The sequence below is a fragment of the Sphingomonas sp. PP-CC-3A-396 genome, assembly GCF_004343105.1.
Lineage (GTDB): Bacteria > Pseudomonadota > Alphaproteobacteria > Sphingomonadales > Sphingomonadaceae > Sphingomonas.
This window is the reverse complement of the sequence record NZ_SLYF01000001.1, coordinates 225147-340489: the sequence shown is the minus strand read 5'-3', so window position 1 is coordinate 340489 and position 115343 is coordinate 225147. Positions and strand designations below refer to the sequence as shown.

105 protein-coding genes (2 of these 105 cut by a window edge) are annotated in these 115343 nt (G+C 66.0%); 69 read left to right on the top strand and 36 right to left on the bottom strand.

What is annotated here, in order from left to right; genetic code table 11:
* On the bottom strand, window positions 1-203 hold the start of the coding sequence (gene clpA / locus C8J40_RS01580; RefSeq protein WP_132895499.1) for an ATP-dependent Clp protease ATP-binding subunit ClpA. It extends 2116 nt beyond the left edge of the window; the window shows 203 of its 2319 coding nt (coding positions 1-203); the start codon lies at window positions 201-203; its stop codon lies beyond the left edge, outside the window.
* A gap of 143 nt (window positions 204-346) precedes the next feature.
* Window positions 347-541 (bottom strand): DUF1192 domain-containing protein, encoded by a 195-nt coding sequence (locus C8J40_RS01575; RefSeq protein WP_132736170.1) that lies wholly within the window; start codon window positions 539-541, stop codon window positions 347-349.
* A gap of 124 nt (window positions 542-665) precedes the next feature.
* Here C8J40_RS01575 and C8J40_RS01570 point away from each other — a divergent pair, with 124 nt between their 5' ends.
* Window positions 666-1646, top strand: coding sequence for an NAD(P)H-quinone oxidoreductase (locus C8J40_RS01570; RefSeq protein WP_132895498.1), 981 nt, complete (start codon window positions 666-668; stop codon window positions 1644-1646).
* A gap of 94 nt (window positions 1647-1740) precedes the next feature.
* Window positions 1741-2004, top strand: coding sequence for a hypothetical protein (locus C8J40_RS01565; protein ID WP_132895497.1), 264 nt, complete (start codon window positions 1741-1743; stop codon window positions 2002-2004).
* A 428-nt stretch (window positions 2005-2432) separates the two neighbouring features.
* On the opposite strand, the gene C8J40_RS01560 is transcribed toward C8J40_RS01565, so the two are convergent.
* On the bottom strand, window positions 2433-2684 hold the full coding sequence (locus C8J40_RS01560) for a hypothetical protein (protein ID WP_132736168.1): 252 nt from the start codon (window positions 2682-2684) through the stop codon (window positions 2433-2435).
* Between the two features lie 179 nt (window positions 2685-2863).
* On the opposite strand from C8J40_RS01560, the gene C8J40_RS01555 reads away from it, so the two are divergent.
* The 6 genes from C8J40_RS01555 (at window position 2864) to C8J40_RS01530 (ending at window position 8707) form a co-directional block, all read left to right on the top strand.
* The gene (locus C8J40_RS01555) at window positions 2864-3748 is read left to right on the top strand and encodes a UDP-2,3-diacylglucosamine diphosphatase (RefSeq protein ID WP_132895496.1); all 885 of its coding nucleotides are present in this window, start codon (window positions 2864-2866) and stop codon (window positions 3746-3748) included.
* Between the two features lie 161 nt (window positions 3749-3909).
* Window positions 3910-4932: a glycosyltransferase family 1 protein gene (locus C8J40_RS01550; protein WP_132895495.1), complete on the top strand. Its 1023-nt coding sequence runs from the start codon at window positions 3910-3912 to the stop codon at window positions 4930-4932.
* A 110-nt stretch (window positions 4933-5042) separates the two neighbouring features.
* Window positions 5043-5720 (top strand): DUF1013 domain-containing protein, encoded by a 678-nt coding sequence (locus C8J40_RS01545; protein WP_056484483.1) that lies wholly within the window; start codon window positions 5043-5045, stop codon window positions 5718-5720.
* A gap of 204 nt (window positions 5721-5924) precedes the next feature.
* A complete protein-coding gene (locus C8J40_RS01540; RefSeq protein ID WP_132895494.1) occupies window positions 5925-6989 on the top strand; it encodes an MBL fold metallo-hydrolase in 1065 nt (354 codons plus the stop codon).
* A 34-nt stretch (window positions 6990-7023) separates the two neighbouring features.
* On the top strand, window positions 7024-7893 hold the full coding sequence (locus C8J40_RS01535; RefSeq protein ID WP_132895493.1) for a dienelactone hydrolase family protein: 870 nt from the start codon (window positions 7024-7026) through the stop codon (window positions 7891-7893).
* 199 nt (window positions 7894-8092) lie between these two features.
* A complete protein-coding gene (locus C8J40_RS01530) occupies window positions 8093-8707 on the top strand; it encodes a glutathione S-transferase family protein (RefSeq protein ID WP_132895492.1) in 615 nt (204 codons plus the stop codon).
* 823 nt (window positions 8708-9530) lie between these two features.
* Here C8J40_RS01530 and C8J40_RS01525 read toward each other — a convergent pair.
* The 3 genes from C8J40_RS01525 to C8J40_RS01515 form a co-directional block, all read right to left on the bottom strand.
* Window positions 9531-10049 carry a thioredoxin family protein gene (locus C8J40_RS01525; RefSeq protein ID WP_132895824.1) on the bottom strand — a complete coding sequence of 173 codons (519 nt, stop codon included), beginning with the start codon at window positions 10047-10049 and terminating at the stop codon, window positions 9531-9533.
* Between the two features lie 5 nt (window positions 10050-10054).
* Entirely contained in the window at window positions 10055-11779 is a 1725-nt protein-coding gene (locus C8J40_RS01520) for a DEAD/DEAH box helicase (protein ID WP_132895491.1), read from the bottom strand.
* A gap of 372 nt (window positions 11780-12151) precedes the next feature.
* Window positions 12152-12634 (bottom strand): hypothetical protein, encoded by a 483-nt coding sequence (locus C8J40_RS01515; RefSeq protein ID WP_132895490.1) that lies wholly within the window; start codon window positions 12632-12634, stop codon window positions 12152-12154.
* Between the two features lie 121 nt (window positions 12635-12755).
* On the opposite strand from C8J40_RS01515, the gene C8J40_RS01510 reads away from it, so the two are divergent.
* The 3 genes from C8J40_RS01510 (at window position 12756) to C8J40_RS01500 (ending at window position 15675) form a co-directional block, all read left to right on the top strand.
* Window positions 12756-14156: an FAD-binding oxidoreductase gene (locus C8J40_RS01510; RefSeq protein WP_132895489.1), complete on the top strand. Its 1401-nt coding sequence runs from the start codon at window positions 12756-12758 to the stop codon at window positions 14154-14156.
* Between the two features lie 131 nt (window positions 14157-14287).
* Window positions 14288-15070, top strand: coding sequence for a SapC family protein (locus tag C8J40_RS01505; protein WP_132895488.1), 783 nt, complete (start codon window positions 14288-14290; stop codon window positions 15068-15070).
* Between the two features lie 11 nt (window positions 15071-15081).
* Entirely contained in the window at window positions 15082-15675 is a 594-nt protein-coding gene (locus C8J40_RS01500) for a cytochrome b (protein ID WP_132895487.1), read from the top strand.
* Window positions 15676-16101: 426 nt separating this feature from the next.
* Here the strand turns inward: C8J40_RS01500 and C8J40_RS01495 are convergent, their stop codons facing one another.
* The 4 genes from C8J40_RS01495 to C8J40_RS01480 form a co-directional block, all read right to left on the bottom strand.
* Window positions 16102-17172 carry an AI-2E family transporter gene (locus tag C8J40_RS01495; RefSeq protein WP_132736140.1) on the bottom strand — a complete coding sequence of 357 codons (1071 nt, stop codon included), beginning with the start codon at window positions 17170-17172 and terminating at the stop codon, window positions 16102-16104.
* Between the two features lie 99 nt (window positions 17173-17271).
* Window positions 17272-17556 carry a hypothetical protein gene (locus tag C8J40_RS01490; RefSeq protein ID WP_132736137.1) on the bottom strand — a complete coding sequence of 95 codons (285 nt, stop codon included), beginning with the start codon at window positions 17554-17556 and terminating at the stop codon, window positions 17272-17274.
* 106 nt (window positions 17557-17662) lie between these two features.
* A complete protein-coding gene (locus C8J40_RS01485; RefSeq protein ID WP_132895486.1) occupies window positions 17663-18889 on the bottom strand; it encodes a multidrug effflux MFS transporter in 1227 nt (408 codons plus the stop codon).
* 213 nt (window positions 18890-19102) lie between these two features.
* Window positions 19103-19375: a hypothetical protein gene (locus C8J40_RS01480; RefSeq protein WP_132736131.1), complete on the bottom strand. Its 273-nt coding sequence runs from the start codon at window positions 19373-19375 to the stop codon at window positions 19103-19105.
* A 311-nt stretch (window positions 19376-19686) separates the two neighbouring features.
* Here C8J40_RS01480 and C8J40_RS01475 point away from each other — a divergent pair, with 311 nt between their 5' ends.
* Window positions 19687-20943 carry a glycoside hydrolase family 130 protein gene (locus C8J40_RS01475; RefSeq protein ID WP_243693185.1) on the top strand — a complete coding sequence of 419 codons (1257 nt, stop codon included), beginning with the start codon at window positions 19687-19689 and terminating at the stop codon, window positions 20941-20943.
* Between the two features lie 15 nt (window positions 20944-20958).
* Here the strand turns inward: C8J40_RS01475 and C8J40_RS01470 are convergent, their stop codons facing one another.
* The 4 genes from C8J40_RS01470 to C8J40_RS01455 form a co-directional block, all read right to left on the bottom strand.
* Complete coding sequence (locus C8J40_RS01470; protein ID WP_132895484.1) at window positions 20959-22077, bottom strand: glycosyltransferase 61 family protein; 1119 nt, start codon at window positions 22075-22077, stop codon at window positions 20959-20961.
* Between the two features lie 108 nt (window positions 22078-22185).
* A complete protein-coding gene (locus C8J40_RS01465; protein WP_132895483.1) occupies window positions 22186-25218 on the bottom strand; it encodes a glycosyltransferase in 3033 nt (1010 codons plus the stop codon).
* Between the two features lie 104 nt (window positions 25219-25322).
* Entirely contained in the window at window positions 25323-26408 is a 1086-nt protein-coding gene (locus tag C8J40_RS01460) for a polysaccharide biosynthesis/export family protein (RefSeq protein WP_243693158.1), read from the bottom strand.
* A gap of 168 nt (window positions 26409-26576) precedes the next feature.
* Window positions 26577-27248 carry an ABC transporter ATP-binding protein gene (locus C8J40_RS01455; protein ID WP_132895481.1) on the bottom strand — a complete coding sequence of 224 codons (672 nt, stop codon included), beginning with the start codon at window positions 27246-27248 and terminating at the stop codon, window positions 26577-26579.
* An 8-nt stretch (window positions 27249-27256) separates the two neighbouring features.
* Between C8J40_RS01455 and C8J40_RS01450 the strand changes: the two genes are divergently transcribed.
* Genes C8J40_RS01450 through C8J40_RS01420 form a run of 7 tightly spaced genes read left to right on the top strand, consistent with a single transcriptional unit; the run spans window position 27257 to window position 36082 of the window.
* On the top strand, window positions 27257-28612 hold the full coding sequence (locus C8J40_RS01450; protein ID WP_132895480.1) for a glycosyltransferase family 1 protein: 1356 nt from the start codon (window positions 27257-27259) through the stop codon (window positions 28610-28612).
* Window positions 28602-29948 carry a glycosyltransferase family 1 protein gene (locus tag C8J40_RS01445; RefSeq protein ID WP_243693157.1) on the top strand — a complete coding sequence of 449 codons (1347 nt, stop codon included), beginning with the start codon at window positions 28602-28604 and terminating at the stop codon, window positions 29946-29948. The genes C8J40_RS01450 and C8J40_RS01445 overlap by 11 nt, the downstream gene beginning before the upstream one ends.
* Entirely contained in the window at window positions 29949-30752 is an 804-nt protein-coding gene (locus tag C8J40_RS01440; RefSeq protein WP_207901118.1) for an ABC transporter permease, read from the top strand. It abuts the gene before it with no gap.
* 57 nt (window positions 30753-30809) lie between these two features.
* The gene (locus tag C8J40_RS01435) at window positions 30810-31982 is read left to right on the top strand and encodes a lipopolysaccharide biosynthesis protein (protein WP_207901117.1); all 1173 of its coding nucleotides are present in this window, start codon (window positions 30810-30812) and stop codon (window positions 31980-31982) included.
* Window positions 31983-31992: 10 nt separating this feature from the next.
* Complete coding sequence (locus tag C8J40_RS01430) at window positions 31993-33504, top strand: beta-3-deoxy-D-manno-oct-2-ulosonic acid transferase (RefSeq protein WP_165911337.1); 1512 nt, start codon at window positions 31993-31995, stop codon at window positions 33502-33504.
* A complete protein-coding gene (locus tag C8J40_RS01425; RefSeq protein WP_132895478.1) occupies window positions 33501-34787 on the top strand; it encodes a capsular biosynthesis protein in 1287 nt (428 codons plus the stop codon). Before C8J40_RS01430 ends, C8J40_RS01425 begins: the two co-directional genes overlap by 4 nt.
* Before the next feature lie 23 nt (window positions 34788-34810).
* Window positions 34811-36082, top strand: a complete 1272-nt coding sequence (locus C8J40_RS01420; protein WP_132895820.1) for a glycosyltransferase family 1 protein — start codon at window positions 34811-34813, stop codon at window positions 36080-36082.
* A gap of 34 nt (window positions 36083-36116) precedes the next feature.
* Here the strand turns inward: C8J40_RS01420 and C8J40_RS01415 are convergent, their stop codons facing one another.
* Complete coding sequence (locus C8J40_RS01415) at window positions 36117-37304, bottom strand: class I SAM-dependent methyltransferase (RefSeq protein ID WP_165911336.1); 1188 nt, start codon at window positions 37302-37304, stop codon at window positions 36117-36119.
* A gap of 301 nt (window positions 37305-37605) precedes the next feature.
* Between C8J40_RS01415 and C8J40_RS01410 the strand changes: the two genes are divergently transcribed.
* The 4 genes from C8J40_RS01410 to C8J40_RS01395 are packed head-to-tail and all read left to right on the top strand — an operon-like array spanning window position 37606 to window position 45491.
* Window positions 37606-41865, top strand: coding sequence for a glycosyltransferase (locus C8J40_RS01410; RefSeq protein WP_132895476.1), 4260 nt, complete (start codon window positions 37606-37608; stop codon window positions 41863-41865).
* Window positions 41862-44003, top strand: coding sequence for a glycosyltransferase (locus tag C8J40_RS01405; protein ID WP_132895475.1), 2142 nt, complete (start codon window positions 41862-41864; stop codon window positions 44001-44003). The genes C8J40_RS01410 and C8J40_RS01405 overlap by 4 nt, the downstream gene beginning before the upstream one ends.
* A gap of 52 nt (window positions 44004-44055) precedes the next feature.
* On the top strand, window positions 44056-44880 hold the full coding sequence (locus C8J40_RS01400; protein WP_132895474.1) for a formate/nitrite transporter family protein: 825 nt from the start codon (window positions 44056-44058) through the stop codon (window positions 44878-44880).
* Window positions 44880-45491 carry a phosphatase PAP2 family protein gene (locus C8J40_RS01395; protein ID WP_132895473.1) on the top strand — a complete coding sequence of 204 codons (612 nt, stop codon included), beginning with the start codon at window positions 44880-44882 and terminating at the stop codon, window positions 45489-45491. The genes C8J40_RS01400 and C8J40_RS01395 overlap by 1 nt, the downstream gene beginning before the upstream one ends.
* A gap of 5 nt (window positions 45492-45496) precedes the next feature.
* On the opposite strand, the gene C8J40_RS20885 is transcribed toward C8J40_RS01395, so the two are convergent.
* From C8J40_RS20885 to lnt, 3 genes are all read right to left on the bottom strand, one after another.
* Window positions 45497-46540 (bottom strand): methyl-accepting chemotaxis protein, encoded by a 1044-nt coding sequence (locus tag C8J40_RS20885; RefSeq protein WP_132895472.1) that lies wholly within the window; start codon window positions 46538-46540, stop codon window positions 45497-45499.
* 246 nt (window positions 46541-46786) lie between these two features.
* Window positions 46787-48004, bottom strand: a complete 1218-nt coding sequence (metK, locus tag C8J40_RS01385; protein WP_132895471.1) for a methionine adenosyltransferase — start codon at window positions 48002-48004, stop codon at window positions 46787-46789.
* A 58-nt stretch (window positions 48005-48062) separates the two neighbouring features.
* Complete coding sequence (gene lnt / locus C8J40_RS01380; RefSeq protein WP_207901116.1) at window positions 48063-49595, bottom strand: apolipoprotein N-acyltransferase; 1533 nt, start codon at window positions 49593-49595, stop codon at window positions 48063-48065.
* A 363-nt stretch (window positions 49596-49958) separates the two neighbouring features.
* Here lnt and C8J40_RS01375 point away from each other — a divergent pair, with 363 nt between their 5' ends.
* Together C8J40_RS01375 and C8J40_RS01370 are read left to right on the top strand one after the other, a co-directional pair.
* Window positions 49959-50378: a VOC family protein gene (locus C8J40_RS01375; protein WP_132736092.1), complete on the top strand. Its 420-nt coding sequence runs from the start codon at window positions 49959-49961 to the stop codon at window positions 50376-50378.
* Between the two features lie 28 nt (window positions 50379-50406).
* Window positions 50407-50709 carry a polyhydroxyalkanoic acid system family protein gene (locus tag C8J40_RS01370; RefSeq protein ID WP_132895469.1) on the top strand — a complete coding sequence of 101 codons (303 nt, stop codon included), beginning with the start codon at window positions 50407-50409 and terminating at the stop codon, window positions 50707-50709.
* Between the two features lie 28 nt (window positions 50710-50737).
* On the opposite strand, the gene C8J40_RS01365 is transcribed toward C8J40_RS01370, so the two are convergent.
* The 4 genes from C8J40_RS01365 to pyk form a co-directional block, all read right to left on the bottom strand.
* On the bottom strand, window positions 50738-51256 hold the full coding sequence (locus C8J40_RS01365; RefSeq protein ID WP_132895468.1) for a biliverdin-producing heme oxygenase: 519 nt from the start codon (window positions 51254-51256) through the stop codon (window positions 50738-50740).
* Entirely contained in the window at window positions 51253-51441 is a 189-nt protein-coding gene (locus tag C8J40_RS01360; protein ID WP_056061299.1) for a CstA-like transporter-associated (seleno)protein, read from the bottom strand. The genes C8J40_RS01365 and C8J40_RS01360 overlap by 4 nt, the downstream gene beginning before the upstream one ends.
* Window positions 51438-53492 carry a carbon starvation CstA family protein gene (locus C8J40_RS01355; RefSeq protein WP_132895467.1) on the bottom strand — a complete coding sequence of 685 codons (2055 nt, stop codon included), beginning with the start codon at window positions 53490-53492 and terminating at the stop codon, window positions 51438-51440. Before C8J40_RS01355 ends, C8J40_RS01360 begins: the two co-directional genes overlap by 4 nt.
* A 399-nt stretch (window positions 53493-53891) precedes the next feature.
* On the bottom strand, window positions 53892-55355 hold the full coding sequence (gene pyk, locus C8J40_RS01350) for a pyruvate kinase (RefSeq protein WP_132895466.1): 1464 nt from the start codon (window positions 55353-55355) through the stop codon (window positions 53892-53894).
* A gap of 92 nt (window positions 55356-55447) precedes the next feature.
* On the opposite strand from pyk, the gene C8J40_RS01345 reads away from it, so the two are divergent.
* Both C8J40_RS01345 and C8J40_RS01340 read left to right on the top strand, forming a co-directional pair.
* Window positions 55448-55762 (top strand): DUF1244 domain-containing protein, encoded by a 315-nt coding sequence (locus tag C8J40_RS01345; protein WP_132895465.1) that lies wholly within the window; start codon window positions 55448-55450, stop codon window positions 55760-55762.
* A 167-nt stretch (window positions 55763-55929) separates the two neighbouring features.
* The gene (locus C8J40_RS01340; RefSeq protein ID WP_197942503.1) at window positions 55930-56172 is read left to right on the top strand and encodes a DUF2312 domain-containing protein; all 243 of its coding nucleotides are present in this window, start codon (window positions 55930-55932) and stop codon (window positions 56170-56172) included.
* Between the two features lie 163 nt (window positions 56173-56335).
* On the opposite strand, the gene C8J40_RS01335 is transcribed toward C8J40_RS01340, so the two are convergent.
* A complete protein-coding gene (locus C8J40_RS01335) occupies window positions 56336-56626 on the bottom strand; it encodes a GIY-YIG nuclease family protein (RefSeq protein ID WP_132895464.1) in 291 nt (96 codons plus the stop codon).
* A gap of 150 nt (window positions 56627-56776) precedes the next feature.
* On the bottom strand, window positions 56777-58240 hold the full coding sequence (locus C8J40_RS01330) for an ATP-binding protein (protein WP_056051716.1): 1464 nt from the start codon (window positions 58238-58240) through the stop codon (window positions 56777-56779).
* 112 nt (window positions 58241-58352) lie between these two features.
* Between C8J40_RS01330 and C8J40_RS01325 the strand changes: the two genes are divergently transcribed.
* The 14 genes from C8J40_RS01325 (at window position 58353) to ruvA (ending at window position 73390) form a co-directional block, all read left to right on the top strand.
* Complete coding sequence (locus C8J40_RS01325; protein WP_132895463.1) at window positions 58353-58895, top strand: DUF1003 domain-containing protein; 543 nt, start codon at window positions 58353-58355, stop codon at window positions 58893-58895.
* Window positions 58896-58924: 29 nt separating this feature from the next.
* Complete coding sequence (locus C8J40_RS01320; protein WP_056477859.1) at window positions 58925-59668, top strand: YebC/PmpR family DNA-binding transcriptional regulator; 744 nt, start codon at window positions 58925-58927, stop codon at window positions 59666-59668.
* Window positions 59669-59848: 180 nt separating this feature from the next.
* Window positions 59849-60355: a crossover junction endodeoxyribonuclease RuvC gene (gene ruvC / locus C8J40_RS01315; RefSeq protein WP_132736071.1), complete on the top strand. Its 507-nt coding sequence runs from the start codon at window positions 59849-59851 to the stop codon at window positions 60353-60355.
* A 48-nt stretch (window positions 60356-60403) separates the two neighbouring features.
* Window positions 60404-60583 carry a hypothetical protein gene (locus tag C8J40_RS01310; protein WP_132895462.1) on the top strand — a complete coding sequence of 60 codons (180 nt, stop codon included), beginning with the start codon at window positions 60404-60406 and terminating at the stop codon, window positions 60581-60583.
* A gap of 271 nt (window positions 60584-60854) precedes the next feature.
* A complete protein-coding gene (locus tag C8J40_RS01305; protein ID WP_165911335.1) occupies window positions 60855-64454 on the top strand; it encodes a glycosyltransferase in 3600 nt (1199 codons plus the stop codon).
* A gap of 13 nt (window positions 64455-64467) precedes the next feature.
* Entirely contained in the window at window positions 64468-65118 is a 651-nt protein-coding gene (locus tag C8J40_RS01300) for a hypothetical protein (protein WP_132895460.1), read from the top strand.
* Window positions 65119-65156: 38 nt separating this feature from the next.
* Window positions 65157-66143 carry a hypothetical protein gene (locus C8J40_RS01295; RefSeq protein ID WP_132895459.1) on the top strand — a complete coding sequence of 329 codons (987 nt, stop codon included), beginning with the start codon at window positions 65157-65159 and terminating at the stop codon, window positions 66141-66143.
* Window positions 66144-66257: 114 nt separating this feature from the next.
* On the top strand, window positions 66258-67070 hold the full coding sequence (locus tag C8J40_RS01290) for a polysaccharide pyruvyl transferase family protein (protein ID WP_132895458.1): 813 nt from the start codon (window positions 66258-66260) through the stop codon (window positions 67068-67070).
* Window positions 67071-67107: 37 nt separating this feature from the next.
* Window positions 67108-68598: a BNR repeat-containing protein gene (locus C8J40_RS01285; protein ID WP_132895457.1), complete on the top strand. Its 1491-nt coding sequence runs from the start codon at window positions 67108-67110 to the stop codon at window positions 68596-68598.
* A 102-nt stretch (window positions 68599-68700) separates the two neighbouring features.
* Window positions 68701-69864 carry a polysaccharide pyruvyl transferase family protein gene (locus C8J40_RS01280; protein ID WP_132895456.1) on the top strand — a complete coding sequence of 388 codons (1164 nt, stop codon included), beginning with the start codon at window positions 68701-68703 and terminating at the stop codon, window positions 69862-69864.
* A complete protein-coding gene (locus tag C8J40_RS01275; RefSeq protein WP_132895455.1) occupies window positions 69861-71513 on the top strand; it encodes an AMP-binding protein in 1653 nt (550 codons plus the stop codon). Before C8J40_RS01280 ends, C8J40_RS01275 begins: the two co-directional genes overlap by 4 nt.
* Entirely contained in the window at window positions 71510-71779 is a 270-nt protein-coding gene (locus tag C8J40_RS01270) for an acyl carrier protein (RefSeq protein ID WP_132895454.1), read from the top strand. The genes C8J40_RS01275 and C8J40_RS01270 overlap by 4 nt, the downstream gene beginning before the upstream one ends.
* Window positions 71776-72732 carry a hypothetical protein gene (locus C8J40_RS01265; protein ID WP_132895453.1) on the top strand — a complete coding sequence of 319 codons (957 nt, stop codon included), beginning with the start codon at window positions 71776-71778 and terminating at the stop codon, window positions 72730-72732. The genes C8J40_RS01270 and C8J40_RS01265 overlap by 4 nt, the downstream gene beginning before the upstream one ends.
* A gap of 58 nt (window positions 72733-72790) precedes the next feature.
* Complete coding sequence (gene ruvA / locus C8J40_RS01260) at window positions 72791-73390, top strand: Holliday junction branch migration protein RuvA (RefSeq protein ID WP_107963179.1); 600 nt, start codon at window positions 72791-72793, stop codon at window positions 73388-73390.
* A 150-nt stretch (window positions 73391-73540) separates the two neighbouring features.
* Here ruvA and C8J40_RS01255 read toward each other — a convergent pair whose 3' ends face one another.
* On the bottom strand, window positions 73541-74449 hold the full coding sequence (locus C8J40_RS01255; protein ID WP_132895452.1) for a 2-hydroxyacid dehydrogenase: 909 nt from the start codon (window positions 74447-74449) through the stop codon (window positions 73541-73543).
* 54 nt (window positions 74450-74503) lie between these two features.
* Between C8J40_RS01255 and ruvB the strand changes: the two genes are divergently transcribed.
* From ruvB to C8J40_RS01220, 7 genes are all read left to right on the top strand, one after another.
* Window positions 74504-75529 carry a Holliday junction branch migration DNA helicase RuvB gene (ruvB, locus tag C8J40_RS01250; RefSeq protein ID WP_056061260.1) on the top strand — a complete coding sequence of 342 codons (1026 nt, stop codon included), beginning with the start codon at window positions 74504-74506 and terminating at the stop codon, window positions 75527-75529.
* Between the two features lie 271 nt (window positions 75530-75800).
* A complete protein-coding gene (gene ptsP / locus C8J40_RS01245; RefSeq protein WP_132895451.1) occupies window positions 75801-78074 on the top strand; it encodes a phosphoenolpyruvate--protein phosphotransferase in 2274 nt (757 codons plus the stop codon).
* Window positions 78075-78182: 108 nt separating this feature from the next.
* Window positions 78183-79145, top strand: a complete 963-nt coding sequence (locus C8J40_RS01240) for a helix-turn-helix domain-containing protein (protein ID WP_132895450.1) — start codon at window positions 78183-78185, stop codon at window positions 79143-79145.
* A gap of 96 nt (window positions 79146-79241) precedes the next feature.
* A complete protein-coding gene (locus tag C8J40_RS01235; protein WP_132895449.1) occupies window positions 79242-80162 on the top strand; it encodes a tetratricopeptide repeat protein in 921 nt (306 codons plus the stop codon).
* A 179-nt stretch (window positions 80163-80341) separates the two neighbouring features.
* Complete coding sequence (gene tilS / locus C8J40_RS01230; protein ID WP_132895448.1) at window positions 80342-81307, top strand: tRNA lysidine(34) synthetase TilS; 966 nt, start codon at window positions 80342-80344, stop codon at window positions 81305-81307.
* Between the two features lie 100 nt (window positions 81308-81407).
* On the top strand, window positions 81408-83396 hold the full coding sequence (ftsH, locus tag C8J40_RS01225) for an ATP-dependent zinc metalloprotease FtsH (protein ID WP_132895447.1): 1989 nt from the start codon (window positions 81408-81410) through the stop codon (window positions 83394-83396).
* A 63-nt stretch (window positions 83397-83459) separates the two neighbouring features.
* The gene (locus C8J40_RS01220) at window positions 83460-83837 is read left to right on the top strand and encodes a hypothetical protein (RefSeq protein ID WP_243693156.1); all 378 of its coding nucleotides are present in this window, start codon (window positions 83460-83462) and stop codon (window positions 83835-83837) included.
* 157 nt (window positions 83838-83994) lie between these two features.
* Here C8J40_RS01220 and C8J40_RS01215 read toward each other — a convergent pair whose 3' ends face one another.
* Complete coding sequence (locus tag C8J40_RS01215) at window positions 83995-85104, bottom strand: DUF3667 domain-containing protein (RefSeq protein WP_132895446.1); 1110 nt, start codon at window positions 85102-85104, stop codon at window positions 83995-83997.
* Window positions 85105-85181: 77 nt separating this feature from the next.
* Between C8J40_RS01215 and C8J40_RS01210 the strand changes: the two genes are divergently transcribed.
* The 12 genes from C8J40_RS01210 to C8J40_RS01160 all read left to right on the top strand — a co-directional run bounded on the left by C8J40_RS01210 (window position 85182) and on the right by C8J40_RS01160 (window position 94330).
* Window positions 85182-86444 (top strand): glutamate-5-semialdehyde dehydrogenase, encoded by a 1263-nt coding sequence (locus C8J40_RS01210; protein ID WP_132895445.1) that lies wholly within the window; start codon window positions 85182-85184, stop codon window positions 86442-86444.
* 31 nt (window positions 86445-86475) lie between these two features.
* The gene (locus C8J40_RS20130) at window positions 86476-86730 is read left to right on the top strand and encodes a hypothetical protein (protein ID WP_165886464.1); all 255 of its coding nucleotides are present in this window, start codon (window positions 86476-86478) and stop codon (window positions 86728-86730) included.
* Window positions 86727-87011 carry a type II toxin-antitoxin system RelE/ParE family toxin gene (locus C8J40_RS20125; RefSeq protein ID WP_165911334.1) on the top strand — a complete coding sequence of 95 codons (285 nt, stop codon included), beginning with the start codon at window positions 86727-86729 and terminating at the stop codon, window positions 87009-87011. The genes C8J40_RS20130 and C8J40_RS20125 overlap by 4 nt, the downstream gene beginning before the upstream one ends.
* Window positions 87008-87622, top strand: a complete 615-nt coding sequence (locus tag C8J40_RS01200; RefSeq protein ID WP_132895443.1) for a nicotinate-nucleotide adenylyltransferase — start codon at window positions 87008-87010, stop codon at window positions 87620-87622. The genes C8J40_RS20125 and C8J40_RS01200 overlap by 4 nt, the downstream gene beginning before the upstream one ends.
* A 1-nt stretch (window position 87623) precedes the next feature.
* A complete protein-coding gene (gene rsfS / locus C8J40_RS01195) occupies window positions 87624-88031 on the top strand; it encodes a ribosome silencing factor (protein WP_131583613.1) in 408 nt (135 codons plus the stop codon).
* A 29-nt stretch (window positions 88032-88060) separates the two neighbouring features.
* On the top strand, window positions 88061-88483 hold the full coding sequence (locus tag C8J40_RS01190) for a 23S rRNA (pseudouridine(1915)-N(3))-methyltransferase RlmH (RefSeq protein ID WP_132895442.1): 423 nt from the start codon (window positions 88061-88063) through the stop codon (window positions 88481-88483).
* Window positions 88484-88486: 3 nt separating this feature from the next.
* The gene (locus tag C8J40_RS01185) at window positions 88487-89659 is read left to right on the top strand and encodes a peptidoglycan DD-metalloendopeptidase family protein (RefSeq protein WP_132895441.1); all 1173 of its coding nucleotides are present in this window, start codon (window positions 88487-88489) and stop codon (window positions 89657-89659) included.
* 309 nt (window positions 89660-89968) lie between these two features.
* The gene (locus C8J40_RS01180) at window positions 89969-91357 is read left to right on the top strand and encodes a S41 family peptidase (protein WP_132895440.1); all 1389 of its coding nucleotides are present in this window, start codon (window positions 89969-89971) and stop codon (window positions 91355-91357) included.
* Between the two features lie 20 nt (window positions 91358-91377).
* Window positions 91378-91860 carry a disulfide bond formation protein B gene (locus C8J40_RS01175; protein WP_132735995.1) on the top strand — a complete coding sequence of 161 codons (483 nt, stop codon included), beginning with the start codon at window positions 91378-91380 and terminating at the stop codon, window positions 91858-91860.
* Window positions 91857-92390 carry a demethoxyubiquinone hydroxylase family protein gene (locus tag C8J40_RS01170; RefSeq protein ID WP_132895439.1) on the top strand — a complete coding sequence of 178 codons (534 nt, stop codon included), beginning with the start codon at window positions 91857-91859 and terminating at the stop codon, window positions 92388-92390. Before C8J40_RS01175 ends, C8J40_RS01170 begins: the two co-directional genes overlap by 4 nt.
* 72 nt (window positions 92391-92462) lie before the next feature.
* The gene (locus C8J40_RS01165) at window positions 92463-92987 is read left to right on the top strand and encodes a hypothetical protein (protein ID WP_132895438.1); all 525 of its coding nucleotides are present in this window, start codon (window positions 92463-92465) and stop codon (window positions 92985-92987) included.
* Window positions 92988-93628: 641 nt separating this feature from the next.
* Window positions 93629-94330, top strand: a complete 702-nt coding sequence (locus C8J40_RS01160; protein ID WP_132895437.1) for a DJ-1/PfpI family protein — start codon at window positions 93629-93631, stop codon at window positions 94328-94330.
* On the opposite strand, the gene C8J40_RS01155 is transcribed toward C8J40_RS01160, so the two are convergent.
* Window positions 94327-94959: a DedA family protein gene (locus tag C8J40_RS01155; RefSeq protein WP_132895436.1), complete on the bottom strand. Its 633-nt coding sequence runs from the start codon at window positions 94957-94959 to the stop codon at window positions 94327-94329. The genes C8J40_RS01160 and C8J40_RS01155 overlap by 4 nt on opposite strands.
* Window positions 94960-95039: 80 nt before the next feature.
* Between C8J40_RS01155 and C8J40_RS01150 the strand changes: the two genes are divergently transcribed.
* Window positions 95040-95837: an aldo/keto reductase gene (locus C8J40_RS01150; RefSeq protein ID WP_132895435.1), complete on the top strand. Its 798-nt coding sequence runs from the start codon at window positions 95040-95042 to the stop codon at window positions 95835-95837.
* 129 nt (window positions 95838-95966) lie between these two features.
* On the opposite strand, the gene C8J40_RS01145 is transcribed toward C8J40_RS01150, so the two are convergent.
* The 7 genes from C8J40_RS01145 to C8J40_RS01120 form a co-directional block, all read right to left on the bottom strand.
* A complete protein-coding gene (locus C8J40_RS01145; protein ID WP_132895434.1) occupies window positions 95967-97352 on the bottom strand; it encodes a UdgX family uracil-DNA binding protein in 1386 nt (461 codons plus the stop codon).
* A gap of 142 nt (window positions 97353-97494) precedes the next feature.
* Entirely contained in the window at window positions 97495-98739 is a 1245-nt protein-coding gene (locus C8J40_RS01140) for a putative DNA modification/repair radical SAM protein (protein ID WP_132895433.1), read from the bottom strand.
* A 67-nt stretch (window positions 98740-98806) separates the two neighbouring features.
* Window positions 98807-98983, bottom strand: a complete 177-nt coding sequence (locus C8J40_RS20120; protein WP_165886462.1) for a hypothetical protein — start codon at window positions 98981-98983, stop codon at window positions 98807-98809.
* Window positions 98984-99047: 64 nt separating this feature from the next.
* Window positions 99048-102434 (bottom strand): chromosome segregation protein SMC, encoded by a 3387-nt coding sequence (gene smc / locus C8J40_RS01135; RefSeq protein ID WP_132895432.1) that lies wholly within the window; start codon window positions 102432-102434, stop codon window positions 99048-99050.
* Window positions 102435-102704: 270 nt separating this feature from the next.
* A complete protein-coding gene (locus tag C8J40_RS01130) occupies window positions 102705-103445 on the bottom strand; it encodes a thioredoxin domain-containing protein (RefSeq protein ID WP_132895431.1) in 741 nt (246 codons plus the stop codon).
* Window positions 103446-103471: 26 nt separating this feature from the next.
* The gene (locus tag C8J40_RS01125) at window positions 103472-104137 is read right to left on the bottom strand and encodes a thioredoxin domain-containing protein (protein WP_132895430.1); all 666 of its coding nucleotides are present in this window, start codon (window positions 104135-104137) and stop codon (window positions 103472-103474) included.
* A complete protein-coding gene (locus C8J40_RS01120; protein WP_132895429.1) occupies window positions 104137-104700 on the bottom strand; it encodes a DciA family protein in 564 nt (187 codons plus the stop codon). The genes C8J40_RS01125 and C8J40_RS01120 overlap by 1 nt, the downstream gene beginning before the upstream one ends.
* 59 nt (window positions 104701-104759) lie before the next feature.
* Here C8J40_RS01120 and C8J40_RS01115 point away from each other — a divergent pair, with 59 nt between their 5' ends.
* The 3 genes from C8J40_RS01115 to nudC are packed head-to-tail and all read left to right on the top strand — an operon-like array spanning window position 104760 to window position 108024.
* Entirely contained in the window at window positions 104760-105770 is a 1011-nt protein-coding gene (locus C8J40_RS01115) for an A/G-specific adenine glycosylase (protein WP_132895819.1), read from the top strand.
* 17 nt (window positions 105771-105787) lie between these two features.
* Window positions 105788-107140, top strand: a complete 1353-nt coding sequence (locus C8J40_RS01110; protein WP_132895428.1) for a serine hydrolase domain-containing protein — start codon at window positions 105788-105790, stop codon at window positions 107138-107140.
* Between the two features lie 5 nt (window positions 107141-107145).
* Window positions 107146-108024 carry an NAD(+) diphosphatase gene (nudC, locus tag C8J40_RS01105; protein WP_132895818.1) on the top strand — a complete coding sequence of 293 codons (879 nt, stop codon included), beginning with the start codon at window positions 107146-107148 and terminating at the stop codon, window positions 108022-108024.
* Window positions 108025-108178: 154 nt separating this feature from the next.
* Here the strand turns inward: nudC and C8J40_RS01100 are convergent, their stop codons facing one another.
* Together C8J40_RS01100 and C8J40_RS01095 are read right to left on the bottom strand one after the other, a co-directional pair.
* Window positions 108179-109177: an LLM class flavin-dependent oxidoreductase gene (locus tag C8J40_RS01100; protein WP_132895427.1), complete on the bottom strand. Its 999-nt coding sequence runs from the start codon at window positions 109175-109177 to the stop codon at window positions 108179-108181.
* A gap of 156 nt (window positions 109178-109333) precedes the next feature.
* Window positions 109334-111655: a S8 family peptidase gene (locus C8J40_RS01095; RefSeq protein ID WP_132895426.1), complete on the bottom strand. Its 2322-nt coding sequence runs from the start codon at window positions 111653-111655 to the stop codon at window positions 109334-109336.
* A gap of 119 nt (window positions 111656-111774) precedes the next feature.
* Between C8J40_RS01095 and C8J40_RS01090 the strand changes: the two genes are divergently transcribed.
* From C8J40_RS01090 to C8J40_RS01070, 5 genes are all read left to right on the top strand, one after another.
* Window positions 111775-112452: a pyrimidine 5'-nucleotidase gene (locus C8J40_RS01090; protein ID WP_132895425.1), complete on the top strand. Its 678-nt coding sequence runs from the start codon at window positions 111775-111777 to the stop codon at window positions 112450-112452.
* Entirely contained in the window at window positions 112449-113267 is an 819-nt protein-coding gene (dapD, locus tag C8J40_RS01085) for a 2,3,4,5-tetrahydropyridine-2,6-dicarboxylate N-succinyltransferase (protein WP_132895424.1), read from the top strand. The genes C8J40_RS01090 and dapD overlap by 4 nt, the downstream gene beginning before the upstream one ends.
* 61 nt (window positions 113268-113328) lie before the next feature.
* Window positions 113329-114300: a class II fructose-bisphosphatase gene (glpX, locus tag C8J40_RS01080; RefSeq protein WP_107963207.1), complete on the top strand. Its 972-nt coding sequence runs from the start codon at window positions 113329-113331 to the stop codon at window positions 114298-114300.
* 244 nt (window positions 114301-114544) lie between these two features.
* Complete coding sequence (locus tag C8J40_RS01075; protein WP_132895423.1) at window positions 114545-115276, top strand: CPBP family intramembrane glutamic endopeptidase; 732 nt, start codon at window positions 114545-114547, stop codon at window positions 115274-115276.
* 53 nt (window positions 115277-115329) lie between these two features.
* Window positions 115330-115343: the 5' end (the start) of a CocE/NonD family hydrolase gene (locus C8J40_RS01070; RefSeq protein ID WP_132895422.1), read on the top strand. 1837 nt of this gene lie beyond the right edge of the window; the window shows 14 of its 1851 coding nt (coding positions 1-14); the start codon lies at window positions 115330-115332; the stop codon falls past the right edge of the window.

The window sequence follows — 115343 nt, the reverse complement described above, 5'->3', positions numbered from 1 at the left end:
AGTTCGCTGTCGAGGTAGTGCGCAACGGTGTTCTTCAGTTCGCCGATCTCGACGTTGCACGCGGTCATAACCTTCGACGCATGTTCGTCGTCGATCAGCGCGAGCAGCAGATGCTCCAGCGTCGCATATTCGTGGCGCCGGGACGATGCCGCCTCGAGCGCCTTGTGCAGCGTGGTCTCGAGGGCGGGTGCAAATGATGGCATTTACAATACTCCTGTCGGGCCGCGAGTCCGCGAGCCCTTTGCCACTATGTCGGAATTGATATTGGTCGCATCAAGCACTTGAACCCGGCCCCGTCCGTTCCTGCACTGTCCGAAAACATCCAGCGGAGAGGCGGGGAGGGCGATCACCGCCTGAAAAGGTCGTCGGCACTGGCCCGGTGGCTGACCGCGCGGTCCTTCTTGACCTGGCATCTGGCGATCTCGCCCTGCAGCACGGTGATCCGCGCATCGAGTTCGGCGACCGACAACGGATCGAGGTCCTGCCGCACCAGTGCGTCAAGCAGATCGTCGGGACGGGAGGGGGCGTCTTCCAGGTCCATCGTGGATGCAACGTTGACCCGCACCAGAGTGATGTCAATAAGGCCGGCACATCAAAAGGGACGTGACGAGCAGATGACCGCGACACCCGACACCATTTCGAGTAACTTAGGTTTACCTGACGTCATGAAGGCGATCGATCCCGAACAGCCGGGCGGTCCCGAGGTGCTGGTGCTCGTCGACCGTCCCGTGCCGCAGCCGGGGCCGGGCGAAGTCCTGGTCAAGGTCGCCGCGGCGGGGGTCAATCGCCCCGAAGTCATGCAGCGCCAGGGCAAATACCCGCCCCCGCCTGGTGCGCCGTCGATCCTCGGCATGGAAATCTCCGGCACGATCGTCGCGGTCGGCGAAGACGTCGGCGACGAACAGATCGGCCAGTCGGTCTGCGCGCTGATCTCCGGCGGTGCCTATGCGGAATACGCGGTCGCGCCGTTCGGCCAGTGCCTGCCCGTCCCCGAAGCCCTCACAATGATCGAGGCCGCGGCGATGCCCGAGACGCTCTTCACCGTCTGGACCAATTTGTTCGAGCGTGCCTACGCCACCGAGGGCGATACCGTCCTCGTCCACGGCGGCACCAGCGGCATCGGCACGATGGCGATCGCCCTATGCAACGTGTTCGGGATCGACATCATCGTCACCGCCGGCTCCAAGGCCAAGTGCGAAGCCGCGCTCAGCCTCGGCGCGACCCACGCGATCGACTACAAGACGGAAGATTTCGTCGAGCGCGTCAAGCAGATCACCGGCGGCAAGGGCGTCGCCGCGGTGCTCGACATGGTCGGTGGCGACTACGTCCCCCGCAACCTGAAATGCCTCGCCGAAGACGGCCGCCACGTCTCGATCGCGGTCATGGGCGGCGCGACGGCCACCGTACCCTTGTTCGAGATCATGCGCCGCCGCCTCACGCTGACCGGCTCGACGCTCCGCCCGCGGGACACGGCGTTCAAGTCGCTGGTCGCGGACGAACTCGCGCGCACGGTGTGGCCGCACGTCGAAGCGGGCAAACTGAAACCAGTCATCGACCGCACCTTCGCCTTCGCCGACGCGCCGGCCGCGCATACCCGGATGGAAGCGGGCGACCATGTCGGGAAGATCGTCCTGACGATGGGGTAAGGGGCCACTAGCCCTCGCCACCGGTTGGAGCACGATAGCCAGTCGCATCAGTCAGTCGCATCGGCGAGGGGTGTAGCCACTAGTCGCGACGGTGATGGAGCAGTACACCCGCCCCACTCCCGTCGCGTCGGTGATCGAGCAGGACACCCGCCCCACTCCCGTCGCGTCGGTGATCGAGCAGAACACCCGCCCCACTCCCGTCGCGGCGGTGATGGAGGAGGACACCCGCCCCAATCCCGTCGCGGCGGTGATGGAGGAGGACACCCGCCCCACTCCCGTCGCGGCAGTGATGGAGGAGGACACCCGCCCCAAACCCGTCACCCCAGCGAAAGCTGGGGTATCCCAGTTTGACGGCTAACGGTCACCCCAAGCACACCACCACCCCGGCGAAGGCCGGGGCCCAGGTGGAAAGGTCGCAGTAACGACGCGCACCGCGTCGTTACTCAGCGCTCCCAACTGGGCCCCGGCCTTCGCCGGGGTGGGGTTCGTTAGGCGGGGTAGGGCATGCGAAGCGCGCTGGAGCGTTTGACGCGCCAACCCAAAGCAACCTTTTTCTCCCGCGAAGGCGGGAGCCCAGTCTGGATCCCCGCCTTCGCGGCGACACAAGCTACCTTCGCAAACCAAACGGCCCAATCCTCCCCCGCCAGGGGGAGGTGGCTGGCGCTTGCCAGACGGAGGGGGCGGGAAGGGTAACTACCGTTCCGTGTCCTCCCCCTCCGTCGCCTTACGGCGTCACCGCCCCCTGGCGGGGGAGGATTGCGAGGCTAAGTCACTCCCGCGCCTACCTCAGTTGCTATCCGAACTGTCATCCCCACCGCTCGTTGCCAGCAAAACGCCGACCACCAGCGCCGCCAGAATACCGATGCTGACGTACGTCGCAGTCGGCCCCTCGGCGAGTTTGCCCTTGCCCGACGTCGCCGTCCCCGTACGCGCGACCGACAGCGACCTCGCCGGATTGGCCGCCGACGCCATCGTCGGCGCAACCATCATCGCCGCGCCCGCAGCCGTCACCGCGACATTCTTGAAACGAAACTTCATGATATTTTCTCCCTGTAAGACCTTGCCATAGGTTCAGCTTCGCCCCGATTCGTCAACGCGTTTGCGCGCAGTTGCAGCAACGTTTTCACGCTGACTTCTAACAGTCACCAGAGTGCGACTGCCCTGTCACAATACTCGGCTAGATCATCGCCAAGGGATAGACTTGCGGGGGTAAGGCCATGAACGCCGTGACGACGTTTTCGCCATCTAGCATCATCGGCGCCGACATCACCGATATCGCCGATTTCATCCACTCACGCCCTGCCGTCCCCGAGCCGATCGTCGAGCGTCGCCAATACCGCACGATCTGGATCTCCGACGTCCACCTCGGCACGCGCGGCTGCAATGCCGGGATGCTCAACGACTTCCTCGACCACGTCGACAGCGAGACGATGTACCTTGTCGGCGACATGATCGACGGCTGGCGGCTCAAGAAGAAATTCTACTGGCCCGCCGCGCACAACGACGTCCTCTGGCGCCTGCTCAAGCGCGCCAAGCGCGGTACGCGGGTGGTCTACATCCCCGGCAACCATGACGAGGTGTTCCGCCAATATTCGGGGCTCGATCTGGGCGGCATCTCGATCCGTCGCAACGCGATCCACGAGACCGCCGATGGTCGCCGCCTGCTCGTCCTCCACGGCGACGAGTTCGACGCGATCACGCTCGCGCACCGCTGGGTCGCGCATATCGGCGACGCCGCCTACACGATGCTGATGGGCCTCAACCGCTGGGTCAACGCCGCGCGGCGCCGGATGGGCATGCCCTATTGGTCGCTGTCGAAGCACGCCAAGGCCAAGGTCAAGAACGCGGTCGCCTTCATTTCGCACTTCGAGGAAGTCGTCGCGCACGCGGCCGGCGTCCGCGGCGTCGAAGGCGTCGTCTGCGGCCACATCCACACCGCCGAAATGCGCGAGATCGCCGGCATCGCCTATTACAATGACGGCGACTGGGTCGAAGGCTGCACGGCCTTGGTCGAGCATTTCGACGGTCGCATGGAACTCCTCCACTGGGGCGACGAAATCGCCGCCCGCGAGAAGGACAAGGTCGTCACCCTAGCCGCCTGACCTAAACCCTCTCCCCGACGGGGAGAGGGCAAGCCGCGTCAGCGGCGCGGGTGAGGGCAAGTCCGCAACGCCAGTTGAAGCATGCCTCACCCTCCCACTTGGCTGCGCCAAGCGGGCCCCTCCCCCTCCCCGACGGGAGAGGGCAAGCAGGAGAAAACACGATGCGTATCGCGATCGTCACCGACGCCTGGAGCCCGCAAGTCAACGGCGTCGTCCGCACCCTCCAGGCGGTCCGCAAGGAACTCGAATCGATCGGCCACCAGGTCCTGATCGTCTCCCCCGAACAGTTCGCCTCGATGCCATGTCCGACCTATCCCGAGATCCGCCTAGCCTTTGCGCGGTCCGGCGCAGTCGGTCGCCTGCTGGCAAGCTTCGGCGCCGACGCGATCCACCTCGCCACCGAAGGTCCGGTCTGCCTCGCCGCGCGCACCTGGTGCATGGCTCGCGCGCTCCCGTTCACCACCGCCTACCACACCCAGTTTCCCGACTATATCGCCGCGCGCACCGGCGCGAACCCCGACTGGATCTGGCGCTATATCCGCTGGTTCCACCGCCCAGCACAGTCGATCCTCGTCTCGACGCCCTCGGTCGCCAGGACGCTGTCGGACCAGGGCCTGCACCAGGTCCGCGAATGGGGCAGGGGCGTAGACTTCGCGCAGTTCGGCCTCGACGGCGCCCGCGACCCCGAGCTGACAGCGCTGCCCGGGCCGATCCAGCTCTATGTCGGCAGGGTCGCGGTCGAGAAGAACATCGAGGCGTTCCTGTCCTCCGCGCATCCCGGTACGAAGGTCGTGGTCGGTGACGGCCCCGCCCGCGCCACGCTCGCGCGCCGCTTCCCGGACGCGGTCTTTCTCGGCCAGCGCTCCGGCCTCGACCTCGCCGCAGCCTACCGCACCGCCGACGTCCTCGTCTTCCCGAGCCGCACCGACACGTTCGGCCTCGTCATGATCGAAGCCTTGGCATGCGGCACACCGGTCGCGGCGTACCCGGTCACCGGGCCGATCGACGTCCTCGACGACCGCGTCGGCGCGATGCACGAAGACCTAGACACCGCGATCGTCACCGCGCTCACCCGCGACAGCGTCACCTGCGCTGCGTATGCCGCCCGCTACAGCTGGCCCGCCAGCGCGCGCCAGTTCCTCCACGCGCTCGTCCCCCTCGAAGGAAAGCTCATGGCCGCCTGAGCTTGCCCGAATCTTGTTTGCTTGCCTGTTGCCCCCACGCGCACTAAGTCTCTCTCATGTCAGGCCGCTCCGAAAGGGGCGGCCCTTTCTATTTTTACGGAGTTTCCGCCGTGGCCCAGCCGCTCATGCCCCACGCGACCGCCGCCTGGATGGTCGACAATACCGCGCTCAGCTTCGAGCAGATCGCGGACTTCTGCGGCCTGCACATCCTCGAGATCCAGGCGATCGCCGACGACACCACCTCGACCAAGCTGACCGGTCGCGATCCCGTGCGCGCGCATGAGGTTACGCAGGAAGAGATCGACAAGGGTGCCGCCGATCCCGATTACCAGCTCAAGATGATCAAGGGCCCCGAGCAGGTCCGCCGCACCAAGGGTCCGCGCTACACGCCGGTCTCGAAGCGCCAGGACAAGCCCGACGGCATCTCGTGGATCATCCGCAACCACCCCGAGATCACCGACGGCGCGATCTCGCTGCTGATCGGCACGACGCGCACGACGATCGCCGCGATCCGGGACCGCAGCCACTGGAACATCGCTAACATCACCCCGAAGGACCCGGTCACGCTCGGCCTGACCTCGCAGCGTGAACTTGACGCTGCAGTGGCGAAGGCGGCGAAGGCAGCCGGCATGGAAGCCCCCACCGATACCCGCCTCGAAGGCGACCGCGAGGTGCTCCTCCAGCAGCTCCGCGCCGAGCGCACCCAGGCGGCCGCGGACGCCCAGTTCGTGGCAGACGGCGGCGTCCTCCCCGTCAAGCCGCTCTTCGACGACCCCTTCAAGCGCTGATCGCACGTCCCCTCCCGCAAGCGGGAGGGGGCAGGGGTGGGGCGCACGCTCCCCCCGATCGTCATCCTGACGAAAGTCAGGACCCAGAGCCAAAAACGTCACCCTACATTATCCTGGATCCTGACTTTCGTCAGGATGACGGGGTGCAGTTCGTCACGCCCGCCAACACTATCTCCCGCCACATCCAGTTGCTAACCGCAACGGATGGCAACCGCACCCGACACCGATTTCGCGCCGACCAGCCACAAGGGACTGACCTACCCCTTCGGTGGCGCAGAGCCCGAAGCGGGTGACGTCTTCGAGGTCGCCCCCGGCATAGACTGGGTCCGCCTCAAGATTCCCGGCCCGCTGAAACACGTAAATTGCTGGCTTCTCGCCGACACCGACGGCGACGCGCTGATCGACACCGGCATGAACACCGCGGACGCTCGCGACGCCTGGAAAGCCATCTTCAACGGCCCCAAAGCCAACACCCGCATCACCAAGATGATCGGCACCCACTTCCACCCGGACCATATCGGCCTCGCCGGCTGGATGTGCGACCACCACGCCGCCCCCCTCATCATGACCCGCGCCGAGTGGCTGACCGCGCGCATGCTAGCCGCCGACGCCCGCGACTCGGTCCCGCACGAGATGCTCGCCTTCTGGCGCGGCGCAGGCTGGGGGCCAGACCAGATTGACCACGCCACCGCCAAGGGCTGGGCCGGCTTCCGAAAGATCATCACCCCGCTCCCGCTCAGCTACACGCGGATCGAAGACGGCGACACGCTCACCATCGGCACGCGCGACTGGCGGATCGTCACCGGCTCCGGCCACTGCCCCGAACACGCCTGCCTGTACGACGAAGCCGGCGGCATCCTCATCGCCGGCGACCAGGTCCTCCCGCGCATCAGCCCCAACGTCTCGCTCGGCGTCACCGAACCGAACGCCGACCCGCTGGGCGAATGGTTCGCCTCGATCGCCAAGCTCAAGACGCTGCCCGCCGACCTGCTCGTCCTCCCAGGCCACGGCGACCCGTTCACCGGCCTCCACACCCGCCTCGACGCGATGGACCGCGAACATCGCGAGCGGCTCAACGAACTCGCCGTCTTCCTCGCCGAACCCCGCCGCGCGGTCGACTGTTTCGGACGCCTGTTCCGCCGCGCGATCGGGCAGGACGTGCTCGGCATGGCGACCGGCGAGGCACTCGCGCATCTCCGCCGCCTCGAAGTCGAAGGCCGAGCGACCCGCGACACGGAAGATGGCGTATGGTGGTGGCGCGCGGCCTGAGTTAGCATGCGGCCAAATTCAAGAGGATAGCCCCATGTGCGACGAGCATACCGCAGACGATAACGAGGCGTATCTGGCCGGCGTCTCGCGCCGCCAGTTCGGCGTGATGACCGGCGCGATGGGCCTGACGATGCTGCTGCCCGCCCCCGCGAACGCCGCCGTCATCAAGGGCCGCGACGTCGCGATCACCACGCCCGACGGCAAGGCCGACGCCTATTTCGTCGCGCCCGCCACCGGCAAGCACCCCGGCGTGCTGATCTGGCCCGACATCATGGGCCTCCGCCCCGCCTTCCGCCAGATGGCCGACCGCCTCGCGCAATCCGGCTACGCGGTGCTCGTCGTCAACCAGTTCTACCGCTCGACCAAGGCGCCGTTCCTGAAGCCCGGCGAATCCTACGACCAGCCTGAAGTCAAAAGCCGCATCGCCCCATTCCGCGAAGCGCTCACATCCGAAGGCACGGTCCGCGACGCGCGTGCCTTTACCGCCTTCATCGACGCGCAGCCGCAGGTCGACCGCAAGCGTGGGCTGGCCACCACCGGCTATTGCATGGGCGGCCCGATGGTGATGCGCACCGCCGCAGCCGTCCCCAACCGGATCCGCGCCGGCGCGACCTTCCACGGCGGCGGCTTCGTCACCGACACCCCCGACAGCCCGCATTTGCTGATCCCGCAGATGAAGGGCCGATACCTGATCGCGATCGCCGCCAACGACGACGCCCGCTCGCCGACCGAAAAGGACACGCTCCGCACCGCCTTCGCCGCCGCCAAACTCCCCGCCGAGATCGAGGTCTACGCCGGCACGATGCACGGCTGGTGCCCGCCCGACTCGAAGGTCTACAACGCAGCCCAGGCGGACAAGGCCTGGGCCCGCATGCTCGCGCTGTTCGACAAGGCGCTGGTGTAGGAGGTCCGCCGCTAACGGCGTCATCCTGACGAAAGTCAGGATCCAGAGCCAAGACGGGTGAGCGTCGCGGCTCTGGATCCTGTGTCGAGCCCAGGATGACGGGCGTAGGGCGCGGGGTCGCCACGTCCGCAGGGTAATCCTTGACCGCACCTACTGCCCATGAGACCATCGTTCACGATCCGTTCTCAAGGAGAGTCGCATGACGTTGACCCTGTACACCAACCCGATGTCGCGAGGCCGGATCGCGCGGTGGATGCTCGAAGAGGTCGACGCCGAGTATGAGACCGTCGTCCTCGACTACGACACGACGATGAAGGCCGAGCCGTATCTGTCGATCAACCCGATGGCCAAGGTCCCGGCGATCGTCCACAACCACAAGACCGTCACCGAATGCGCCGCGATCTGCGCGTATCTCGCCGACGCGTTCCCTGACGCCGACCTCGCCCCCCGAGACGAGGAACGCGCCGACTATTACCGCTGGCTGTTCTACGCCGCCGGCCCGGTCGAAGCCGCGACCGGCAACCGCGCGCTCGGCGTCGTGCCCGATGCCGCGCAGCAACGGATGATCGGCTATGGCAGCTTCGATCGCGTGATCGACGTGCTCGAACAGGCCGTGGCAGCGCACCCGTACATCGCCGGCGACCGCTTCACCGCCGCCGACGTCTATGTCGGATCGCAGGTCATCTGGGGCATGCAGTTCGGCTGGCTACCGAAGCGCGAAGCGTTCGCGGAGTATGCCGCGCGCCTGATCGAACGCCCGGCGTACCTGCGCGCCGCAGCACTGGACGACGCCCTGATCGCGGTCGCCGCGTAAGGGCGGGCGAGCGCGTGACCAGCCAACCAAACCCGTCATCCTGACGAAAGTCAGGACCCAGGATACCAGGAGTTAACGCCCGTGGCTCTGGGTCCTGACGTTCGTCAGGATGACGGTGGGGGATGGGCCCGCACAGAGCGTGACGAGATCGGCTTGCTGGCAGGACTGCCTACGGCCGCAGCTCAATGGTGCGCACCGGATCGACATTACACGGGCAGGGGGCGTCGGACTCGCACTGGCTAGAAAGAGGGTCGGATCACGAACACGACTGGCACAATGGCCCCACAAACCTTGCCCTCACCCTTCCCACGGCCAAGTGGCCGCGATCCCCTTCCCTCTCCCATCGGGAGAGGGAGAGACGCGAATGCGGCGATAGGTGAGGGCACGCGCCGGCCGTCATCCTGACGAAAGTCAGGACCCAGGATACCAGGGGTTAACCTCCATGGCTCTGGGTCCTGACTTTCGTCAGGATGACGGCGAGGGTTGGAGCGAACGGAGCGGCATGAATCGGTTTCATAGAGAGCCGGTTCATGCCGCGACCAAATGGCGGACGACGGATCTCAGACTTTACAAGCAAGAGACGCGCGCTGGACCGCTTCGCAAGGGCGAGGAGAGTGTCGAACGAGCATCGACCGCCAGCGAAAGCTCGCACGGTAAAGCCGCCTCGGACCGGTTCCCTCTCCCATCGGGGAGAGGGAGAGACGCCGAAGGCGGCGATAGGTGAGGGCAAGCCAAACAGGGCGAGTAGCGGAGCGGACGAGCCCCATCGCCCGCCTCAGACTAGCGAAATGCCCAATACCGAAACGCCCTCAAAAACTCCCGATCAGGCCGCCCACTTCGCCAGCCAGTCGGCGAGCGCCTGCGGACCCATCGACCGCGCATCCGCCAGCTCGGTCTCATGCCCGGCGTTCAGCAACCGGTTGCTCCGCGGATCGACCACCAGCACCGCCGGCACGCCCTTGAGCCGCCCCTTGATCCCGTACCCCGCGGCGATCTGACTGTTCTTGTCGAAGCGGCCGATGTCGACCGTCACCACCACGAACTTGCTGTCGACGAAGCGCTTCATCTCCGGCAGGTCGATCGTCCCCGCGAGCAGACGGCAGTCGAGGCACCAGTTACCGCCGAGATCGATCAGCAACCGCTTGTGTGTCTTCAGCGCGCGCGCCCGCGCCGCCGCAACCTGCGCATTGGCGTTCGCCGACTCGTTATACGGCAGCGGCAAGGGCTGTGGCAGCTTGTCGAAGCTCGTCGTGTTCACGTGCGGCGCCACGACTTTCGCGCGGGGCGCAGCGGGGGCGGCCACGGCAGTCGCGAGCAAGGCAAGCGCGGCGATACGGCGCATCGACATCATTCATATCCTCCGATCACGGCATTCAGGAAGCTCGGGAATGGTCCGTTCCAGCCATCCGCCGGCGTATCGGCGAGCGGTTGGCGGCGACCACCGGTTGGATCCGCAGGAATGCGCTCCGTCCGTGGCGGCTCGACCTTTGCCGCTTCCGAACGAACAGGTTGCGAGCGAGGAGGTTCCGACCGCACCGGCTCCGTCCGCACCGGCTCCGTCCGCACCGGCTCCGTCCGCATCGTCTCCGTCCGCGCAGGTGCCGCGCGAACCGGTTCAACATACGCCGGTTCGACCTGCACCGGCTCGACCCGTGCCGGCTCCGCAACGCGCGGCTTCACCGCGGGCACGGGCTCGTCGATCGGCGTACGCTCCCAGCGAGGACGCTTGGCCGCCGCAACCGGCTCGGCCGCAGCCAGCACCTCGGCGACGATCGCCGGGGCCACCGTATCCGCCCGTGGCACCCGCCGCGTACGGGGCCGATCCGACTCCTTGGCAGCCGCCGCCGCAACCGGCACCGGCGTAAACGTCTCGGACCGCGCGCCGCGACGCGGCCGTGCGCGCCGCGCCGTGCCATCGTCTTCGGTCGCAGCAGCAACCGGCGCCGACTTCGGCTCGGCACCCTTCAGCCGCTCGATCGTCTGCCCGGTCAGCTTCTCGATATTGATGATATTCTCCGCATCGTCGGGTGCGACGAACGTGTACGCCGTCCCCGTCGCCCCGGCGCGACCCGTGCGACCGATCCGGTGGACATAGTCGTCCGGATGCCACGGTGCGTCATAGTTGAACACCGTCGACACGCCCTTGATGTCGAGCCCGCGCGCCGCAACGTCGGAGGCAACGAGGATCGTCACCGCGCCGGTCTTGAACAGCTCGAGTTCGGCCAGCCGCTGCGGCTGTTCCATGTCGCCGTGGATCTCGCCCGACTTGTAGCCCGCCTGCTTCAGCACCTTGTTGAGGTCGCGCACCGTCGTCTTGCGGTTGCAGAAGATGATCGCGTTGGTCACCTCTTCCTGCGCGAGAATGCGGCGCAGCGTGTCGCGCTTGGCGGTCTGGCTCGGCACCGGCACCAGATACTGCTTGATGTTGAGGTTGGTCGATGCCGGGCGCGATACCTCGATCGTCTTGGGATTGGTCAGGAACTTGTCCGCCAGCTTCTTGATCGGCGGCGGCATCGTCGCCGAGAACAGCAGCGTCTGGCGCTGTTTCGGCAGCTTGGTGCAGATTTCCTCGATGTCGGGGATGAAGCCCATGTCGAGCATCCGGTCCGCCTCGTCGATCACCAGCATCGAACAGCCGTTGAGCATGATCTTGCCGCGCCCGAACAGGTCCATCAGCCGGCCCGGCGTGGCGATCAGGACGTCGACGCCCTTCTCCAGCGCGGCGAGCTGGTCGCCCATCGACACGCCACCGATCAGCAGCGCCATCGAGAGGTTCGAATTGACGCCGTATTTCTCGAAATTCTCGGCCACCTGCGCGGCGAGTTCGCGCGTCGGCTCGAGGATCAGCGAGCGCGGCATCCGCGCGCGACTGCGGCCATGCGCGAGGATGTCGATCATCGGCAGCACGAACGACGCGGTCTTGCCGGTGCCCGTCTGGGCGATACCGATGATGTCACGCATCATCAGCACCGACGGGATCGCGCCGGCCTGGATCGGGGTCGGCTCGGTATAGCCGGAGTCGGTGACTGCCTTCAGCAGTTCGTCGGAGAGGCCGAGATCGGCAAAACTCATGCAAATGTCCGGTAAATAGAGGGTGAAATGCACTGCCCTCAAGCGTTCCGGCGCTCGCCGATTTGGCGACAAATGTCAAGGAAACGCGGTGAATGGAGGGTGGGAAGGGGCGGCGGGCGGGTAAACGTCAATTACCTGCTGCATTCGCATAGCTTGAACGCGGTGCGTATGCGTGAATTCACCAGACGCACCTCCCCGGCGAAGGCCGGGGTCCAGTTGGAAAGGTCGCAGTAACCAACGGTAGCGCAGAGTTGGCAACGTCACCCGACTGGACCCCGGCCTTCGGCGGGGAGGTGGTTGTAGGGTGCGGGCATTCGTCGAACCGAAACAGGATTTTCGAACAGGCAGTGTACGCGTTCCGAAGCGACCGACCTACTTCTTCTTCGCCCGCAAGCTCTTGAACCCTTCGATCTCGCAGCGTGAACCCGATCGCATGCGGATCGCGTCACGGCCCTTGCAGATCATCCCGTCCGCGCCCGGCCGCAGATAGAACCCCGAATAATAATCGAGCGGCTTGCAGTCGCCATCGAGCCGCGCGCGCAGCCGCGTCGTATCGTCCATCACGAGGTCGACCGCGCCGTCCTTGTTGAGCATCGCACCAGCAATTTCATCGACCGCGATGCATTTTGGACCCTTATGCTCCTTCCATTCGCGCGGCGGCGCGTAGGTTCGCGCGGGGGCTCGGCTCATCCGGGGCACACGGATGATGATGCGTTCGTGGATCGAGACCTGCGCGACCTGCGTGCCGTCCAGTTCGAATCCCGAAGACAGGCCGGACGACGGTACATCGCGCAATGCCACAGCAAAGGGGCCCGCGAGCGCGAGCAGGGTGGCGGGTATCGCGGGGTGAATCATGGTGTCTGGATCATGCTGACGTAATCGTTAGGGCCTATCGTTGAACGCGCGATGAATTTTGTCTAGCGCTTCGTCCGTGCCCCAAATTCAGAAAGCAACCCTGACGCCTTCGCAAGCCGCGATGTTGCAAGCGCTAGCACCACAGCTCGATGCGAAAGCGGTCGTCACCGACCCCGCCGACATCGACCCTTGGCTGCACGACTGGCGCGGCCGGTTCCACGGCGACGCGCCCGCGCTGCTGGCGCCGACCTCGACCGCGGAGGTCGCGCTGATCGTCAAGGCCGCCGCCGAGCACCGCGTCCCGCTCGTCGCCCAAGGCGGCAACACCTCGATGGTCGGCGGCGCGACCGCCCCCGCCGACGGCAGCGCGCTGATCCTGTCGCTCCGCCGCCTCAACCGCATCCGCAGCCTCGACACCGACGCCGGGCTCGCCATCGCCGAAGCCGGCGTCATCCTCGCCGACCTCGACGGTGCCGCGCAAGGCCAGGGGTGGCGCTTCCCGCTGACGCTCGGCGCGCGCGGCACGGCGACGATCGGCGGGCTCGTCTCGACCAACGCCGGCGGGACGCAGGTGCTCAAGTTCGGCACGATGCGCGGTCTCGTCGCAGGCGTCGAAGCGGTGCTCGCCGACGGGACGATCCACGACGGCCTGTCCGCGTTGAAGAAAGACAATCGCGGCTACGACCTCGACCAACTCTTCATCGGCGCGGAGGGGACGCTCGCGATCGTCACCGCCGCCACGCTCCGCCTCGTCCCCGCAATTGCAGCCCGCGGCACAGCCTGGGTCGGCATCGCGTCACCCCACGCCGCGCTGAAACTCCTGCGGACGATGCAGGCGAGGACCGACGCGATCGAAAGCTTCGAGATCCTCCCCACCGAGTCGCTCGATGCCGCCATCGCGCACCTCCCGAACGCCCGCGCGCCGCTCGCCGGCCGCCACCCCTGGCACCTCCTCATCGAGGCAACCTCGGCCACTACCGAAGGCCAATCCCCCAGCGCACTCCTCGAACGCCTACTCGCCAAGGCGCTCGAAGACGGCGCGATCGAAGACGCGACGATCGCCACCAGCGAAGCCCAGTCGGACGCCTTCTGGCTCCTCCGCGACTCGCTCTCCGCCGCCGAACGCGCGCTCGGCCCCGCGACGCAGCACGACATCTCCATCCCCGTCGAGACGATGCCGCGCTTCATGATCGAGGCGGCGGCGGCGTGCGACGCGCGCTTCCCCGGCACGCATGCGAGCGGCTTCGGCCATCTCGGCGACGGCAACGTCCACTTCCACGTCCGCGCCGCCCCCGGCACCGACCCCGCGCATTGGTATGCCGGGGACGCGCCGGTCGTCACCCGCTTCGTCGGCGATCTCGTGACCGCGGCCGGCGGCTCGATCTCAGCGGAGCACGGCATCGGCCAGATGAAGCGCGACGAACTCGCCCGCCTCTCGTCGCCCGCGCGGATGACGGCATTGCGGGCGATCAAGGCCGCGATGGATCCGCTCAACATCCTCAACCCCGGCAAGCTCGTCTAGCTCAGGCCACGACCGCGTCTCACCCCGGCGATTCCGCACCACACTTGCACCAACCCGCCCCGCACCATAGAGCCTCGCCCCAATCGGTGGCACCAGTCACCGGCATCTGAACGACCGATCCGGAGAGTAACATGGCCAGCACCGCCCAGCTTCCGCTTTTCTACAACGGCCTCGAGCCGCTCTCGAGCGACACGCACGCGAACTACAAGGTCCGCCCACAGGACAGCGCGCCGTTCCTGGTCGGCCAGCACGCCATCCCGATCACCGTCGACGAATTCCCGCTGGTCCAGCGCCACATGCCGATCGTCTTCTCGACCGGTGACGACGCCATCCCGCTCGCGCTGATGGGCCTGAACGAGGGCGTCAACGTGTTCGTCGGCGACGACGGCAAGCTGACCGAGACCACGTTCTACGTGCCCGCCTATGTCCGTCGCTACCCGTACATGCTCGCGCGTCTGCACCCCGATGCGCAGGAGCTGTCGCTCTGCTTCGATCCGACCTCGCCGACGCTCGGTGAGTTCGAGGACGGCGATGCACTGTTCGAGAACGGCCAGCCGACCGAGCTGACCAAGAACATCCTCGGCTTCAACGAGTCGTTCGAACAGGCCGGCGCACGCACGCAGAACTTCATGAACGAGCTGCGCGAGCTCGAGCTGCTGATGGACGGCGAAGTCACGATCCAGCCCGACGGCGCCGAGCAGCCGTTCGTCTATCGCGGCTTCCAGATGATCAACGAGGAAAAGCTGATCGACCTGCGCGGCGATGCGCTGCGCAAGATGAGCAAGTCGGGCATGCTCCCGCTGCTCTACGCGCACCTGTTCTCGCTGTCGCTGATGCGTGATATCTTCGCGCGCCAGGCACAGCTCGGCCAGACCCCGCAGCCGCAGATGGCCGCGCCGCAGTTCAACGTCTGAAGGACACGTACATGGCGGCAGCGCGGGATAGTTCGGAACGCTACTCGCCGGAGCGGCATTCCTCGGAACGCTATTCGAGGGTGGCGATCTGGCTTCACTGGACGATCGCGCTGCTCGTCATTCTCAACCTCGCGGTCGGGCTGTTGCACGATTCGGTGCCGGCCCTCCGCGCGTGGATGGGGGCGCACAAGGCGCTCGGGATGGCCGTCCTCGTCCTGAGCGTCGCGCGGCTCGCATGGCGTCTCGCCAACCGCCCGCCGCCGCTGCCCGCGCTGATGCCGGCCTGGGAAAAGGGGCTCGCGCACGCCGCGCATGCGCTGCTCTACGGCATGATGATCGGCATGCCGCTGACCGGGTGGCTGATGGTGTCGGGCTCGGCGAAACGCGGTCCGTTCAACTGGTTCGGCCTGTTCGACATTCCGTATCTGCCGGTATCGACGGCAACCGGGCATTTCGGCCACGAGGCGCATGAGATCCTCGGCTGGATGATGCTCGCGCTGGTCGTCGCGCACAGCGCGGCTGCACTGCGCCATCACCTGCTGCTGCGTGACGAGATCCTGGCGCGAATGGCACCGGCGTTCGCCCGCAAGAAAAACGCGCTCTGAAAAAAATTCGGTGTGCGCCGCAACAAGGGTTGAACCAAATCGGGGCTCACCCATTTAGATCCTGTACGGCATCGTGTCCCCCCCTTTCGCGGCGCCGTACGGTACGCTTCTAGCGTACCTCCTCCCTGAACCTAGGCCACTCCGTGCGTCATGCACGGGGTGGTTTTTTTTGGCCTGCGGATGCGGGGTAGGGACTGCGGCTGCGTTCCAGCCGACACTCCGGCGTTAACGAGTACAGCCGCGCTCAAAACCGATCCTCCCCCGCCAGGGGGAGGTGGCACCGAAGGTGACGGAGGGGGAGGATGGGCAACCGACGTGCCGTCTACCGCCCCCTCCGTCAGGCTGCGCCTGCCACTCCCCCTAGCGGGGGAGGATTTGAAAACTGCGCTGTGTCGCGGGACAACCAAGGCAAGCCGAGGCAGTGGCTCAGGCGTCGGGCTCCGGCTGTCCAAGCCGCTGTTCGGTCAGGATCTGCCATCCCGCCAGGAACAGCGCCGCGACCACGGGGCCGACGACGATCCCGCTCAATCCGCAGATCTCGATTCCGCCCAGCGTCGTGACCAGCACGACATAATCCGGAATTCCGGTGTCGCGACCGACCAGGATCGGCCGCAGGATATTGTCCGCAAGCCCGATCACCACGACCCCCGACACGATCACCGCGACACCCTGCCAGATCGCACCCGTCGCCAGCAGATACACCGCAACCGGCACCCACACGATCGCCGGCCCCAAGGCGGGCAGCAACGAGGTGAGCGCCATCAGCAGGCCCCACAACAGCGCCGCCGGCACGCCGACCAGCCAGAAGGTCAAGGCGCCCAGGCCACCCTGGACGAGCCCGACGATGACCGATCCCTTGATCGTGGCGCGCACCACCGCGACGAACTTGCCGACCAGCCGCTCGGTCACCGACCGCTCCAGTGGCAACGCGCGACAGATCGCCGGCCCGACGCGGTCGCCGTCGCGCAGCAGGAAGAACGTCACGTACAGCGCGATGCCGAACGCCAGCAGGAATGCGAATGCATTGCGGCCGATCGACAGCGCCTGTCCGGCGATCGTCCGGACGCTGTTGCCGAGTGCGCCGGAAATACGCGATTGCAGCCGTTCGAAGCTGTCGATCCCGGACTTGTCGACGAGCTGCTGGAGCCGCTGCGGCAAGGCATCGTGGATCTGCTGGAAATACGCGGCAAAATTGATCTGGCCGCTCTGCATGCTCGTATAGACCGAGGATGCCTGGTCGATCATCAGGCTCGCGATGATCAGCGTCGGGACGACCACCGCGACGAAGATGATCAGCATCGCCAGCGAGGCGGCGAGGTTGCGCCGCTCGGGCCAGCGCTTGAGCAGCTTTTGATACAGCGGCTGGAACAGGATCGCCGCCAGCGCGCTCCATAGCAGCGCGGCCGCGAAGGCGGATACCACCACGCCCAAGGCTATGGTGATGATCGTCAAGAAGAGGAGAAATCCCCCGTTCTCGATCCGGCCCCTGTTCGTCATGTCGCCCACCCTGTTTCGCCAGTCCGGTCGACATGTCCCGGCCGCCGTCTCGCATCACTTATATAGAAAATCCCCCCGGGCGTGCCGGGGGGATCAGTATCAGCGGAGCTTCTCGCTGCCGTTGACGAGGGCCGCCTTCTCGCTGGCCGGCATCGCCTGCGCGTTCACGTCGGCGTCGTCGATCGCGTCGGCCTGCTGGTCGCCGCTCTCGCGCACGGCCTTGGCCTGGTCCTCGAGGTTGTCGGCCTTGGCTTCCAGCGCGTCGGCACGGTTGTCCGCTGCGCCTTCGACCTGGCTGCCCAGCTTGTCGTCGCCCTTGCCGCCGCAGGCTGCGAGCGGAACGGTGAGAGCGGCCATCATAAGCGCTACGGTCAGTTTCTTCATGATCGGATATCCTGTTGGTGTTGTGTCGACGCAAACCGTCACGGTGACGTAACGGTTCCCAACGCAGCGATCCTTCTGAAACAGTGTGATCTTTTTGCACTAAGCCTCAGCGCAGCGCAGTCCCCCGCTGGAACCAGAAGCGTCCCTCGACCAGATACACGATCACCAGCGCACCTAGGCCGATCCCGAGATAGCCGATCGCGAGCGGGAAGGTGGATCCGTCATACGCCTGGCCGATCAACGATCCGACCACCACCGCGCCGAGACTGGTGATAAATCCCTGCACCGACGATGCGGTCCCGGCGATATGCCCGACCGGCTCCATCGCCATCGCGCCGAAGTTCGATCCGCACAGGCCGATGCACGTCATACTCAGCGCCTGGATCGCGATGAAACTCCACAGCGTCTCTAGGCCACTGGCGATGACCGCGAGATGGACCAGCGACAACGCGATCAGCGCGAACACCCCGGCCTGCGAGATCAGCCGCGTGCCCAGTCGCTCGACCAGCCGACTATTGGCGAACGACGCACAACCCATCGCGAACGCGCAGACCGCGAACAGCATCGTGAACCGATCGCCCGCACCGAACTGCTCACCGAAGATCTGCTGTGCCAGCGACACGAAGGCGATGATTCCGCCGAACGTCAGCGACGCGGCGGTCGCATAGCCGATCGAATAGCGATTGGTGAGCGTCAGGCGATAGGCGTTGCGCAGCGACGTCAGCGAGATTGCCGTCCGTCGCTCGATCGCCAGCGTCTCGGACAACCGCATCGCCGCCCATGCCAGGACGAATGCGGCGAACGCTGCCAGCGCGTAGAAGATGAACCGCCACGGTCCGAACGCGAGCAGGATTTGTCCCAGGCTGGGTGCGAGGATCGGCACCAGGAAGAAGATCATCTGCGCGATCGACAGCGTCTTGGCCATCTGCCGCCCGGAAAAGCGATCGCGGACGATTGCGACGGCGAGCACGCGAGTCGAGGCCGACATCAGTCCTTGCAGGATCCGCGCACAGATCAGCGCGGTGAAGGTCGCCGAACTCGCTGCGAAGATGCTCGCGCCGACGAAACCGATCAGAGTCGCGAGCAGGATCGGGCGGCGGCCATAGCGATCGGCGAGCGGCCCGTAGACCAGCTGGCCGATCCCGAAACCGAACATGTATGCGGTGATGATCCACTGCCGCGAATTGGCAGTCGCGGCATGAAGCTCGGCCCCGATCGCCGGCAGCGCGGGCAGCATCAGGTCGACCCCGAGCGCGTTCACCGCCATCATCGCGGCGATGAACGCGACGAATTCGCGACGACCAAAGGTAAATTGGGTAAGCGGCTGCGTCATATCCCCGCGCCTACTGGTTAATGTTGCACCGCGCCATAATCGATCGCACCACCTCGGAATCCTCCCCCGCCAGGGGGAGGTGGCAGGCAAAGCCTGACGGAGGGGGAGGACACGAAACACAATTTGGCGCACGCCTCCCCCTCCGTCTGGCAAGCGCCAGCCACCTCCCCCTGGCGGGGGAGGATCATATGATTTGAAATTGGCTCACGCGCGTTATCCCGCGACCGGCGTGTCGCTCCGCTCCACCGCAACGATATCGACGTGATAGCTCTTCCACCCCCGCGTCGCCGCGGCCTCGACTGCGAGATTCTTGGTCTTCTTCGCCTCGCCGAGCGACTTGCTGTGTCCCCAGAACACCTCGGTCTTGCCGTTGGCGAGCACCGCGACGATCCGCCAGTAATGGGTTAGGTCGAGCGCGGTGGGCCCGATCGTCTTGACATAGCCGTCGGGCAGGACTGCCGTGAGGTAGAATTTACGCTTGGCCATCGCGACCTGCTACAAGCGCGACGGCCCGAACGCATCCGTGAAAAATGCCGTTCCCGTATCGGCCATGACGTGCGGCGACCGGATTTGGCAAACGGCGCAGGGATCGAATTGGCGCGTGCAGCGCTCCTCCTGAGACTCCTTCCGAAGGGCCGATAATGACGACACCCGACGCTGCTCCCACCAGTCTTCCTGCAACGGCCAGTCCCAACACGGCGGCTTCTGCAACGACCCCGGCAACGACTGGCGCCGACTCGCATGGGATCGACTTCAAGGCAGCGGCCGACGTGTTCACCAAGCTCGATGTCGAACTCATGCCCGATCCGTCGCGGACCGTGATCCGCCCGTTCAGCTTCGCCTATCCCGCCGCGTTCGACGATGGGCGGCCGTCGCGCGTCCATGCCGTCATCGATCGTGTCCGTGCGCTCGATCCGGCGATGCGGACGCGAATGCGCGCGCTGCTCGCGGCACCGATGCGCGAGCGGCACCGCAATGCCGATCGCGTCTTCCTGCGCCGCTTTGCGGAGATCCGCGACGAGATCGGCGCGGGTGATTTCGACGATGACGAGCAGTGGCTGATCGGCGCCTATTTCAGCCAGGAATACGCGTTCGAATCGGCGGCGTTGTTCAATCCGAGCATGGTCCGGTTGCCCGACGACGCGCTCGACGGGCGTCCGACCGAACCGGGCGCGGTGCGGTTTCTGCTGTCGCTGCGCGGGATCGGCGAGGGGCATATCTCGTCGGTGACGTTCCGGACCGGCGAATGGGGGCCGGGCGATCGTCTCGTGCTCGATCCGCCGAGCGCGAACGGGGTGCCGCCGCAGATCGAGCGGACCGAGGCGGATTGGGTGCGGCTGCTGTGCGAGGATAGCCAGGACGTCTCCGAGACGGTGATCTTCCCGGTCCTGCCCAGCCAGCACCAGGGGATCGAGGATCTCCGCATGGTCACCTTCACCGACCATGACGATGTGCAGAGCATCATCGGCACCTATACCGCGTTCGATGGCAAGACCGCGCGGCAGGAGATGTTGCGCGGGATCGATATTCGGACGTTCGAGATGCGGCCGCTGGCGGGCTCGATGACCGGCTATAAGGGGATGGCGTTGTTCCCGCGGCGTATCGACGGGCAGTTCGTGATGCTCGGGCGGCAGGACAGCGAGAATATCTGGCTGCTCCGCTCGGACGATCTCTACACCTGGGACAGCGGCACGCCGATCATGGCGCCGAAATATCCGTGGGAATTCGTCCAGCTCGGCAATTGCGGGTCGCCGATCGAGATCGACGAGGGCTGGTTGGTCTTCACGCACGGCGTCGGCATGGTCCGCGGCTATTGCATCGGTGCGTGCCTGCTCGACAAGGCGGACCCGTCCAAGGTGCTCGCGCGGACGCCGTCGCCATTGCTGTTCCCGTCGGCCGAACAGCGCGGCGGCTATGTCCCCAACGTCACCTACAGCTGTGGTGGGCTGCTCCAGGATCGCCGGGTGCTGCTGCCCTACGCGATCGGCGACGAATACAGCGCCTTCGCGGTCGCCGAGGTCGACGACATCCTAGCCGCCATGGTCCCCGCCTGACGGTTCCCTTGCGGCTCAGCCAAGCGCCCCAAACAATTTGCGTATGATTCCTGTATCAACCGAAAAATCCCGCCGATCCACCGGGCGGGCGTCGGTGGAGACGGTCGGGCCGACGGCAGCGAGATAATCCAGTTGGCGGTGGTGTGCGAGATTGGCGAACAAGGTCGCATCGCCCTCCCGCCCTTCTGGAGCAAGTTCGATCAAAACGCTGCCGGGACGCATGAAGACCGCATTGGCGAGCCCGGCGCCCAGTGGCCCGGCAATGGCGTCCGCACCGGAAAACAGCTTAACTTGATCGTGAAAGGCAAGATGTTGCGGCTCGACGGTTTCGAACCCGTGCTCGGCGGCGATCTCCATGATCTCGGCTTCATTGATCAGTTTGCGCGACCCGGCACCGGCGCGGGTAATAAAGAACCGGCGTCCCGATTGTGCCGCTGGCGCATGCCGCTCGCGTATTTCATCCGCCATGGCGAATGCGTGGGCGCAAAACGTATGGATGTTGCTCAGCCCGCGCGCCGGCATCAGCAACCGGGCGCATCGTGTGATGCCGTCCTCCTGCGTCGCGCACCTGTCGATCGGTTGCAGCGCCGTCAGCATGTCGGCCATCCACGGGCGTAGCGGTGGCAGCCAGACTGTCGTGTCCGCCGCCAACCCCTCACGCTGTGCCAACCACAGCCGCGGCATCGCCTCGAGCAACCAGTGGAAGTAGTTCAGGTTGGTTTGGATGCCCACGACCAGATGTGTTCCCGGTAGCTCGGGCCCGCCGACAAGGTCGATCGAGAAAAGACGATCCGGGTGCTCGTGAAATCCGTAGCGGGCAAGCGATCCGAAGGCGCGGAAGCTGTCGCTGAGGATGCGATGATCCTGATCCGCAACCAGAAACCCTTCGGTGAGGATAGCACCATGCGGTAGCGCAACGACGAACGAAGGCGCCAATCGCGTAGTCGCGCCCGGCCCCGAACGGACGTCGTGTTCGCGCGCTACGTCGGCGACGCGCGGATCGATCGCGAAGAATACGGGGGGCTGGCGTATCACTGGTGCGCTACCAGGCAGCGTGACGCGCGTGGCTTGACCTACGGCAGTCGACAGATCATCCGTTGTGGGAATGCCATCGCGGTGGAACAGGTGATACATCGTATCAGGTACAAACTGAGAGTCGGTGATCGTCGGTTCCTTGCAGGAAACGTTGTGACGTACCTGTGTCTATGATCGCCGTCCAATCCCAGCCGGCGAACTGTTTCGTCATCCTGCGCTTCCCTCGATCTGGAGGTCGGTGAATACGCATCGGTTCTTCGCTACTTGTGCGTACAATGCCCCATAGCGGTCTGCCATCGCCGAGGTGTCATAGTGACGGCCGACCGTGTCCTGCCAGTGGACGGTAGCCATCCGGGCCGCATGGATGGCATCGGGAAGCGCCGCCAGATGAGCGAGCCATTGTGCCAGATCGGCAGCTGGAATGCCGACGTGGTGCAGCCACCCGGCGCCGGACTCCTTGATCCTGTCGCCCACTGCGCCAATGTCGAAGCCGACCACAGGCAGTCCTGCTGCCCAGAGCTCGGTCAGTGTGTGACAATAGGTCTCTGCCCATATCGAGAAAATAGCCCCGAGGTGTGGCGCAATCTCGGCCACCCGGGCGGCGAACGCATCGCGCTGGTACCGCCCATGCAGGACCAGTCCAGGGCGCGCAGTCATGTGACCCGAATCGCCTAGGACGTGAAATTCAAACGTGCGCCCGCCGTCGATCTCCGCCACGGCTTCTATGAGGATGGACCCTTTCGCGGCGGAAAGGTTGCCGGGTACGAGAATCTTGAGCGGCATGCCCGGTTGCCACGGCGCCGCGATGCCGAAATCCGTAAAGGTGCGCCCATGAGGAATGACCTCAAACGGTCGGCTAGCGAGATCGGGCAAGGCATCGAGAATAATCTCCCGCGCGGTCGGGCTTGTCGTGACGTACGCATCACAGTGGCGAAGCGCCTCGTTCATCATCGCGCGCCAGCGATGGATGAACTGATGCTTCAGGTTCGGAAACGCATCGGCCGGCCATAATTCGGGACGACACCGACCCGGCCCGGGCGTGCAGCGGCCACCGCAAAACACCATGTCCTGATCCAGCAGTTTCACCGTCGGGCACAGCGTATAAAAATCGTGAAACGAGAAGACTGTCGCGATCCCCAGTCGGCGGCACGTTTGGGGGAGGGTGGTGCTGTGCCACGCCATGTGTCGAATATGCACAAGATCGATCGCGTGCCGGGTGAGCATGTCGGCGACGATCAGGTCGTATTCGCTCGAGCGGTGGACCAGCGGATCGATGCCGCGGTGCAGGTCTGCGGTCTCGACCGGCACCAGCGCGCCCTCGTGCAGCCGCGACAGCTCGAGCTGGACCGTATCGCAGCGTAGCAGCCACGGTTCGAACCGGTCGTCGATCGCGGCCATCAGGTCCTGGTTGGTCTGCGGCGTGCCCCCCGACTGCGTGGCGATCACATACAGGATGCGTGGTCGCGGCGCGGCCACGACGTCGGCCACCGCACGCCGGATCCGCCAGCGCATCGCCAGCATGTCTCGACCGCGCGAGAACACGCCGATCCGTGCCTTGTATTCGGGATAGCGTTCGTCGACCACCAGCCGCCCCGCCGCATACAGCGCCGTCTTGGTCGTGCCGAAGCTTGCCGACCCCTCATGATGGACGAACGTGCGGTCGTCGACGACGTTGCGCAGCCCGGCATGATCGGCGCGCATCGAAAAATCGTTCTCCTCGCCATAGCCGCGGGGAAACGCCGTGGCATCGAGCACCCCGATCCGGTCGAGCGCGTCGCGGCGGATGAACAGGCAAAACCCGTGTCCGGTCGGCACCTCCGGTCGCAGCGTCATCGCCGATTGCCGGACCAGCCGTGCCATGTCGTCGAAGGAGAAGCCGGCGGGGACCGGATTGGCGGTGCCGGGCTCCGGCACCGAGAAGGCGCCTGCATTGTCCGACACCGCCGTCGCGGTCGCGACCGACCGGCCGCTATAGGCCGCAAGGCGCAGACCCTGGAGCCACCCGACGGTCACCTGCGTATCCGAATTGAGCAGGACCACATCGTCGGTGCCGGCAAGCCCGATCGCGCGGTTGACGGTACGCGTGAACCCCAGATTCTCGGTATTGCGGTGCACCTCGACGTTACGCAGCGTGGCCGCGGTTTCCAGGATTTCGGCAATCGCCGGATCGGTGCTGCAATCGTCGATCAGGATCAGCCGGCAGGGTATGTCGGTGCTGCGGCAAAGCGCGGCGATGCATGCGGCGGTATCGTTGGCGGCATTGTAGATCGGGACGATGATCGTCACGCCGCGCTCGTCGAAATCGGGCAGGATGTCGAGGATCACCGACGGCAGGAGCGTACGCCGCTCCGGAACGGGCATATCGATCGCGCCGCGGATCGCCACGACGTCATCCAGCGCATGGACGGCAACACGCGCGCTGGTCGCGCCGGTCATGCTGATCGACGGCATCTCGAAGCGAAACCCGCCTCCCGCCGCGACGATGCCCTTGGCGACGAGATCGGCGCGGTACCGGTCGGCGACTCCGGTCGCATAGCGGATGCCATCGATCCGCATTTCCACGCGAAGCGTCCCGTCCGAGCGGTTGGCATCGGCTGCCCAGCCCCGTGCCTCGCTCAGCGTGACGCGTTCGAGTTTGCCGTGGACCAGTTGCGTACGGACGAGGGTCGCCGCGCCGACGATGTGCGTGCCGGCCCGCAACAGGATCATGTCCGGGCCCAAGGCCGTGGCGGACGAAGGTGTCGCGCGCGCGCGCAACGCCTGCAGCGACACGCGGAACCCGTAGTTCGGAGCGCTGCCCGGCACGATCTGCATCAGATCGGGGCGGTCGATTGCCGGGTCGATAGACGCGGTCAGGTTGCCATCGAACTGGAGCGTCACTGGCAGGCCTACTGCGACGATCCAGCCTCCCACATCGTCGCTGCCCGCCACCTCGATGTGACCGAGCGGCGCCATGAGACGCACCGCGTCCGCCGCAATTTTGAGCGGCTTGCCAGTGATCGTCGCCGTCACATGCGTCCCGTCGGCGATCGGAACCGGCAGGCAAACGCGAAATGCACGCGCACCGATCGCGGCCAGATCCTCGCGATACGCTGTTTCCGTGATCTGGACGACGCGCTGTGCGATGCCGTCGAACGAGAGAGTCAACGGGCCGGATCGCAGCGCCTCGTCGTTGGCCCAACCCTGCACGACCACGCGATCCGCCAGGCATTCCAACGCTTCGATATAGCCTGCGGTCATTGGTCTTCGCTGCTCCGTTCGCTCGCTTGGTATCCGGAGCCGACAGGACACGGTCGTTCCTGTCGTTGTTCGCTCCGGCCTCGTTCTCGTCCGTGCGTCAGCGGTTACTGGGTCAGGCTGCGAGCTAGCGCGAGCGGCGTGAAGAGCTGACCGATGATCTGCGTCATCTTGCCCGGTGCATTGGCTGCGGCGCTGGAGACGTAGATCACGTCCTTGTCCTGCATCTCGACCCGCTGCGACAGAAAATAGCTGTCGGCGCGGATCATGTTGAGGCGGTAGACGATCGGCTTGGGCTCGGCACCGAGCGAGGTGTCGTACCGGAACAGATAGACCGCGGCCGGGTCTGCGGTCCGCTCGCTCGGGCCTCCGATCCGTGCCATCGCTTCGGCCAGCGAGAGCGAACTTGCGCCGAACGCGACCTGCGAGACCTTCTCGGTTGCACCGAACACCAGGAATGTCCGTGGCCGGTTAAACAATTCGATCCGGTCGCCTGGCAACAACGCGATATTCTGATCGCCCGACGCGTTGATTTCGCTCAGTCGTGTTTCTGCAGAGCGCGCGCTGCGGGTAACGCGCACGATCATGTCGTTGGGCTGGTTGGTCGTGCCGCCGGCGCGCGCGATCGCATCGAGCAGCCGTTCGCGCGGCAAGCCCAGTTCGAACCGGCCGGGCGTGCGTATGTCCCCCGAAACATAGAATACGTTGAAGGCGTTGGTTTTGACCGCCACGACGACCTGAGGGCGTTGCGACAAGCCGATCATGCCCTGTTCGATCGTCCGCTCGACCTGACCAGGCGTCTTGCCGACAACCGACACGCGACCGACATACGGTAACTGCACGTTGCCGGACGAGTCCACGCGAACGGTAAGATCGGTGCCCGATGCCGATGGTGTGAAACTGCTTTGGGCGGCGGCGCCGTTGCCACGCGTGAACAGAGTCACGCCAACTTCGAAAATGCCGATCGACAGCGTGTCGCCGGGGCCCAGCGTGTCGGTACGGCCGACTTCGTCCAGCGTCGCGAGCGGCGTGGTGGTGGCGCCGTGGATGGCAAGACGCGCGGTGGTCGCCGCGTCGATATCGACGATCTGGAATCCCGTTTGGTTGTCCTTGGTTTCCGCGCGGCGGATTTGTGCGGAGGTCGGCCCAGCGGCAGGTAGGGTCGAGCACCCCCCAATTGCGCCAAGTCCCACAGATATAAGGATGATCCTGGTCGACTGGCTGATGTATCGTCGACGCCGTTTGTAAATTTCAAATGTCGTCATCGATAAGTCTTTCAATAGACTGGCCGAAGATATCTAACTATCGGCCTATGTTTACCGATGTACCGTTAAATGAGACCAATGATGAAAACAATCAAATCAACGTGGCGATGAGGGAAAGCTTTGTAGTCTATGGTGCACGTCGGCAGCTTCCTGAATCGTGTCATAGAGCGTGACGACGCCGCCAAATACCACCGCGCCACGGTCGCAATATCGAAATAATGCGTGGGTATCGTGTGAGACCATGACTAGGGTTCCACGGTCACGACGTGCGGTAAGTGCCTCTTCCGACTTGATTCTGAAACGTTCGTCTCCAGCGCCCGTAATTTCATCGACGATGTAGCAATCAAAGTCTATGGCGAGGGAGACGCCGAACGCAAGACGTGCGGACATGCCTGCCGAATAGGTATTGACAGGTTCATGAATATAGGAACCGAGTTGCGCAAAATCCTGAACATAGTCGAGCAGTTCTTGCGGATCCCGGCCATAGATCCGGGCAATGAAGCGGGCATTGTCAGCGCCTGTAAGACCGGGTTGGAACGCACTAGCATAGCCGATCGGCCAGGATGTCGTCATGGTGCGTTTGATGATGCCAGACGTTGGCGGCTCGACCCCCGAAATCATCCGCATCAGAGTCGACTTTCCGACGCCATTTGCGCCACATACACCAATACTATCGCCGCGTTTTATAATCATGTTGACGTCGTTCAGAACCGGGTTCTGAAAGCCGCGACCATGATATTTCTTGTAGACGTTCTCGAAGGCGATCATCGCGTCGAATGCTCCGCATGGAAGGGATGACATCTGGGGCTGTACTCGACCAAGCCCTCCATAAGAAGGTGAAGATCGCCGTCGACGCGCGATTGGCAGGAACTGGCGGTACGGGGGTTGCGACTTATCGTCGGGCGGTGCTCGCCGCGCTCGCCGCGGCGGGCCGTACCACGCTGGCCTTGCGCGATGACTCCATCGGCCGCTTCGGTGCGCCGAGCACGCGGCGGGCGGCGGCATCGCGATGGCTCTCGGCATGGTCTTCGCGACCCCGCAGCGTTTCTGCACGACCCATTGCGGCCGGGCGGGCACCGGTACGCGCAACGTCGGACGGCGAGACCGCGGGCTTGTGGCGGCGCGACATCTTCAGGCTCGCGCAGGTCCATTTCGCGCGGCACGGTACGCTGTTGCGGCTCACCCCGCCGGAGCCGGTCGGCATCATGCATTGGACCTATCCGATCCCTGCCCTCGTCGAGGGCTGGATCAACGTCCACACCGTGCACGACGTGATCCCGTTGCGCCGGCCCGATCTGTCCGCCGTCGCTGCGGAGCGATTGCGCGCGTGCCTGATGGCGATCGCCGCGCAGACCGACCGGATCGTTACGGTATCCGCCTGGGCGCGCCAGACCTTCCTAGAAATGCTGCCGATTCCGTCGGAATTGATCAGCGATTGCGGCGGCGGGTTGGTCGGGCTCGCCGGAACGCAGGAGGCGGGCACGCCGGGTTCCGGCGACACGCCTAGCGCTCGTCTCGGGCGTAGCGGCGGCGTCTTGCCATATGATCTGCGCCCAGACGGCTATCTATTCTTTTGCGGAACGATCGAGCCGCGCAAGAACCTCGCCCGGCTCGCGGTCGCGTGGCGGGCCAGCGGCTGCGGCGTGCCGCTGGTGATGGCGGGGCCCATTGGTAGCGATGGCGCTGATGGCGATGCGTTGCGCTGCGAGCTTGAACGCGCCGGCGTGCTGGTCCTGCCGTACCAGGACAGGTCGGTGTTGATCGACCTGATCCGCAACGCGCGGGCGCTCGTCTGCGTGTCGCTGGAGGAGGGGTTCGGCTTGCCGGTTGCGGAAGCGATGGCGCTCGGAACGCCGGTCCTCACCTCCAACGGTGGCGCGCTGGCGGAGATTGCAGGCGGCGCCTGCTTGCTGGTCGATCCGGTCGATGCACAGGCGATCGCCGAAGGGCTCCGGCGGATCGTCGCCGACGATGTTCTGTGTGCCGCGTTGACGAGGCGCGGGTTGGCGCGAGCGGAGGTTTTCAAGCCGCTGGCGTTCGGCCGGCGACTGACGCCGCTGTACGACCGGCTGATCGACGCGCGGATCGCCGAAGGCGTGTGGCCTGAATTGGAGACCGCGGGTGAACGCTGACGTGCGGATCGCGATCGACGGGTTCAACCTCGCCTTGCCGCATGGCACCGGGGTCGCGACCTATGGCCAGGCTCTTGGCGACGCGATCACGTCATTGGGCGCGCGCCTGAACGGCGTATTCGGGATACCCGTCGGGATCCACCCGGAGCTGCGCGAGATCCTGTTCTACGAGGCGCTCGGGCGGGGAATTCCGCAAGGCCCCGGGCTCGCGGCGGTGCGGGCGGTGCGGGAGTGGTTCGGCCAGTATCGGCGGACGCAGATGTTCGACGTTCCGATGCGGGGATTGATCGTCCAGGGCGCGATCGCACGGCGACTGCCGCGGTTCGAGCGGATCATGAGTTCCGCCCGGCTGTTCGAGCGTGCCGATCGTTATTTTGCGCGGACCGGACGGTTCCTGCCGATCCGGGTCTCCGATCCGCCGCACATCATGCACTGGACCTACCCCGTGCCGATCCGGATGCAGGGGACGAGCAACGTCTATACGCTGCATGATCTGGTGCCGCTCAAGCTGCCCTATGCGACGCTCGACCGAAAGCGGCTCTATTACCGGATGACCGAGACGATCGTGCGCGAGGCGGACCATGTCTGCACCGTGTCGGAGTCGAGTCGTGACGATGTGATCGCGCAGTTCGGTATTGCCGGGGACCGCATCACCAACACCTATCAATGCGTCTCGACCGCGCAGACACGGCAGGGCCATGTCGGCGACGTCACCGCGTTGTTCGGGCTGAAGCCGCGTGGCTATTTCCTGTATTATGGCGCGATCGAACCCAAGAAGAATGTCGGTCGGCTGATCGAGGCCTATCTCGGCAGCCAGGTAAAGACACCCCTCGTCCTGGTCGGCGCGGGCGCGTGGCAGGCTGACGAGGACCTTCGCCTGCTCGCGACCGGAGCGGCCGGATCGCACAATGCCTTTGGCAGGCGTGTCGCGAGCCAGGTCATCCGGTTGCAATATCTGCCGCGCGCGCTGTTGCTGCAGCTGATCGAGAACGCCAAGGGGGTGATCTTCCCGTCATTGTATGAGGGGTTCGGGCTTCCCGTCCTCGAAGCGATGCAGCTTGGCACCCCGGTCATAACGTCGGATCGGAGTTCGTTGCCGGAGGTCGCGGGGCAGGCGGCGTTGATGGTGGACCCGTACGACGTCGGCGCGCTGACCGCCGCCATCCTCGCGCTCGATACCGACGACGCGCTGGCGGACCGGCTCGTGGCGGCCGGCACCGAGCAGGCGCAGCGGTTCACGCAGGATCGATACCGCGCGCGACTCGGGGCGATGTACGACACGATCTTGGCGAAGGCCCCACGGACCGGTCGCCATATGCCGAAGGGGTGGGAGTAGATGGCGACCCGTATCCAACCGCGCGGCACGCTGCGTCGGGGCCTCAAGGTCCAGGGAAACGTGATCGGTGCGCTGATCATGCGCGAATTGCATACGCGCTATGGCCGCGACAATATCGGCTATGTCTGGCTCATTCTCGAGCCGATGATGCTGGCGACGATGATCGCCTTGCTGCATCAGCAGACCGGCGGGCATTTCGGCAGCGACATCAAGCCAGTGCCGTTCGCGCTGATCGGCTATTGCATCTTCATCATGTTCCGCAGCATCTTCGGGCGTGCCGAGGGCGCGCTGGAGGCCAATCTCCCGCTTCTGTATCACAAGACGGTAACGATCTTCGACGTCCTGCTCGCGCGCGCGCTGCTCGAAGCCGCGGGCTGTATCCTGTCGTTCATGATCTTGATGGGGCTGGCGGTGGCGACCGGCCTGTCGGATCTTCCCGCACGCCCTCTTTACGTATGCCTGGGCGTAGCGTGCATGTTCTTTCTGGCCTTTGGTCTTTCGCTCATCGTCTGCGCTTTTACGTTCGAAAACAGAGCGATGGGACGATTGGTCCATCCGATTGCGTACATCATGCTGCCATTGTCCGGTGTCTTCATCATGATGCAATGGGTGCCGGCAAAGTTCAGGCCGTTCTTTTCGGTCATTCCGATGTCGCATATTTTCGAAATGTTGCGATACGGATGGTTCATCAGCGCGGTGCCGTACTTTATCGACGCATGGTATCTCGCTGGCTGGATATTTGGATCGACCTTGATCGGTCTGCTGGCGATTGCTGCCGTCAAACGCAAGATACATATGCCGTGACGATCCGTGACGGCGCTATACTCGGCCTTTACTGGCGGTCCACCCTCGGAGAATATCATGGTGCACGGTTTCATGTCCCCGGCGACCGCCGCACCGGCGGCGCTGCCGAGCCTCGGGGAGCGATGGCGTCAGGCCCGCACGCAATATGGCTGGTTCTTCGTCGTGGTGCTGCTGCCGTGTCTGGCCGCCGCGCTCTATCTCTACGGCTTTGCCGCGGACCAGTATGAGTCCGAGGCGCATTATCTGGTGCGCGCGCAGGGCGCGCCGGCATCGAGCGGATCCAGCATCGAGAAGCTGCTCGGCGCGAGCGGTAGCGGCGGCGGTGGCGGTGGCCAGGGCGAGGCCAACAGCGTCGCGGACTTCCTGCTGTCGCACGACGCGGTCGATGCCCTGAGCAAGCAGAGCGCGCTGATCGCCCGGTTCCGCCGCCCCGAGGCCGACGGACTGAGCCGATTGCCCACCGCCGATCCGACCCCCGAGGCGCTGCTCAAATATTATCGCAAACAGGTCGACGTCCATTTCGACACCGACACCGGCATCACGACGCTGAAGGTCCGCGCGTTCCGGCCGGTCGATGCCTATGTCATCGCCCGCAAGCTGCTCGGATTGGGCGAAGGCCAGGTCAACACGATGAACGTCCGGTCCTATGCCGATGCGGTCAAACTGTCGCACCAGCAACTCGCCGAATCCGAAGCCGCACTGTCCCAGGTGCAAGCGCGGATGACCGATTTTCGGCAGGACAGCAGGGACGTGAACCCGCAGGGGACCGCCGAAGCGCAGATCGGCCTGGTATCGAAACTCCAAGCCGAACTGTCCGCCGCCCGGTCGCAGCTGGCGACGACGGTCAGCCTGATCGGCACGCGCAACCCGCAATATGCCGCCCTGTCGCAGCAAGTGCGGTCGTTGCAGTCCCAGGTCGCGGCACAGTCCGCCAAGCTTGCGGGCGGCGGCAATGCGATCGCTGCCGGGCTGGGCGATTACGAGCGTCTCCGCATGCAGCAGGGGTTCCTGTCGAAACGCTACGACGCGGCCTCCGCGGCTTTCGAAGCGGCACGCCAGCAGGCGGTGCGCCAGCAACTCTACATCGTCCGGATCGTCGACGCGAACATGCCGGTCCGCTCCGAATATCCCAAGCGCGCGCTGTCGCTGCTCACGCTCTTCATCGCGTTGATGGTGGTGTATGGCCTTGGCTGGCTGGTCGCCGCCGGTGTTCGGGAACATGCGAGCTAGGCGCGGCGGCATGTCGTCACGCAGCATGACGAGCGAGCGCAGGACCAGCGTCCTGCCGCTGTTGCGCGCACCGCCCTTTCCCTGGGTGGCGCCGGTGGCGATCACCGTGGCGGGCGGCACTCCACCCAGTCTTGCGGAGGCGCGTCTTGCGCTGGACGCATTGCGTATGGCGCGCGTCGGCGGCGCGTTCTGGGACGGCGAGAACGATCCCTGGACGCAGGTTGCGGATGGTCGCGCGGTGTACGCGGATCCCAACGACGACCTGGCGATCGTCGCTTGGCTGTCGGATGTGACCGTGCATGACGCGGGCGGGGCGATTCTCGATCCCGCGCGGATCGAACATGCCTGTCTGGAGCGGCTGACCGCGTTTGCGTGTCACGATCCGTTCGAGGATCGCCCCGCGACGCTGACCGAGACGATCGCACGGCTGGCGGGGTGGCGCAGGACGCTCGACGCCAACCGGAAAATCGGCGTGATGACCGGCATGGCGCGATGGAAGCGCACCACGATCGGTAGGTTCCTGTGGGACGGGCGACGGAGCCCGGATGCCGCCTCCGCGAAAAAGGCGCTAGCCTCGGCGCGTCGATCGGGGCGGGCGATCGCCGGCTGGGCGTCGCGGATGCCGCCCGATTACGCGCGCGACGTGCAAGCAGCAGGACTCGCGCTACAGATCGTCGAGGACGGTTTCGTGCGATCGAGCGGCCTTGGCGCCGATGGCCGCGTGCCGAGTTCAGTGACGATCGATACGTGCGGCGTCTATTACGACCCTGCACAGCCAAGCGATCTGGAGACCCTGTTGCAGACGCACGCGTTTTCCGATGTGCTGATCGATCGGGCACGACGCCTGCGCGGCATGATCTGCGACTCTCATATCGGCAAATACGGAATCGATGCGGGGGCGTTCGCACCGCTGCCCGATCGACGGTGCGTACTCGCGATTGGGCAGGTCGAGGATGATCGCTCGGTGCTGTGCGGCGGCGGCGGGGTGACCTCGAACGTCGAATTCCTGGCCCGCGTACGGCGTTGCGAGCCCGACGCGTTCATTGTCTATCGACCGCATCCCGATGTCGTCGCCGGCCACCGAAAAGGTCATGTGTCGCCGTCGGCCGCCGCCGAATGGGTCGATCGGATCGATCAGGACAGTGCATTGCTGTCGCTCGTCGAACGGGTCGATGCCGTCCATGTGCTGACATCCTTGACCGGGTTCGAGGCGCTGATGCGTGGACGCCCCGTGACGGTACACGGCCGCCCCTTTTTCGCCGGCTGGGGGCTTACCGAAGACCTTGTCGAGCAACCCGACCGGCGTCGTCGGATGCTGACGATCGATCAGCTCGTTGCCGGCACGCTGATCCTGTACCCGCGGTATATCGATCCGGTCACCGGGCTATTCTGCGACGTCGAAACGCTCGTTGCCCGCATCGCGGCGGGGCAGGGGCGCTCCGATACCGCGTTCACCCTGATGCGCCAGATACTCGGACGAGTCCGGCGGCGGGGCATCGTACTCGCGACAGGTCTTCGATGACGCCAGCAACCGACGCCAAGCAGACGTTTCTCTTCCTGCAGGGACCACATGGTGGCTTTTTCGACCAGCTGGCGTCCGCGCTGGCCATGCAGGGGCATGCGGTACGCCGGATCAACCTGAATGGCGGCGATCGCGCCGACTGGAGCGGATTCTCGACCGATTATCGAAGCTCGCTGAAGGGCTGGCCGCTGTTCTTCGACGATTTTGTCGTCGATCATCTCGTCACCGACGTCATTCTCTTTGGCGATTGCAGGCCGCATCACGCCTCTGCGCACGGCATGGCCAAGCTGCGTGGCATTCGCGTCCACGTCTTCGAGGAAGGCTATATCCGCCCCGATTTCATGACGTTGCAAGAAGACGGCGTGAACGGGAACTCGAAATTGCCGCGTGATGGCGACTGGTATCGCGAACAGGCTGGCCGGCTGTCGGGGTTTCCTCCGGTGGAACCCGTCCCATCGAGCTTCGCACGACGGTTGCGCGAGACCAGCCGCTATACGATCTTCAGCGCGCTGACCCGGCCATTATATCCATTCTATCGGTCGCACCGCTCCGCCGCGATGTTGAGCGAGGCGCTTGGCTGGGCAGTGCATTTCGTCACCAAGCGCCGCGAGCGCAGGCGGTCCGCCGCGTTGATGACGGCGATCCGCGACACCCCGTATTTCGCGCTGCCGCTGCAATTGAATTCGGATTATCAGATCCGCGTCCATTCGCCGTTTCGCGACATGCGTGCGGCGCTGCGGTTCATCATCAAGAGCTTTGCACGGTCCGCCCCGGCGGGGGTCAACCTGATCGTCAAGCGACACCCGCTCGACGGCGGATTGTCGAGCTGGCGGCGGTTCGTCCGCCGCGAGGCACAGCGGTACAAGGTCGCCGATCGGGTTTTTTATATCGGTGACGGCGATATCTCCGATCTGGTTGCCAAGGCCCGCGCGGTCGTCACCGTCAACAGCACGGTCGGCACGCTGGCGCTGAACTCGGGCGTGCCGGTGGCAGTGCTCGGCGAGGCGATCTACGATATCGAAGGAATCGTACGGCGCGAACCGCTGGACACTTTCTGGGCCGATCCGCCGCCGGTCGATACGGCGCTGTATGATGCGTTCAAGCGCGTGCTGATCGATCGCTGCCTGATCCCCGGCGGCTATCTGAGCGACGCAGGGATCGCGATGCTCGTACGGCACGCCGAACGCCGCCTGACCCGCGAGCCGGTAGACACGGTGCACGCCGACCGGGGCGCGGGCGGTGGACCCAATATGCCCGACATGCATGACGGGGACGGTGTTTGAAGCCGTTTCGCGCGTTTGCGCCGATGTTGCTTACCCGGACTCTGGTGCCGCGTTGGCTTGGTGGGCGCGCCAGCGTGGACGCGGAAGTCGTGCTCGATCTGTCGCGGCTGCTGAGCCGATCCTATCATGTGACGCCGACCGGGATCGATCGCGTCGAGTTCGTCTATGCGCGCGAATTGCTCAACCGTATTCCGGACCGACTGGCGTTTGCGGCGGTGCATCCCGCGGGCGGCTATTATGGGCGATTGCCGGTCGGGGCGGTGCGGCAGTTCCTCAGCTTCACCGATGCGCGATGGCGGAACCCTGACGTGCTCGATCCGCATGCGGTGCGGGCTGCCGCCAACCGGCACCTTCTGGCCCTTCGGCCACGGCCGGTGCCGACCGATGACCGCCACCGCATCTATCTCCAGGCATCGCATCATCATCTCGAGGATATCGATTTGGTCGCGGCCATCCTGAAACGCGAACGCGCACGGCTGATCTCGCTGATCCACGACGTGATCCCGCTGACCCACCCGGAGTTCGCGCGGATCGACGGTCACGCGCGGCACCGCGACGTCATGCGGACGATCGACCGTCATGCCAGCGGGATCATCGGCAATTCGGCCGCGACGATCGATGCGGTTGGCCGGCATCTGACCGATGCGCGCAGCGAGCGTGTCGTCCGCGTCGCGCATCTCGGGACAGACCCGGTCGAGCTGCTCCCGTCCGCTCGCCCGGCAATCCTGTCATCGGTTCCGGACGGTCCGTATTTCGTGTGCGTCGCGACGATCGAGCCCCGCAAGAACCACCTGCTGCTGCTCAACGTCTGGCGCAGGCTGGCCGAGAAGCTCGGCACGGCGGCGCCGAAGCTTGTGCTGATCGGTCGGCGCGGGTGGGAAAATGAAAATGCGATCGACATGATCGAGCGCTGTGCCGCGGTGTCGGGCCATGTGATCGAGGCGTCGAACATGTCCGATCGCGAGATGCAGGCGGTCCTCGGCGGCGCGCAGGCCTTGCTGTTGCCCTCGTTTGCCGAGGGCTTCGGCATGCCGGTCAGCGAGGCGCTCGCCGCCGGGCTTCCGGTGATCTGCAGCGACATCGCCGCCTTGCGTGAGGTTGGCGGCGAGGCGCCCGACTATCTCGATCCGCTCGATGGTCTTGGGTGGCTGGAGTCGGTCATCGCCTATTCGCGACCGGAATCGCCGCGTCGTGCCGCGCAACTCGACCGGATGGCGCGGTGGCAGCCGGTGAGTTGGGGCCAGCACATCGACGTGGTCGAAGCGACGATCGACGCGGTCGTCGCGATGGCGTGATGACGCGGGCCTGATCGGCCGACGTTACCGCGCGTCAACGATCGCCGCGGCGGACGATGATCCCGAACGAGGTCGTGACATACTGACCGAGCGCGAGCTTCAGATGGTTGTCCGCCGAATAGGGGGGCACGTCGACATAGGCGTCCTGCTGCGTGTCGCCGAGATCATATTTGATCTGCGCGACGAAATGCCCGCGCGAGACGAGATCGACCGCGAGCCGTTCGAAATCGCGACGGCGGAACAGGACAGTACCGCCGCTATCGATCGTCGCATCATTTGAGGTGAGGTTGAGTTCGGTGGTGTGTACCGCGAGCCCGCCCGGATTGAGGCACTGGACCGCGTTGCGGACGAAATCGAGACCGGCCTCGATCGACCCGAGATGCTCGTACGCGCATGACGACCAGGTGAAGTCGAACCCGCGCAGGTCGGCGGGAATCGCGTTCATGTCGGCAACGCGGAACGCGACGTTGCGATCGAAGACGTCGTTTGGACAGATCTCGGGATAGCGAAGCTGGTCGAGGCCTTCGCTATGCTGGTTGGTCAGGGTCCAGTCGCGGCTGCGGACGTCGTCGGCGGCAAGATCGGTCGCCACGATCGAGCATCCGATCGCCGCCATCGCTGCGGGCAGGGGTTCGATGCCCACACCGAAGCCCAAACCGCGCGCCCCCGCCTTGAGCATCCCGTAACGCTCGAGCGTCTGCAGGATATAGACGAATTCCCACTGCTTGCGATGGCGGTGCTTCGCCAGCTTGAGACGTTCGAGCCACTGGTCATAGGCCGGCTCGTTGAACTGCGATGCGGTGCAGGTCTGCGATACCGGATCGGCCAGCGTCGCCTTGCCGTGTGCCAGCAACCGCGAGGCGCGACGGAACACGCGTTGGCCGAAGATCGACTTGCGCGCCGCCTCGACCTGCTGCTCGAAATGCGGTTGGCGGACGGCGGCGTCGAGCAGGATCGTGAACGACTGCGCGATGGCGTCGGTCTCGGTATAGAGATGCCCGAGCACCGCATATTGCATGCCGTCGACCGCATCGAAGGTGAGCCGCATGGTCCCGCCGGCCGCGACGATCTCCTTCACCGCGATCGGCCAGGTCTTGATCGTCTCCGCTGGGCGCGATCCGTCGAGCGGCAACGCGTTGACCCGAACGATCATCGAGCCAAGCGTTGCAGTCAGCCCGGTGAAGACGAGTGAGCAGCGGACCGTGCTGCTCTCCAGCGACACATAGCGGGTATGAAAGACATAGGCCGGGTCTTCGGAGGGTTCGGAACCGCCAAGTCCTTGAATTCGGCTCGATCGGGGTGGCCAAAAGTCGAATGGACCCATGTCGATTTCAAGTGCTGTGGCACTAGCCGGCGAGGATGACGCACTTTGCATTATGGGGTCGTAGCGATGAAGAATGTACGCGTCATCCGTTATAAGGAGATCCGCCCCAAAATTGTACGACTATACTTTGATCGGTTATAGCCTTCGCGCGGCTTGATCTTATAGTAGGGCGGTGAAGGCCCCGAAATAAGAGAGACCGATGAACAACTTATTTCGGACGGGCTTCGGCCGGTTGATGGGCACTGCGTCCAGAGCCGGGGCCGGATCCGCGGCGCGATCGCCGGCGCGGATCGCAGGCGACGCATCGCGCGACATCCGCGACTGGGCGGGGGCGATCGATGCCTATCGTCGTCACCTCGAGACCTTTCCCGGCGATTTCGCCATCCAGGTTCAACTCGGGCACGCGCTCAAGGAAGTGCGCGATTTCGGCGCGTCGATGGAGGCGTATCACGCCGCCTACAGGCTTGATTCGCGCGATTCGGACCTGCTCGTCAACATCGGCCATCTGCACAAGATGCGCGGGCAGCGGGCGGCCGCGTGTTTCGCCTACGTCGCGGGCTATGCGCTCGACGCCAATGTCGATGCAGCGACCGAGCTTGGCGATCCACAACTCGCCGCGGACATCGAGGCCGCACGCGACGCGTTTTCTACCGATCCGACCCGCGATCCGGTCGTCCTCGCGGTTGATGTCCCGGTGCCGGATGCCGCATCGAGGACGGACCACATCGTCGGGCACGGTGATGCAATCGAGACCTCGCCGCTGTTCGACGCGCACTGGTACCGACAGCGCTATGGGGTGGGCGCGGACCTGGATGCGGCACGGCATTATACGACCGTCGGCGCCGCCGAAGGCCATGAACCGCATCGGCTGTTCGACAGCCGCTTCTATCGCGCGCAGGTGACGGGCGACCTGCCGACGGGCGCGAACCCGCTCGATCATTTTCTCAAGGTCGGCGGCCCGAACGGGCTCGATCCGCATCCGCTGTTCGCCGGCGACTGGTACCGCGAACACCATCCCGCCGCGGCCCGGACGGGCGTCATACCGATCATCCACTACCTGACGCATGCCCCGCACGAGAGCGCTGGCCCGACGCCGTTGTTCGATGGGCTGCGCTACCGCGAAGCGACGCCCGACATGGCCGCGGCGGACGCGACGTTCGCGCATTATCTGGACTATGGCGACGCCGCGGGTGTGGCGCCGATCGCCGGGCTGCAAACCGGTCGAATCCTCGAAACCTTTGGCGGATCGCCGGTCGGCGGCGAAAGCGCGCTCGAACTCTACGTGCATTTCCTCGGCCGGAAGCAGGCCCTCGCCTGCGCGACCTTCGACCTGCTCGCGCCGTCGGACGTCGGCGTTCGCCCACCGCCGTTGCCCCTGGCGTCGATACGCCCTGCAGACGAACGGATCGCCGCCGCGAGCGAGGTGGTGCAACGGCTGCTCGGCGACACCGCCACCGGCGAAGGCAGGCCGTCCCCCGACCGGTACGCGCTGGCCAAGCTCGATCTGTTGCGTCGCGATCCCGACCAGTTCGATGCGGTGGTCCGCGATCTGCACGCCGCGACCGCCGCGACCGCAAGCGAGGTGGTGACGATGTTCGGCGTGTTGCCGCTGCACGATGTCGCGCGCGGCGTTGGCGATGCCGGCGGCGATGCCAGCGGCGATGACGGTAGCGATGGCTTTCCGGCCGGCGGGGTGCTCGACCGCTACCGGACCGGTCAGCGCGATCTCGCACGGCGGTTCCGGCTCGATCACGACCGTGTCGGAACCGTGACCGACGGGGTCACGATTTCGATCCTGCTGCCGATCTACCGCTCGCCGGTCGTGTATCTGGAGCGGGCGATCCTCTCCGTTCTCGCGCAGACCTATGCCAATTGGGAATTGTGCATCGTCGACGACTGTTCGCGCGAACCTGCGTTGACCGACATCGTCACGCGGTTCTGCGCGGCCGATGCGCGGATAAAATTTGCCACATCGCGGCGCAATGGCGGGATCGCGGAGGCGACCAATCGCGCACTCGATCTCGCCACCGGTGCATATGTCGCGTTGTTCGATCATGACGACATGCTGACCGTCGATGCGCTCGAAATCGTCGCGGCGCGGATCGATGCGTCACCCGACACCGACTGGCTCTACAGCGACGAGTGCAAGATCGGGATCGACGATCAGCCCGACGAACTGCTGACCAAGCCCGACTGGAGTCCGGCGCTGCTGCTGTCGGTGATGTATACCGGGCATCTGTCGGTCTATCGATCGACGCTCGTCCGATCGGTCGGCGGTTTTCGCAGCGCGTATGACTTCTCGCAGGACTATGATCTTGCGCTCCGCATTTCGGAGACCGCGCCGACCGTTCAGCACATCCGCGACGTCCTGTATGGCTGGCGGATGATCGAGGGGTCTGCTGCAAGCGGTGGCAAGCCCGAGGCGCGGCTGACCAACATCGCTGCAGTCCAGGCGGCAATGGATCGCCGCGGCTGGACCGGTCGTGCGGTCGCGTTGCCGGCATCGAATCGCCCGCGTGCGGACTATGCGACGTTCGATCAGCTCGTCTCGATCATCATCCCGTCGGACGACGCCGGGCATATCGTCCGGACGGTCATGTCGATCGTCGCATGGACCGCCTATCCCCGATACGAGATCGTGATCGTCACCAATTCGCGGACGGCGGCGCAGTGTCGCGAGTGGATGGACGGGCCGCGCATCCGTTTCGCGATCTTCGATGCGCCGTATAATTTCTCCGCAAAATGCAACGCCGGTGCCGCGGTCGCGCAGGGCGATTATGTCGTATTCCACAATGACGACGTGCTGGTCATCACGCCGGACTGGATCGAGGCGCTGTTGGAGCAGCTCGTCCGCCCTGGCGTCGGCGGCGTCAGCCCCAAGCTGCTCTACGAGAATGGCCGCATTCAATATGCCGGCATGGCGGTCGGATTGCGGCAACTGACGGGAACGACGTTCCACGCCTTTCCGCGCGATACGGCAGCGCATTTCAACCTGGCGCAATCGACGCGCGACGTCGGCCTATTGTGCGGCGCGTGCTTGGCGATGCCGACCGAGCTATTCTGGGACCTTGGCGGGTGGGATGCGCTGAACGTCGGCATCGCCCATTCCGACGTCGATCTCAGCCTGCGGCTTCGCGAGGCGGGATACCGGCTGGTCTATACGCCGCATGCCGAACTGATCCATATCGGCCATGCCTCGATCGGCGCCTCGATCGGCGTCGATGCCGATCTGCCCACGGGGTCGCGCTGGAAGAAGAGCAAAGTCGATATCTTCCTGCTCAAGCGCTTTCCGTCGTTGATCGCCGACGATCCGTATTTCCCGCCAACGATGAGCGGGATCAGCTACATCGACTCGCAGGAACCCTATCGGATCCACCCCGCCACACTGCGCTACGCTGGCGACGGGCCCGACATCCTCATCGTATCGCACGACCTGACGAACAGCGGCGCCCCACGCGTCGCTGCGGACATGGCGATCGCGCTGAAACGGTCGGGCGCATTCGTCGTCGTCACGTGCCCGACCGACGGACCGATGCGCGCCCGTCTTGCCGAGGCCGATATTCCCGTCATCATCGATGCGCTCGCGCTGACCGACCATGCGAGCTTCCGTGATTTCGCGCGCAATTTCGATACCGTGATCGTCAATACCGTCATCGGCTGGCGCGTCGTGAAACAGCTCGATTCGGAGACCGAAGTGCGCTGGTACATTCACGAATCCGGGCTGATCGACGAGATGGTGCGCGACACCGACGGGTTCCGCGCCGTGCTGGGATCGGCGTGTAACATCCTCGCGGTCAGTACGCGGACCGCGGCGGCGCTGCGCCGGCATGGCGTGTCCTCGCGCTTGCTCGAGACCGGGATAGCCGATCCAAAGGATTTGTATCCCGTACCGGCGCGGTGGGACGTCGTCCGGATCGGCGTGTTCGGATCGTTCGAACCACGCAAAGGCCAGGATATCGCCGCGCAGGCCTTTGCGATGCTCCAGCCCGGCACGCGCGCAAACGCCACGCTCGATTTCTTTGGCCGCGATCACGATCCCGATTTCCAGGAGAAGGTCCGGCGCACGTGGCACCGACAGGACGGTATCCATTTTCACGGTGAAAAGGGGCATCCGGACTATTGGTATTGCCTGGCCGACATCGACATCGTGCTGGTCCCGTCGCGTGACGATCCGCTACCGCTGGTGGCGTCCGACGCACTGGCGCTGGGCAAGACGATCGTGTGCAGCGACAGTACCGGGACGTCGGATTATATCGAGCACGAGGTGTCGGGCTTCGTCTATCCGACCGCGCGCGCGGCCGACCTGTCCGCGCTGCTGACCCGGCTGATCGAGGATCGCACATTGCGCGAATCGGTGCGGGGGCCGGCGCGCGCGGTCTATGAGGCGATGTTCACGATGGAGGCGTTCACCGAACGGCTATCGGACCGACTCGCGCCTGTTGCCGTCGGCGTTTCGTGATCGCATCCGATGACGCGGTCGCTGCGCTGATCGCACGCGCGGATTCCGCGCGCGATCGCCGCGACTGGCTGGCAGCAGCGGATGCGTATCGCGCCGTGGTGCGCGTCCAGCCGCGCAACGCCGGACTATGGGTCCAATTGGGTCATGCACTGAAGGAATCGGGTGGCATCCAGGCCGCGGGCGACGCGTATCGCCGTGCGTTGTCGATCGACCGGTTCAGCGCCGACACGCATCTGCAGCTCGGTCATCTGCTCAAGATGCAGGATGACCGTGCCGGGGCGGTCGCGGCATATGCGCAGGCACTGCGCCTCGATCCGACGCTGGACTCCGCGCTGGGCGAACTCGTCCATCTCGGCGCTCGCGATCTGATCCCCGCGGCGACCATCGATCGTCAGGCGATGTGGCGCCGGCTCGATGCGGTGGCGGAGGCGCTGGCGGACGCGAACGAGGCGTTGCGGGCCTGGATCGGAACATCGGCCTATCCGATGGCCGCGTATGACCGGTTCCGATCCGACGTCGCGATACGGCCACCGCCGCCGCTCTCGGCGGTGGCCGACGACGGGAGCGAGCCGATCACACTCGCGATCGATTGTCGGGCGGCGACGGCGTCGTCGGTGCGCGTGACACTGACCGCGTTGCTCGACCAGTCGGATCCGTCCTGGGTAGCACGACTGGTGGATGCGTCCGGAATCGCCGACCATCCGGTCGCCAGCATGACGATCACCGATCCACGGATCGGGTTCGACGACGATGGTGGTTATGCGTCGCGACCAGGGCTGTTGGTCAGCATTGATGCGGGCGTCATTCTGCACCCCCATGCGCTGGCCTGGCTGCGCTATGCTGCGGCACGGTCGAGCGCGGCCGCGGTCACATGCGATCACGATCATGTCAGACGCCATTGGGCGCGCGGTCAGCGTCATGTCGATCCGATACTCTACGGTGTCGACGATTGGTCGTTGCGCGCAGCGGCACCGCCCCGTCTCGTCGCGGCGCGGAACGATATGCTCCGAATGCCCCGCGACCGCGACACGCTATCGGGGGCTGGCTTACGGGCCGCGATGATCGATGCCGCGCGAGCGGCTGCATCGCCGGTCGCGCATGTTCCGCGGATCCTCGCATCGCTGTACGACGACGGAGTGGAGAGACCGGCCGCGACGGAGCTACGCGGGGCGGCATCACCGATCGATGCCACGGCACCTCAGATGGCAGCGCGGCGATCGCGCATCGCCATCGTCATGCCCACCCGCGATGAAGCGGCGATGCTGACCGAGGCGATCGATAGTCTCCTCGCGGTGGCCGACATGCCCGACCGGATCAGCGTGATCATCGTCGACAACCGGAGCCGGGAGCCCGCGACGCACGCATTGCTCGACGACTACGCCACGCGATCCGGTCATGCGGTCGTCGTCATGGACGAGCCGTTCAACTGGTCGCGCGCCAACATGCTCGGGATGGCCACCGCGCGGGCGGCGGACTGCGACCTTTTGCTGTTCGCGAACAACGACGTCGTGATGCTGACGCAAGGGTGGGACAGCGAACTCGACCGGCTGTTGTCCGATCCGGCGGCGGGCATCGTCGGCGCGCGTCTTCTGTATCCCGACATGACCGTCCAGCACGCCGGCATCGTGCTCGGTGCGGGCGAAGGCCTGCCGCTGCACGAGGGGCGTCATGCCGCGTTCGACGATCCAGGACCCGGCGGGCGCTATGTGACGCAGCATGATGCGGCGGCGGTGACCGGCGCTTTTCTTGCGATGCGACGCGACGTGCTGACGGAAATCGGTGGGTTCGACTGCGCGCGGTTGCCGATCGCCTATAACGACATCGACATCTGCCTGCGCGCGCGCGCGGCGGGGTATCGGGTGCGCTATTGCCCGCAGATCGAGCTGATCCACCATGAGTCGAAGACCCGCGGCCGGACCCGGACCGAGGACGAGGTGGCGTGGGACGATGCCGAACTCGGCGATCTCCATGCCGTCTGGGGCGAGGCGCTGACGCTCGATCCGGGGATCAACCCGCAATGGGCGCTTGGTGGCGCTCCGTTCGATGGCTTGCGCGAGCCGGGATTGAGCGAGATCCTCGCGTTCATCGACCGGTCCGCACGCGCCGATCCCTGGCGCGTGACAAGGGCCGAGGCGTGACACGGCGCGACCGGTGGGACCGAAACGCGCGGCGGGCCGTTACACTGGCGTAATGGCCAAACCGGATTCCACCCCACCGCAGGACGACGTCGACGACCTCAAGGCCGCCGATGCGCAGGATCTGCACCGCGCGGTCCGCGAGGAGGGGCAGGACGAGCTCGACCGGCCAGTCTCGTCGCTGTTCTTTTCCGGCCTCGCGGCGGGCATGGCGATCGCGAGCTCGCTGATCGCCGAGGGCGCGCTCCACGCGGCGCTGCCCGATACGCCGTGGCGGTCGATCGTCGTGTCGCTCGGCTATCCGATCGGCTTCCTCATGGTCATCCTCGGGCGAATGCAGTTGTTTACCGAGAGCACGATCACCGCGATGTTGCCGCTGGTGACGCGGCCGTCTGGCTGGGCGTTGCGACGCACGCTACGGCTCTGGACGATCGTGCTCGGTGCCAATCTGCTCGGTACGGCGCTAGCGGGCGGGATGATCGCGGCGGGCCTGCTCGGCGGCGGCGAACTGCGGACCGCGATGATCGAGGTCTCGGTTGCGATCACCGAGCTGTCGGCCGGGGCGACGTTCGTCAACGCGATCCCCGCCGGGTTCATGATCGCGATCCTCGCCTGGTCGCTGCCTAATGCGCGCGAACAGTCGTTCCTGGTGATCCTGGCGGTTACCTATGTCGTCGCGATCGGCGGGTTCAGCCATTCGATCGTCGGCTCGGTGGAGGCGTGGCTGCTGCTGTTCGCGGGCAAGACCGGCGTCGTGCAGACGCTGTTCGAGCTGATGCTGCCGGCAATCCTCGGCAACCTGTTGGGCGGTGCGGGGTTGTTCGCGCTGTTGGCGCATGCGCAGGTGCGCGGTGAGATGAACGGGCGGGACGAAAGCTGATGGGTGAGATCGAACGTGCCGCGAAGACGGTCGAGGCGGCGGATCGCGGCGTCACGCTGAAGGCCGCCGAGCAGCGCGACCGGCCTGCGGTCAAGGCGGTTGGGATCCTGGCCGAGATCGGCGACCAGCCACAGCTTGTCGCAACCTCGATCGGCACCGCGGTGATCGGCCTGATCGCCCGCCGCCCCGACATGATCCGTGGCGGCGTCCGGATGCTCGCGGCGCATGCGGCGGCGACCTTCGTCAAATCCGCGATCAAGAGTTCGGTCGATCGCACCCGCCCCGAAAAGGCGATCGAGGACGGCAAGGCGAAGTTCGAACCGGGCGACAGCGACGATCACGACCAGACCTCGTTCCCGTCGGGCCACACCGCGGGTGCGGTCGCGGTTGCGCGCGCGGTATCGCGCGATATCGATGGGGCAGGGGCGCCCGCCGCGATCATCACCGGAATGGTCGCCGCCGCGCAACCGATCAACGGCAAGCACTATCTGTCCGACCTCGTCGTCGGTGCTGCGGTCGGCTGGATCGCGGAGGCGCTCGTCAGCGCGGTATTCGACCGCGTCGCGCCGGTCGTAGAGGGTCAGGTCGTCACCACTACCAAACCCGCCTGAGCCTCTTAGCCGACACGCATGCGGGCGCGCATCATCGCGGCAATCTCGTCGTCGGTGGCGACGTGATCCTCGATCACGCAGCGTAGATCGAGTCCGGAAAACCCGTGATCCGACGGCACCGCGGCCTGCGCGACGACCAAGCCATCGCGTGCCTCGATCCGTGGTGCGCCGCCGGCTTTCACATAGGGGTGCGGCGCGTGATAGGCGTATGCGCCGGTGCTGGCGACGACGCGGCCCTGTGGATCGACGATGCTGACCACCGCGCCCGAGCTCGATTTGCGGATCACGTCCATGATCGTCGCGGTCTGCCCCTCGAAATCATATTCGAGATAGCACACGCCGATCGTCGCGCCGTCGAAGCGGACCGGCGCGACATAGACCAGCACCTTGCGGCGATCCGACCAGGGGTTTTCCCAGACATCGTCGGTCGACCATTCCTGTGATAGATCGGCTACCAGCGCGCGTTCGAACTGCGAATAGCCCCTGAAATTGACGCCGCGGACCGAGGCATTGTCATGCGCGCAGACCGCCACTTGGCCCGTCGCGTCGACCACGAACGCGTTGAGGAAATAGGGCGAGCAGCGGAGTAGCGCACGCAGCCGTTCGAGCGCCTTGGCCTCGACCTTGGGGGAATCGGAGCGGAACAGGATCGCCTCGCCGATCGAATGATCCGAGGCGAGCATGCGGATGTCGATCGAGCGATCGTACAGCGTGCGGCACAGCGTGTCGGCGATCGACTGCGCGAGTTCGACCAGCCGCCCGCCCTCGACGTCGCGGACCAGTTGCTCGGCGATCGCCGCGCCCTGTTGCAGGCGCCCGAGAATCTGCTCGCGGAATGAGGCGGATGAGGTGCGCGCCTGATCAGCCAGCGCCTTCACTTCCTGCGCGACGACCGCGAACCCACGCCCGGCATCGCCCGACCGTGCGGCCTCGATCGTCGCGTTGAGGGCCAGCAGGTTGGTCCGCCCCGCGATCGCCTCCGACTGCCGCGCATGCGCCGACACCTCCTCGCCCAGCGAAGCAACTAATGATCGTATGCGGCGGGGCATAAGCAGTATCCGAAGAAGCGAGGCGCCTCCGTTAGCCGGAAATGGTTAATCCAAGATAGTCGCGAAACGGCTATAATTTGATAAAAGGCATTGATTACGTAGGGGAATATCGTCCGTTGCGCGGTGAAGAGGACAGCGCCGCGCCGGCGGTCGATGACGCTGAACAGCAAAAAGCCCCGCCCGATCGCTCGAGCGAGGCTTTATAGATCCTGTAATCCTTCCCTATGCGGGGAAGGACCGTGATGGTCAGGCGACGGCGGCCTTCAGCGCGTCGACCAGATCGGTCTTTTCCCAGGTGAACATGTCACCCTCGGGCTCGCGACCGAAGTGACCATACGCCGCGGTCTTCTTGTAGATCGGCGCGTTGAGCTTGAGGTGCTCGCGGATGCCCTTCGGCGTCAGGCGAACGAGCTTTGGCAGGACCGCCTCGAGCTTGGCCTCTTCGACGGTGCCGGTGCCATGCGTATCGACATACACCGACAGCGGCTCGGCAATCCCGATCGCATAGCTGAGCTGGATGGTGCAGCGACGCGCGAGACCCGCGGCAACGACGTTCTTCGCCAGATAGCGCGCGACATACGCAGCCGAACGATCGACCTTCGTCGGATCCTTGCCCGAGAACGCACCGCCGCCATGCGGCGCCGCGCCGCCGTACGTGTCGACGATGATCTTACGCCCGGTCACGCCGGCGTCGCCGTCAGGGCCACCGATCTCGAACTGGCCGGTCGGGTTGATGTAGATCGCGGTGTCGTCGGTGATGAAGCCGTCGGGCAGCACGTCCTTGAACACGCCCATGACATAGTCGCGCAGCACGGCGTACTTGGCGGGATCGGCGTTGTCGCCCTTCTCGCAATAGCCCGGTGCATGCTGCGTCGAGACGACGAGGGCGGTCGCGCCGACCGGCACTTCGTTCTCGTACGACAGCGTGACCTGGCTCTTGGCGTCGGGCTCGAGGAACGGCGCGGCGCCCGAGTGACGGTCTTCGGCCATCTTGGCGAGGATCTTGTGGCTGTAATACAGCGTGGCAGGCATCAAGCCGGGGGTCTCGTCGGTCGCGTAGCCGAACATGATGCCCTGGTCGCCGGCGCCCTCGTCCTTGTTACCGCTCTCGTCGACGCCCATCGCGATGTGCGCGGACTGGCCATGGAGGTTGTTCTCGAAGCGGAACGTCTCCCAGTGGAAGCCCGACTGCGCGTAGCCGATTTCCTTGACGGTGTTGCGCACCGCAGCCTCGATCTCTTCCAGGACGCCGTCGGCCCACTGGTCGTTCTCGTAGATGCCCTTGCCGCGGATTTCACCGGCGAGGACGACGAGCTGCGTGGTCGTCAGCGTCTCGCAGGCGATGCGTGCCTGCGGGTCCTTGGCGAGGAACAGGTCGACGATCGTGTCGCTGATCTGGTCGGCGACCTTGTCGGGATGGCCTTCGGAGACCGATTCGGAAGTGAAGAGGAAAGACTTGCGCATGCGGGCCTCTTTGCCATGCTCTGAAGCGAGCGTCATATAAGGAAAGCTTTATATGACCCTAGCGCTGGCGACGGCGCAGGGCAACCGCGGTGACGAGCATGAGTATGGCGACGATTGCCGCCATCGCGTTGCCGACGCGCGAGAACAGCGTGGGGGGCAGGGCGGACGGCATCGGCTGCTCGATCGCACCGGCGGTCTCGTGCGGGACGGTCGCGACGAGCCTCCCATCGGCGGCGATGATCGCGGAAATGCCGGTCGGGGTGGCGCGAAGGATCGGCAGCCCTTCCTCGATCGCGCGCATCCGGGCTTGGGCGAGATGCTGCGGTGGGCCCCATTTGCCGAACCACGCATCGTTTGAAGGATTGAACAGGATACGGGGGCGGTGCGCGCGATCAACGACCTCGCCCGAGAAGATGATCTCGTAACAGATCTGCATCCCGATCGAGCCGAAGCCGGGCAGCGTCAGGTTCGCGGGGCCCTTGCCGGAGGTAAAGTCGATATCGCCGGGCACGAGCCGCGCGAGGCCTAGCGGCTTCAGCAGCCACGGCATTGGGAGATACTCGCCATAGGGCACGAGGTGCGCCTTGTCGTACCGCCCCCGCAGCCGCGCCTGTGCGTCGAGCGCAAACACCGAATTCGCCGCGCCGGAAATCTGGTCCTTGGCGTCGAACTCAAGCGCGGTGCCGCCGATCAGCAGGATGTCCTCGGGCCCCAGCAGCCGCGCCATCCGGCGGCGGAGGTAGAGCGGGCTCGACCAGCCATAGGCGTAGAACGGGTAGCCATCCTCGACGTAGTCACGGACGACGCCCTCGGGCCAGACGACGAGACGCGGGGTGGCGCCACCCTGGCCGGACAGCTTTTCGAGCGCGGAGAGCACGCGCTCGCCATCGGTCTCGCTGCGGTCTTCCTGGCCGATATCCGGCTGGACGACACGGACCAGAGGCGTGCCAGGCGCTGGCGGCGGGGCATTGGTCCACAGCGCGGATAATCCGGCAAGACCCAACGCGGGGATCGCGACCGCCGGCAGGGTCCAACGGCGTGAGGCCAGCATCAGCAGCGCACCCGCTGCGACTATCGTGACTCCCGACAAGGCGTAGGTGCCGACCCAAGCCGATAGCCGCGCGACGCCGATCGCAGGCAGCCAGACGACGCTCAGCGGATCCCAGGCATAGCCCGTGAACAGTGTCGCGCGCAGCCACTCGGTCGCGATCCACGCTGCGCCGAAGACCAGCACGAACGTCGCATCTGGGGTGCCGGGCCGTCGTGCGGTCCGCCAAGCGATCCCGCCTGCCAGCATCGGGAACACCGCCAGATACAGCGCCAGCCCGACCGCCGCGAAATAGCCGAGCACCGGCGGCATCGCGTCCTGGAAGTCGAACGCATGCTGGAACCAGTTGTTGTTGACGGTGAAATGCCCGACCCCGAACACCCATCCGCGCCAGAGTGCGCGACGCAGGGTGGGGGCGTCGTGGACGAGCTTCATCCACAGCGCGAACGCGACGAGCGTCAGCGGCCACAGGTCGAGCGGGGCGAACCCAGTCGCGGCGAGCGCGCCGAGGACGAGGCAGGCGAGGGCGGGGTAGCGGTTCACGCTGGCGCTATGGCGTGGCGGAGGGGGTGGGGCAATGTTTTCGGTTTGGTGGGGTGGGGCATGAAGAGCAGCTCCCCGCCACCTAGCACCACCCCGGCGAAGGCCGGGGCCCAATTGGAAAGGCCGCATTAACGAAGCGCGGTTCCCCGTTAGCTACGTCCCCCAATTGGGCCCCGGCGTTCGCCGGGGTGGAGTAATGAGGGGGAAGGACACCCGCACCAAATCTTGTTCTCCCGCGAAGGCGGGAGCCCAGACTGGACTCCCGCCTTCGCGGGAGAACAAGGACGGGCGGGCACACATCCGTGGAAATCCCACGCAATCCCCCGGGTCGACGAACCGGATCCCCCGCCCTATCCTCCCGGCATGACCCTACGCCCGTTCCACCTCGCCTTCCCGGTCCACGACCTAGCCGCCGCCCGCACCTTCTACGGCGCAACGCTCGGCTGCCCCGAAGGCCGCTCCAGCGATCACTGGATCGATTTCGACCTGTTCGGCCATCAGATCGTCGCGCATCTCGACCCTTCGGCCAAACCCGTCGCGGTCGCCAATGCGGTCGACGGCCACGCCGTCCCGGTGCCCCATTTCGGCGTAGTCCTGACGATGGAAGACTGGACCACGCTGTCTGAACGCGTCACCGCCGCCGGCGTCCAGTTCGGGATCGCGCCCTACATCCGCTTCAAGGGCCAGCCCGGCGAGCAGGCGACGATGTTCTTTTACGACCCGTCGGGCAACGCACTTGAGTTCAAGGCGTTCGCCAACGACGACATGATTTTCGCGACCTAAGGCCAATACTCAATTCAAGGATCAACCCATGGCCACTCCAGTTACCGTCGACATCCCCCACCAGCTCGGCAAGGCCGCAGTCCGCGCGCGGCTCGATGGCGGGATCGACAAGATCAGCGCGAGCATCCCCGGCGGCTCGGTGACCGACCACCGCTGGGAGGGCGACACGCTGCATTTCACCGTCAAGGCGATGGGCCAGACGATCGCCAGCGCGGTCACGGTCTACGAAACCAACGTCCATGCGGTCGTCGACCTGCCCGGCATCCTCGGGCTCTTCGCCAGCAAGATTCAGGAATATATCGGCAAGGAAGCGCCCAAGCTCCTGCGCTGATCTAAGGCTGGCATCTCAGGCGCCGAGATCAGGCCGGCGCGCGCCGATACAGATCGAACGCCGCCTTGGCGCCGACGATGGCCCGCTCGACCCAGGCGTCGTCGGCGGGCTCGTCGTCAATCGCGGCAAGCAAGGCGCGCCATTCGCCGGACAGATGCTTCGAACCGAGATACGCCGACGGCATCCCCTCGGGCACCGACCGCGACAACATTATGCCGCCGAGCCGTGAGCCCTCGACCACGTACATCGCACCCCAGCCGGCCGCCTCGCTCGGCATCACATCGAACGCCATTGGTGTGGGCATATCTTCGCCCAGCGCGGCGAGATCCTCGGCCAGCGCCGTCTCCCTCGACCGGACCGCACCCAGTCCCGGGATCGCGGCAAGCCAAGCCTCGACCGCCGGCAATGCTTTGGCGTGCGCGATCAGGAACGCGCGGTAATCGTCCGCATCGCTCAGGTCATAGCGTCCAAACCCGGCATCAACCGCGTCGTGATCGCTCGCCGTCGCTGCCCGGAGTCGAGCGACGGTCGAAAGCGTCTCGGTCAACAGCAGCGCCCTCCGCCCTTGCTGCCGTACCGCGCCTCCTGCCGATCACGGAAGAACGCGCGCTCGTCCATCGGCGCATGATCCGGATGGCGCTCCGCCATGTGCTGGCGATAGGCGGCGTAGGACGGCACGCCGACCATCAGCAGCGCGGTCTCGCGCGCCTTTGCGTAAAGCGCGCGGATCATTCCGCGGCCACCAGTTGCGGCGGAACTTCGGTGACGGTCGGGCGGTCGATCTTCAGCGCGGCAAGGCACGTACGGATGCCGAAGACCACGATCGACAGCACGACCGCCAGGAACAGCGCGCACAACCCGGCGTCGATCCGGTCGTTGAGCACGATCCGCTGCATCTCCGCCATCGTCTTGGCCGGCGCCAGAAGCTCACCGCGCGCCGCCGCATCCGCAAACTTCGAGGCATGCGCGAGGAAGCCGACCTTCGGATCGCTCGCGAACAGCTTCATCAGCCCAGCGGTGATCGTGCACAGGCACAGCCACGCAGCGGGGAGGATCGTCACCCACGCGTAGCGCTGGCGCTTCATCCGGAACAGCACGACCGTGGCGAGCACCAGCGCGACCGCCGCCAGCATCTGGTTCGAGATCCCGAACAGCGGCCACAACGTGTTCACGCCGCCCAATGGATCGGTGACGCCCTGATACAGGAAGAAGCCCCAGGCAACGACGCAGAGCGCGGTCGCGATCAGCCCCGGCACGATCGCCGAGGCATTGCGGAACGACGGCACCGCGAGCCCGATCAGGTCCTGCAGCATGAACCGCCCGGCACGCGTCCCCGCATCGACCGCGGTGAGGATGAACAGCGCCTCGAACAGGATCGCGAAGTGATACCAGAACGCCTTCATTGCCTGCCCGCCGACGAGGTGGCTGAAGATTTCCGACATCGCCACCGCCAGCGTAGGCGCGCCGCCCGTGCGGCTGACGATCGTGGTCTCGCCGACGTCCTTCGCGGTCTGCGCCAGGAGCTCGGGCGTGATCGGGAAGCCCATCGCGGTCACTGCGGTCGCGGCGGAGGCGAAGTCGGTGCCGACCACCGCCGCCGGGCTGTTCATCGCGAAATAGACGCCGGGATCGAGGATCGACGCGCCGACCAGCGCCATGATCGCGACGAAGCTCTCCATCAGCATCGCGCCGTAGCCGATGAACTGCGCGTCGCCTTCGCTGGCAATCAGCTTAGGCGTGGTGCCGCTGGCGATCAGCGCGTGGAAACCCGACACCGCGCCGCACGCGATGGTAATGAACAGGAACGGGAAGAGCCCGCCCGACCAGACCGGGCCGCTGCCATCGATGAAGGGGGTGAGCGCGGGCATCTTGAGCGGCGGCGCGACGACCGCGATACCGATCGCCAGCGCGACGATCGCGCCGATCTTGAGGAACGTCGAGAGGTAATCGCGCGGCGCGAGCAACAGCCACACTGGCAGGACGGAGGCGACCGCGCCATAGCCGACCATCAGCACGCACAGCTGCACCGGGGTCAGCGTGAACAACGGCGCGAGCGCCGGCGAAGCGGCGACGGTGCCGCCATAGACGATCGCGGCGAGCAGCCCGATGACGCCGAGAACGGAGACTTCGCCGACCTTTCCGGGTCGGATCCAGCGCGTGTAGATGCCCATCAGGAAGGCGAGCGGGATCGTCGCGGCGACGGTGAACAGCCCCCACGGGCTGCCCGCGAGCGCGCGGACGACGATCAGCGCGAGCACGGCGAGGATGATGACCATGATCGCGAACGCGCCGATCAGCGCGATCACGCCGGGAATCGCGCCCATCTCCATGCGGATCAACTCGCCGAGCGACCGCCCGTCGCGGCGCATCGAGATGAACAGGATCATGAAATCCTGCACCGCACCCGCGAGCACGACGCCGGCGAGGATCCAGAGCGTGCCGGGGAGATAGCCCATCTGCGCGGCGAGCACTGGCCCGACGAGGGGCCCGGCGCCGGCGATCGCGGCGAAATGGTGGCCGAACAGGACGTTGCGGTCGGTCGCAACGTAATCGAGCCCGTCGGCGCGGCGCAGCGCCGGGGTTTGCCGCGACGGATCGAGCTGCATGACGTGCCGCGCGATGTAGCGCGCATAGAACCGGTACGCGATCAGCTGGACCGAGACGGCGGCGGTGACGATCCACAACGCGTTGACATGCTCGCCGCGCTCGAATGCGACGACCGCGAGCGCGCAGGCTCCGAGCAGGGCGAGTGCGCCCCAACCGATCTTCTCGCGTAATGTCATGTGCGCGCCTCCCGTGCGGTCCTTACCGGCGACATCGCGTATTCGGGAGGCGAGCGCTAGCCTAGATTAGTTCGCACACCAGCCTCATAGCTCCACCCTGGCGGAGGCCGGGGCCACCGTTCCGCACACCGCGCGGACCGCGAGCCCGGCATGACCGGGAAGGGGTGGCGTTCGATGGTGTTCCAGCTTGAATGTAGTGCGGGTGCGAGAAAGACACGACCTACACCAAGGCCGTTCCATTGCGGACGCGAGGCTCAGCTGAATACCGCAGTGCTTGGTACCCTGGCCCCCCGCCTTCGCGAGGGGCCAATCGGGGCGGGGTCCACTTTCCCCATCAAAGGGCTGCATCTGCATGGCAGCGACCGGCAAGCCGCGCGCGCCGCCAGTTCAAGCCCCCGCTCAAACCTGTGAGTGATGTCCCTTCAGCTCGTCCCCGACGATCCGCACCACGTGCAGCACATTCGTCGACCCAGGCGTCCGGAACGGCACGCCCGCAAGCACGATCACGCGGTCGCCAGCCTTGGCCATCCCATGCCGCAACGCCATCCGCTTCGACTTCGCCACCATGTCCTCGAACGACTCGACGTCGCGCGTGTGCACCGCATGCGTGCCCCACAGCAGCCCGAGCCGCCGCGCAGTCTCCTGGCTCGGCGTCAGCACCAGCAGCGGCACCGAAGGCCGCTCGCGCGCGATCCGGCGGGCGGTCGAGCCCGACGTCGTGAAGCAGATGATCGCCACCGCCGACACCGTCGCCGCGATGTTCTTCGCCGCCTCGGCCAGCGCGTCCGCGGTCGTCGGATCGGGCTTCATCACCGTGAAGTGCATGCGGTCACCATGCTCGGGATCGGCCTCGACCGAGACGCCGATCGCATCCATCATCGCCACCGATTCGACCGGCCACGCGCCCGCCGCGCTCTCGGCCGACAGCATGATCGCGTCAGCGCCGTCATACACCGCGGTCGCGACGTCGGACACTTCCGCCCGCGTCGGCGACGGCGAGGTGATCATCGATTCGAGCATCTGCGTCGCCACGACGACCGGGCGGCCCATCCGGCGCGAAACCTCGACGATGCGCTTTTGCAACGGCGGGACCTGCTGCGGCGGCAGTTCGACGCCAAGATCGCCACGTGCGACCATCACGCCATCACACGCCTCGACGATCTCCTCGAGCCGCTCGATCGCCGCCGGCTTCTCGATCTTCGCCATCAGCGCCGCCTTGCCGCCGATCAGTTTCCGCGCTTCCCACAGATCATCCGGGCGCTGGACGAACGACAGCGCAATCCAGTCGACGCCCTGGTCGACCGCGAAGTCGAGATCGCTGCGGTCCTTTTCGGTCAGCGCGGCCATCGGCAGCACGACGTCGGGGACGTTCAGCCCCTTGCTGTTCGACAGTGCACCGCCGACTTCAACGCGGGTCGTGATCTGACGCGGGCTGTGCGACACGACGCGCAACACGAGCTTGCCGTCGTCGAGCAGCAGGCGCGCGCCCGGCTCGATCGCCGCAAAGATCTCGTCGTGCGGCAGTTCGACGCGCGTCGCATCGCCCGGCGTCGGGTCGCGATCGAGCACGAAGGTCGCGCCGGTTTCGAGCACGGTCCGTCCGCCGTCGAACTTGCCGACGCGCAGCTTTGGCCCTTGGAGATCGGCGAGGATCGTCGAAGGGCGACCATATTCCTTCTCCAGCGTGCGAATCGCCTGGATCACGGCGATCTTCGACTGCTGGTCGCCGTGGCTCATGTTGATGCGGAAGGCGTCGGCGCCGGTGCGGAACAGCGTTGCGATCATCTCTGGCGTGCTGCTGGCAGGGCCGAGCGTCGCGAGAATGCGGACTTTCCGCGAACGGGGGGCGATGGCCATGGTCATGCGGTGCGTCTTCCTCGGCGTTTCCTGGGGGAGGTCTTTGCCGCGACGGGCCTTAAACCCTATCTCCGTACGATCAACCACGGAGCATACGAATGAATCCCGATCGCCTCGATACTTTGGACGATGCCGTAGCGGCGAAAGCCTTTCGCCGCCTGATCCGCCACCTTCGCCACCGCGAGGACGCGCAGAATGTCGATCTGATGGGGCTCGCCGGTTTCTGCCGGAACTGCCTGTCGGACTGGGTCGAGGAAGCGGGCGGCCTGTCGAAGGACGAAGCGCGCGAGACGGTGTACGGAATGCCCTATGCGGAATGGAAGGCGCACCATCAGGGCGATGCGACTCCCGAGCAGCTCGAACGGATGAAGGCGAGCGTCGCGAAGAACGCGCCGTTCGATTCAGGCGATTGAGCCAAGCACGGTAAACGCCTAGACGCCGTCTCGCACCAGCAGCGGCATGATTCACGACGTCGTGAGACGGCGGTCACCGGTGCGGGCTTGTATCTCGATTGGCTTTAGGCCGGCGCGCGGCGCTGGCGAGTGGGGAATTTTCGATGTCTGACGAACGGCAACACGGCATGGGCGGCGGCGCGGTCGCAGCGGACGAACTGCGCCTGCTGATCGAGCGCGCCGAGCGTCTCGAAGAAGAGAAGAAGGGTATCTCGGACGACATCAAGGACGTGATGGCCGAAGCCAAGGGCCGTGGTTACGACCCCAAGGCGATCCGGAAAATCCTGTCGATCCGGAAGAAGAAGAAGGAAGAATATCAGGAGGAGGAAGCGATCCTCGAAGTGTATCTCCAGGCGTTGGGGATGATCTGAGGATCGTCTGATTGAGCCGTCATCCCAGCGAAAGCTGGGATATTCCGCGGCGAGGAGCGTTTCCAAACTACGCAGCGCCGGTTGTTTGACCGGCCGCGTTCCTCCTCGCCGCAGGAGATCCCAGCTTTCGCTGGGATGACGGTTTATGGGTTGAGTGACCGCTTCAATGAAGCTGGTCGTAAAGGTCCGCCCACTCAGGATTGATCGTCGCGATCAATTCGTCCTTCCACGACCGTTTCCAAGCCTTCAGCATCTTCTCCCGAGCGATCGCGTCCTGGATCGTTCCATGCTGCTCGGCGAACACCAGAATCTTCAAACCATACCGCCGGCAATAGGCCGACCCGGTATCGATCCGATGTTGGTGAACGCGCGAAGCCAGATACGCGGTGACGCCGATGTACAGCATGCCAAACGGCTTGTTCGTCATCATGTAGACCCAGCCGCCCAGCGCCATGTGCCCCCCCAACCGTCATCCCAGCGAAAGCTGGGATCTTCTGCGGCGAGGAGGAACGCGCCCCGTCAAATATCCCGTACCGAGTGGGACGGGCGCACTCCTCGCCGCGGAATATCCCAGCTTTCGCTGGGATGACGGAGGAGTCAAATCTTAGGCTGCCTCCGCCGGCAACGTCGTCCACCCGAGCCCCGGGATCGTGATCGAGCGCTTGCCCGCAAGGTCAGTCCGGCACACGATCAACTCCCGGCTCTCGATATAGCCGATCAGACGCTTCACTCGGCCTAGCGAACTCGTGCCGTACGTCGCTGCGATCCGCGCGTCCGACGGGCAGGGTTCGCCCTCGCGCGCAGCCCGCGCCACCAGCAGGAACGCGCCCAGCATGTCGTCCGGCAGGCCGCTCGCCACGTCCAGCGCCGCCGTCCAGGCTTCATCGGTCATGTCGAATATCCCCGCACGCGCGCAACTCAGACGCCGCACGAAACCCGGCAAATCGAGCGGCGGTTTCGCCAGCCCACCCATCCGGCACCGCACCTGGAAATCCTGGAACAGCACCGATGGCGGCCGCAACGTCGACTCCGGATCCTCGACGATCGCGCGGAAGACGTCGGCGTAGACCGCCTCGACCTCGTCGTCGGTCTTCTCAGGGGGCGGCGGTGCGGCGGTGCGCGGCTCGGGCGGGCGGGCGATGCCGTCGAGCAGTTCCTCCGCCGGCACGCGACGCGGGCGCGAATCGAACATCAGGCCGAGTTCGGGGGCGTCGACCACTGGCTCGGACAGCAAATCCTGCAAGTCCATCGGCGCAGCGCTCGGCAACGGCGTCAGCTTGGGGCTGCCGCTCCGCGCGGACGTCGCGACGTCGCCGATCTTCACCGTGATCGGCCGCCGCGATACCGCCGGCCCGAGCGCCATGAACGTGCCCCGCTGGAGATCGCGAATCGCCTCCGCCTGCCGCCGCTCCATCCCGAGCAGGTCGGCCGCGCGCGCCATGTCGATGTCGAGGAAGGTGCGACCCATCAGGAAGTTCGACGCTTCCGCCGCGACGTTCTTGGCAAGCTTCGCCAGCCGCTGCGTCGCGATCACCCCGGCGAGCCCGCGCTTGCGACCACGGCACATCAGGTTGGTCATCGCGGCCAGCGACGCACGGCGCACCTCTTCCGAGACTTCGCCGCCGGTCACCGGCGCGAACATCTGCGCTTCGTCGACCACCACCAGCACCGGATACCAATGCTCGCGCGGCGCATCGAACAGCGCGGACAGGAACGACGCGGCGCAACGCATCTGCCCCTCGACCTCCAGCCCTTCGAGGCTCAGCACCGCGGACGTCCGATGTTCGCGCAACCGCGTGGCGATGCGCGAAATCTCGCGTTCGCTATAGTCGCCCGCCTCGATCACGACATGGCCGTGCGGCCCGGCGAGCGTCACGAAATCGCCCTCCGGATCGATCACGATCTGCTGGACATGCCCCGCCGATCGCTCGAGCAGCCGGCGCAGCAGATGCGACTTTCCCGATCCCGAATTGCCCTGCACCAACAGGCGGGTGGCGAGTAGTTCCTCCAGGTCGACGCCGACGGCAGTACCATTGCCGTCGGTGCCCATATTCACGCTAACCGTCATGCCGCGCGTTTGGCAGGTGCGGGCGTGTGGGAGCAAGGAGTCTTTGCGGCTTGCGTCGCAAGCGGGGCTCTGCGCGCTGGCATAATCCGCATTCCGGGCTAGGCCTCAAAGGATGGCCACACACTCCCCGCTCGCCGATCTCTCGCAACGCCTCCTCGGCAAGGCGCCGGGCGAGCTCGACGACGAGGAGCGCCGCGTCCTTGCGGGGATCGAGGCGGGCACGGTCGTCAGCCGCGACGCCGGCGACGTCTCCGACGAACGCTCGAGCTATGGCGAGCGGCTGGCGGACAAGGTCGCGGCGGTTGGCGGGTCGTGGGGCTTCATCATCGTCTTCGCGGTCATCCTGTTCGGCTGGATGATCCTCAATTCGGACATCCTCGGCCATTTCGGGATGGCGTTCGATCCGTATCCCTACATCTTTCTCAACCTGATGCTGTCGACCGTGGCGGCGATCCAGGCGCCCGTCATCATGATGAGCCAGAACCGGCAATCGGCGAAGGATCGTCTCGCCGCGAGCCTCGATTACGAGACCAACCTGCGTGCCGAACTCGACATCCTGCGCGTGCATCACAAGATCGACCATCTGTTGCTGGACCGCCTCGACGCGATCGAGCGGAAAATCGACGGTCTGGCGAAATCCGCGCCTGACGCCTAAGAGCGGGGCCATCAGCTAAAGAGGCACCGATGGCAGGCCATTCCAAATACAAGAATATCATGTACCGCAAGGGCGCGCAGGACAAGAAGCGCTCGTCGGCGTTCAGCAAGCTCAGCCGCGAGATCACGGTCGCGGCCAAGATGGGGCTGCCCGATGTCGACATGAACCCGCGCCTGCGCGCGGCGGTCAACGCGGCCAAGGCGGCGTCGCTCCCGAAGGAGAACATCCAGCGCTCGATCGACAAGGCGAGCCGCGGCGATGCCGAGAATTACGAGGAGATCCGCTACGAGGGCTTCGGCCCCGGCGGCGTGTCGCTGATCATCGAGGCGCTGACCGACAACCGCAACCGCACCGCGACCAACGTACGCGTCGCGGTCGGCAAGAACGGCGGCAATCTGGGCGCGGGCGGTTCGGTCAGCCATGCGTTCGACCGCGTCGGGCTGATCTCGTATCCGGCGAGCGCGGGCGATGCCGACACGGTGTTCGAAGCGGCGCTCGAAGCGGGTGCCGAGGACGTCACGTCGAGCGAGGACGGCCATGAGGTCTGGACCGCGCAGGGCGACCTTCACGAGGTGGCCAAGGCTTTGGAAGCCAAGCTCGGCGAGGCGGAAGGCGCCAAGCTCGCCTGGCGCCCGCAGGTCATGGTTGCAGTCGGTGCGGACGATGCGGCGACGCTGTTCAAGCTGATCGACGCGCTCGACGACGACGACGACGTGCAGACCGTGTGGGGCAATTACGAAATCTCCGACGAGATCATGGAGTCGCTGGGTTGAGATGAAGACTGGTTCACGCGAAGGCGCAAAGGCGCGAAGAGCTTCGCGTGGGCTAGTGATCCGCGAAGGCGGAATGTCTGTTCGGTGGTCAAGATCACTGATGAGGGTGCCGCTGACGCGGCACACCTGTCGAGTATGCGACACCTTCGCGCCTTTGCGCCTTCGCGTGAATCAATCTTCATGATCATTCTAGGGCTAGACCCCGGTCTCGGCACCACAGGCTGGGGCGTCATTCGCGCCGACGGCAATCGCCTGAGCCATATTGCCAACGGCCAGATCAAGACCGATCCGTCGATGGCGCTCCCCCGCCGCCTGACCGCGCTGTACAATGCCCTGATCGACGTCATCCGTACCGAGCGCCCCGACGGCGCCGCGGTGGAGGAGGTGCTCGGCAACACCAACGCGCAGTCGACGCTGAAACTGGGCCAGGCCCGCGGCGTCGTATTGCTCGCCGCGGCGGGGGCCGGGCTCCATATCGGCGAATACCACCCCTCGACCGTCAAGAAGGGCGTCGTCGGCACCGGCGGCGCGGACAAGAAGCAGATCCAGGCGATGATGGCCGTCCTGCTGCCGGGCGCCAAGCTCGCGGGGCCCGACGCCGCGGATGCGCTCGCCGTGGCGATCACGCACGCGCATCATGTCGCCAGCGCGGCGGCACTATCGCGACGAACAGGCATGGGTGCCTGATCCCGACGGGAGAAATCCCGCTTCAAGCTTCCCCGGTTAAGGTCATCGATGCGCCGCCCGTCCAGACGGGCGGCGTTGCGTTATGGCGCGTCGGTGATGGCTGGCGGTATCGAGGTCGCTTCGATCCCCACGCTAAATAGCGATCTCGATCCTATTTCCCGCGGCGATCTCCAATACAATTATGGCTTCAAGCATTGTCTGGCAATATCCAGCGATCTTAATCGTTAAAGTCGGAATACCAGTTCCGGTAGGTCGCCAATTGTAAGAAATGCTTTCCCCGAAAGTTAAAGAGATCGGATTCGTTTGTATTGCTAATGCCGGGCAGGCGTGACCAAGTGGCATAAATCTGAGAAGATTTGCGGGGCATTTGATTCGCTAAACACGTACGTTGCGTCGTGTAGATACTCATTGCGAAAGAACGCCGTTTCCTATGACGTATAATCTTTTGCAGAATCCGACGTTTACGGATCATGATACTGCAGTATCGGCCCGTCGGAACATGGGGCAGTTCTGTCAGAACTGGTTCGTCGAATACGGCGCAGCTGCAGCCGGCGACACGGGGCCGGCAAAGGCCTCGCCGAAGTCGCAGGGGGTGAGGCTGCACATCCGCTCGGCGCTCAGCTGGGTCCGGCTATGGCAGCCGATCGAGTTGACGGGGGTCGAACGGGGGCGCCGCGCCGTGGTGCGGCTGCGGGCAAGCGCCGCCAGTGACGCCGAAGCCGGGCTCGATCTCGAATGGATCGCGCTGCTCAAGGCCAATGCGCAGGGCAAACGGATCTTTGCTAAGAAGCTTTCGACGCAGCAGCGTTCGATCGAGGGCGACGCCCGGGACTATGAGCTGGAGATGCCGCTGGGCGATCTCGTATCCGGCACCCCGTATTTCTTCGCCATGCAGTTTTCGAGCGGCCCCGGCACCGTGGAACTCGAATCGGTCGATTTTACCAGTCATGCGGCAACGGCCTCGGCAACGGCCTCGGCCTCTGCGGCATCGACGAAGCGATACACCGTTCTTCAGGCGGCCCCGTCGGAGGTCGCGCTCGCGGCCGGTCCGGCGCATCCTGTTGTGGCGCAGTCGGGTAAGGGCGGGACCCGCGCGGACGACGTGGCACCCCGGTCCGGTTCGGCGCGCAATGGTGCGGCGGCAATCGATCCGGCCAAGGCGAGCGGCGCACACGCGCGCGCAAAGCGCCCGTCCGGAGAGGTGGTCGGGTTGCGCGGCGACCGTCTGGTCGGCTGGGCCGAATTGCCCGAGGTCGATGCCGAAGTCCTGCTGTTCGTCGATGGCCGATTGGTCGGTTCGGCGATACCGGACGCGTCTGTCGATGCGCTGGCCGAGGACGTCGCCAAGGTCGCCACGCATGGTTTTGCCGTACCCCTGCCGACGTTGCTGCTCGATGGCGCCGATCACCAAGTCAGTCTGCGCGCGTCGACCGGCGAGCGGCTGGGTGCGGGGACCAAGCGCATGACGCTGGCCGGCGCGCGGGGAACGGGGGCCGCAGCGAAGTCGTCGATCGAGGCGAAATCGGCACTCGTGATCGACGCGTCGGATGCGGTGCCGGCGCACTCGCCGGTGGTCGGCGGTGATCCCGGCAAGATCGCTACCGCGGTCGCCGCCACGCGCCGCGTCGCGGTCGTGTCGTGGGATATGGCGCACAACCCGGTCGGGCGGGCGTTTCTGCTGGCGGACATGGCATCGCGCAACAGCGTCGTCGAACTCGTCGGGCCGATGTTCCCGATGTACGGCGCGACGATCTGGCCGCCGATCGCCGCCGCGACGATGACGATGCACGCCTATCCCGCGGGCAGCTTCGCCGAGTTCGTCGCCGGTGCGCGCGCGATCGCCGCGCGCGTCAAATGCGATGTCGTCCATGTCGGCAAGGCGCGTTTCTCGAGCCTGTTCATCGGCGCGATGATCAAGCAGGCCAATGCGTGCCCGATGATCGTCGACGTCGACGATCACGAACTCGGTTTCTTCCCCAATCGCGACCCCGCCAGCCTCGACGATCTGATCGCCGCGATCACCGAAGACCCGCGGATCCTCGACAAGCCTTATGGCGAGATCTTCACGCGATTTGCCGAAGGGCTGATCGCCGAATGCGATGGCGTGACCGTCTCCAACTACGCCTTGCAGGAACGGTTCGGCGGTATCGTCGTCCGCCATGGCCGCGACGAACGCGTGTTCGATCCCGCCTTGTACGATCGACAGAAGGTCCGTGCCGAATTCGGCTACACCGACGCGGATCGGGTGATCCTGTTCCTCGGGACGCCGCGACCGCACAAGGGCGTGTTCGAGATCGCCGACGCACTCGAAGAGCTCGCCGACGATACGCTTGCGCTGTGCGTGATCGGAACGGTCACCGACAAGCGCACGTCGAGCCGGTTCGCGAAATACAAGAAGGCGCGGATCGGGTTGCACGGCGATCAGCCCTGGGCACGGCTCGCGGAACTGGTGTCGATCGCCGATGCGGTGTTCCTGTTGCAGGACCCGACATCCGCGATATCCGGCTACCAGATCCCCGCCAAGCTGACCGATGCGATGGCGCTCGGCGTGCCGGTGTACGCGACGCCGGTGCCGCCGCTACGCGATCTGATTGCGGCGGGGGCGATCATCGCAGTGCACGATGCCGCGCAACTCAAGGACGAACTGCGCAAGATCAGCGCGCAGGGCATTGCGCCGGCGACCAAGCAGCGCGTCCGCGATCATTATCTGACCGAACTCAGCTATAGCGTGAATTCGGCGAGGCTGGACCTGGCGTTCGAGGCTGCACGGACGGTATCCAGGCCGGTGATACCGGCGTTCGACGCGCTGTTCGCGGCGGTCGAGCGGGTGTCGGGCGAGCCGCTGCCGCGCTTTGCCAAGGGGTGGGCCGGTCCGGCGATCTGGCAGAATCGCAAACCCGATGTCGTCTTCCTGTGGAAGCAGAACGATTCGGACATCTATGGTCGCCGGTCGGATATGATGGCGCGGTATCTGCTCAAATCGGGCGCGGTGAACCAGGTTCTCCATTTCGATTCGCCGATCAGCGCGACCGATCTCGACAAGCAGGCCAAGCACGGCGCGGAGGCGACCGCGCACCAGGGAAACCTGGTGTACGTCAACACCATCCGGCGCGTGCTGCGCCAGGCGGATACGACGAACCTGTTGCGACGGACGTTCCTGTTCCGCGCCGAGACGTCGCCGCAACGCTATCTCGGTACCGACCTGCCGCCGCGCGATGGGTATGAGGATTTCATCCGATCGGAGCTGCGCGCGGCCAATATCGGCGACTCGCCGGTGTTGTGGGTGTGCCCGGTGGTATTCGATTATACGATGGTCAAATCGGTCGTGAACCCAGGCTGTATCGTCGCCGACGTGATCGACGACCAGCGCCGATTCCCCAGCCGCGAACCGCATCGGACGCGTGTCCATGCTGCGTATGACGAGATCTTGCGCGATGCCGATCTCGTCCTCGCCAATTGCGAACCGGTACGCGAAGGGTTCGCGGCGATCCGCGAGGATATCCGCGTCATCCCGAACGGCGCGGAGATGTTCGATCTGTCGCATAGCTGGGCGGTGCCGGAGGATCTCGCGCATCTGCCCCGGCCGATCCTCGGCTATGTCGGCAATCTGCGCGACCGGGTCGATCTGGAGCTGATCGGCAAGGTCGCCGACGCATTCCCCGGCGGCAGCGTGGTGCTGATCGGGTCGGCGCATGATCGGCCCGACGTGCTCGCGCTCGGCGCGCGTCCGAACATCCATATCCTCGGGGTGAAACCCTATGAGGATGCGACGCGGTATATTCGCGCGTTCGACGTCGCGATGGTGCCGCACCTGCGCAACGAACTCAGCGAGAGCATGAACCCGCTGAAGCTCTACGTCTATTTCGCGCTGAACGTCCCGATCGTGACGACCGACGTCGCCAATATCGGCGACATCGGTCCCTATGCGACGATCGCCGCGGATCACGACTCGTTCCTCGCCGCGATCACGCGCGTGGTGGCCGGCAAGCAAAAGGCGCCAACGACGGTGCAGCGCAAGAAGGTATTGAGTTCGGTATCCTGGACGTCGCGGGTCGACGACGTCCTCGATGTCCTGGGCCTGGCACAGCGGCCGACGTGACGGGGGATCGATCATGACCGTGAGCTGCAATATCTGCAACGGGACGACGTTCGTCCCGGCGCAGAACAACCGGCTGAGCCGGTCGCGCAAACCGCCGCAATGCGGCACGTGCCGGTCGCTCGAACGGCACCGTATCGCCCGCGCGGTCATCGATAAATTGCAGCTGCGCGAGACGTTCGCGCATCTTCCGTTGCTGCTATGGGGCGAGCCGAGTGGCATTCCCAAGCCCTGGTTCAAATCCGTCGAGCTGTTCGGGATCGAGCATGCCGATGCAGGGCTGCCCGCGCGCCAGAGCAACAGCCTCGGGTTCATTGTTGCGGCGAATGTGCTCCACCGTGTCCCCGCGCACCGCAAGACGCTGGCCGAGCTGGTCCGCGTGATGACCGCCGACGGTTTGATGCTGTTGTCCTATCCGAACCCGACGACGCGCGAAAAGACCGAGGATTGGGGCAGGGCCGATGCCGCGCGTGGCGGCGCTTACCGCGTCCTGGGGCGCGATTTCGAAGCGGAGTTCGCACAGCTCGTTCCGGACGCGATCGTCCTGCGGATCGAGGAAGCGGACCCGGTCACCGGCGATGCGGACTGGCTGTACCTGTTGTCGAAGAGTCCGTTCTGGATGCGCAGGGCATTCAGTGCGGAAATCGATGCAAGAATCCTGGACTGAACGATGTTTCGGCGCAGTACAAAAGGACGGCCCCTACGATGAATTCCTATAACCTAGCCGGCAATACGTGGTGGCCACCGGGCCAGGACGCGGCCGACGAGTATATGCAGTATGCAACCGCGTTCGACCGCGATCGGTGCCTGCGCCAGTATGACGACGTCGTCGGCAGCGCGGCGGCGAGCTATGTCGGCAACAGCGCGGGCGGTCCGATCGCCGCCTTCCTGCGCAAGGCGATCGCCGCGAAGAGGCCCGCGTCGCTGATCCGGCTCGGCGACGCCGACGGCAACGTGTTGTTCTCGGGGCTCGATATCTACCCGCATTTGACCACGTATAATCTTACCAAGATATCGCGGATCTACTTCGGCTCGAATACCTTGATGGTCGAGCATAAGCAGTTCTTCCTCGACACGGTCATGGAGGGGATCGCGGAAGCCGATCTCATCGGTGGTCCCGAGCGCGGGACGATCGACAAGAGCTTTTCTACGGACCTCCCGGATCTCGACGTCCGCGGCATGTGCGGCATGCGCGGCGTGTATAATTATCTGGCGGGTGCCACCGATCTCGCCAAGCTGTCGGAGAAGATCTGGGCAAGCACCTGGTTCAGCCGGTCGTTGCTGCCGCATTATTTCAATATCCTGCATAAACAGCCGTATCTGGGCTTCGTCACTTGTTACCCGGATCTCGAGCGGGTGTTTCGCGAAAAGGCCGAAGTGGCGCGGACGGAGACGATCCTGGTGCCGATGCAGGCGTCGATCGCCAAGGTTCACAAGGATATCCGGCATTATCCCGACGCGTATCCGGACATCCTGGAACAGCTCCGGCCGCCGTTCGAGGGCGCGGTATACATCGTCGCGGCAGGCATCCTGTCGAAGGCCTATTGTACGGCGATCAAGCGTCGCGGCGGGATCGCCATTGATGTCGGCAGCGTCGCCGACGTCTGGATGGGCACCAAATCCAGGCCGGACATGCCCAAGGATATGGTCGCGAAATGGCAGCTCGTCGCCAACAGCCCCGTCCCATCCTGATCAAGAATATTGGAGTTCACCGTGGACGATTCATGCGCCAGAGATTTCGAACGAAAAAACGGTCATCTCGCGGATTTATTTCGCCGGCACCGTAACAAGACGATCAAGTATTTCATGAATCCGGGTAACGCCGGGGACTCGCTGATCGCTGCGGCGACCTATCAGCTGTTCGACCATTATAATATCGACGTCGAGATCCTGTCGTCGGTCGCCGAGGCGAAGGCCCTGCGGAACGAAACGGTCCTGTTGGCGGGCGGGGGCAATCTGGTCCCGCTCTACCACGGCATGTCGGCGCTGATCCGCGCGCTTCAGGCAGGCAATAACCGCATCATCGTGCTGCCGCACTCGGTCCGTGGGAACGAGGATTTGTTGCAGTCGCTGGCGCCCGCGACGACGATCTATTGCCGTGAGCTGCCGACCCACCAGCACGTCCTTGCGCATGCACCGTCGATCGAGGCGGAATTGTCGCACGATCTGGCGTTGTTCCTCGATACCGACAAGCTTTACGACGACATGGAGAGCGACGCGGAGATCCATGACCTGTTCCGCGAGATGCTGCTCGAACGCGCGAAGCTCACGCCCGAGGCGATCGACGGCAAGAAGATGTCGTGCATGCGGCACGGCGTCGAGAAGACGTTTATCCCGCGGGCACCCAATTTCGATATCTCGATCGTGTTCCAGATCGGGGTGAAACCGCGCGAAGCCAATCGAGGAGCGTGGATGCTGCTCGAATTCACCCGTCTCGCGTCCGAGATCACCACCAACCGGTTGCATGTCGGCGTGGCCTCCGCGCTGTCGGGAACCACGACGCAACTGCATGACAACAGCTACGGCAAGGTGTCGAGCATCTACACGCACAGCATGCAGAAGGATTTCCCCAATGTGAGTTTCAACGGGGAGATGATGGCGGACTATGTCTTTGCCTGAGGCCGGCGCCTTTGCTCGCGCGCGATGCGAGCGTCGGGTGAACCGCTTCGCAGCGGCGTGGCTCGAATGCCCGGCCCGATCATCCGCGGTCGAGCGCGGCCGTATAGGCCTTGGCCTATGGACCGCGATCGTCGTGCTGGCGGGGTGCCAGGCACCCGACCTCGCTGCGCAACCCGTAGCGGGCGAACCGCGCTGTTCGCAGGTCGGTGCCGACGCGCGGCGGGGTGGCGGGGCGATCGAACTCGACCGGGTATGGACCGGGGTGGGGACCGCGATCGGCGCGGCAGCCACCGCGCGTGGGCAGATCTTCGCGGCCTATTTCGAAGCCGACCGCTGGGCCACCGTCACGCGCTTCGATCCCTTGCGGCGCGTATCCTGTTCGATACGCCTGCCTTCCCGGTTCTCCGGGTGGGACGCGCACAACAGCCTCGCGGTCGCGATCGCCCCCGACGATACGGTGCACGTCGTCGGCAACATGCACGCGTCGCCGTTGTTCTATGCGCGCGGCACCGTCGGCGATGTCGGCAGCATCCGCCCGGCATCGATGATCGGCCGCGACGAACTGCGCGCGACCTATCCGCGGTTCCTGCATGACGGCAACGGCAACCTCGTCTTCATGTACCGCACCGGCGGCTCGGGAAACGGCAGCTGGTTGCTCAACAGGTGGCAGGACGGGCGATGGCAGCGGATCGGGTCGATCTTTGCCGATCGCGACCGAAAGGGTCCGGTCAGTGCGTATCCGAGCACTTTCAGGACCGGCGCGGACGGCTATGTCCATGTCGCGGTCGTATGGCGGCGGACGCCCGACGTCGCGTCGAATTTTGCGGTATCCTACGCACGAACCAAAAATTTCCAAACCTGGTTCACGGCGAACGGCCACCCGATTGCGGCGCCGCTGAGCCCCGATACGATGGATTTGGTCGAAAACGTCGGTGAGGATGCCGGGCTTGTCAACCGGCTCGATCTCGCGCTTGCAGCCGATGGCGCGCCGGTGATCCTGTATCCGCGCTATGCCGAGACGGATGGCAAGGTCCGCTATGGCGCCGCGAACGGCCCCGCGATCGTGGCGGCACGTCCGGGCCGGGGCGGGTGGCGCATCCGCGAGATCGCGACGTCGCGAACCCCGTCGATCGTTGAGGGGAAGGGCGCGTTGCCCAATCTGCCGGCGGTATGGATCCTCGATCAGCAGCCGAATTCCGCGCGGGTCCGCATTGCGTTTCCCGGTCGGGATCGACGACGTGTACAGCTCGACCTGCAGACGCTCGTGACGGTACCCGATGCAGGAGACGCCGGCAGTGCGAGGCCGAACGCCGTGGCCTCTCCCGCGTTTCCCAAAGGGATGGAGGATGTCTCGACGCGCCAGGCCATCGTCCTCGAAAACGGGGTCGATGGCCAGAAGGTCGGCACGCTCAGATGGTTTGCCCAGGTCGCGCATGGCGACAAGCCTCGATCCTGTTCGAGCACCGCACCCGTCGCCTGCGACCCACCCGCCGCGCCCTTGCTGTGGAGCGCCGGGAAGACCCCATAAAGTTAGGGCGGCAGACAGCCGGCGCCAATGTCGCATATCCGGCGCCGGCGCGTGTGCATGTACGCGTGACCGCAGGCTTCGACCTCGCTGTGAAAGATTACCATGACTGTCTCGAAGACTCGTCGCCGTGTCGCGATTTTGCCGAACCTGTCGATCCGGCAACTGGGCGACGCGGGCCGTATCCCGACCGCCGACGCTGCGACGCTGACCGAGGCGCTTGGCGGCAATTCGGGTAATGTCGCCTATGTCGACGGGCTGGTCGCGTCGTTGGCCGCCTCGCACATGATTACGTGGAGTACGCCCCCCGAAATCGTCCGCGCTCACGCTGATATTCTCGTTGTGGCGTGTGCCAACCAGCTTGGTGATCATGTCGATCTGTCGGGTTGGGCGGCACGTCTCGCGGCGTTCGGATTGCCCGTCCTGCTGGTTGGTCTTGGTGCGCAGGCGCCGGGTATTGGCGCGACTCTCGCGTTGAAGGACGGCACCCGCGCAGCGCTGGACGTCGTCGCGGCCGCCGCCGGCGCGGCACCCGCCATGCTCGTCCGCGGCGCGTATACGGCCGAGATCCTGGCTCGCAACGGCTATGCCTCGACGATCATCGGCTGTCCGTCGCTGTTCCTGTCGCCGACGAGAGACCTGGGCGGGCGGATCGCGGCACGGGTCGCCGCCGGGCTCGGGACGCGACCGGCGATCGCGGCCGGGCATCATCACCATGCCGACATGGCGCCCGAACACCGCCTGATCGTCGCAGCGGATCAGCACGACGGCTGCTATATCGTCCAGCACCCCGATACGATGATCGCGCTGGCCCGATCGGACCTTGCCGACACCCAAAGCGGCGATTTCGCGCTGCTCGCACAGCGGTTGCTGCCCGGTCTCGACGGTGCGCAGGTCCTGGAGTGGGGGCGTCGGCGTGCCTTCGTCTTTACCGACAGCCAGAGCTGGATGAGCTTTCTGCGGCGCTACGATTATGCGATCGGACCGCGGTTTCACGGCGTGGCGCTCGCCATCCAGGCCGAGCGACCGGGAGTCGTCCTGCATGTCGACAGTCGCACGCGCGAGATGGCCGAGACGATGGCAATACCGTCGCGCTCCTTCGATGACGATCCGGTATCCGACCTGCGCGAGGTCGTCGCGACCGCCTGGACCGCCGAAGCCGGGGCAGCGTTCGACTCGCGCCGCGCCGCGCTCGCGAAGACGTTCCGCACCGCGTTGCAGGCGCATGACATCGCCGTCAGCGCGCGGCTGTCGGCCTTGTGCGAATGACGCGGCGGCCCAGCGAACCCACCGGGCTGCTCGCGAGTTTCATCGCGCGCTGCAATGCCGCGCCGTCGACGGTGCAGTTCGTCCTCGCGCGCGTCGGCGGAAACGCGGTCGTGACGCACGCGATGCTGTGGGACGGAGGGCAGCGATACGCGCACCTCTATCGCCGCACCGGCGCGGCGCAAGGCACCGTCGTGTTGATCGCGCTTCAATCGTCACCTGACCTGCTCTATGCGTTCGTAGGTGCGATCCTGGCCGGCTGCGTTCCGGCGATGATGCCGTTGCCGTCGATCAAGCAGGATCCAGCGCGCTTCTGGGACAGCCACACCCGGTTGTTCCGGCATATCGGCGGCGGCATTCTCGTCACCGATACGATCAACGCCGCGACCTTCGGCGACGCGCTAGCAGCAGACCTGCTGGCGATCGTCACCACGGCGGACGCCGTGCCCGACGACGGCGATCCGATCGCGTGGGACTGGCATCCGGACGCGGTCTGTTGTCTGCAGCATAGTTCGGGCACGACCGGGCTGAAGAAGGGCGTGACGCTGACATCTCGCGCCGTCAGCCACCATATCGCCAGCTATGCGGCGGCGATCGGCCTGACCAGCGACGACGTGATCTGTTCGTGGCTGCCGCTGTATCACGACATGGGTTTAGTCACGACGTTGCTGATGCCGCTGCTGACGGGGGTGCGCGCGGTGATCGTCGATCCGTTCGATTGGTTGTCGAACCCGCTTTCGCTGTTCGATCTGGTCGCCAAACACGACGGCACGCTGGTCTGGCTGCCCAATTTTGCGTTCGACCACTTGGCGAATGCTGCCGTCGACAGCCGGCGGGTCGATCTTTCTCGGGTCCGTGCTTTCATCAATTGTTCTGAACCGTGCAAGCCGGCCAGCGTTGACCGATTCATTGCAGCATTCGGTCGGTGGGGCGTATCGGCCGTGCAGGTGCAAGCGTGTTACGCGATGGCGGAAACGGTGTTCGCCGTCGCGCAGACGCGACCGGGCGTACCGGCACGCCGATGCTCGGTCTCGGCCAATGGCTTGCGACGCCATCGGCTGGACGTCGTCGGAGACGATCGCATCAGTCTGTGCAGCGCTGGGCCGCCGATCGACGGCATCGAAGTCCGGATCGATGGGGCGGACGCGATCGGCGAAATCCTGGTGCGTGGCGATTTTGTCTTCACGGGCTATTACCGGCAGGACTCGTCGGCGAGCTTCAACGCCGGCTGGTTCGGGACCGGCGATCTCGGATTCCTCCACGAGGGTGAGGTGTACGTGCTTGGCCGCAAGACCGATCGGATCATCCTGCTCGGCAAGAATTTCTATGCGCACGAGATCGAGCAAGTGCTGAACGACGTCGTCGGCGTAAAGGCGGGGCGCGCGGTCGCGTTCGGGCTGTTCGCGGACGCGATCGGCAGTGAAACCTGCCATGTCGTAGTCGAGCGCGGCGGCGCCGTCGAAGATTGCGGGGCAATCGAAGATTCTGCGCTTCGCCAGGCGGTGAAGAGGCAACTCCTTGATTTGCTGGGCCTGGTTCCGAAGACGATCTCGATAGTCGCGCCGGGCTGGCTGATAAAGTCGACGTCGGGGAAGATCAGTCGTACCGAAAACATTGTAAAATACCTTGCGGGTCGACACACTGAGATATGAACCAGGACGATGTTGGCGCGCGAATATTTGCGATCGTCGCCAAGACCTTCGGCGTCGATGCGGCGGCGGTCGACGTGGCGACCACCACTGACGATGTCGATGGCTGGGATTCGCTGGCGCACGCCACGCTGTTGATCCGGATCGAGAAGCACTTCAACATCGATCTCGGACCGGAGGGCAGCGGCGCGCAGGATCTCGGCGCGTTGATCGCCCTGGTCCGGTGTCGGCGCGATGACGGACCGCGCGAAAGCCGGGCGGGCTCATGAGCATCGCCGGCGACACGCGCGCCCGGCGGGCGGCGGACGTCGTCCAGGGCGCGGACGGATATCTATTCCACCGCGACCATGAGGCGATCGACCAGATCACCGGCGCGCTGCCGCTCGGCCCTCGCGAGATCGCGGTGTGGCGCGACAGCATCGAGACGCGCGCGGCGTGGTGCAAGGCGAACGACATCGCGTTCCGGATGATGATCATTCCGGAAAAGCACGTCGTCTATGCCGACAAGCTGCCACCCGGTTTCGCGCTATCCGACAACCGCCCTGCAGTGCAGATCCTGGACAGTCTCGATCCCGAGACGCGCGCGCTGTGCTCCTATCCGTTGCAGCCGTTGATCGACGCGCGCGCCCTCCGCGAAACCTATCTGAAGACCGACACGCACTGGACCTTCTACGCGGGGTTCCTGGCGTATGACCTGCTGATGGATAGCCTCGCTGACTCGGTATCGCTGCCGATCCGGATCGCCGAGACCGATCTGAGCTTCGGCGACCGGACGCATATCGGCGATCTCGGCGTGCGGCTCGAACCCGAACAGGACGAAATCGCCACCATCGTCGATCACCGGATCGCGCGACCGTTCCAGCGGGTGTTCGAAAACAAGATTTTCGCGCGCGGCGCGGTGTCGATCTACGAGAGCAGCGATCGCGACCTGCCTCGCTGCGTGCTGTTCCGCGATTCGTTCGCAAACTACATCATCCCGCATCTGATCCCGACCTTTTCGCGATTGGTGGTGATGAGTTCGGACAGTCTCCAATATGACCTGCTGCGCTCCGAACGGCCTGATGTGGTGATCGTCACGATCATCGAGCGGTTCCTGGGCATGCTCGATGGTGACGGCAGGCGGCATCTGCCCGACGATCTGGCCGGACCGGGGCTCGCCGAACTGACGGGCACGAGCGCCGCCGACCTGAAGGCCTATACGGGGTTCGATCGGCTCCCGTAGGCGACCGCGAATTTTGAGAGGATGACGGGACGCACGCCATGTTCTACCGATCGCGGCAATGATCGTGCATCTTAAAGGACGGCTGGACTCGACCGGCATCGACCACGCCGTGATCGACGTCGGCGGCGTCGGCTATCTGGTCGGCGCTTCGGCGCGGACGCTGTCGGCTCTGGGGCCGATCGGCGAGGCGTGCACGGTGTTCACCGAATTGCTGGTCGGCGAGGATTTCCAGCGGCTTGTCGGATTTTCGAGCGCGGACGAGCGCGACTGGTTCCGGTTGCTGACCGGCGTGCAGGGGGTCGGCGCGCGCGTCGCGCTTGCGATCTTGTCGGCGCTGGAGCCGGTCGATCTCTCACGTGCGATCGCCAGTGGCGACAAGGCGATGGTCGCGCGGGCGAACGGCGTAGGGCCCAAGCTCGCGCAGCGGATCGTGATGGAATTGAAGGACAAAGTCGGCGGCATCGCGCTCGGGCTTGGACCGGCGGTGGTCAATGCCGCGCCGGGGGCGTCTGCGGATGCGGTGTCGGCGCTGCTCAACCTCGGCTTTCGGCCGAACGAAGCGAGTGTCGCGGTGGCGGCGGCGGACGAGGAACTGGGGCCGGGGGCTTCGCTCGATGCGCTCGTGCGGCTGGCGCTGAGGAAAGCGTCTAAGTCGTAGTTTCGGACCCGTTCGGTTGGTTCTTAAGCCTGGTCTCACCCCCCCCTTCCGTTCGTGCTGAGCAAAGTCGAAGCACCTTCTCTTGGGGCACACCCTTCGACTTCGCTCAGGGCGAACGGAAGGGGGGCTTTGTTTCCCAAAGTCCCAGTCTTAGAGTGCACTCGGCAGCGGTCGTCCGGCAAAATGCGCGTCGAGGTTCGCGATGACCAACGCCGCCATCGCAGCCCTGCCATCGACGGTCGCGCTGCCTTGATGGGGTGACAGGACGACCTGATCCATCGTCTTGAGCGCTTCTGGAACGGCAGGTTCGTCGGCGAACACGTCGAGCCCGGCGCCGGCGATCGTTCCGTCTTCGAGTGCCGCTACCAAAGCAGGTTGGTCGACCAGACTACCGCGAGCGATGTTGATGAGGATGCCGTCCTCGCCGAGCGCCGCGAGAACCTGGGCGTCCACGATATGCGACGTCGCATCGCCACCCGGTGCGGCGATGATCAGCACATCGCACGCCGCCGCGAGCGAGGCGATGTCGGCATGGAACACGCCTGCGAAATCCGGCTTGGCGGAGCGTGCGGTATAATGGAGTTCGGTCGCGAACGGCGCGGCGCGCCTGGCGATCGCCTTGCCGATCCGGCCCAGCCCGAAGATGCCGATCCGTCGCTCGCTGGCGCGTCGAGAAAGATCGATCTGCCACCCGCCGTCGCGCACCGCGCGGTCGTTCGCGACGATCCGCCGCTGCACCGCCAGCATCAGTCCGATCGCGAGGTCTGCGACATCGTCGGTCAGCACGTCCGGCGTCGTCGTCACCGCGATGCCGCGCGCCTTGGCCGCAGCAAGGTCGATCCCGTCGTACCCGACGCCGTGGATCGCGATGATCTCCAGCGCGGGCAGGCGATCGAGCAGCGCCGCATCGACCACGCTGCTCCCACCCCCGACGATCGCGCGCGTCGTCGCCGGCGGATCCTCGCGGTGCAGCGTGAAGCGCTCGGCAAGCGTTACCTCCAGCGCGGGCGAGACTCCGCCCAGCAGATACAGGTCGGGATGCGCAGTTTCGTCGGTCATGCCTACCCCATAGCCGCCTTGCCCCCTTCACCGCGAGCGCGCTATCGCGGGTGGGTGACCGATACAGACCGCATCCTGACCGCTGCCAAGCGTCCCGAAGACGTCGACGCCGCGCTGCGCCCCAAGACGCTCGACGAATTCGTCGGGCAGAAGGCCGCACGCGAGAACCTGCGCATCTTCATCCAGGCGGCGAAATCGCGCGGCGATGCGCTCGATCACGTGCTGTTCTTCGGTCCACCGGGGCTGGGCAAGACCACGCTCGCGCAGATTGTCGCGCGCGAGATGGGGGTCGGGTTTCGCGCCACCTCGGGGCCGGTGATCGCCAAGTCGGGCGATCTCGCCGCATTGCTAACCAATCTTGAGGACGGCGACGTGCTGTTCATCGACGAGATCCACCGGTTGCAGCCTGCGGTCGAGGAAGTGCTGTACCCGGCGATGGAGGACCGTGCGCTCGACCTGATGATCGGCGAAGGACCGTCCGCGCGCTCCGTCCGCATTGACCTGCCGCGGTTCACGCTGATCGGCGCGACGACGAGGCAGGGCTTGCTGACGACGCCGTTGAGGGACCGCTTCGGCATCCCGGTGCGGCTGCAATTCTATACGGTCGAGGAACTGGAGCGGGTCGTCACGCGCGCGGCGGGGCTGCTCGGGCTGGGGATCGCCAAGGACGGCGCGATGGAGATCGCGCGGCGTGCGCGGGGGACGCCGCGTATCGCCGGGCGGCTGCTCCGGCGCGTGCGCGATTTCGCCAATGTCGCGGGGCACGAGACGGTCGACGCGCGGGCGGCGGATGCGGCGCTCAACCGGCTGGAGGTCGATTCGCTCGGGCTCGATGCGATGGATCGGCGCTATCTGATGATGATCGCGGATATTTATCGCGGGGGACCGGTCGGGGTGGAGACGCTGGCGGCGGGGCTGAGCGAGCCGCGTGATACGATCGAGGAGGTGATCGAGCCATATCTGATTCAGTTGGGTCTGATCGCGCGGACCGCGCGCGGTCGGTTCCTGAATGCGGGGGGGTGGAAGCATCTGGGCCTTAACCCGCCGGCGGGAAGCCAGGACGGGCTGTTCGACGCGTAGGAGCGTCGACGGACCCTTGATCGCTTCCGCCTAAACTCGTCACCCCAGCGAAAGCTGGGGTCTCCCGATTGGATGGCGCCAGGGGGCGGCGAGTCCCACGGGGATATCCCAGCTTTCGCTGGGATGACGGATTGGGGGTAGGGGGTAGGGACTCCAGATTCCCGCAGCGCGGCTCCCTTGTAAGAAACCACACCCGGAGATCGATCGAACTTGGGTGCGACACTGCTTTTGTTGCGTGGCACCCAAGCGCTTCATCTGATAGCCAACCCGAATGCCCCTTTCGGCCGCCGCCTCCGCCCGCGAAATCCTCACCAGCCTTCACGACGTGATGGCCTCGCGCACGTCCGCGCAAGCCAAGCTCAACGCCGTCGTCGGCATCATCGCCACCGCGATCGACAGCGAAGTTTGCTCGATCTACCTGTTGCGCGAAGGTGTCCTCGAACTGTTCGCGACCCGCGGCCTCGACCAGGCCGCCGTCCACGTCACCAAGCTCGCGCTTGGCGAGGGCCTCGTCGGCACGATCGCCGAGGATGTCGAGGTGCTGAACCTCGACGAAGCCGCGAGCCACCCCGATTTCGCCTACAAGCCCGAGACCGGCGAGGACCGCTTCCACAGCTTCGCGGGCGTGCCGATCATCCGCCGCGAGCGCTCCGTGGGGGTCCTGGCCGTCCAGCACACCGATCGTCGCAAATATGCCGACGTAGAGATCGAGGCGTTGCAGACCGTCGCGATGGTGCTGTCCGAACTCATCGCCAATGCGGGGCTCATCGATACCACCGGCGGTGGCGCAGATCGGCCGCAGTCGACCGCGGCGATGCGGATTCCCGGCCAGAAACTCGTCGACGGCATGGCTGCGGGCTGCGCGGTCTATCACCAGCCGCGCATCCATATCGAGCACACCGTCGCCGAAGACACCGACGCCGAGCGCCACCGCGTCTATGCGGCGTTCGACAAGATGCGCGAAGGCATCGACCGGATGACGCGCGAGGCCGAGTTCGGCGTCGGCGGCGAGCATGTCGAGGTGCTCCAGACCTACAAGATGTTCGCCTATGACGAGGGCTGGGCGCGGCGCATCAACGAAGCGATCGACTCCGGCCTCACCGCCGAGGCGGCGATCGAGCGCGTCCAGCAACGCACCCGCCAGCGCATGCGCCAGATCGACGATCCATTGCTCGCCGACCGGATGCACGATCTGGAGGACCTGTCGAACCGGCTGCTCCGCATCGTCTCGGGCCAGATGGGCACCGCCGCGCAGATGGGCCTTCGCCAGGACACGATCCTGATCGCGCGCAATCTCGGCCCCGCCGAACTGCTCGAATACGACAAGCGGCGGCTGAAGGGCGTGATCTTGGAAGAGGGCTCGCTGACCGCGCACGTCACGATCGTCGCCCGCGCGATGGGCGTGCCCGTGCTCGGCCGCGTCCGCGACATCCGCCGACTGGTGGCGGAGGGCGACATGCTGTTGCTCGACAGCGCCGAGAGCAACGTCTTCGCGCGGCCCTCCGCGGCGATGGAGGAGGCGTTCGAGGCCCGCCTCGCGATGCGCCAGAAGCGCAAGGCGGCGTTCGCGGCGCTGCGCGACGTGCCGCCGATCACCAAGGACGGCCACCGCCTGACGTTGATGGTGAACGCCGGGCTCCGTGATGACGTGGCTGCGCTCGACGTGACCGGCGCAGACGGGATCGGCCTGTTTCGTACCGAATTCCAGTTCCTCGTCTCCGCCACGCTGCCGCAGCGCGAGCGCCAGCACCGGCTGTACCGCGAGGTGCTCGACGCGGCCGGCGATCGGCCAGTGATCTTCCGCACGGTCGACATCGGTGGCGACAAGGCGCTGCCGTATCTCAACAAGGAAGACGCCGACGAAGAGAACCCGGCGATGGGCTGGCGTGCGCTGCGCCTCGGCCTGGAGCGCGACGGGTTGATGAAGGTGCAGGCGCGCGCGCTGCTGGAAGCGGCGGCGGGGCGTACGCTCAACGTGATGTTCCCGATGGTCAGCGAGCCGTGGGAGTTCGACGAGGCGCGTGCGCTGTTCGAGGCGCAGCGTCATTGGCTGGAGGGCAGGGGGCGTAAGCTGCCGCTCGCGATCCGCTACGGCGCAATGCTCGAGGTGCCGGCGCTGGCCGAGATGCTCGACGTGCTGCTGCCGCGAATCGAGTTCCTGTCGATCGGTACCAACGATCTTACGCAGTTCCTGTTCGCCGCCGATCGCGCCAATCCCAAGCTCGCCGAGCGCTACGACTGGCTCAGCCCGTCGATCCTCCGCTTTATCGCGCGACTGGTGCCGCCGACGCGGGATGCGAAGGTCGATCTGGCTGTGTGCGGCGAGATGGGCGGGCGGCCGCTGGAGGCGATGGCGTTGATCGGGCTCGGGATCGAGCGATTGTCGATCACCCCCGCCGCGGTCGGTCCGATCAAGGCGATGACGCGCTCGCTCGATCGCGCCGCGCTGACCGCATACATGGCAGGGCTGCTGGCCAACCCGCCGCGCGACATGCGCGGCGCGCTGACCAACTGGGCGACCGAAAACGGCGTGGAAATCGTCTGATCGGCGGAAAGCTGCGGTTAAGACGCGCGGTGCGTTGACACGGCTTGGGGCCTCTGAAAGACGGGTGACATGGCGGGCAACGCCACGCGCCCGTGTTCGGAGACAAGAATGGACGAGGTCGAAACCGGCCAGAACGCAGCACCCGCTCAACCAGAGCGTGCTGGCGACATTCTCCGTAAAGCCCGCGAGGCGCAGGGCCTGACCGTTGCGGATATCGCGACGCGCACGCGTGTGCCGTTGCGTCATCTCGAGGCGATCGAGGCATCCGATTATTCCACGCTGCCGTCGTCGACCTATGCGGTCGGGTTCAGCCGCGCCTATGCGCGCGCGATGGGCATCGACGAGGTGCAGATCGCGAACGTCGTCCGCGGCGAGGTCGCGAAACTCGGTCGCAAGACGCCCGAATACGAACCGTATGAGATGACCGATCCGTCGCGCGTCCCCTCGCGCGGGCTGGCGATCGTCGCGCTGGGGCTCGCGATCGCGGTGCTGGTGCTGGTCGGGCTGTGGTACGGCACGGACATGTTCCGCGGAACGAGCACTTCGTCGACCGCGACGCCGGTTGCCGAAGTTGCACCGAACCCCGCCGCCCAGACCGCGCAACCGGTGCCGGCGCCCGCCACGCTGGCCAACGGGCAGGTCACGCTGACCGCCTCTGACGAGGTGTGGATGCGCGTCTACGATGCCGACAACAAGACGCTGTACCTCGGCACGATGAAGCCGGGTGAGAAGTTCGACGTGCCCAAGGATGCGAAGGACCCGATGATCAACATCGGGCGTGCGGACAAGCTGGCGGTGACTCTCAACGGCGCGGCCGCGCCGGCGCTCGGTACGGGCGAGCGCGCGATCAAGGACGTCCGGATCGGTGCACCGGCGATCGCCGCGCGGATCGCGGGCACGCCCGAGCCGCAGGCCACGCCGACCGCGTCTGCTCCGTCGTCTGCGAACGCCGAGCGGCCGCGCGCCAGCCGTCCGCGTACGCCGCGTCGTCCACTCAGCGAGACGCAGCGTGCCAATCTGGACGCCGCCGCCAATCCGCCACCCGCCGCTACGGCAACGCCGAATCCGTGAAAACCTGCGGGCATCGCCAGCGCCTTAAGGCTGGCGACAGGATGGGTAGTGCAGCTATACCCGGACGATTAACCAATCCACCGGGGGGTGTGGCCAATGCGTAAGTCTATTCTGATCGGCGTCTGCCTCGCGGCGCTGTTGCCCGCCGCCGTGCAAGCCCAAAATGTCGAGGGCCGCGTCGGCAAGCTCGAAAGCGAAATGCGCGCGGTGCAGCGGAAGGTCTTCCCCGGTGGCGCGGGCCAGATGCTCCAGCCCGAGGTGCGCGCGCCGCAAAGCGAGCAGGGCCCCGGACCCGGCTCGCCTGCGACAAGTGCGCTCGCCGACGTGAACCAGCGCGTCACGTCGCTGGAACAGCAGATGACCTCGCTCACCGAGCAGATCGAGCAGAACCAGAACCGCACCCGCCAGTTGCAGGACGCGTTCGACAATTACCGCCGTTCGAACGACGCGCGGATGAAGACGATCGAGACCGGTCCCACGCCGATCGCGGCGGGGGCAGGTGGCCCGATCGAGTCCGATGATCAGTCGAGCGACGGTCCTTCGCGCCCGACGACGCGCCCCGAGGCGGCGTCCAGGCCGACCACCCCGGCACCGACCAAGGTTTCGGTCGAGAAGCCGTCGACCGGCGATCCGGCGGAAGACGAGTATATGTACGGCTACCGCCTGTGGGCGGCCAAGCAATATCCGCAGGCCGAGGCGCAGCTGAAGAAGGTCGTTGCCGACTATCCGAAGAGCAAGCGTGCCAGCTATGCGCAGAACCTGCTCGGCCGGTCGTATCTGGACGAGGGCAAGCCAAGCCTCGCGTCGATGGCGTTCTATGACAATTACAAGAAGATGCCCGAGGGCGAGCGCGCGCCGGACAGCCTGCTGTATCTCGGCCAGGCACTGACCAAGCTCAACAAGCCGGCGGATGCGTGCAAGGTGTATGACGAGCTGAACGACGTCTACGGCGCCAAAATGGCGGCGGCGATGAAGGGGCAGGTTGCCGCCGGGCGCAGCGCGGCGAAGTGCAAGTAAGCAGGTCCATCGATGAATACCGGTCCCTCTGAAATCCTCCCCTGCAAGGGGAGGTGGCAGTCCGTCGGGCTGACGGAGGGGTATCGCGCCATCGAGAGCGGATCACCCCTCCGTCTGGCAAGCGCCAGCCAACTCCCCTTGCAGGGGAGGATCAGCATCCTCGCCACGGTCCCCACCGCATGACCGAAGAAGGACGCCGCTTCGCCGCCGACTTCGCGCGCCTTGCAAGCGACATCACCAACCCGCTGTTCGCCGTCTCCGGCGGCCCCGACAGCATGGCGATGCTCACCCTCGCGCACGAAGCTCTCCCTCCCGGCTTCACGGTCGCGAGCATCGATCACCGCCTCCGCGCCGAAGCGGTGGAGGAGTCCGCGATGGTCGCCGCGCATTGCGCAACGCTCGGCATTCTCCACGCGACGCTCGCCCCCAGCGAACCGATCACCGGCGCCAGCATCCAGGCGCAGGCCCGCACCACGCGCTACGCCCTTCTAACCGACCACGCCCGCGAGATCGGGGCAGGGGCGCTCGTCACTGGCCATCACGCCGACGACCAGGCCGAGACCTTCCTCATGCGCGCCGCTCGGGGGTCAGGGCTATCCGGTCTCGCCGGTGTCAGAGCCCGCACCGAAGTCCACGGCGTCACGGTCATCCGCCCCTTGCTCGACTGGCGCCGTGCCGAACTCCGCGCGATCGTCCGCCGTGCTGAAGTGCCTTTCTTCGACGATCCCTCGAACCACGACGACCGCCACGATCGCACCCGTTTTCGCCGGTTGCTCGGCGAGAACGAATGGCTCGGCACGCCCAACCTCGCGCGCGCCGCCGCCGCGCTCGCCGAGACCGACACCGACGTCCGCGCAATGGTCGACTGGATCTGGACCGAACGCGCCAAGGTTGGCGGCTGCGAAGTGAAGCTCGCGGTCGAGAAGCTGCCTCGCGAAATCCTCCGCCGCCTCGCGCGCCGGGCGATCGGCACGGTCCGCAAAGACGCCGGCATCGTCGCACCCGAATGGACCGAGGCGGCCAACATCGAGAAGCTGCTCGACTCGCTGATGGCCGGCAAACGCACCACGCAGGCCGGGATCATTGCCAGCGTCCGCGGCGACGTCTGGCGGTTCCGCGAAGCCCCACCGCGCAGAACCGCGTAACGTGCCGGTCCGTTCACACTGATCAACGCAAGTCGCGCGTTGTTCCATTGCCATTAACCTGCGCACGCTTATCTTGTGCGGTGAAAGGTATCGTGCACCCATGAGCGACAACGACAACCGCGGTCAGAAGCCCCAGGGCCCCGGAAACGGCGGCCCCGAAAATGGCGGCGGCAATCCTTGGATGAAGAGCCTGTTGATCTGGGTCGGCATCCTGCTCGCGCTGGCGCTGTTTGTGACCATGTTCGACGGCCGCACCGCGGCGTCGGGTGGCAACACGATTGCGTATTCGGCGTTCCTCGACAAGGTCGACGAGGGCACCGTCAAGGACGTCAACATCTCGCGCGATATCATCTCGGGGACACTGACCTCGGGCGAGAAGTTCAAGTCGTACCCCATCCCGGATTCGACGCTCGTGCCGAAGTTGCGCGAGAAGGGTGTCTCGATCAGCGCCAAGCCCGAAGAGGGCCCGTCGATGCTGGCGCTGCTGCTGTACCAGTCGCTGCCGTTCCTGCTGTTCCTCGGCATCGCGTTCTTCGTCCTGAAGCAGATGCAGAAGAACTCTGGTTCCGGCGCGATGGGCTTCGGCAAAAGCCGGGCTAAGATGCTGACGCAGAAGGAAGGCAAGGTCACCTTTCAGGATGTCGCCGGTATCGATGAGGCTCGCGAAGAGCTGGAAGAGATCGTCGAGTTCCTGAAGGATCCGACCAAGTTCGCTCGGCTCGGCGGCAAGATTCCCAAGGGCGCGCTGCTGGTCGGCTCGCCCGGTACCGGCAAGACGCTGCTTGCCCGCGCGATCGCGGGTGAAGCCGGCGTGCCGTTCTTCACCATCTCGGGTTCGGACTTCGTCGAGATGTTCGTCGGCGTCGGTGCGAGCCGCGTCCGCGACATGTTCGAGCAGGCGAAGAAGTCCGCACCGTGCATCGTCTTCATCGATGAAATCGATGCTGTGGGTCGTCATCGCGGCGCCGGTCTCGGCAACGGCAATGACGAGCGCGAGCAGACGCTGAACCAGCTGCTGGTCGAGATGGACGGCTTCGAGGCGAACGAAGGCATCATCATCATCGCCGCGACCAACCGTCCCGACGTGCTTGATCCTGCTCTGTTGCGTCCAGGCCGTTTCGACCGCCAGGTGACCGTGCCGCGGCCGGATATCGAGGGTCGTATCAAGATCCTCGAAGTGCACATGAAGAAGGTGCCGCTCGCACCCGACGTCGACGCCCGCGTCATCGCTCGCGGTACGCCCGGCTTCTCGGGTGCGGATCTCGCCAACCTCGTCAACGAAGCGGCGCTGCATGCGGCGCGCAAGGGCAAGCGCTTGGTGGCGATGGCCGAGTTCGAGGAGGCCAAGGACAAGGTCATGATGGGCGCAGAGCGTCGCAGCATGGTCATGACCGACGACGAGAAGCGGATGACCGCATATCACGAGGCCGGCCATGCCGTCGTCGCGATGCATGAGGCTGCGTCGGATCCGATCCACAAGGCGACGATCATTCCGCGCGGTCGTGCGCTGGGCATGGTGATGCGTCTGCCGGAGCGCGACTCGTACAGCTATCACCGCGACAAGATGTACGCGAACCTCGCAGTGTCGATGGGCGGCCGAGTCGCCGAGGAAGTCATCTTCGGCTACGACAAGGTTTCGAGCGGCGCCTCGGGCGACATCCAATACGCCACGGGTCTGGCACGCGACATGGTCACGCGTTGGGGCATGTCGGACAAGGTCGGCCCGCTCGAGTACGGCGAGCCCGAAGGCGAGTCGTTCCTCGGCTACTCATCGAGCCGTCCGTCGCGCATGTCGAACCAGACCGCGCAGTTGATCGACGACGAGATCAAGCGGATCGTCGAAGGTGGTCTCGACCGCGCCAAGCAGGTGTTGAGCGATCACGTCGACCAGCTCCACACCGTGGCCGGTGCGTTGCTCGAATTCGAGACGCTGACTGGCGACGAGATCAAGAAGCTGATCGCCGGCGAGGATCTCGATCGTCCGGATCCGGGTGCTAAGGCGTCGACCGTCCCGCGTGCGGGTACGTCGATCCCGAAGACGCGGCGTCCGTCTGGTCCGTTCGGTACGCCAACCCCTTTGGGGGCGTGATCCGGTTCACCGGGCAGTCACCTAAGTAGCTCTATGGGCGGTCTTTTCTCGGAAAGGCCGCCCATGTTGTATTCGCGTTCCAAGGCTGTAGTCACAGCGCTGCTGATGGTCGGCGTGGCGATGCCGGCGAGCGCGGCGATGACCGTCGGCACCTTCCTGGCGCGCGCCAACGCGCTGCGCGACCAGGGTCCGATGGCGCTGATGTCCCCCGACCTTCCTGCGCTGAAGGCCGAAGCCAAGGCCGCGACCAATCAACTCAAAGCAGACCGCGCCGCCCGGGCTGCGGCAGGCAAGCCACCGATCGCCTGCGTTCCGGAGGGCGAGTCGGTCGGCATCATGGACATGCTCGACGGCTTGAACGAACTCCCCGCTAGCTACCAGAAACGTCCCCTGAAAGATGGCTACGCGCGCGTCCTGGCGAACCTGTACCCCTGCCGCTGAGGCTCCTGCGGCCTGCTAGCTACCCACATACAGTCGTCACCCCAGCGACAGCTGGGGTCTCCCGGTTGGAGAGTGCGCGGCCGACACAATGATATCCCAGCTTTCGCTGGGATGACGGAAGGGGCGGGGATGCTGAGATGCAAACGTTATGGCCTCCCTAATCCGTCAGCCCATGCAGCAACAGCAGCACGATAAACGCCAGCAACGTCGTGAACGCGAACGTCAGCAGCGCCACCGTCCGCCACGCCGCCGACCGCTTCCGTAACTCATACGCACCGCGAAGCTGCGCGAACATATGCACTGGAGGCACGCATATCGCCGCCATCACGATCCAGCCCTCGGCCACCCCGATCACCCCCGCGACGATCAGCACGATCGTCAACAGCATCATGAACGCCAGCGAATAGGTCACGAAGATCGCGTGATCGTACAGGTGATGCTGCCGCCGCCACAGGAACAGGAGCGCCATGAACGGCACGGAGAGCGGAATGAGCCCCCAACTGTATTTGTAGGCGCTGGTCTGCAATTTGTAGAGCATCAGCCCTGGATTGCCGTTCGCCTTCGCAATGCCGTGATCGAGCCGTTCCCAACCGGTCTGGAAGTCGCCAAGATCGACGACCGTGCCGTAGGTGATGCCGTTCTGCATATCCGCCGCCACGCCGAGCGCGCGAACGGTAGTACGAAGCGCGCTTGCCTGCTGGTCGAGGGCCGCGATCGAGTCTCCCGAATAGGTCGCACCCGCCTTCACTGCTGCCGCCTTTTGCGCCTCGATCTTGTCGAGTGCCACGCGCGCCTTCGCCGCCTCGACCGCATAATCCGACGTCTTCCCGGAGTGTTTGTCCTGGAGGAAGTCCTTGGTCATTTCCCCGCCGACCGCACCGATCGTCGCGAACATCAGGAAGACGGTGAATAGGAACAGCGCGAGCGGCGACACGAACCGCGCCCGCTCGCCGTTGACGTAGCGCCGCGTCAGCATCCCCGGATGCAGGATTAACAGCGGCAAGGTCCGCCAGATCTTGCCTTCGAAGTGGAATACCCCGTGTGCGATCTCATGCCCGATACCGTCGAGCGAACGGTGGACGTGCGCCGATTGGCCGCAGGCGTGGCAATGCTCGCCCAGCAATCGGGTCCCGCAATTGAGACAAAGCGCGCCCTCCGGACCGTAGCCGGTATGCGCACCATGGGCGCCCCCCGCCCTCGGCTCGAACGCGCGCCCGACTAGGGCACCCGTGGCGATGTCCGCCGCTGCTCCGATATCTCCGGTCATGAATCCCCCTGTAATATCGGTAGCGTAACGAGTTCGCGGCGTTGGCGCGAGGGGCTTCGCATGCTACCGCGCGGACCATGGCCGATGCAGAAAATCCGACCGAAATGATCGCCGAAATGGGGCGCCGCGCGCGGTCTGCCGCGCTGGTGCTGGCGTCGATGCCGTCAGCGCGGAAGGCTGCGGCGCTGGCGTTGGCGGCGGAGTCTATCCGGGCAGCATCGGCGACGATCGTTGCGGCGAACGCGGAGGACATGACGCGTGCGGCGGACGCTGGTCTGTCCGGCGCACTGCTGGATCGGCTGCGGCTGGACGAGGCGCGCGTGGCGGCGATGGCGGACGGCGTGGCGGCGGTGGCGGCGCTCGCGGATCCCGTCGGGCAGTTGATCGACTCCAGCGACCGTCCCAACGGCCTGAAGCTCTCACGCGTCCGCGTACCGATCGGCGTCATCGGCATCATCTACGAGAGCCGCCCGAACGTCACCGCGGACGCTGCGGCGCTATGTGTAATGGCCGGCAACGCAGCGATCCTGCGCGGCGGGTCCGAGGCGGTGAAGAGCAACCGCGCGATCCATGCGGCTCTGGTCGAGGGCCTAAAAGCGGGAGGCATACCAGTCGAGGCGGTGCAACTCGTGCCGACCACCGATCGCGCGGCTGTCGGCGCAATGCTCAGGGCTGACGGGGTGATTGACCTTATCATCCCTCGCGGCGGCAAGAGCCTCGTCGCACGCGTCCAGGCCGAAGCACGCGTGCCCGTCCTCGCGCATCTCGACGGCATCAACCACGTCTATGTCGATGCCTCCGCGGACGCGGCAATGGCCAAGGCGGTGGTGGCGGATGCCAAGATGCGCCGCACCGGCGTTTGCGGCTCGATGGAAACCCTGCTGATCGACCGGGACTACGCGGATGCAGCCGCCTTGATCCAAAGTCTCTCATCAACGGGCTGCGAAGTCCGCGGCGACGCAAGTGCACGCGCGCTCGTCCCTGAGATCGCCGCCGCCGACGCAGCCGACTGGGACACCGAATATCTCGACGCGATCGCCTCGGTCGCGATCGTCGACGGCTTGGACGCGGCGGTCGCGCACATCGCCCGCCACGGCTCGCACCATACCGACGCGATCGTCGCCGAAGATGCCGGGATCGCCGAGCGTTTCCTGATCACCGTCGACAGCGCGATCGTCCTCTGGAACGCCTCTACCCAGTTCGCCGACGGCGGCGAGTTCGGCCTCGGCGCGGAGATCGGCATCGCCACCGGCCGCCTCCACGCCCGCGGCCCGGTCGCGCTCGAAGGCCTCACCACCTACAAATGGATCGGCCGCGGCACCGGCCAGGTGCGCGGTTGATTGTGATGCTCAAGGGGCATACCCTCCCGGCATGAAGACGTCCGAACCTCTGACCATCGACCTGGATGCGGAGACACTTGCATCGTTGCAGGCCGCCTCGGTTTGGCGTGGGATGTCGGTGACCGACTATGTGAAGTCGGTCGTAGAGACTGCAACGCGGAAGGACGGCGAACTCGCGGCCCTCGTCCAGGAGGGCCTCGACGATATCGATGCCGGACGCGTCTACACGCAGGAACAGGTCGAAGCCTGGTTCGAGGCGCGGCACCGCGACATAGCGGCCGAGTGACGCGTAGTATCTGGTCTGCCTCGGCACTTGCGGACCTGGGTGATATCGACCGCTATTTTCAGGACCGTTCACCGGACTTCGCGCGCAGGGTCGGCGCAAGCGCTATCGACGCTGCCCGGCTGTTGGCCGACAGTCCTTATCTTGGGCCGGCGTTCGCAGGCGAAATCCGGAAATGGTCCATTCGTGGCACGGAATACTTCATCCTCTATCGTCCCGTGCCGGACGGCGTCGATATCGTTCGCGTGATGCATTCGCGCCGCGACACGCCACACGAATCATGACCCACGTCGGCATCCTTGGCGGGTCGTTCAATCCCGCGCACCGCGGCCACCGCGGCATAACGCTGGCCGCAATCGACGCGCTCGCGCTCGACGAGGCGTGGTGGCTGGTATCGCCCGGCAACCCACTCAAGGACGCGGCCAACGACATGGCACCGCTCCCCGCACGTCTCGCCTCCGCGCACGCGATGGCCCGCCGTGCGCCGATCCGTGCGACCGATATCGAGGCGCGGCTCCACACCCGCTACACGCTCGACACGATCCGCAAGCTTAAGCGGCGCTACCCGAAAATCCGCTTCATCTGGCTGATGGGCGCGGACAATCTTGCCGACTTCCACCGCTGGAAGAACTGGCGCCAGATCGCCCGAGAGGTTCCGATTGCGGTAATCGCGCGTCCGGGATATGACGGTCGCGCCCTCGCGGCCCCCGCGATGGGTTGGCTGCGGCGCTTCCAACGGCGCACAGACCATGCGAAGAGCTGGACGACGTGGAGATTGCCGGCCCTCGTGCTGTTGCGCTTCCGACCCGACCCGACCTCCGCAACCGGCCTGCGCGCCAAAAATCCCGACTGGGTTCAGCATTTTGCTGGCTCAGTAGTCTTACCCAGGAGCTGACTTGGCCACTTCCCCTACTGCCCCTCGCGCGACCGACCCCGAAGAGGTTGAGGCGCTGCATCGCCTGATCCTCGCGTCGCTCGACGACGACCAGGCGGTCGAGACCATCTCGATCCCGCTCGCGGGCAAGACCAGCATCGCCGATTACATGGTGATCGCCAGCGGTCGTTCGACTCGCCAGGTCGCCTCGATGGCACAGAAGCTGGCCGAGCGGATCAAGGCCGAGTTCAAGCGTCCGGTGAAGATCGAGGGGCTCCCCACGGCTGACTGGGTGCTGATCGACGCGACCGACGTCATCGTCCACCTGTTCCGCCCGGAAGTCCGCAGCTTCTACAATCTGGAGCGGATGTGGGCATTTGGCGACGCACCGACGCCGCCACCAGTGCCGACCTTCACCGACGAAGACTAACCGACCCAGAAGCGGCCCCAGGTCCGATCATGCTGCTCCACATCGTCGCCCGTGGTCGGATCGGGCGCTCGCCCGAGGCCGACCTCGTCGACCGTTATCTGAAGCGGATCGTCTGGCCGACCAAGGTCAGCGAGCTCCCAGACACCGGCGGCAAGATCCCGCTGGTCGGCGAGCAGACCAAGCGCATCCTGCTCGACGAGAAGGGCGAGACGCTGTCGTCGACGCAGTTCGCGCGACACCTCGAGCGGTGGCGCGACGACGGCGTGCGCGAGGCGCGGTTCATGATCGGCGCCGCCGACGGCTTCGACGACGCGGCGCGCGACGAGGCCGACCTGCTGTTCTCGTTCGGCCGCGCGACCTGGCCGCATCTGCTCGCCCGCGCGATGCTCGCCGAGCAGCTCTTCCGCGCCACCAGCATCCTTGCCAATCACCCGTATCACCGCGAAGGGTGATGCATGAGGGCAGGGGGCGTCTTGGCGATCGCGGCGCTGTTCGCGGCGGCGGGCGTAACCGCACAGACTGACGCGCCCGAGCTGGCGACCGAGCAGCAACGCCTGGTTACGGCGAAACGCGACGCCGCGCTCGCCGCCGCCCGCGCCGCCAAGCTCGCCGCTGCGGCCACGCAGGAGCGCAACGCCGCCGACAAGGCGCGCCGGGAAGAGCAGGCGCTCGCTGCGCGCGTGACCGCCGCCGAAGCGAACCTAGCCACCGCCAGTGCGCGCGTAACGCTGGTCGAGCGCCTGCTGTCCGATCAACGCGCCAAGCTCGGTCGCGCGCAAGCCCCGGTCGCACGGTTGCTCGCCTCGCTGGAGTCGCTCGCCCGCCGCCCCACAATCGTCGCAGTCGCTCAGCCGGGATCGGTAGACGACCTCGTCCACGTTCGCGCCGTGCTCGGCAGCGCGCTCCCCGTGGTCCGCCAGCGTACCGAAGCGGTCCGTGTCGAGCTCGCCGAAACGCGTCGCCTGCAAGCCAGCGCCACGCTGGCCGCCAAAGCGCTCGCCGACGGCCGCGCGCGCCTGGAGAACGATCGCATCGCGCTGGCCACCTTGGAGGCGCGCCATCGCCAGCGCAGCCAGTCGCTCGGCCGCGGCGCGCTCAGCGAGTCCGATCGCGCGCTGGCGCTTGGCGAACGCGCGCGGGATCTGGTCGACGGTATGACCGCCACGACCAACGCCAAGGTGACCGCGGCCAGCCTGATCGCGCTCGCCGGTCCGATCCCCCGCCCGATCGCGCCCGGCACGACGCCCCCGGCGCCCCCGCGCGGCGTATACCGCACACCGGTAGCGGGCAGGCTCGTCACCGGCTTCGACGAGGTTTCGGACTCTGGCGTCCGATCGCGCGGGGTGACCTTTGCCGCCGCCCCCCGCGCGCGCGTCGTCGCGCCCGCCGCAGGGACGATCCGCTACGCGCGTCGTTTCCGCGATTACGGCGTCATCGTCATTATCGACCACGCTGACGGTTGGACGAGCCTCGTCACCGGGCTCGCTGCAACCGCGGCCAAACCCGGAGACCGCGTCGCGATGGGCGCGCCGCTTGGCATCGCGCCCGGCGAAGACCCGCGCATCACCGTCGAACTCCGCCGTCAAGGTCGCCCGGTCGATGTCGCCGCGTTGATAGGATCGCGCTGATTAGCTGATAGAACGGGCGGCCATGCTCCGATCCTACCCCGCCAGGGGGAGGTGGCTGGCGCTTGCCAGACGGAGGGGGAGGCAAGCGGCAACCGATGTTCCGTGTCCTCCCCCTCCGTCACCTTCGGCGCCACCTCCCCCTTGCGGGGGAGGATCGATGCAATAGGCGATCGTTAACGACCAAGCCCCCAGTCATCCCCCATTAACCCCCACGCGCCTTCACTCCGCGCGCGCGTTGCCGCCAGCGTTCGGCTACGCTACGCCGTCACGACCGTACGACACGTCTTTTCTCAGGTTGCAGGACCACCGATGCCTCGTCCTATACTGCGTACCCCGATCCTTACCGCAACGGCGATCGTCGGCGCGCTGACGCTGATCCCGCTTGCCACCTCGGCGATGGCCGCGGTCGACACCGACACGTACCGCGAGTTCGATCAGTTCCTCGACGTGTTCAACCGCGTGAAGGCGGAATATGTCGACAAGGTCGATGACAAGACGCTGATCAAGGGCGCGATCCAGGGCATGCTCGCCAGCCTCGATCCGCACTCCAGCTATGTCGATGCGCTCGACTATGAAAACCTCCGGATCATGACCGAAGGCAATTATGGCGGTCTCGGCCTGACGGTGCAGATGGAGGACGGCGCGATCAAGGTCGTCTCCCCGCAGGAAGACTCCCCCGCCGCCCGCGCGGGCGTCAAGTCCGGCGACTACATCACGCATATCGATGGCAAGCTGATCTACGGCGACTCGCTCGACGAGGCGGTCGGCAAGATGCGCGGCAAGCCCGGCAGCAAGATCACCTTGGGCCTCGTCCGCCCCGGTCGCGACAAGCCGCTCGACGTGACGATGATGCGCGAGATCATCGTCCAGAAGCCGGTGAAATGGGAAGTCCGCGGCGACGTCGGCTATATCAACATCAACACCTTCAGCGAGAACACCGGCGCCGACACGCGCGCGGCGATCATGGCGATCGACAAGTCGCTTGGCCACCGCCCGCTCGGATACGTGGTCGACCTCCGCGAAAACGGCGGCGGTCTCCTGACCCAGGCGATCGAAGTCAGCGACGCGTTCCTCGATCACGGCGAGATCGTCTCGCAGCGCGGCCGCGAGAAGACCGATATCGAGCGCTATTACGCCAAGCCCGGCGACGACGCGCATGGCCTGCCGGTCGTCGTCCTCACCGATCCCGGCACCGCCTCCGCGTCCGAGATCGTCGCCGGCGCGCTCCAGGATCACCACCGCGCGCTGATCATGGGCGAGCGCAGCTTCGGCAAGGGCTCGGTCCAGACGGTGTTGCAGCTCGGCCCCGAGACCGCACTCCGTTTGACCACCGCACGCTATTTCACGCCGTCCGGCCGCTCGGTGCAGGAAGGCGGGATCGAGCCCGACATCAAGGTGCCGCAGCTTACCGATCCCGACTACAAGTCGCGCCCGGTCTTCCGCGAGGCGGATCTCCGGAAACATCTGATCAACGAGGTGAAGGCCGACAACGCGGTGCTCGAGGAGGATACCAAGACCGACCCCCGTTTCTCGCAGACGCCCGAGCAGTTGAAGAAGCAGGGCATCGACGACTTCCAGCTCTATTACGCGCTGAAGACCGTCGCGCGTCTCGGCGGCCCGGTGCAGGTCGCCGCTGCCACCAAGCCGCGCCCGATCAAGCCCGATCCCACCGACGCGACCAAGGCGCCCACCAAGTGAGCGTACGTCGTGGACTTGGCATGACCAAGAACGAAGAGATCGCACGCGCCATCGCGCTGCTGCTGCCGGCATTCCTGCTGCTCGGCGCGCTCGGTTCGCAATATCTCGGCGGGCTGTATCCGTGCGAGATGTGTCATTGGCAGCGCTGGCCGCATTATTCCGCGGTGCTGATCGCCGGCGCGACGTTCTTCGTCCCCGGACGGTCGCTGCGCGCCTCGCTGGTGATCATCGCCGGGCTGCTGATCGGGCTTAGCGGGCTGATCGGCGTCGCGCATGCCGGCGTCGAATATCATTGGTGGAACGGCTTCACCGCCTGCACCACGACCGTCTCGATGGCCGGCACGACCGCTGCCGAGCGTCTCGCGGCGATCATGAACGCGCCGATGGTGCGCTGTGATTCGCCACAGTGGAAATTGTTCGGAATCTCGCTCGCCGGCTTCAACGCCATCTTTTCCCTCGCCGGTGCGTTCACCATATTCGCCCTCATGAGGAAGACGAGATGAGCTGGAAGCCAGGAGACGCCAAGCGGGCCACCGATTCGATGATCCGCGTCGACCAGGCCGGCGAATACGGCGCGATCCGCATTTACGCGGGCCAGTTGGCCGTGCTCGGCGACCGCCACCCGGCGTCGCGCTCGATCCATCACATGGCGCAGCAGGAAGAACGCCACCGCGCGTTCTTCGACAAGATGATCGTCCAGCGCCGCGTGCGACCCACGGTCTTGCAGCCGATCTGGAAGGTCGCCGGCTTCGCGCTCGGCGCGGTGACTGCCGCAATCAGCCCGCGCGCGGCGATGGCCTGCACCGCGGCGGTCGAGACCGAGATCGACAAGCATTACGAAGAACAGCTCGTTCAGCTTGGCGCCAGCGACCCCGAGCTATCGGCAGCGATCCTGGATTTCCAGGCCGAGGAACTCGAACACAAGGCGACCGCGATTGCTGCGGGGGCTGAGGAAACGCCGGGCTATCCGGTATTGAGCGCCGCGATCCGGCTCGGCTGCAAGGTCGCGATCGCAACCGCCAAGCGGATCTAGGCGGACGGCTACGGTTCAGGCCGAGCGACTATAACAAGCAACAAGCCGAACGAACGCGTGGGAGTGATGCGTATGAAGATGCTTTTTGCGGCGGCCTTGCTAGTCGCCGGCCCCGCAGTCGCACAGACCGCGCCGCCGACCCCCAATGCCAATACGGGCAGTGCCAATACGGGCCCCACCCTCGCGCAGCCGCCCGCCAAGGCCCCCGCGCTTCCCGGCGCGACCGCCAGGCCCAAGCCGGTCGTCGCCCCCCCGCAGGTCTCGCGCAACGCGCCGATCAACGGCGTCCTGACGCTGTTCGGCAATGAACGCTGCCCGACCAACCAGAACGGCGAAGAGATCGTCGTTTGCGTCCGCCGCAGCGCGCAAGAGCAATACCGCGTTCCGAAGGAGCTCCGCGAGTTCGTCGTCACCCCCGAAAACGCCAGCTGGGCGACCAAGGCACAGGGTACGATGGACGCCGGCTCGGGCGTCAACACGATTGGCAGCTGCTCCGCAGTCGGCGCGGGTGGCGCGACGGGATGCTTCGGCCAACGGGTCAGGGAATCCCGCCTGGAAAACAAGACGCGGGCGGCGGAGGTGCCGGTTCTGCCCTGAGCTTTCGGCGCGCGTCGGGACCGATACGACGATATCCCAGCTTTCGCTGGGATGACGGCCTGGGGGAGCGCCTCGTACTTTTACGCTCATCCGCTTCTCGCGGCTGATTACCTGAGCCCAACCCGATCCGGCACGATCCAACCCGATCCGGCACGACCTAACCCGATCCGATCCAACCCCGACCTGCAAACCCGACCCGTCACCCCAGCGAAAGCTGGGGTATTTCACGATGTGAGTGACGCCAGCCCCGAACGACGGCCCATTACCCGAACGGTCGCCCCGTAGACTCCCGCCGCCATTCCCCGGACCCAAGCATCGACCCCGTGCGCACGCTCGCCAGATGGTCGTTTGCCTGACGCCCGCCCATAAGCCTCTCGGTGCCCTAACTGTCCTACAAGGGCAGGACGTGACAGGATGCGCCGATGACGTTGGCAGCCTTCCCTAGCGCGATCCTCCAAACCACCCGCCGAAGCGCGTTTCTCTTCGGAAAGAATCCGCGCGAGCGTCTACACTTCCTATGCTTCACTCGGACCCTTAACCCGGCCGACGTCCGATAAATCCAGTTTTGCAACGACTTAAAACAATAGAGAACCGCGCTCTCGCCATCCGTCGCCAAAGCTCCTCCCGCTAGGAATGCCAGCATGACCGAACCGCTGAGCATCGCCTTCCTGCTGTTCCCGAACGTGACGCAGCTCGACCTGACCGGCCCCGCGCAGGTCCTCTCGCGGCTCGGCAATGCGCGGCTCGATCTGGTGTGGAAGACGCTCGACCCGGTGCCGACCGACGCCGGCTTCTCGATCCTGCCGACCGCGACCTTCGCCGACGTGCCGCGCGCCGACATTCTCTGCGTCCCCGGCGGTTTCGGGACCAACGCCGTGATCGCCGACGACGAAGCGATGGCGTGGGTGCAGGCGGTCGGTGCCGACGCGACATGGGTCACAAGCGTCTGCACCGGCTCACTGATCCTCGGCGCGGCGGGCTTGCTCGACGGCTACCGAGCCGGGTGTCATTGGGCCCAGCGCGATATGCTGACCCTGTTCAACGCGATCCCGGTCGACGCGCGGACCGTGGTGGATCGCAACCGCGTCACCGGCGGCGGCGTCACGGCGGGGATCGATTTCGCGCTGACGCTGACCGCGATGATCCGCGGCGAGGCGCACGCGAAGGCGGTGCAGCTAAGCCTCGAATATGATCCGGCACCACCGTTCGACAGCGGCTCGCCCGAAAAGGCCGACGCAGACATCCTTGCCGCGGTGAAGCGGAGAACCGCGCAGCTTGTGCCAACGCGCGACGAGGACCTCCGCGCGCTGGCTAAGCGCCGCGGTTACGCCCGCAGTATTTAAGGGTTACGCTTCAGCCCACGCACCCGGTGCCAAATATAAAAGCCGACCAGCGCGATCAGGACCACGCCGATCAGCAGGTCGGCACTATGGAACGCGGCCTTCACGCGCGGATCGCTGTCCCACTTGTCGCCAAGCTTCATCCCGACCCAGGCCAGCCCGAAGCACCACGGCCAAGATCCGACGAAGGTGTAGACGTGGAACGGCACCAGCTTCATCCGCGCGACGCCGGCGGGGAAGGCGATGAACGAGCGGATCACCGGCAGCAGCCGCCCGATCAGCACCGCTATCGAGCCCCAGCGCGCGAAGAACCGGTCGGCCGCATCGAGCTCGCCCGGACCGATCAGCAGGTATTTGCCCCAGCGCTCAGCCATCGGCCGGCCACCACGCTTGCCGATCTCGTACGCGACGATCGAGCCCAGATTGCACCCGATCGCGCCCGCGGTGGCGGCGAGATACAGGTCGAACCGCCCGGTCGAGACGAGGTAGCCGGCGAACGGCATGATGATTTCGGACGGCAGCGGGATGCACGCGCTCTCGATCGCCATGAGCAAGGCGATGCCAACATAGCCACCCGACGAAATGACGCCGATCGTGAAGGTGGCCAGCACGGCCAGGATCTTTTCGAACATGGCTCGGTCGATTGCGCGAACCGGGCGACGAAGGGAAGCCCAAAATCGGAACCGGTACGCGGTTCGTTCGCTGGTGCCGCATGACAGATCTCACACTCAACGACGGCCGCACGATGCCCCAGCTCGGCATGGGTACGTGGCAAATCCCCGACAGCCAGGCCGCGGCGATCGTCCGCTCCGGGCTCGATATCGGCTTCCGCCTGGTCGACACCGCGGCGATCTACGAGAACGAGCGTGGCGTCGGTGACGGCTACAAGGGGTCGGACGCGTTCCTGACGACGAAGCTCTGGAACGACCGACAGGGCGATGCCGAAGCGGCTATGGACGAGAGCATTGCGCTACTCGGTGTCGAGTCGGTCGACCTGTACTTGATGCACTGGCCGGTGCCGAAGCAGGACAAGTATGTAGAAGCCTGGAAGGCGATGATCGCCCTGCGCGATGCAGGGAAAGCCAAGTCGATCGGCGTGTCGAACTTTCTCCCCGAACATATCGACGCGATCGTCGCCGCGACCGGTGTGACTCCTGCGGTCAACCAGATCGAACTCCACCCGAACTTCCAGCAGCGTGACCAGCGCAAGTATCACGAAGCCCACGGCATCGTAACGCAGAGCTGGAGCCCGCTGGGCCAGGGTAAGACGCTGTTGAAGGACGAAGCGATCGTCCGCATCGCCGACAAGCACGGCCGCAGCGCCGCGCAGGTGATCCTCGCATGGCATCTGGCGAACGGCTTTTCGGTGATCCCGAAAGCCTCGGACGCGGAGCATTTCGCTGACAATTTCGCGGCGCTCGACCTGACGCTCGACGACGAAGACATGGCCGCGATCGAGGCGCTCGACGATCCGGCGGGCCGCTTGGGACCGGAACCGAACAGCATGTAATCCTCCCCGGCACGGGGAGGGGGACCGCGACGCGAAGCGGCGGGGTGGAGGGGGTTCTCCACGAACGGTACGCCCGCGGTAAGCCCCCTCCACCAGCCGCGCTGGTCCCCCTCCCCGTACCGGGGAGGATCAACCGATACGCCCGCCAACCACTCGCAGATCCTCGACGAACCGCGCATATTCCTCCGCAGCCTGCGCCGGATCCGGCAGCCTAAGCAGATAGCTCGGATGCACCGTAATCCAGGCCTCGCCACCATCCGGTAGCTGCAAAGCCCGCCCGCGCTCGCGCCCGATCGTCATCACCTTCCCGAACAACGACCGCGCTGCGGTCGCCCCTAGCGCCACCGTCACCTTTGGCTTGATCAGCATCTGCTCCTGCTCGATCCACCAGCGGCAGGCGTCGATCTCGCCTGCGCCGGGCTTGGCGTGGATGCGTCGCTTGCCACGTTGTTCGAATTTGAAGTGTTTCACGGCGTTGGTGACGTACGCGCGGGAGCGGTCGACGCCAGCCTCGGCCATCGCCTTGTCGAACATCTGGCCGGCGGGGCCGACGAAGGGGCGGCCGGCGATATCCTCTTGGTCACCGGGCTGTTCGCCGACGAACATTAGCGGGGCATCAACCGGGCCCTCGCCGAACACGGTTTGCGTTGCGGGCTTGTAGAGCGGGCAGCGGGTGCAGCCGGCAGCTTCGTCACGCAGTGCTTCCCACGCGATCAGGCTGTTACCACCTACCGTGTCGCGCGCCTTCGCGATCATCCCGCTCTCCCTTGCCTGTGCCGCTGCCAGCAGGCCCGGTACCAGCGCGGTCTCGGGCATATTTTTCCAGTATTTCTTCGGCATCTCCTTCAGCATCGCGCCGATCTTGACGCGCGCCGGGTTAAAGATGCTGGCGTAATAGGTCTTCCAGACTTCCTCGGTTGGGTCGCCGTCGGGGGCGTCGGCCTTGCTCGCGCCGGGACCCTCGCTGAGCGCCTTGCCGTCCCAGTGAACCGAGACCTCGGGCGTCAGGATCGACCAGCGCATGCTGGCGAAGCGGTTGACGAAGAACGCGGCGTTGGCGCGGACGATGTGGTGGTCGGGTTCGAACCACGCGACGAAGCGCGTGCCGCCGTCCTCCTCGACCTCGCGGAAACGCAGGAACGCGCGCATCTTGTGGATGTCGCGGCGGACGTCCTTGGCGATCCGGTCGAGGCGGCGGACGAGCGGATCGGCGCGGTCCTCGATCAGTTTTTGTTCGCGGCGGAGGCGGAAAAGTAGCGTGTAAAGCAGCGCGAACCGTTCTGGGTCGCTGCCGAGGATCGCGCTGCGGGCTAGGTCGATGAAAGCCCGGGGGACGGAGAACGCGCCGGGGGGCGGGGCGGGCGCTGGTTCGGCGACGGTTGCGAACAGGTCGACCGGTTCGTCGCCGACTTGCCAGACGACGTCGTCTGGGGGGACGTCCTCAGCGATCAGGCCACGCGCGGCGTCGCGCCAGCCGTCGAAATCGTCGGGTTCGGATAGGGTTACGACGCGCATAATCCTCCCCGGCACGGGGAGGGGGACCAGCGAAGCTGGTGGAGGGGGGCTTCCACGAGCGTACCGGTTGTGGTGAGCCCCCTCCACCCCACCGCTGCGCGTCGCGGTCCCCCTCCCCGTTCCGGGGAGGAATGCGGGGGCGTCACGCGAACATTTCCATCTGCTTCGGTTTCGGCGCGACGATCGGCCGCAATTCCGCACGATCCGCCAGCACCACCGGTCGCCAGTCCTCAGCAATGATGAACGGCCGCAACTTGGCAACCGACACGGTCAACCGCGCCACGTCCGCCAGATGCAACCGCCGCCACCGGCGGCTCGTCAAAATGCCGTTGACCGCTTTCACTCCAAGCCCCGGCACCCGCAACAGCATCTCGCGCGGCGCCCGGTTCACATCCACCGGAAAGTTCCCGCGGAACTTCAGCGCCCAAGCTAGCTTCGGATCGATATCGAGTGGCAGCATGCCCGTGGCGTCGTCGGCGGCTGCCACCACCTCGTGCGGCTGGAACTCGTAGAACCGCATCAGCCAGTCGGACTGGTACAACCGGTGCTCGCGCATCAACGGCGGGCGTTGCAGCGGCAGCACCGCGCTCGCATCCGGGATCGGGCTGAACGCCGAATAATACACGCGACGCAGACCGAACCGGTCGTACAGCGTGGACGCCTTCCGCACGATGTCACCGTCCGTCGCCGCGTCTGCGCCGACGATCATCTGCGTCGACTGGCCGGCAGGGGCAAACTTCGGCGCAGACTTGTACTTGGCCTTCGCGTCCTTGCCGTCGATGATCGAGGTCTTCACCTCCGCCATCGCGGTTTCGATGCGGACGCCGTCTTTCTCGGGGGCGAGACGCTTCAGGCCGTTTGCGGTCGGGAGTTCGACGTTGATCGAGACGCGGTCGGCGTATAGCCCGGCCTGGTGGACGAGTTCGGGATCGGCGTCGGGGATCGTCTTGAGGTGGATGTAGCCGCGGAAATGGTGATCCTCGCGCAAACTCCGCGCGACCTCGACCATCTGCTCCATGGTGTAGTTCGACGAGGCGATGATGCCGGAAGAGAGGAACAGGCCCTCGATATAATTGCGCTTGTAGAAGGCGATGGTGAGATCGACGACTTCCTTTGCCGTGAAGCGGGCGCGGCGGACGTTGGAGCTCTTGCGGTTGATGCAGTAATGGCAGTCGAAGATGCAGCTGTTCGTCAGCAGGATTTTCAGCAGAGAGATGCAACGACCATCGGGCGCATAGGCGTGGCAGATGCCCATCCCCTCGGTCGAGCCTAGCCCCTTGCCGTCCTTCGAATTGCGCTTGGTGGTGCCCGACGACGCGCAGGACGCATCGTATTTGGCCGCATCGGCGAGAATCTCGAGCTTTTCACGGGTATCGAGCTGGGCCATCCGTTCGTCTTACGTTCCGGAATCGCAAGTGTCGATTGATCGACATCAACGATCCGCGCGATGGGCGTCAGTCGAAAATATAGCGGAACAGATCGACGAACCCGCCAAGGCTGACGGGGAGCAGCAACAGGACGAGTGCGTAGAACAGCAGGATGCGGCTCAGCGCTTTCTCGTGGCGGAACACAGGCTTGCGTGGGGGAAGGTCTTCCTTGCGCGGCCAGATGCTGGATTCGTCGAGGAACATGCGCATGTCATACCGCAAAACGTGACCGCGTTCCGGCAAAATAATACGGAAAAATCGATCTGTATCATTCAGCTGCGAGCAGACCAGTTGCCGCCTGGAGGTCGACCGAGACGAGGCGGCTGACACCGCGTTCGATCATCGTCACGCCGAACAGGCGGTGCATGCGGCTCATCGTGACGGCGTTATGCGTGACGACGAGGTAGCGCGTGTCGGTGTCGCGCGACATGCGGTCGAGCAGGTCGCAGAAGCGCTCGATATTGGCGTCGTCGAGCGGCGCGTCGACCTCGTCGAGGACGCAGATCGGCGCGGGGTTGGTGAGGAACAGGCCGAAGATCAGCGCGACCGCGGTCAGCGCTTGTTCGCCGCCGGACAGGAGCGTGAGCGACTGGAGGCGTTTGCCGGGTGGTTGCGCCATGATCTCGAGGCCGGCTTCGAGCGGGTCGTCGGAGTCTATGAGTTCGAGGTGCGCGGCGCCGCCGTCGAAGAGGGTGGTGAAGAGGCGCTGGAAATGGCCGTTTACCGCTTCGAATGCGGCGAGCAGGCGCTGGCGGCCTTCGCGGTTCAGCGTGCCGATCGAGCCGCGCAGCCGGTTGACGGCTTGCCCGAGTTCGTCGCGCTCGACCGCGTTGCCGCGCGCGGACTCTTCGAGTTCGGCAAGTTCGGTTTCGGCGACGAGGTTGACCGGGCCGATCCGCTCTCGGTCGGTGGTAAGGCGGTCGTGCGTGGCGGACTCCTCGGCTGGCGCGCGGACGTCGGCGACCGCGAAGCCGAGGCGTTCGGGGAGGACGGGGGCGGGACATTGGAAGCGCTCGCCTGAGAGGCGGCCGAGATCGAGGCGGCGCGCTTCGTGGTTTTCGACGCGGGCGATCGCGCCGGCGCGGGCTTCACGGGCGACGGCGAGCGCTTCGGTGGTGGCGCGGTGGGCGTCGTCGGCGGTGCGGGCGGCGGTCTCCGCGGTGCGTTCGGTGGCAAGGAGCGCGTCGGCGGTTGTGCGCGCTTCGTGATGTTGGCTGTCCAGCGCGGCGATCTCTGTGGCGAGGGTGGCGGGGCGATCGGCGATGGCGGCGAGATCAACGCCGAGCGTGGTTTCGCGCGTGTCCATGGCGGCGATGCGTTTGGCGGCTTCACCGGCGCGCGCACGCCAGCTTCGAGTGTCGGCTTGCGCGGCGGCCAGGCGTTCGCGGTGGGTGGCGATGCTGCGGTCTAGCGTGGTGCGATCGGCGCGGGCCTGCGCGACGGCGGCGCGGGCGCGTTCGGCGTCGTACTGGAGCGTGGCGACCTGGCGCGCGTTGGCGGTGCCGTCGGGGACGGCGGCCATCGCGGCTTCGGCGCGGGTGCGTTCGGCGTGCGCGTCGGCGACGTCGTCGGCGATACGGTGCGCGCGGACGTCGAGGTCTGCGCGCTGGGTGGCGAGGCGTTCGAGCGCGGCGGCGGCGCGGTCTTCCTGGCGGAGGGCGTCGCGCGCGGCGGTTTCGGCGCGTTGCAGGGCGGCGCGGGCGGTTTGCGACTGACCTCTAGCCTGGGCGATGCGCTCGTCGATTGCGGCGCGGGTTCGTTCGGCGTCGTCCAGCGCTTTGGCCGCAGCGGGGCGGGCGGCCTGGAGTGCGGCGAGGCGATTGCGGCGGACGAGGCGTTCGGCGGCGGCCGCGCCGGTGCCGGTTGCGGTGAAGCCGTCCCAGCGGCGAAGCTGGCCGTCCCGGGTGACGATGCGCTGGCCGACGGCGAGGTGTTGCTGGCGGTCGGTGTCGACGACGAAGACCTGCGCGAGCCTGCGGGCGAGGGCGGGGGGCGCGTCGACATGCTCTGCCAGCGGTTCTGCGTCGGCGGGTGCGGCGGGGTCGTCTTCGCGCGGCTCGGCGCCGGCCCATGCATCGAGGCCGGTGTCGAGATCGTCTCCAAGTGCGGCGGCCAATGCCCGTTCGTAGCCGGTGTTGGCGGAGACGTGATCCAGTAGACGGTCACGACCGCCGCGCTGCGTTGCCTTGTTGAGAGCGGTTACTTCGCTATCGATTGCGGCGAGGTTTGCGCGGGCGGTGGCGTGGGTGGTTTCGGCGGCGTCTCGCGCGCTGGCCGCGGTGGCTTCGTCGGTGTCCGCTTGTGTGATGGCCTGGCGGGCGGACTCTGCGGCTGCGGTCGCGCCGCGTCGGGTTTCGGCGGCGGTTTCGCGCTCTGCGGCTAGCGGAACAGGGTCGCCGAGGGCGCGGAGGGCGGCGGCGATCTGCGCGGCGTCGCGATCGGCGCGATCGGCGCGGGTGCGGGCGGCGGCGACGGCTGCGCTGGCGACGCGGACTTCGGCGGCGTCGCGGGCCTGCATGGCGAGCGCCTGGGCGAGGGAGACCTCGGCGTCGCGGGCGCTGCGTTCGGTTTCGGCGAGGGCTGCGTCGAGATCGGGGATCGTGGCGGTGGCATCGGCGATCGCGGTGTCGAGCGTCTGGGCCTCGTCGGCGAGGCGGGCGAGCGCGGCGGCGGCGTCGCTGGCGAGCGATCCTTCGCGGGCGCGGTCGTCGGCGATCCGGGCGCGGGCGTCGGTGAGGTCGGCGATCCTGCGCTCGACGCTGGCCTTCTCGGTCCTGAGCGCGGTGAGCCGGTGCGCGAGATCGCCGACCAGGTCGCGCGCGGCGAGCGCTGCGGTGCGCGCGGTGGAGACGGCTTCGATCGCGCGGTGCTGGTTTGCGGCGGCTGCGCGTTCGGCTTCGGTGGTAGCGTGGACGCGGGTTTCGGCAGCGGCGGCTTCGGCTTTGGCGGCGTCGGCTGCGGTGGCGGCTTCGCGCCATCGGGCGAAGAGCGTGCGTGCTTCGGCGACGCGGATCTGGACGGAGATGAGGCGGTAGCGTTCGGCGGCGCGGGCTTGGCGTTTCAGCGTGGCGGCGCGCGCGTCCTGGTCGGAGATGATCTCGTCGAGCTTGGCGAGATTGGCTTCGGTGGCGCGGAGTTTGCCCTCGGCGTCTTTCCGCCGGACGTGGAGGCCGGCGATCCCGGCGGCTTCCTCCAGCATCGCGCGGCGGTCGGCGGGTTTGGCGGCGATGACCGCGCCGATCTTGCCCTGGCTGACAAGCGCGGGCGAGTGCGCGCCGGTCGCGGCGTCGGCGAAGAGCAGGCCGACGTCCTTGGCGCGGACGTCGCGGCCGTCGATCCGGTAGGCGGAGCCGGCGCCGCGTTCGATCCGGCGGACGATCTCGCGTTCGTCGCCGGCTATTTCGGCGAGGATGGAGACTTCGGCGAAGTCGCGCGGGGGGCGGGTCGCGGTGCCGGCGAAGATGACGTCCTCCATACCGGCGCCACGTAGCGATTTGGCACTGGCCTCGCCCATCGTCCAGCGGAGCGCTTCGAGGAGGTTGGACTTGCCGCAGCCATTGGGGCCGACGACGCCGGTCAGGCCGGGTTCGATGCGGAGATCGGCGGGGTCGACGAAGCTCTTGAAGCCGGTAATGCGGAGGCGCTTGATCTGCATTCTTGCGCCCCCCGACGACTAAAGTTGGATCCTATCGCGAACGGAGCCCTAAACCTTGTTTCCCCGCGAAGGCGGGGACCCAGACTGGGCTCCCGCCTTCGCGGGAGAACAAGAAGGCGCTGCCGTTAGTCCGAACCCCACCTCCCCGGCGGAGGCCGGGGCCCAGCTGGAGAGGTGGCAGTAACGGAACGCAGCGCTGATCAGCGACGTCCCCCAACTGGGCCCCGGCCTTCGCCGGGGTGGTACGTGTGGATGGAGACGGCGTGCGGCTTACGCCCCAGCCGCCTTCAGTGCCTTCTCCATCTGATCCCAGCTCACGACCTGATCGAGCTTCTTGTCGTTGATCAGGAACGTCGGCGTGCCCGTGACCGTGCCCGCCTGCATCGCGTTCTCGGTCGGCTTGGCCATCACTTCGAGCTGCTTCTGATCCGCGAGGCATGCGCGCGCCTTCGCTTCCGGGATCCCGCGCTGCTTGACGAAATCGATCGCGCCCATCTGTTCGGCGAGCTTGGTCGCGACGACCGTCGGCGGCTGGTTGGCGAGCGCCTTCTGCTGGTCGGGGGTCATCGCCTGGAGCTTGTCGAGGAAGGCGATCTGGTTGCCGTACATCTGCTCGAGGATCGGGAAGAACGGCGCGACGCCGCCGCACTGGCCGAGCAAAGTCAGCGCCACGTCGGGCGCGCCGTGGACGAGGAAGTCGCGGAATTCGAAGCTGACCTTCCCGGTCGAGACGTATTTCTCGGTCAGCGGCTTGTACGCCTCACGGCCGAACGCGCCGCAGGTCGGGCACGAGCGCGCGCCGTATTCGACGAGCTTGATCGGCGCGTTCGGGTTGCCCATCAGGTAACCCTCGGGGGTCTTCACGACCGTCTCGGTCCAGTTCTGGCCGGCGGGGGCTGCGGCGGCTGCTACCGGCGCGGCGGCGGGCTGGTCGACGTTACCGGTCGAATCGTTCTTCGAGCAGGCGGCAAGCGCGAGCGGCAGGACGGCGAGGGCGATTACGAACTTCATCGGGTTACTCCAGTGGATCACGTGAATTAACGGGCGCCGGCCTTGCGGAGCGCGGGTTCGAGCTGTTCCCAGCCGACGTGGGGCACGATCTTGCCGTTGAGGTAGAAGGTCGGCGTCGAGTCGATCTCCTTCGGCGCGTCGGCGGTCAGTTTGACGATGCGGTCGATCTCGGGCTGGTTGGCGAAGCATGCGTTGATCGCCGCGTCCGAGAGCCCGCGCGCCTTAACCATCGCGGTCAGGCCGGAGCCGTCGGCGTTGGCGCGGATCTGTGCCGAGGCGGGGTACATCGCGAGGCGCGCGGCGTTGCCCTGCTGGTATTCGATCCCGCGCTCGAGCCATTGCGGCTGCGCGGCGAAGATCGCGGACGAGGTGGCAGAGAAGCCCTTCGGGCCGGTGCAGCGGGCGAGGATCGCCGCCGACAGGTCGAGCCGGTCGCGAATGAAGTGGCGAAATTCGAGGCTGGTCGAGCCCGATGCGATCATCTGTCGCTTCAGCACGGGTTCGGATTTCACGGAGAAGTCCGCACAGTGCGAGCAGGTGTAGCTGGCATATTCGACCAGCTTCACGCGCGCGGCGGGGTTGCCGATCAGATATGCGCCCGAGGGCAGGATGCGCGCGGTCTGGGACCAGTCGCGCTTAGGTGCGGCGCCGGTCAGCAGGAAGAGGGCGAAGACGGCAAGTAGGACGCGCATCAGGTGATCCTGGGAAGGCCGTGCGTCGAGGCGACGCCGGCGGCGAGGGATTCGAGGACGGCGCGCAGTTCCGGATCGGCGATGCCCTTCAGGCTCGCACCAAGATCGACGGGGACCGGGCGGATCGAAGGCGGGGCTTTGCGCGGCACGGGCGCTGCGACCTCGCCCTGGCGGATCGCGACCTTCACGATGGCCGCGTAGCCGAAGAAGCGGTTGACGCGCTCGATAATCTCGGGCGCGATGTGCTGCATCATCGGTGCGTGCGCGCCGCGGACGGTAAGGGTCAGGACGCCGTCCTGCTTCTTGCCGACCGGGAAGCGGATCGATTCGGGGATGCTTGCGCCGGCCAGTTTCGCGCCGACGATCTCGGGCCAGCGGCTGACGATCGACGACTGGACGAAGCCGAATCGACGGAACGCCGCGCCGCCGATCGCGGGCAACAGCTCGGCGACCGCGCGTGAGCGGTTCTCGCGCGGGGCGTCGGGATCGGTCCTGCCTTTCACGCGCTTCGTCGCCGGCTTGGGCGTCGCAGATTTAGGCACAGAAACGGGCGGCTTGCTCATCTGCGAACCCATGCCATAGGCGACGCGTGAACGCCAAGCGCTCTTCGGTCTTCGGGGCCCTGCTCGACTGGTATGACGCGCACCGTCGCGACCTGCCGTGGCGCGCGAAGCCGGGCGAGGCGGTCGATCCATACCGGGTGTGGCTGTCCGAGGTGATGTTGCAGCAGACGACGGTGGCCGCGGTGACCCCGCGGTTCCTCGCGTGGACCGCGCGGTGGCCGGATTTCGCGAGTCTGGCGGCGGCGGACGATGCCGATGTGATGGCGGCTTGGGCGGGGCTTGGGTATTATGCTCGGGCGCGCAATCTGGTGAAGGCGGCGAAGGCTGTCGTCGCGGAGCATGGCGGCGTATTTCCGCGGACCGAGGTGGAGCTGCGCGCGCTGCCTGGGCTCGGCGCTTACACGGCCGCGGCGGTGGCGGCGATCGCGTTTGGCGAGCGCGCGGTGGTGGTCGATGCGAATGTCGAACGCGTAGTCGCGCGGCTGTTCGCGATTCAGACGCCCTTGCCGGCGGCGCGGCCTGCGATTCGGGTCGCGGCGGATTCGATCACGCCGGACGCGCGGGCGGGGGATTTCGCGCAGGCGATGATGGATCTGGGGTCGGGGATCTGCACGACGCGCGCGCCGAAATGTTTGCTGTGTCCGATCCGTGAGTTTTGCGAAAGCTTTGCGCAGGGCGCGCCCGAGCGGTTGCCGGTGAAGGCGAAGAAGGCGGCCAAGCCTCAGCGGTACGGGACGATATTCTGGCTGGAACGCGACGGGCAGGTGTTGCTGGTGCGGCGGCCGGACAAGGGTCTGCTCGGCGGGATGCGCGCGTTTCCGACCGGGCCTTGGGGTGATGTTCCACCCGGTTTCGAGGATGCGCCGGGGCAGGCGGATTGGCGGATGCTGGACACGACCGTCGCGCACGGATTTACCCATTTCGATCTGCAACTGACGCTTGCGGTGGCGACGGTCGAGGCGCATCAACCCCGCGTTCCAACGGCAAGCGAATGGTGGCCGATCGACAACCTGGATACCGCCGGGCTCCCGACCGTTTTCGCCAAAGCCGGCAAAGCCATACGGAACTAGGCCATACGGAGAGCTGCATGAAACTGGTGCACTGGATTTCGACTGGCGGACTTGCCGCGCTGGCCGCCGCCACGGCCTATGCCCAGCAGGCGCAGCCGCGTCCGCAGGTCAGCCCGCAGGCTCGGTCGACGCCGCGGATGACGATCCCGGTCAATGCGTTGCTGCCTGCCACGTCCGCGCTGTTCGACGGCTATGTCGCGCAGGACAAGATGCCGGGGATCGTCGGTGCGTTCGGGGCTGGTGATGGTCCGACGCTGTTCCCGGCGGCGGGCAAGATCAGCGACGACCCGAATGCTCCGGCGGCAGGCCCCGACTCGCTGTGGCGTGTTTATTCGATGTCAAAGCCGATCACCGGCATGTCGGCGATGATGCTGGTCGAGGACGGCAAGCTCAACCTCGACGATCCGGTCAGCAAATATATCCCGGCGTTCAAGGACATGAAGGTCGCGACCAGCCCCGACACGTCGCTCGCCACGCGCCCGGCGACGCGGCCGATCACGATCCGCAATTTGCTGACGCATACCGCCGGGCTCGGCTACACGATCGTCACCAAGGGGCCGCTGCTCAAGGAGTATGAGCGGCTGGGCATCCTTCCGCTGTCGGTCAATGCCGACATGGAAACGAAGATGCGACCCGTCCGGCCGAAGTCGCTGGAGGAGTTCGCCAACCGCGTCGCGACGCTGCCGCTGATCGCCGAGCCGGGGACGAAGTGGAGCTATTCGATCGGGCTCGACGTGATGGGCCGCGTGATCGAGGTCGCGAGCGGCATGAGCTTCGAGCGGTTCGTGCAGACGCGGTTGTTCGATCCGCTCAAGATGAAGTCGAGCTTCTGGCAGGTGCCGCAGCGCGAGGTCGGGCGGCTGGCGACCAACTATGCGTTCGTCGGCGACACGCGGACGCCGCTCGATCCGGCGGCGACGTCGGTGTTCCTGCAGAAGCCGAGCTTTCCGTATGGTGGTGCCGGCCTCGTGATGTCGGCGCGCGATTACGATCGGTTCCTGCACATGATCCAAGACGGCGGCACGCTCGACGGCGTGCGCGTGATGAAGCCCGAGACGATCGCGCTGGCGACGTCGAACCTGCTGCCGGCGGGCGTCGTGTTCGGCGGAGTCGGTGGCGGCACCGGGGGAACGCAGGGGAGCAACATGGGCTTCGGCGCGGGCGGTTCCGTGGTGCTCGCGGATACGCCGAACGGGCCGGGCAAGGGCACCTATGCCTGGGGTGGTGCGGCGGGCACGATCGCATGGGTCGATCCGGCGAAGCATTCGCGCGGCAACGTGATGGTCAACTATTTTCCGGCGGACCGGATACCGCTCCGCCAGCAGGTGGTCGCGGCGCTGCTCCAGGATGCGGCGAGGTTGCGCCGATGAGCGTGATGGACGCACCTGGGTTTACCGGTGGGACGCTCGACCGGTCGGATGCATTGCGCCACGATCCGGAAGGGCTGGCGGCGGCGCAGCGCGACTGGCGTGCGCGGTTGCTGGTGCTTGACGGGTTGCTGCCGGGCACGACTGACGACGGGCATCTCGCCTGGACGTCGATGGCGGACATGCCCGACGATGCCGAGCCGATCCTGCTAGGGCTCGACGAGAGCGGGCGGCCGCATTTCGCGGCGTTGCTGAACGGGATGCGTGTCGACAACGCGCCGGCGATGCGGTCGCCCGCGCTGATGACGGTGCTGGCCGCGCTCGCGCCCGGTGAGGCAGCGACGTACGCTGGTGCGCGCAGTGTGATCGACTGGCATGTCCGGCATGGTTTCTGCGCGAAGTGCGGTTCGCCGACCGAGATGTTCCGGGCGGGGTGGGCGCGGAAGTGCCCGAACTGCGGGACCGAGCATTTCCCGCGCGTCGATCCGGTGGTGATCATGATCGCCGAGCATGACGGGCGTGCGCTGCTCGGGCGCGGCAAGGGATGGCCGCCGGGGCGGTATTCCGCGCTCGCCGGTTTCGTCGAGCCGGCCGAATCGATCGAGGAAGCGGTCGCGCGCGAGATCCTCGAAGAGTCGGGCGTTCGGGTCGGCAAGGTGCGGTATGTCGCGAGCCAGCCTTGGCCATTCCCGTCGTCGTTGATGATGGCGTGCGTTGCCGAGGCCGAGGACGATGCGATCACGCTCGACGTGAACGAGCTCGAGGATGCGATGTGGGTGCCGCGAGAGATGGTGCGCGCGGTGCTGCGCGGGGAAGACGGGCCGTTCGTGGCGCCGCCGCCTTATGCGATCGCGTATACTTTGTTGAAGGAATGGGCGGGGGAGTAGGTCGCGCGCCCCCTGCATGCACCACCCCGGCGGAGGCCGGGGCCCAGTTGGAGAGGTCGCAGTAACGATGCGCAGCCCTCCGTTACCACCGCCCCCCATTGGGCACCGGCCTTCGCCGGGGTGGTGTCTTAAGCGGAAGCGGTTTGCGGCCTAATTACGCAGCGATCTTCAGTTCCTGCATCACATCCGCCGTGATCGACAGGCTCCGCTTGCGGGCCTCGTGATCGTAGATCGCGCTGGTCACCATGACCTCGTCGACGCCAGTCCGCTCGACGAACGCCGCGATGTCGCGGGCGACCTTGGCGGGGCTGCCGACCGCTGAGCATTGCAGGACGTGGTCGAGGATCTGGTTGCCCTGCGCGCCGAGCGACTCGCGATAGCCGGCGAGGGGCGGCTTCATCTGACCTGGGTTGCCGGTGCGCAACGCTACGAACGACTGCTGCTGCGAGGTGGCGAGCAGTTCGGCTTCCGCGTCGGTCTCGGCTGCGAACACGTTGAAGCCCGCCATGACGTGAGGCTTTGCAAGCCGTGCCGACGGGCGGAAATCGCGGCGGTAGATCGCCAGCGCGGCATCGAGCGCATCGGGCGCGAAGTGCGAGGCGAACGCGTAGGGCAGGCCGAGTGCCGCCGCCAGCTGCGCGCCGAACGTGCTCGAGCCGAGAATCCAAATCTCGACGTCCGCGCCCGCTCCCGGGGTCGCGACGATGCCGGTCTGGCCGTCATTGGCGAAGTAGCTCTGGAGCTCCATCACGTCCTGCGGGAAGGCGTTGGCGTCGGTTTCCAGTGTGCGGCGCATCGCGCGCGCGACGCGCTGGTCGGAACCGGGTGCGCGGCCGAGGCCCAAATCGATGCGGCCGGGGAACAGGGCGTCGAGCGTGCCGAACTGCTCGGCGATCGTCAGCGGCGCATGGTTGGGGAGCATGATGCCGCCCGAGCCTACGCGGATGGTCTTGGTGGCGGCGGCGATGTGCGCGATCACGACCGCGGTCGCGGCCGACGCGATGCCGGTCATACCGTGGTGCTCGGCGACCCAGTAGCGCTGGAATCCGACGCTCTCGGCGTGCCGCGCGAGGTCGGCCGCGTTGGCGAGCGATTGAGAGACGGTGCCGCCTTCGATGACGGGAACCAGATCGAGCAGGGAATAACGTGTCATGCGGTAGAGATAGGTACCGACCGGTAGCTTATCCAGCCCCGTCCGTCTCTCACGTCCGTCATCCTGACGAAAGTCAGGATCGAGAGCCAAATACGGCAGCGCCCGTTACTCTGGATCCTGACTTTCGTCAGGATGACGAATTGGGGGCGTGGGTATTCAAAACCCCAAACTGTACCGCATCGCCATGCCGTAATCATTGGGCAGCGCAGCGAAATTGCCGGGGTCGCGGCGCCAGAAGAGGTTGGTGTCGAGGCCTCCGCCGAACACCGGCATGCCGTACCGCGCCTCGACATCCACTTCGCGACCTTGCGGGGCGAGGTTGAGGCGCTGCGTGGTCCAGTCGGTCACACTGCCGCTGGTATAGTCGAAATAGGTCGGCAGTCCGAGATCGATCCCGCCGCGTGCCACCCGCAGAGGTTGCGCGATGCGCAGGCCGATGCTGTCGTGGCCGAACACGCCGTCCTTGCCGATATCGGCAGCAAACGCGTTGGTGCGGACGAGGCCATCGCCGCTGAGGCCGCCGCGGACGGCCGCGCGGGTCCAGCCCTGGCGCATCGATCCGCCTATGCTCCAGCCGGCGCCGGCATCGAAGCGCGCCTTGGTGTCCAAGAACCACGTCGCCGCCCGTGCTGCGCCAAGCGCCGCATCGAAGCGCGCGCCGAGGACGGTATCGCGCTCGTCCATCCGAGTCGCGGCGACCATCGTCGCGAGCCCGCCGAAGCGTCGATCGATCGCCAACGATGCGCGATTGTACCCCGAACGTTGCCAGCGGTCGCGTAGCCGCAGGTCGTCGTCCCGTTGCGTCAGGACGTCGCCATTCTCGATTCCCGCGGTAAAGCCGAACCCGCCGAAGCTCTGCCGCATCGCGCTCGAGGCGCGCGTGGTGCTGTCGAAGCCCATGCTGCCGGCATTGGCGATCAGGAAGGCGGGTTCGGACTGGCCGGAGAGCTGTGCGCTCAGCGCGCCCGATCCTTGCGCGAAGCCGAAGCCGAACGACAGCGTGCTGCCGAGCTTCTGCGTCACCATCCCCGCGATCGCGCGCGCGCCGGACGCGTCGGCGCGCGACAACGAGGTTCGGTCGAGCGCCACGTCGCCGTTCGAACGGGGGGCCAGCGTCATCGACACCGTCATGTTGCCTTGCGCCAGAGCGACGGTGCGGAGGTGCGACTGCAACGCGCCACCCAGCGCGCGGTCGGGGCTGCGTTTCGCGATCGTCTTGGCCAGATCGATCGCGAACGCTCGGCTGTAGCCGTCGAGTATGACCGCACCGAGCTCACCCTGCACCGCGTCGCCCATGGCGGCGGAGAGCGTTGCATTGCCGCTCGTCGATACGAGGGCCTTCGAGCCAGCCATTGACGTTGCACCGAGCGGTTGGAAAGCCCGGGTCAGGTCGAGCACGCCGTTGCCGTAGACGGAGTCGATCCCGGGTGCGCCGACATCGCGCGCGCTCTTGAACAGGATGTCGACGATTTGCGCCCCTGTCAGGTTGGGGAATGCCTGGGCCAGCAGCGCGACCGCGCCGGAAATCTGCGGCGCGGCGAACGACGTGCCCGACCATAGATACGCGGTGTCGTTCTGGTCCGGCGCGCGGACGTTTTCACCGACGGCCGTGAGGAAATGCGCGGCGCCGGTGCCGGCCCTGTCGCTGAAGCTCGAGATGCCGTCGCTGGACCCGACCGAGCCGGCTATGATGACCTGATTGCGCGCCTGTGCGTCGCCGGCGACGTTGGTAAAGGGATCGGGGTTGACCGAGCCGTCATTGCCCGCCGCGATCACGACGACCAGCCCAGCGCTGGTCGCGCGGCCGATCGCGTCCTTCAGGCTTTGTGGCATCTCCGATCCGCCGAGCGAGATGTTGACGACTTTCGCCCCCGCTACACGCGCTGCATCGACCCCGCGGGTGATCGCATCGGTCGGGAATTTACAGCCGGTGCTCTCATCGTCCTTGCTCGCCGTCGCGCAGGTGCCGGGGCGATCGGCGCGCAGGACGATCAGCGTCGCATCGAACGCAACGCCCTGCGAACCCGCACCGTTTCGGCGGCCTGCGAGCGTAAAGGCGACCGCGGTGCCGTGGCCCCCTTCGTCGTCGATCGAAGCGTTGCCGGCGACGTCCTGAGACCCGGACGAGATGCGGGTTCCGAATTCCTGGCTTTGCAGGTCGATACCGCTGTCGATCACGCCGACGCCGATGCCTTTGCCGGTCGCGCCGACATTATAGGCGGCAAGCGCATTCATCGAGACCGCACCAACGGTCGCGCGGTATTCGCCGGTGTCGTTGCTGGACGGGGTTGGTGTGGGAGCAGGCGTCGGTGTGGGGGTTGGGGCGGGAGTTGGCGTTGGGGCGGGCGTTGGCAATGATGTCGAGGGCGGCGTCGGTGTGCTGTTGATACCGCCTCCACCGCCACCGCCACAGGCGGCAAGGAGAAGACCTGCCCCCATTGTCGCCGACCGCAGCAGGTCGGCCTTGATCCGTCGCATGAATTCCGCCCCTGTTGCCCGGACAAGCTAATGGAATACAAAGTGTTACGCGATGATAAACACGGGGCCGTCCGGAGCCGGCTTGCCCGGTTGGTTCGCGGTGCCTAGAGGTTCGCGCGATGCTTGCCCGCCTTGACCCCCGCCTTGCCCATGTCCGCAACTGGATCTTCGATCTCGACAACACGCTGTACCCGACGAGCGCGGACCTGTTCGCGCAGGTCGACGCGCGGATGACCGGGTTCATCCAGGATCTGCTGGGGCTCGATCATGACGAGGCACGGCGCGTGCAGAAGGGGTATTTCCACAACCACGGCACGACGCTGTCGGGGTTGATGGCCGAGCATCACGTCGATCCGCACGCGTTCCTGGCGCATGTCCACGACATCGAGATGGACGTGATCGAGCATGATGCGCCGCTGGTCGCGGCGATCGCCAAGTTGCCCGGGCGCAAGCTGGTCTTCACCAATGGCGACACGCCGTATGCGACGCGGATTCTCGATCGGCTCGGGTTGAGCGAAAGCTTCGAGGCGATCCACGATATCCATGCGATGAACCTGATGCCGAAGCCGCATGCGTCGGCCTATGAAGGGTTCTGCGCGGCGTTCGATATCGACCCGCGGGAGTCGTTGTTCGCCGACGACATGGCGCGCAACCTGACGCCGGCCAAGGCGATCGGGATGACGACCGTGTGGATCGACAACGGCTCCGAGCAGTCGCCCGACGCGGCGCGCGACCACATCGACTTTACCGTGCCGGTGCTTGCGCCGTGGCTCGAAACCATCCTGGAGACATCATGACCTTGCAGACCATCATCGACGCCGCCTGGGACGACCGAGCGAACCTTGGCCTCGAAACCAAGGGCGAAGTGCGTGATGCGGTCGGGTCCGCGCTGGCGATGCTCGATGCAGGCACCGCGCGCGTTGCCGAGCCGACTGCTGACGGCTGGCAGGTCAACCAGTGGTTGAAGAAGGCGGTGCTGCTCTCGTTCCGGCTCAACGACAACGTCGTGATCGACGGTGGTTCGGCCGGTGCGCCTGCGTTCGACAAGGTGCCGTCGAAGTTCGCGGGCTGGGGCGAAGCCGAGTTCCGCGCGGCGGGCATCCGTGTCGTGCCCGGTGCGGTCGCACGGCGTGGGAGCTTCATCGCCAAGGGCGCGATCCTGATGCCGAGCTTCGTCAATATCGGCGCGTATGTCGGTGAGGGCACGATGGTCGACGCGTGGGCGACGGTCGGGTCGTGCGCACAGATCGGCAAGAACGTCCACCTATCGGGCGGCGCCGGCATCGGCGGCGTGCTCGAGCCGTTGCAGGCCGATCCCGTCATCATCGGCGATGGCGCGTTCATCGGTGCGCGCGCGGAAGTGGCCGAGGGCGTGCGCGTCGGCGAGGGCGCGGTGCTGTCGATGGGCGTGTATCTGGGTGCATCGACCAAGATCGTCGATCGCGAGACCGGCGAAGTGTTCAAGGGCGAGGTGCCGCCGTACGCGGTGGTCGTACCAGGCTCGATCGGCGGCGGTGACGGCAAGCCTGCGCTGTATTGCGCCGTGATCGTCAAACGGGTCGACGCACAAACGCGTTCGAAGACCTCGATCAATGACCTGCTGAGGGACTGATCGGGTCGACAACCCGGCGGGCGCTGCCTATCCGGGGCCAAACATACCGAGGAGATAGACTTTGACCGCTGCTGCCAGCCAGGTTCTCGACCGCGTACTCGTCCTCGAAATGGTCCGCGTGACCGAAGCGGCGGCGATCGCCGCCTCCACGCTCGTCGGGCGCGGCGACGAGAAGGCGGCGGATGCGGCGGCGGTCGAGGCGATGCGCGAGGCGCTCAACTCGCTGTACATGGACGGCACCGTCGTGATCGGCGAGGGCGAGCGCGACGAGGCGCCGATGCTGTTCATCGGCGAGAAGGTCGGCTCCGCGATCGGCAAGGGCCCGAAGATCGACATCGCGCTCGATCCCTTGGAAGGCACGACCATCTGCGCGACTGCGGGGCCGAACAGCCTCGCCGTGCTGGCGATCGCCGAAGAGGGCGGGCTGCTCAACGCGCCCGACGTCTACATGGACAAGATCGCGGTCGGGCCGGGCTATCCCGAGGGGATCATCGATCTCGACAAGACGCCGACCGAGAACATCAACGCCGTCGCCGCCGCCAAGGGCGTGCCGGCGCGCGACCTGATCGTGTGCGTGCTCGATCGGCCGCGTCACGAGGCGCTGATCGCCGAACTGCGCAAGGTCGGCTGCGGGATCATGCTGATCGGTGACGGCGACGTTGCCGGCGTGATCGCGACGTCGGATCCAGAGACCACGGTTGACGTGTATATGGGTTCCGGTGGCGCCCCCGAGGGCGTGCTGGCCTGCGCGGCGCTGCGCTGCGTCGGTGGGCAGTTCAAGGGGCGGTTGCTGTTCCGCAACGACGACGAGCGCGGGCGCGCTGCGAAGTGGGGGATCACCGACCTCGACAAGCAGTATGACCTGTCCGAGTTGGCGAAGGGCGACTGCATCTTTGCGGCGACCGGGGTTACCGATGGCTCGCTGCTGGCCGGCGTGAAGCGGAAGAAGGGCAAGATGACGACCGAGAGCGTGGTGATGCGGGCGTCTTCGGGGACGGTGCGTTGGGTCAAGGGTGAGCATCGGACGGATTGATCTTCAATACCACCCCGGCGAAGGCCGGGGCCCACTTGGAACGTCCGGAGTAATGAAGTGGATCGCTCCGTTAGCGACGTTTCCCAATTGGGCCCCGGCCTCCGCCGGGGTGGGGCACTTTGCTAGGGTAGGGGACTGACCAAGTATTGTGTCCCCGCGAAGGCGGGGACCCAGACTGGGCTCCCGCCTTCGCGGGAGAACAAGGAAGTAGAGCGGTGAAGGCGTTAGCGGTGGGAGTGTCGGCATGATCTTGCCCAACGTCCTCCTCCTCGTCACGATCATCAGCCTCGTCTGGTTCCTCAAGGGCGACCTGCTCGGCTACCGCCGCACCAAGCGCCTTACCGACACAGCCTCGCGGCAGAAGACCTACCGCCTGTGGATTGCCAAGGCGGCGATCGCCTTCGTCCTGCCCGCGGTCATCGGACTAGTCCTGCTCGGCCGCCTCGACGCGCTCGTTACCGTGCCGCCCGAGTTCGACGCCCCCCGCGCGCTCCTCCCCAGCTTCGAAGGCGACAGCAGCGCGGAACTGCTCGGCATGATCGGCGGCAGTGCGCTGGGTGGCCTGATCGTCGGTGCGGTGCTCGCCACGCGGCGCAACTGGCGCATCCTCAAGACGATCGGCAATGTCGGCTCGCTCCTGCCGCGCAACCGGCCGGAGATCATGCACGCCGCCGCCATGTCGATCGCGGCGGGCATATCCGAAGAACTCGCCTTCCGCCTGTTTCTGCCGCTGCTGATCGCGCTCGTGACCGGCAACGCGTTCGTCGCGTTCGGCGTCGCGATCGCGGTGTTCGGCGCGATGCACCTGTATCAGGGGCGGGCAGGCGTGATCGCGACCACGCTGGTCGGCGCGTTGATGGCGGCGGTGTATCTGATGACCGGCGAATTGTGGCTGGCGATGGTCCTGCACGCGCTGATCGATCTCAATTCGCTGGCACTGCGACCGGCGCTGACTGGAGCATGGCGCGCGGCTTGACTTCGCACGCGTGGGTTCGTCCAATCGCGGCACGGTTCACGAAGGGAAAGTCCATGTCGCGCCACGC

Bases quoted from the DNA above. Each gene is read 5' to 3' on its own strand.
- C8J40_RS01575 (WP_132736170.1), bottom strand. From the start codon at position 541: ATGGACCTGGAAGACGCCCCCTCCCGTCCCGACGATCTGCTTGACGCA.
- C8J40_RS01570 (WP_132895498.1), top strand. From the start codon at position 666: ATGAAGGCGATCGATCCCGAACAGCCGGGCGGTCCCGAGGTGCTGGTG.
- C8J40_RS01565 (WP_132895497.1), top strand. From the start codon at position 1,741: ATGGAGCAGTACACCCGCCCCACTCCCGTCGCGTCGGTGATCGAGCAG.
- C8J40_RS01560 (WP_132736168.1), bottom strand. From the start codon at position 2,684: ATGAAGTTTCGTTTCAAGAATGTCGCGGTGACGGCTGCGGGCGCGGCG.
- C8J40_RS01555 (WP_132895496.1), top strand. From the start codon at position 2,864: ATGAACGCCGTGACGACGTTTTCGCCATCTAGCATCATCGGCGCCGAC.
- C8J40_RS01550 (WP_132895495.1), top strand. From the start codon at position 3,910: ATGCGTATCGCGATCGTCACCGACGCCTGGAGCCCGCAAGTCAACGGC.
- C8J40_RS01540 (WP_132895494.1), top strand. From the start codon at position 5,925: ATGGCAACCGCACCCGACACCGATTTCGCGCCGACCAGCCACAAGGGA.
- C8J40_RS01535 (WP_132895493.1), top strand. From the start codon at position 7,024: ATGTGCGACGAGCATACCGCAGACGATAACGAGGCGTATCTGGCCGGC.
- C8J40_RS01530 (WP_132895492.1), top strand. From the start codon at position 8,093: ATGACGTTGACCCTGTACACCAACCCGATGTCGCGAGGCCGGATCGCG.
- C8J40_RS01525 (WP_132895824.1), bottom strand. From the start codon at position 10,049: ATGCGCCGTATCGCCGCGCTTGCCTTGCTCGCGACTGCCGTGGCCGCC.
- C8J40_RS01520 (WP_132895491.1), bottom strand. From the start codon at position 11,779: ATGAGTTTTGCCGATCTCGGCCTCTCCGACGAACTGCTGAAGGCAGTC.
- C8J40_RS01515 (WP_132895490.1), bottom strand. From the start codon at position 12,634: ATGATTCACCCCGCGATACCCGCCACCCTGCTCGCGCTCGCGGGCCCC.
- C8J40_RS01510 (WP_132895489.1), top strand. From the start codon at position 12,756: ATGTTGCAAGCGCTAGCACCACAGCTCGATGCGAAAGCGGTCGTCACC.
- C8J40_RS01505 (WP_132895488.1), top strand. From the start codon at position 14,288: ATGGCCAGCACCGCCCAGCTTCCGCTTTTCTACAACGGCCTCGAGCCG.
- C8J40_RS01500 (WP_132895487.1), top strand. From the start codon at position 15,082: ATGGCGGCAGCGCGGGATAGTTCGGAACGCTACTCGCCGGAGCGGCAT.
- C8J40_RS01495 (WP_132736140.1), bottom strand. From the start codon at position 17,172: ATGACGAACAGGGGCCGGATCGAGAACGGGGGATTTCTCCTCTTCTTG.
- C8J40_RS01490 (WP_132736137.1), bottom strand. From the start codon at position 17,556: ATGAAGAAACTGACCGTAGCGCTTATGATGGCCGCTCTCACCGTTCCG.
- C8J40_RS01485 (WP_132895486.1), bottom strand. From the start codon at position 18,889: ATGACGCAGCCGCTTACCCAATTTACCTTTGGTCGTCGCGAATTCGTC.
- C8J40_RS01480 (WP_132736131.1), bottom strand. From the start codon at position 19,375: ATGGCCAAGCGTAAATTCTACCTCACGGCAGTCCTGCCCGACGGCTAT.
- C8J40_RS01475 (WP_243693185.1), top strand. From the start codon at position 19,687: ATGCCCGATCCGTCGCGGACCGTGATCCGCCCGTTCAGCTTCGCCTAT.
- C8J40_RS01470 (WP_132895484.1), bottom strand. From the start codon at position 22,077: ATGTATCACCTGTTCCACCGCGATGGCATTCCCACAACGGATGATCTG.
- C8J40_RS01465 (WP_132895483.1), bottom strand. From the start codon at position 25,218: ATGACCGCAGGCTATATCGAAGCGTTGGAATGCCTGGCGGATCGCGTG.
- C8J40_RS01455 (WP_132895481.1), bottom strand. From the start codon at position 27,248: ATGATCGCCTTCGAGAACGTCTACAAGAAATATCATGGTCGCGGCTTT.
- C8J40_RS01450 (WP_132895480.1), top strand. From the start codon at position 27,257: ATGCTCCGCATGGAAGGGATGACATCTGGGGCTGTACTCGACCAAGCC.
- C8J40_RS01440 (WP_207901118.1), top strand. From the start codon at position 29,949: ATGGCGACCCGTATCCAACCGCGCGGCACGCTGCGTCGGGGCCTCAAG.
- C8J40_RS01435 (WP_207901117.1), top strand. From the start codon at position 30,810: ATGGTGCACGGTTTCATGTCCCCGGCGACCGCCGCACCGGCGGCGCTG.
- C8J40_RS01430 (WP_165911337.1), top strand. From the start codon at position 31,993: ATGTCGTCACGCAGCATGACGAGCGAGCGCAGGACCAGCGTCCTGCCG.
- C8J40_RS01425 (WP_132895478.1), top strand. From the start codon at position 33,501: ATGACGCCAGCAACCGACGCCAAGCAGACGTTTCTCTTCCTGCAGGGA.
- C8J40_RS01420 (WP_132895820.1), top strand. From the start codon at position 34,811: ATGTTGCTTACCCGGACTCTGGTGCCGCGTTGGCTTGGTGGGCGCGCC.
- C8J40_RS01410 (WP_132895476.1), top strand. From the start codon at position 37,606: ATGAACAACTTATTTCGGACGGGCTTCGGCCGGTTGATGGGCACTGCG.
- C8J40_RS01400 (WP_132895474.1), top strand. From the start codon at position 44,056: ATGGCCAAACCGGATTCCACCCCACCGCAGGACGACGTCGACGACCTC.
- C8J40_RS01395 (WP_132895473.1), top strand. From the start codon at position 44,880: ATGGGTGAGATCGAACGTGCCGCGAAGACGGTCGAGGCGGCGGATCGC.
- C8J40_RS20885 (WP_132895472.1), bottom strand. From the start codon at position 46,540: ATGCCCCGCCGCATACGATCATTAGTTGCTTCGCTGGGCGAGGAGGTG.
- metK (WP_132895471.1), bottom strand. From the start codon at position 48,004: ATGCGCAAGTCTTTCCTCTTCACTTCCGAATCGGTCTCCGAAGGCCAT.
- C8J40_RS01375 (WP_132736092.1), top strand. From the start codon at position 49,959: ATGACCCTACGCCCGTTCCACCTCGCCTTCCCGGTCCACGACCTAGCC.
- C8J40_RS01370 (WP_132895469.1), top strand. From the start codon at position 50,407: ATGGCCACTCCAGTTACCGTCGACATCCCCCACCAGCTCGGCAAGGCC.
- C8J40_RS01360 (WP_056061299.1), bottom strand. From the start codon at position 51,441: ATGATCCGCGCGCTTTACGCAAAGGCGCGCGAGACCGCGCTGCTGATG.
- C8J40_RS01355 (WP_132895467.1), bottom strand. From the start codon at position 53,492: ATGACATTACGCGAGAAGATCGGTTGGGGCGCACTCGCCCTGCTCGGA.
- pyk (WP_132895466.1), bottom strand. From the start codon at position 55,355: ATGACCATGGCCATCGCCCCCCGTTCGCGGAAAGTCCGCATTCTCGCG.
- C8J40_RS01345 (WP_132895465.1), top strand. From the start codon at position 55,448: ATGAATCCCGATCGCCTCGATACTTTGGACGATGCCGTAGCGGCGAAA.
- C8J40_RS01340 (WP_197942503.1), top strand. From the start codon at position 55,930: ATGGGCGGCGGCGCGGTCGCAGCGGACGAACTGCGCCTGCTGATCGAG.
- C8J40_RS01335 (WP_132895464.1), bottom strand. From the start codon at position 56,626: ATGGCGCTGGGCGGCTGGGTCTACATGATGACGAACAAGCCGTTTGGC.
- C8J40_RS01330 (WP_056051716.1), bottom strand. From the start codon at position 58,240: ATGACGGTTAGCGTGAATATGGGCACCGACGGCAATGGTACTGCCGTC.
- C8J40_RS01325 (WP_132895463.1), top strand. From the start codon at position 58,353: ATGGCCACACACTCCCCGCTCGCCGATCTCTCGCAACGCCTCCTCGGC.
- C8J40_RS01320 (WP_056477859.1), top strand. From the start codon at position 58,925: ATGGCAGGCCATTCCAAATACAAGAATATCATGTACCGCAAGGGCGCG.
- ruvC (WP_132736071.1), top strand. From the start codon at position 59,849: ATGATCATTCTAGGGCTAGACCCCGGTCTCGGCACCACAGGCTGGGGC.
- C8J40_RS01310 (WP_132895462.1), top strand. From the start codon at position 60,404: ATGCGCCGCCCGTCCAGACGGGCGGCGTTGCGTTATGGCGCGTCGGTG.
- C8J40_RS01305 (WP_165911335.1), top strand. From the start codon at position 60,855: ATGGGGCAGTTCTGTCAGAACTGGTTCGTCGAATACGGCGCAGCTGCA.
- C8J40_RS01300 (WP_132895460.1), top strand. From the start codon at position 64,468: ATGACCGTGAGCTGCAATATCTGCAACGGGACGACGTTCGTCCCGGCG.
- C8J40_RS01295 (WP_132895459.1), top strand. From the start codon at position 65,157: ATGAATTCCTATAACCTAGCCGGCAATACGTGGTGGCCACCGGGCCAG.
- C8J40_RS01290 (WP_132895458.1), top strand. From the start codon at position 66,258: ATGAATCCGGGTAACGCCGGGGACTCGCTGATCGCTGCGGCGACCTAT.
- C8J40_RS01280 (WP_132895456.1), top strand. From the start codon at position 68,701: ATGACTGTCTCGAAGACTCGTCGCCGTGTCGCGATTTTGCCGAACCTG.
- C8J40_RS01275 (WP_132895455.1), top strand. From the start codon at position 69,861: ATGACGCGGCGGCCCAGCGAACCCACCGGGCTGCTCGCGAGTTTCATC.
- C8J40_RS01270 (WP_132895454.1), top strand. From the start codon at position 71,510: ATGAACCAGGACGATGTTGGCGCGCGAATATTTGCGATCGTCGCCAAG.
- C8J40_RS01265 (WP_132895453.1), top strand. From the start codon at position 71,776: ATGAGCATCGCCGGCGACACGCGCGCCCGGCGGGCGGCGGACGTCGTC.
- ruvA (WP_107963179.1), top strand. From the start codon at position 72,791: ATGATCGTGCATCTTAAAGGACGGCTGGACTCGACCGGCATCGACCAC.
- C8J40_RS01255 (WP_132895452.1), bottom strand. From the start codon at position 74,449: ATGACCGACGAAACTGCGCATCCCGACCTGTATCTGCTGGGCGGAGTC.
- ptsP (WP_132895451.1), top strand. From the start codon at position 75,801: ATGCCCCTTTCGGCCGCCGCCTCCGCCCGCGAAATCCTCACCAGCCTT.
- C8J40_RS01240 (WP_132895450.1), top strand. From the start codon at position 78,183: ATGGACGAGGTCGAAACCGGCCAGAACGCAGCACCCGCTCAACCAGAG.
- C8J40_RS01235 (WP_132895449.1), top strand. From the start codon at position 79,242: ATGCGTAAGTCTATTCTGATCGGCGTCTGCCTCGCGGCGCTGTTGCCC.
- tilS (WP_132895448.1), top strand. From the start codon at position 80,342: ATGACCGAAGAAGGACGCCGCTTCGCCGCCGACTTCGCGCGCCTTGCA.
- ftsH (WP_132895447.1), top strand. From the start codon at position 81,408: ATGAGCGACAACGACAACCGCGGTCAGAAGCCCCAGGGCCCCGGAAAC.
- C8J40_RS01220 (WP_243693156.1), top strand. From the start codon at position 83,460: ATGTTGTATTCGCGTTCCAAGGCTGTAGTCACAGCGCTGCTGATGGTC.
- C8J40_RS01215 (WP_132895446.1), bottom strand. From the start codon at position 85,104: ATGACCGGAGATATCGGAGCAGCGGCGGACATCGCCACGGGTGCCCTA.
- C8J40_RS01210 (WP_132895445.1), top strand. From the start codon at position 85,182: ATGGCCGATGCAGAAAATCCGACCGAAATGATCGCCGAAATGGGGCGC.
- C8J40_RS20130 (WP_165886464.1), top strand. From the start codon at position 86,476: ATGAAGACGTCCGAACCTCTGACCATCGACCTGGATGCGGAGACACTT.
- C8J40_RS01200 (WP_132895443.1), top strand. From the start codon at position 87,008: ATGACCCACGTCGGCATCCTTGGCGGGTCGTTCAATCCCGCGCACCGC.
- C8J40_RS01190 (WP_132895442.1), top strand. From the start codon at position 88,061: ATGCTGCTCCACATCGTCGCCCGTGGTCGGATCGGGCGCTCGCCCGAG.
- C8J40_RS01185 (WP_132895441.1), top strand. From the start codon at position 88,487: ATGAGGGCAGGGGGCGTCTTGGCGATCGCGGCGCTGTTCGCGGCGGCG.
- C8J40_RS01180 (WP_132895440.1), top strand. From the start codon at position 89,969: ATGCCTCGTCCTATACTGCGTACCCCGATCCTTACCGCAACGGCGATC.
- C8J40_RS01175 (WP_132735995.1), top strand. From the start codon at position 91,378: ATGACCAAGAACGAAGAGATCGCACGCGCCATCGCGCTGCTGCTGCCG.
- C8J40_RS01170 (WP_132895439.1), top strand. From the start codon at position 91,857: ATGAGCTGGAAGCCAGGAGACGCCAAGCGGGCCACCGATTCGATGATC.
- C8J40_RS01165 (WP_132895438.1), top strand. From the start codon at position 92,463: ATGAAGATGCTTTTTGCGGCGGCCTTGCTAGTCGCCGGCCCCGCAGTC.
- C8J40_RS01160 (WP_132895437.1), top strand. From the start codon at position 93,629: ATGACCGAACCGCTGAGCATCGCCTTCCTGCTGTTCCCGAACGTGACG.
- C8J40_RS01155 (WP_132895436.1), bottom strand. From the start codon at position 94,959: ATGTTCGAAAAGATCCTGGCCGTGCTGGCCACCTTCACGATCGGCGTC.
- C8J40_RS01150 (WP_132895435.1), top strand. From the start codon at position 95,040: ATGACAGATCTCACACTCAACGACGGCCGCACGATGCCCCAGCTCGGC.
- C8J40_RS01145 (WP_132895434.1), bottom strand. From the start codon at position 97,352: ATGCGCGTCGTAACCCTATCCGAACCCGACGATTTCGACGGCTGGCGC.
- C8J40_RS01140 (WP_132895433.1), bottom strand. From the start codon at position 98,739: ATGGCCCAGCTCGATACCCGTGAAAAGCTCGAGATTCTCGCCGATGCG.
- C8J40_RS20120 (WP_165886462.1), bottom strand. From the start codon at position 98,983: ATGTTCCTCGACGAATCCAGCATCTGGCCGCGCAAGGAAGACCTTCCC.
- smc (WP_132895432.1), bottom strand. From the start codon at position 102,434: ATGCAGATCAAGCGCCTCCGCATTACCGGCTTCAAGAGCTTCGTCGAC.
- C8J40_RS01130 (WP_132895431.1), bottom strand. From the start codon at position 103,445: ATGAAGTTCGTAATCGCCCTCGCCGTCCTGCCGCTCGCGCTTGCCGCC.
- C8J40_RS01125 (WP_132895430.1), bottom strand. From the start codon at position 104,137: ATGCGCGTCCTACTTGCCGTCTTCGCCCTCTTCCTGCTGACCGGCGCC.
- C8J40_RS01120 (WP_132895429.1), bottom strand. From the start codon at position 104,700: ATGAGCAAGCCGCCCGTTTCTGTGCCTAAATCTGCGACGCCCAAGCCG.
- C8J40_RS01110 (WP_132895428.1), top strand. From the start codon at position 105,788: ATGAAACTGGTGCACTGGATTTCGACTGGCGGACTTGCCGCGCTGGCC.
- nudC (WP_132895818.1), top strand. From the start codon at position 107,146: ATGGACGCACCTGGGTTTACCGGTGGGACGCTCGACCGGTCGGATGCA.
- C8J40_RS01100 (WP_132895427.1), bottom strand. From the start codon at position 109,177: ATGACACGTTATTCCCTGCTCGATCTGGTTCCCGTCATCGAAGGCGGC.
- C8J40_RS01095 (WP_132895426.1), bottom strand. From the start codon at position 111,655: ATGCGACGGATCAAGGCCGACCTGCTGCGGTCGGCGACAATGGGGGCA.
- C8J40_RS01090 (WP_132895425.1), top strand. From the start codon at position 111,775: ATGCTTGCCCGCCTTGACCCCCGCCTTGCCCATGTCCGCAACTGGATC.
- dapD (WP_132895424.1), top strand. From the start codon at position 112,449: ATGACCTTGCAGACCATCATCGACGCCGCCTGGGACGACCGAGCGAAC.
- C8J40_RS01075 (WP_132895423.1), top strand. From the start codon at position 114,545: ATGATCTTGCCCAACGTCCTCCTCCTCGTCACGATCATCAGCCTCGTC.